The 111475-nt window shown below is 72.3% G+C and carries 109 protein-coding genes, 3 pseudogenes and 1 riboswitch (2 of these 113 running past the window's edge); of the genes and pseudogenes, 65 read left to right on the top strand and 47 right to left on the bottom strand.

The window, feature by feature from the left end:
• From AB0M76_RS02465 to AB0M76_RS02425, 9 genes are all read right to left on the bottom strand, one after another.
• Positions 1-21, bottom strand: partial view of a hypothetical protein gene (locus AB0M76_RS02465; RefSeq protein ID WP_365951127.1) — the 5' end (the start) only. The gene continues 1449 nt to the left of window position 1, outside the view; only the first 21 of its 1470 coding nucleotides appear in the window; its start codon is at positions 19-21; the stop codon falls past the left edge of the window.
• Positions 22-38: 17 nt separating this feature from the next.
• Positions 39-1958, bottom strand: a complete 1920-nt coding sequence (locus AB0M76_RS02460; RefSeq protein ID WP_365951126.1) for a TOMM precursor leader peptide-binding protein — start codon at positions 1956-1958, stop codon at positions 39-41.
• On the bottom strand, positions 1955-3697 hold the full coding sequence (locus tag AB0M76_RS02455; protein WP_365951125.1) for a hypothetical protein: 1743 nt from the start codon (positions 3695-3697) through the stop codon (positions 1955-1957). The genes AB0M76_RS02460 and AB0M76_RS02455 overlap by 4 nt, the downstream gene beginning before the upstream one ends.
• On the bottom strand, positions 3688-6321 hold the full coding sequence (locus tag AB0M76_RS02450; protein ID WP_365951124.1) for a hypothetical protein: 2634 nt from the start codon (positions 6319-6321) through the stop codon (positions 3688-3690). Before AB0M76_RS02450 ends, AB0M76_RS02455 begins: the two co-directional genes overlap by 10 nt.
• Positions 6318-7217: an ABC transporter permease gene (locus tag AB0M76_RS02445; RefSeq protein ID WP_365951123.1), complete on the bottom strand. Its 900-nt coding sequence runs from the start codon at positions 7215-7217 to the stop codon at positions 6318-6320. The genes AB0M76_RS02450 and AB0M76_RS02445 overlap by 4 nt, the downstream gene beginning before the upstream one ends.
• On the bottom strand, positions 7214-8143 hold the full coding sequence (locus AB0M76_RS02440; protein WP_365951122.1) for an ABC transporter ATP-binding protein: 930 nt from the start codon (positions 8141-8143) through the stop codon (positions 7214-7216). Before AB0M76_RS02440 ends, AB0M76_RS02445 begins: the two co-directional genes overlap by 4 nt.
• Positions 8140-9147: a hypothetical protein gene (locus AB0M76_RS02435; RefSeq protein ID WP_365951121.1), complete on the bottom strand. Its 1008-nt coding sequence runs from the start codon at positions 9145-9147 to the stop codon at positions 8140-8142. The genes AB0M76_RS02440 and AB0M76_RS02435 overlap by 4 nt, the downstream gene beginning before the upstream one ends.
• A gap of 147 nt (positions 9148-9294) precedes the next feature.
• Complete coding sequence (locus tag AB0M76_RS02430) at positions 9295-9453, bottom strand: thiazolylpeptide-type bacteriocin (RefSeq protein ID WP_365951120.1); 159 nt, start codon at positions 9451-9453, stop codon at positions 9295-9297.
• Between the two features lie 117 nt (positions 9454-9570).
• A complete protein-coding gene (locus AB0M76_RS02425; RefSeq protein WP_266575931.1) occupies positions 9571-9726 on the bottom strand; it encodes a thiazolylpeptide-type bacteriocin in 156 nt (51 codons plus the stop codon).
• Between the two features lie 424 nt (positions 9727-10150).
• On the opposite strand from AB0M76_RS02425, the gene AB0M76_RS02420 reads away from it, so the two are divergent.
• The 4 genes from AB0M76_RS02420 to AB0M76_RS02405 all read left to right on the top strand — a co-directional run bounded on the left by AB0M76_RS02420 (position 10151) and on the right by AB0M76_RS02405 (position 15198).
• The gene (locus AB0M76_RS02420) at positions 10151-11725 is read left to right on the top strand and encodes an AMP-binding protein (RefSeq protein ID WP_365951119.1); all 1575 of its coding nucleotides are present in this window, start codon (positions 10151-10153) and stop codon (positions 11723-11725) included.
• Positions 11726-11754: 29 nt separating this feature from the next.
• Positions 11755-12963: a 5-aminolevulinate synthase gene (gene hemA, locus AB0M76_RS02415; protein WP_365951381.1), complete on the top strand. Its 1209-nt coding sequence runs from the start codon at positions 11755-11757 to the stop codon at positions 12961-12963.
• The gene (locus AB0M76_RS02410) at positions 12960-14507 is read left to right on the top strand and encodes an AMP-binding protein (RefSeq protein WP_365951118.1); all 1548 of its coding nucleotides are present in this window, start codon (positions 12960-12962) and stop codon (positions 14505-14507) included. The genes hemA and AB0M76_RS02410 overlap by 4 nt, the downstream gene beginning before the upstream one ends.
• 88 nt (positions 14508-14595) lie before the next feature.
• Positions 14596-15198, top strand: a complete 603-nt coding sequence (locus tag AB0M76_RS02405) for a hypothetical protein (protein WP_365951117.1) — start codon at positions 14596-14598, stop codon at positions 15196-15198.
• A gap of 73 nt (positions 15199-15271) precedes the next feature.
• Here AB0M76_RS02405 and AB0M76_RS02400 read toward each other — a convergent pair whose 3' ends face one another.
• The 3 genes from AB0M76_RS02400 to AB0M76_RS02390 are packed head-to-tail and all read right to left on the bottom strand — an operon-like array spanning position 15272 to position 16424.
• Complete coding sequence (locus tag AB0M76_RS02400; protein ID WP_365951116.1) at positions 15272-15892, bottom strand: response regulator transcription factor; 621 nt, start codon at positions 15890-15892, stop codon at positions 15272-15274.
• A gap of 33 nt (positions 15893-15925) precedes the next feature.
• Positions 15926-16180, bottom strand: a complete 255-nt coding sequence (locus tag AB0M76_RS02395) for a hypothetical protein (RefSeq protein ID WP_365951115.1) — start codon at positions 16178-16180, stop codon at positions 15926-15928.
• 31 nt (positions 16181-16211) lie between these two features.
• Positions 16212-16424 carry a hypothetical protein gene (locus tag AB0M76_RS02390; protein WP_365951114.1) on the bottom strand — a complete coding sequence of 71 codons (213 nt, stop codon included), beginning with the start codon at positions 16422-16424 and terminating at the stop codon, positions 16212-16214.
• Between the two features lie 264 nt (positions 16425-16688).
• On the opposite strand from AB0M76_RS02390, the gene AB0M76_RS02385 reads away from it, so the two are divergent.
• The 5 genes from AB0M76_RS02385 (at position 16689) to AB0M76_RS02365 (ending at position 21396) form a co-directional block, all read left to right on the top strand.
• Entirely contained in the window at positions 16689-17669 is a 981-nt protein-coding gene (locus AB0M76_RS02385) for a LuxR C-terminal-related transcriptional regulator (protein WP_365951113.1), read from the top strand.
• A gap of 446 nt (positions 17670-18115) precedes the next feature.
• Complete coding sequence (locus AB0M76_RS02380; protein ID WP_365951112.1) at positions 18116-18493, top strand: DUF6247 family protein; 378 nt, start codon at positions 18116-18118, stop codon at positions 18491-18493.
• Positions 18490-18780 (top strand): hypothetical protein, encoded by a 291-nt coding sequence (locus tag AB0M76_RS02375; protein ID WP_243629031.1) that lies wholly within the window; start codon positions 18490-18492, stop codon positions 18778-18780. The genes AB0M76_RS02380 and AB0M76_RS02375 overlap by 4 nt, the downstream gene beginning before the upstream one ends.
• 355 nt (positions 18781-19135) lie before the next feature.
• Complete coding sequence (gene sigJ, locus AB0M76_RS02370) at positions 19136-20080, top strand: RNA polymerase sigma factor SigJ (protein WP_365951111.1); 945 nt, start codon at positions 19136-19138, stop codon at positions 20078-20080.
• A gap of 113 nt (positions 20081-20193) precedes the next feature.
• Complete coding sequence (locus tag AB0M76_RS02365; protein ID WP_365951110.1) at positions 20194-21396, top strand: FAD-dependent oxidoreductase; 1203 nt, start codon at positions 20194-20196, stop codon at positions 21394-21396.
• Between the two features lie 341 nt (positions 21397-21737).
• Here AB0M76_RS02365 and AB0M76_RS02360 read toward each other — a convergent pair whose 3' ends face one another.
• Positions 21738-21953 carry a DUF6243 family protein gene (locus AB0M76_RS02360; RefSeq protein WP_365951109.1) on the bottom strand — a complete coding sequence of 72 codons (216 nt, stop codon included), beginning with the start codon at positions 21951-21953 and terminating at the stop codon, positions 21738-21740.
• A gap of 788 nt (positions 21954-22741) precedes the next feature.
• Positions 22742-23377, bottom strand: a complete 636-nt coding sequence (locus AB0M76_RS02355; protein WP_365951108.1) for a TetR/AcrR family transcriptional regulator — start codon at positions 23375-23377, stop codon at positions 22742-22744.
• Between the two features lie 128 nt (positions 23378-23505).
• Here AB0M76_RS02355 and AB0M76_RS02350 point away from each other — a divergent pair, with 128 nt between their 5' ends.
• The 4 genes from AB0M76_RS02350 (at position 23506) to AB0M76_RS02335 (ending at position 26344) form a co-directional block, all read left to right on the top strand.
• Positions 23506-24444, top strand: a complete 939-nt coding sequence (locus tag AB0M76_RS02350; protein ID WP_365951107.1) for an alpha/beta hydrolase — start codon at positions 23506-23508, stop codon at positions 24442-24444.
• 85 nt (positions 24445-24529) lie between these two features.
• Complete coding sequence (locus AB0M76_RS02345) at positions 24530-24712, top strand: hypothetical protein (RefSeq protein WP_365951106.1); 183 nt, start codon at positions 24530-24532, stop codon at positions 24710-24712.
• Between the two features lie 9 nt (positions 24713-24721).
• On the top strand, positions 24722-25255 hold the full coding sequence (locus AB0M76_RS02340; protein WP_365951105.1) for a GNAT family N-acetyltransferase: 534 nt from the start codon (positions 24722-24724) through the stop codon (positions 25253-25255).
• A gap of 123 nt (positions 25256-25378) precedes the next feature.
• Complete coding sequence (locus AB0M76_RS02335; RefSeq protein WP_365951104.1) at positions 25379-26344, top strand: nitronate monooxygenase; 966 nt, start codon at positions 25379-25381, stop codon at positions 26342-26344.
• 13 nt (positions 26345-26357) lie between these two features.
• Here the strand turns inward: AB0M76_RS02335 and AB0M76_RS02330 are convergent, their stop codons facing one another.
• Positions 26358-26540, bottom strand: coding sequence for a hypothetical protein (locus AB0M76_RS02330; RefSeq protein ID WP_365951380.1), 183 nt, complete (start codon positions 26538-26540; stop codon positions 26358-26360).
• A gap of 52 nt (positions 26541-26592) precedes the next feature.
• Between AB0M76_RS02330 and AB0M76_RS02325 the strand changes: the two genes are divergently transcribed.
• From AB0M76_RS02325 to AB0M76_RS02295, 7 genes are all read left to right on the top strand, one after another.
• The gene (locus tag AB0M76_RS02325) at positions 26593-27048 is read left to right on the top strand and encodes a DUF5990 family protein (RefSeq protein ID WP_365951103.1); all 456 of its coding nucleotides are present in this window, start codon (positions 26593-26595) and stop codon (positions 27046-27048) included.
• Between the two features lie 52 nt (positions 27049-27100).
• Entirely contained in the window at positions 27101-27511 is a 411-nt protein-coding gene (locus AB0M76_RS02320) for a VOC family protein (protein ID WP_266627282.1), read from the top strand.
• Positions 27512-27690: 179 nt separating this feature from the next.
• Entirely contained in the window at positions 27691-28137 is a 447-nt protein-coding gene (locus tag AB0M76_RS02315; protein ID WP_266665581.1) for a helix-turn-helix transcriptional regulator, read from the top strand.
• Positions 28138-28142: 5 nt separating this feature from the next.
• On the top strand, positions 28143-28766 hold the full coding sequence (locus AB0M76_RS02310; RefSeq protein WP_365951102.1) for a glyoxalase: 624 nt from the start codon (positions 28143-28145) through the stop codon (positions 28764-28766).
• 85 nt (positions 28767-28851) lie between these two features.
• Positions 28852-29304, top strand: a complete 453-nt coding sequence (locus tag AB0M76_RS02305; RefSeq protein ID WP_365951101.1) for a pyridoxamine 5'-phosphate oxidase family protein — start codon at positions 28852-28854, stop codon at positions 29302-29304.
• Positions 29305-29391: 87 nt separating this feature from the next.
• Positions 29392-29868 carry a DUF1801 domain-containing protein gene (locus tag AB0M76_RS02300; RefSeq protein WP_365951100.1) on the top strand — a complete coding sequence of 159 codons (477 nt, stop codon included), beginning with the start codon at positions 29392-29394 and terminating at the stop codon, positions 29866-29868.
• 131 nt (positions 29869-29999) lie between these two features.
• The gene (locus tag AB0M76_RS02295) at positions 30000-31811 is read left to right on the top strand and encodes a DUF262 domain-containing protein (RefSeq protein ID WP_365951099.1); all 1812 of its coding nucleotides are present in this window, start codon (positions 30000-30002) and stop codon (positions 31809-31811) included.
• Between the two features lie 66 nt (positions 31812-31877).
• Here the strand turns inward: AB0M76_RS02295 and AB0M76_RS02290 are convergent, their stop codons facing one another.
• From AB0M76_RS02290 to AB0M76_RS02280, 3 genes are all read right to left on the bottom strand, one after another.
• A complete protein-coding gene (locus AB0M76_RS02290) occupies positions 31878-32834 on the bottom strand; it encodes a hypothetical protein (RefSeq protein ID WP_365951098.1) in 957 nt (318 codons plus the stop codon).
• A gap of 76 nt (positions 32835-32910) precedes the next feature.
• Positions 32911-34419 (bottom strand): APC family permease, encoded by a 1509-nt coding sequence (locus tag AB0M76_RS02285; RefSeq protein WP_365951097.1) that lies wholly within the window; start codon positions 34417-34419, stop codon positions 32911-32913.
• Between the two features lie 409 nt (positions 34420-34828).
• Complete coding sequence (locus tag AB0M76_RS02280) at positions 34829-35725, bottom strand: sigma-70 family RNA polymerase sigma factor (protein ID WP_365951096.1); 897 nt, start codon at positions 35723-35725, stop codon at positions 34829-34831.
• Between the two features lie 163 nt (positions 35726-35888).
• Here AB0M76_RS02280 and AB0M76_RS02275 point away from each other — a divergent pair, with 163 nt between their 5' ends.
• A complete protein-coding gene (locus AB0M76_RS02275) occupies positions 35889-39311 on the top strand; it encodes a BTAD domain-containing putative transcriptional regulator (protein WP_365951095.1) in 3423 nt (1140 codons plus the stop codon).
• Here the strand turns inward: AB0M76_RS02275 and AB0M76_RS02270 are convergent.
• Positions 39292-40098 (bottom strand): ABC transporter permease, encoded by an 807-nt coding sequence (locus AB0M76_RS02270; protein WP_365951094.1) that lies wholly within the window; start codon positions 40096-40098, stop codon positions 39292-39294. The genes AB0M76_RS02275 and AB0M76_RS02270 overlap by 20 nt on opposite strands.
• Positions 40095-41111: an ATP-binding cassette domain-containing protein gene (locus AB0M76_RS02265; protein WP_365951093.1), complete on the bottom strand. Its 1017-nt coding sequence runs from the start codon at positions 41109-41111 to the stop codon at positions 40095-40097. The genes AB0M76_RS02270 and AB0M76_RS02265 overlap by 4 nt, the downstream gene beginning before the upstream one ends.
• Before the next feature lie 201 nt (positions 41112-41312).
• Between AB0M76_RS02265 and AB0M76_RS02260 the strand changes: the two genes are divergently transcribed.
• Together AB0M76_RS02260 and pucL are read left to right on the top strand one after the other, a co-directional pair.
• Positions 41313-42665 (top strand): aspartate aminotransferase family protein, encoded by a 1353-nt coding sequence (locus AB0M76_RS02260; RefSeq protein WP_266995966.1) that lies wholly within the window; start codon positions 41313-41315, stop codon positions 42663-42665.
• 254 nt (positions 42666-42919) lie between these two features.
• Entirely contained in the window at positions 42920-43837 is a 918-nt protein-coding gene (pucL, locus tag AB0M76_RS02255; protein ID WP_365951092.1) for a factor-independent urate hydroxylase, read from the top strand.
• A gap of 96 nt (positions 43838-43933) precedes the next feature.
• Here the strand turns inward: pucL and AB0M76_RS02250 are convergent, their stop codons facing one another.
• Entirely contained in the window at positions 43934-44356 is a 423-nt protein-coding gene (locus tag AB0M76_RS02250) for a histidine phosphatase family protein (protein ID WP_365951091.1), read from the bottom strand.
• A 34-nt stretch (positions 44357-44390) separates the two neighbouring features.
• A riboswitch (cobalamin riboswitch) is annotated at positions 44391-44540 on the top strand.
• A gap of 36 nt (positions 44541-44576) precedes the next feature.
• Between AB0M76_RS02250 and AB0M76_RS02245 the strand changes: the two genes are divergently transcribed.
• The 7 genes from AB0M76_RS02245 (at position 44577) to AB0M76_RS02215 (ending at position 48134) form a co-directional block, all read left to right on the top strand.
• Complete coding sequence (locus tag AB0M76_RS02245; protein ID WP_365951090.1) at positions 44577-44789, top strand: CbtB-domain containing protein; 213 nt, start codon at positions 44577-44579, stop codon at positions 44787-44789.
• 30 nt (positions 44790-44819) lie between these two features.
• A complete protein-coding gene (locus tag AB0M76_RS02240) occupies positions 44820-45575 on the top strand; it encodes a CbtA family protein (RefSeq protein WP_365951089.1) in 756 nt (251 codons plus the stop codon).
• Between the two features lie 21 nt (positions 45576-45596).
• Positions 45597-45842 (top strand): hypothetical protein, encoded by a 246-nt coding sequence (locus AB0M76_RS02235; RefSeq protein ID WP_365951088.1) that lies wholly within the window; start codon positions 45597-45599, stop codon positions 45840-45842.
• Between the two features lie 48 nt (positions 45843-45890).
• Positions 45891-46535 carry a hypothetical protein gene (locus tag AB0M76_RS02230; RefSeq protein ID WP_365951087.1) on the top strand — a complete coding sequence of 215 codons (645 nt, stop codon included), beginning with the start codon at positions 45891-45893 and terminating at the stop codon, positions 46533-46535.
• 246 nt (positions 46536-46781) lie between these two features.
• On the top strand, positions 46782-47363 hold the full coding sequence (locus AB0M76_RS02225) for a class F sortase (RefSeq protein ID WP_365951086.1): 582 nt from the start codon (positions 46782-46784) through the stop codon (positions 47361-47363).
• A 155-nt stretch (positions 47364-47518) separates the two neighbouring features.
• Positions 47519-47893, top strand: a complete 375-nt coding sequence (locus tag AB0M76_RS02220; RefSeq protein ID WP_365951085.1) for a hypothetical protein — start codon at positions 47519-47521, stop codon at positions 47891-47893.
• 58 nt (positions 47894-47951) lie between these two features.
• Positions 47952-48134, top strand: coding sequence for a hypothetical protein (locus tag AB0M76_RS02215; protein ID WP_365951084.1), 183 nt, complete (start codon positions 47952-47954; stop codon positions 48132-48134).
• 63 nt (positions 48135-48197) lie between these two features.
• On the opposite strand, the gene AB0M76_RS02210 is transcribed toward AB0M76_RS02215, so the two are convergent.
• Positions 48198-48602, bottom strand: coding sequence for a hypothetical protein (locus tag AB0M76_RS02210; protein ID WP_365951083.1), 405 nt, complete (start codon positions 48600-48602; stop codon positions 48198-48200).
• 204 nt (positions 48603-48806) lie between these two features.
• Between AB0M76_RS02210 and AB0M76_RS02205 the strand changes: the two genes are divergently transcribed.
• From AB0M76_RS02205 to AB0M76_RS02190, 4 genes are all read left to right on the top strand, one after another.
• A complete protein-coding gene (locus AB0M76_RS02205; protein WP_365951082.1) occupies positions 48807-49634 on the top strand; it encodes a hypothetical protein in 828 nt (275 codons plus the stop codon).
• Between the two features lie 109 nt (positions 49635-49743).
• Positions 49744-51741 (top strand): FUSC family protein, encoded by a 1998-nt coding sequence (locus tag AB0M76_RS02200; protein WP_365951081.1) that lies wholly within the window; start codon positions 49744-49746, stop codon positions 51739-51741.
• A gap of 92 nt (positions 51742-51833) precedes the next feature.
• Positions 51834-52553, top strand: a complete 720-nt coding sequence (locus AB0M76_RS02195; protein WP_365951080.1) for a hypothetical protein — start codon at positions 51834-51836, stop codon at positions 52551-52553.
• Positions 52554-52568: 15 nt separating this feature from the next.
• Positions 52569-53852 carry a HAMP domain-containing sensor histidine kinase gene (locus AB0M76_RS02190; protein WP_365951079.1) on the top strand — a complete coding sequence of 428 codons (1284 nt, stop codon included), beginning with the start codon at positions 52569-52571 and terminating at the stop codon, positions 53850-53852.
• A 108-nt stretch (positions 53853-53960) separates the two neighbouring features.
• On the opposite strand, the gene AB0M76_RS02185 is transcribed toward AB0M76_RS02190, so the two are convergent.
• Positions 53961-56063, bottom strand: coding sequence for a PhoX family protein (locus AB0M76_RS02185; protein ID WP_365951078.1), 2103 nt, complete (start codon positions 56061-56063; stop codon positions 53961-53963).
• Between the two features lie 293 nt (positions 56064-56356).
• Here AB0M76_RS02185 and AB0M76_RS02180 point away from each other — a divergent pair, with 293 nt between their 5' ends.
• Positions 56357-57964: a VWA domain-containing protein gene (locus AB0M76_RS02180; RefSeq protein WP_365951077.1), complete on the top strand. Its 1608-nt coding sequence runs from the start codon at positions 56357-56359 to the stop codon at positions 57962-57964.
• A 72-nt stretch (positions 57965-58036) separates the two neighbouring features.
• Here the strand turns inward: AB0M76_RS02180 and aspS are convergent, their stop codons facing one another.
• A complete protein-coding gene (gene aspS / locus AB0M76_RS02175; protein WP_365951076.1) occupies positions 58037-59854 on the bottom strand; it encodes an aspartate--tRNA ligase in 1818 nt (605 codons plus the stop codon).
• Between the two features lie 136 nt (positions 59855-59990).
• Here aspS and AB0M76_RS02170 point away from each other — a divergent pair.
• From AB0M76_RS02170 to AB0M76_RS02135, 8 genes and pseudogenes are all read left to right on the top strand, one after another.
• Positions 59991-60742, top strand: a pseudogene (locus AB0M76_RS02170) (hypothetical protein).
• A gap of 113 nt (positions 60743-60855) precedes the next feature.
• Entirely contained in the window at positions 60856-61926 is a 1071-nt protein-coding gene (locus tag AB0M76_RS02165; RefSeq protein WP_365951379.1) for an AI-2E family transporter, read from the top strand.
• 310 nt (positions 61927-62236) lie between these two features.
• Positions 62237-62542, top strand: coding sequence for a hypothetical protein (locus AB0M76_RS02160; RefSeq protein ID WP_365951075.1), 306 nt, complete (start codon positions 62237-62239; stop codon positions 62540-62542).
• Positions 62543-62645: 103 nt separating this feature from the next.
• Entirely contained in the window at positions 62646-63581 is a 936-nt protein-coding gene (locus AB0M76_RS02155) for a hypothetical protein (protein ID WP_365951074.1), read from the top strand.
• On the top strand, positions 63578-64126 hold the full coding sequence (locus AB0M76_RS02150; RefSeq protein WP_365951073.1) for a hypothetical protein: 549 nt from the start codon (positions 63578-63580) through the stop codon (positions 64124-64126). Before AB0M76_RS02155 ends, AB0M76_RS02150 begins: the two co-directional genes overlap by 4 nt.
• A 19-nt stretch (positions 64127-64145) precedes the next feature.
• Positions 64146-65666 carry a peptidoglycan-binding protein gene (locus AB0M76_RS02145; protein WP_365951072.1) on the top strand — a complete coding sequence of 507 codons (1521 nt, stop codon included), beginning with the start codon at positions 64146-64148 and terminating at the stop codon, positions 65664-65666.
• On the top strand, positions 65663-66430 hold the full coding sequence (locus AB0M76_RS02140; RefSeq protein ID WP_365951071.1) for an ABC transporter ATP-binding protein: 768 nt from the start codon (positions 65663-65665) through the stop codon (positions 66428-66430). Before AB0M76_RS02145 ends, AB0M76_RS02140 begins: the two co-directional genes overlap by 4 nt.
• 17 nt (positions 66431-66447) lie before the next feature.
• Positions 66448-67716, top strand: coding sequence for an ABC transporter permease (locus AB0M76_RS02135; protein ID WP_365951070.1), 1269 nt, complete (start codon positions 66448-66450; stop codon positions 67714-67716).
• Between the two features lie 48 nt (positions 67717-67764).
• Here the strand turns inward: AB0M76_RS02135 and AB0M76_RS02130 are convergent, their stop codons facing one another.
• The 4 genes from AB0M76_RS02130 to AB0M76_RS02115 all read right to left on the bottom strand — a co-directional run bounded on the left by AB0M76_RS02130 (position 67765) and on the right by AB0M76_RS02115 (position 69877).
• Positions 67765-68751: a pirin family protein gene (locus tag AB0M76_RS02130; RefSeq protein ID WP_365951069.1), complete on the bottom strand. Its 987-nt coding sequence runs from the start codon at positions 68749-68751 to the stop codon at positions 67765-67767.
• 121 nt (positions 68752-68872) lie between these two features.
• Complete coding sequence (locus AB0M76_RS02125) at positions 68873-69037, bottom strand: hypothetical protein (RefSeq protein ID WP_365951068.1); 165 nt, start codon at positions 69035-69037, stop codon at positions 68873-68875.
• A 152-nt stretch (positions 69038-69189) separates the two neighbouring features.
• The gene (locus AB0M76_RS02120; protein ID WP_365951067.1) at positions 69190-69558 is read right to left on the bottom strand and encodes a hypothetical protein; all 369 of its coding nucleotides are present in this window, start codon (positions 69556-69558) and stop codon (positions 69190-69192) included.
• 82 nt (positions 69559-69640) lie between these two features.
• Positions 69641-69877, bottom strand: coding sequence for a hypothetical protein (locus tag AB0M76_RS02115; RefSeq protein ID WP_365951066.1), 237 nt, complete (start codon positions 69875-69877; stop codon positions 69641-69643).
• Between the two features lie 458 nt (positions 69878-70335).
• Here AB0M76_RS02115 and AB0M76_RS02110 point away from each other — a divergent pair, with 458 nt between their 5' ends.
• Entirely contained in the window at positions 70336-71964 is a 1629-nt protein-coding gene (locus AB0M76_RS02110; RefSeq protein WP_365951378.1) for a helix-turn-helix domain-containing protein, read from the top strand.
• A 36-nt stretch (positions 71965-72000) separates the two neighbouring features.
• On the opposite strand, the gene AB0M76_RS02105 is transcribed toward AB0M76_RS02110, so the two are convergent.
• The 3 genes from AB0M76_RS02105 to AB0M76_RS02095 all read right to left on the bottom strand — a co-directional run bounded on the left by AB0M76_RS02105 (position 72001) and on the right by AB0M76_RS02095 (position 73600).
• The gene (locus AB0M76_RS02105) at positions 72001-72465 is read right to left on the bottom strand and encodes an SseB family protein (protein WP_266665613.1); all 465 of its coding nucleotides are present in this window, start codon (positions 72463-72465) and stop codon (positions 72001-72003) included.
• An 81-nt stretch (positions 72466-72546) separates the two neighbouring features.
• Positions 72547-72762, bottom strand: coding sequence for a DUF397 domain-containing protein (locus AB0M76_RS02100; RefSeq protein WP_365951065.1), 216 nt, complete (start codon positions 72760-72762; stop codon positions 72547-72549).
• A complete protein-coding gene (locus AB0M76_RS02095) occupies positions 72743-73600 on the bottom strand; it encodes a helix-turn-helix transcriptional regulator (RefSeq protein ID WP_365951064.1) in 858 nt (285 codons plus the stop codon). The genes AB0M76_RS02100 and AB0M76_RS02095 overlap by 20 nt, the downstream gene beginning before the upstream one ends.
• A 113-nt stretch (positions 73601-73713) precedes the next feature.
• On the opposite strand from AB0M76_RS02095, the gene AB0M76_RS02090 reads away from it, so the two are divergent.
• From AB0M76_RS02090 to AB0M76_RS02065, 6 genes and pseudogenes are all read left to right on the top strand, one after another.
• Complete coding sequence (locus AB0M76_RS02090) at positions 73714-73920, top strand: hypothetical protein (protein ID WP_365951063.1); 207 nt, start codon at positions 73714-73716, stop codon at positions 73918-73920.
• Positions 73917-74282, top strand: a complete 366-nt coding sequence (locus AB0M76_RS02085) for an ATP-binding protein (protein WP_365951062.1) — start codon at positions 73917-73919, stop codon at positions 74280-74282. The genes AB0M76_RS02090 and AB0M76_RS02085 overlap by 4 nt, the downstream gene beginning before the upstream one ends.
• A 116-nt stretch (positions 74283-74398) precedes the next feature.
• Positions 74399-76225 (top strand): acyl-CoA dehydrogenase, encoded by a 1827-nt coding sequence (locus AB0M76_RS02080; protein ID WP_266665614.1) that lies wholly within the window; start codon positions 74399-74401, stop codon positions 76223-76225.
• 164 nt (positions 76226-76389) lie between these two features.
• Complete coding sequence (locus AB0M76_RS02075; protein WP_266995937.1) at positions 76390-77139, top strand: hypothetical protein; 750 nt, start codon at positions 76390-76392, stop codon at positions 77137-77139.
• Between the two features lie 101 nt (positions 77140-77240).
• Positions 77241-78533, top strand: a complete 1293-nt coding sequence (locus AB0M76_RS02070; protein ID WP_365951061.1) for a M18 family aminopeptidase — start codon at positions 77241-77243, stop codon at positions 78531-78533.
• 134 nt (positions 78534-78667) lie between these two features.
• A pseudogene (locus tag AB0M76_RS02065) lies at positions 78668-78982 on the top strand (hypothetical protein); the annotation flags it as partial.
• A 44-nt stretch (positions 78983-79026) separates the two neighbouring features.
• Here the strand turns inward: AB0M76_RS02065 and AB0M76_RS02060 are convergent.
• Complete coding sequence (locus AB0M76_RS02060) at positions 79027-80865, bottom strand: NHL domain-containing thioredoxin family protein (RefSeq protein ID WP_365951060.1); 1839 nt, start codon at positions 80863-80865, stop codon at positions 79027-79029.
• 151 nt (positions 80866-81016) lie between these two features.
• Between AB0M76_RS02060 and AB0M76_RS02055 the strand changes: the two genes are divergently transcribed.
• Positions 81017-81571 carry a Uma2 family endonuclease gene (locus tag AB0M76_RS02055; protein WP_365951059.1) on the top strand — a complete coding sequence of 185 codons (555 nt, stop codon included), beginning with the start codon at positions 81017-81019 and terminating at the stop codon, positions 81569-81571.
• On the opposite strand, the gene AB0M76_RS02050 is transcribed toward AB0M76_RS02055, so the two are convergent.
• Both AB0M76_RS02050 and AB0M76_RS02045 read right to left on the bottom strand, forming a co-directional pair.
• The gene (locus AB0M76_RS02050; RefSeq protein ID WP_365951058.1) at positions 81568-82089 is read right to left on the bottom strand and encodes a DUF4240 domain-containing protein; all 522 of its coding nucleotides are present in this window, start codon (positions 82087-82089) and stop codon (positions 81568-81570) included. The genes AB0M76_RS02055 and AB0M76_RS02050 overlap by 4 nt on opposite strands.
• A 28-nt stretch (positions 82090-82117) precedes the next feature.
• Positions 82118-82921 (bottom strand): hypothetical protein, encoded by an 804-nt coding sequence (locus AB0M76_RS02045; RefSeq protein ID WP_365951057.1) that lies wholly within the window; start codon positions 82919-82921, stop codon positions 82118-82120.
• 69 nt (positions 82922-82990) lie between these two features.
• Between AB0M76_RS02045 and AB0M76_RS02040 the strand changes: the two genes are divergently transcribed.
• Positions 82991-83494: a hypothetical protein gene (locus AB0M76_RS02040; protein WP_365951056.1), complete on the top strand. Its 504-nt coding sequence runs from the start codon at positions 82991-82993 to the stop codon at positions 83492-83494.
• Between the two features lie 50 nt (positions 83495-83544).
• Here the strand turns inward: AB0M76_RS02040 and AB0M76_RS02035 are convergent, their stop codons facing one another.
• The gene (locus AB0M76_RS02035) at positions 83545-84324 is read right to left on the bottom strand and encodes a carbon-nitrogen family hydrolase (RefSeq protein WP_365951055.1); all 780 of its coding nucleotides are present in this window, start codon (positions 84322-84324) and stop codon (positions 83545-83547) included.
• Positions 84325-84473: 149 nt separating this feature from the next.
• On the opposite strand from AB0M76_RS02035, the gene AB0M76_RS02030 reads away from it, so the two are divergent.
• From AB0M76_RS02030 to AB0M76_RS02020, 3 genes and pseudogenes are all read left to right on the top strand, one after another.
• The gene (locus AB0M76_RS02030) at positions 84474-85304 is read left to right on the top strand and encodes a maleylpyruvate isomerase family mycothiol-dependent enzyme (protein ID WP_365951054.1); all 831 of its coding nucleotides are present in this window, start codon (positions 84474-84476) and stop codon (positions 85302-85304) included.
• A 131-nt stretch (positions 85305-85435) separates the two neighbouring features.
• Positions 85436-85849, top strand: a pseudogene (locus AB0M76_RS02025) (hypothetical protein); the annotation flags it as partial.
• Entirely contained in the window at positions 85768-86115 is a 348-nt protein-coding gene (locus AB0M76_RS02020; protein WP_365951377.1) for a helix-turn-helix domain-containing protein, read from the top strand. The pseudogene AB0M76_RS02025 and the gene AB0M76_RS02020, both read left to right, overlap by 82 nt.
• 155 nt (positions 86116-86270) lie before the next feature.
• On the opposite strand, the gene AB0M76_RS02015 is transcribed toward AB0M76_RS02020, so the two are convergent.
• Both AB0M76_RS02015 and AB0M76_RS02010 read right to left on the bottom strand, forming a co-directional pair.
• Positions 86271-87569 (bottom strand): MFS transporter, encoded by a 1299-nt coding sequence (locus AB0M76_RS02015; RefSeq protein ID WP_365951053.1) that lies wholly within the window; start codon positions 87567-87569, stop codon positions 86271-86273.
• Positions 87566-88231 (bottom strand): GntR family transcriptional regulator, encoded by a 666-nt coding sequence (locus AB0M76_RS02010; protein WP_365951051.1) that lies wholly within the window; start codon positions 88229-88231, stop codon positions 87566-87568. Before AB0M76_RS02010 ends, AB0M76_RS02015 begins: the two co-directional genes overlap by 4 nt.
• A gap of 145 nt (positions 88232-88376) precedes the next feature.
• Here AB0M76_RS02010 and AB0M76_RS02005 point away from each other — a divergent pair, with 145 nt between their 5' ends.
• Positions 88377-89564 carry a DUF418 domain-containing protein gene (locus tag AB0M76_RS02005; RefSeq protein WP_365951050.1) on the top strand — a complete coding sequence of 396 codons (1188 nt, stop codon included), beginning with the start codon at positions 88377-88379 and terminating at the stop codon, positions 89562-89564.
• Here AB0M76_RS02005 and AB0M76_RS02000 read toward each other — a convergent pair.
• The 6 genes from AB0M76_RS02000 to AB0M76_RS01975 form a co-directional block, all read right to left on the bottom strand.
• Positions 89539-89871 (bottom strand): protease inhibitor I42 family protein, encoded by a 333-nt coding sequence (locus AB0M76_RS02000; protein WP_365951049.1) that lies wholly within the window; start codon positions 89869-89871, stop codon positions 89539-89541. The two genes, AB0M76_RS02005 and AB0M76_RS02000, sit on opposite strands and share 26 nt — an antisense overlap.
• Positions 89872-89889: 18 nt before the next feature.
• The gene (locus tag AB0M76_RS01995) at positions 89890-91758 is read right to left on the bottom strand and encodes a C1 family peptidase (RefSeq protein ID WP_365951048.1); all 1869 of its coding nucleotides are present in this window, start codon (positions 91756-91758) and stop codon (positions 89890-89892) included.
• 220 nt (positions 91759-91978) lie between these two features.
• Positions 91979-92917 carry a hypothetical protein gene (locus tag AB0M76_RS01990; RefSeq protein WP_365951047.1) on the bottom strand — a complete coding sequence of 313 codons (939 nt, stop codon included), beginning with the start codon at positions 92915-92917 and terminating at the stop codon, positions 91979-91981.
• A gap of 276 nt (positions 92918-93193) precedes the next feature.
• A complete protein-coding gene (locus AB0M76_RS01985; protein WP_365951046.1) occupies positions 93194-94744 on the bottom strand; it encodes an MFS transporter in 1551 nt (516 codons plus the stop codon).
• A 102-nt stretch (positions 94745-94846) separates the two neighbouring features.
• Positions 94847-95830 (bottom strand): NADPH:quinone reductase, encoded by a 984-nt coding sequence (locus tag AB0M76_RS01980; RefSeq protein WP_365951045.1) that lies wholly within the window; start codon positions 95828-95830, stop codon positions 94847-94849.
• Between the two features lie 256 nt (positions 95831-96086).
• On the bottom strand, positions 96087-96665 hold the full coding sequence (locus AB0M76_RS01975; RefSeq protein WP_266665632.1) for an NADPH-dependent FMN reductase: 579 nt from the start codon (positions 96663-96665) through the stop codon (positions 96087-96089).
• Between the two features lie 250 nt (positions 96666-96915).
• Between AB0M76_RS01975 and AB0M76_RS01970 the strand changes: the two genes are divergently transcribed.
• Positions 96916-97821: a pirin family protein gene (locus tag AB0M76_RS01970; protein WP_365951044.1), complete on the top strand. Its 906-nt coding sequence runs from the start codon at positions 96916-96918 to the stop codon at positions 97819-97821.
• 173 nt (positions 97822-97994) lie between these two features.
• Here AB0M76_RS01970 and AB0M76_RS01965 read toward each other — a convergent pair whose 3' ends face one another.
• The 4 genes from AB0M76_RS01965 to AB0M76_RS01950 form a co-directional block, all read right to left on the bottom strand.
• Positions 97995-98540 carry a YcxB family protein gene (locus AB0M76_RS01965; protein ID WP_365951043.1) on the bottom strand — a complete coding sequence of 182 codons (546 nt, stop codon included), beginning with the start codon at positions 98538-98540 and terminating at the stop codon, positions 97995-97997.
• A 112-nt stretch (positions 98541-98652) separates the two neighbouring features.
• Complete coding sequence (locus AB0M76_RS01960) at positions 98653-99009, bottom strand: hypothetical protein (RefSeq protein WP_365951041.1); 357 nt, start codon at positions 99007-99009, stop codon at positions 98653-98655.
• Entirely contained in the window at positions 99006-99560 is a 555-nt protein-coding gene (locus AB0M76_RS01955) for a DUF6232 family protein (protein WP_365951040.1), read from the bottom strand. The genes AB0M76_RS01960 and AB0M76_RS01955 overlap by 4 nt, the downstream gene beginning before the upstream one ends.
• Positions 99561-99893: 333 nt before the next feature.
• Positions 99894-100553: a TetR/AcrR family transcriptional regulator gene (locus tag AB0M76_RS01950; protein WP_365951039.1), complete on the bottom strand. Its 660-nt coding sequence runs from the start codon at positions 100551-100553 to the stop codon at positions 99894-99896.
• Between the two features lie 182 nt (positions 100554-100735).
• Between AB0M76_RS01950 and AB0M76_RS01945 the strand changes: the two genes are divergently transcribed.
• From AB0M76_RS01945 to AB0M76_RS01910, 8 genes are all read left to right on the top strand, one after another.
• Complete coding sequence (locus AB0M76_RS01945) at positions 100736-101287, top strand: SRPBCC family protein (protein ID WP_365951038.1); 552 nt, start codon at positions 100736-100738, stop codon at positions 101285-101287.
• 71 nt (positions 101288-101358) lie between these two features.
• Positions 101359-102990 carry an AMP-binding protein gene (locus tag AB0M76_RS01940; protein WP_365951037.1) on the top strand — a complete coding sequence of 544 codons (1632 nt, stop codon included), beginning with the start codon at positions 101359-101361 and terminating at the stop codon, positions 102988-102990.
• A complete protein-coding gene (locus AB0M76_RS01935) occupies positions 102990-104195 on the top strand; it encodes an FAD-dependent oxidoreductase (RefSeq protein ID WP_365951036.1) in 1206 nt (401 codons plus the stop codon). Before AB0M76_RS01940 ends, AB0M76_RS01935 begins: the two co-directional genes overlap by 1 nt.
• A complete protein-coding gene (locus tag AB0M76_RS01930; protein WP_365951035.1) occupies positions 104192-106189 on the top strand; it encodes an FAD/NAD(P)-binding protein in 1998 nt (665 codons plus the stop codon). Before AB0M76_RS01935 ends, AB0M76_RS01930 begins: the two co-directional genes overlap by 4 nt.
• A complete protein-coding gene (gene pcaB, locus AB0M76_RS01925) occupies positions 106186-107622 on the top strand; it encodes a 3-carboxy-cis,cis-muconate cycloisomerase (protein WP_365951034.1) in 1437 nt (478 codons plus the stop codon). Before AB0M76_RS01930 ends, pcaB begins: the two co-directional genes overlap by 4 nt.
• Before the next feature lie 90 nt (positions 107623-107712).
• Entirely contained in the window at positions 107713-109104 is a 1392-nt protein-coding gene (locus AB0M76_RS01920) for a nitrate/nitrite transporter (protein WP_365951033.1), read from the top strand.
• On the top strand, positions 109097-111226 hold the full coding sequence (locus AB0M76_RS01915; RefSeq protein ID WP_365951032.1) for a molybdopterin oxidoreductase family protein: 2130 nt from the start codon (positions 109097-109099) through the stop codon (positions 111224-111226). The genes AB0M76_RS01920 and AB0M76_RS01915 overlap by 8 nt, the downstream gene beginning before the upstream one ends.
• Positions 111223-111475, top strand: the start of a protein-coding gene (locus AB0M76_RS01910) for an FAD-dependent oxidoreductase (protein WP_365951031.1). It continues 1139 nt past the right edge of the window; only the first 253 of its 1392 coding nucleotides appear in the window; the start codon lies at positions 111223-111225; its stop codon lies off the right edge, out of view. Before AB0M76_RS01915 ends, AB0M76_RS01910 begins: the two co-directional genes overlap by 4 nt.

Here is a 111475-nt window from a genome sequence, read left to right as displayed (position 1 = left end):
GGACAGAGTGTCCGTCGTCATCGGGTGCGTGCCTCCTCTCATGGGAAGGGGTGGGGGTCGTAGGGCGCCTGCCGGTGCTCCTGCGCGGTGCCGCGCAGCGCGGCGGTGAGCCGGGGCAGGCCGGCGAGGCGCTGCTGGCTGTGGCCGAAGCACATCGGGAGGATCCCGGGCACGACCGCCTTGGCCACGGCCACGCCCAGGTCGGTGTGGTCGCGGGTGGACTGGTCGACGAGGACGATCCGGTCCAGGCCCGCGTCGGCGAACCGCGCCCGTACGAAGTCCAGGGCGCCCCGTACGGTGCCGCCGGCGGCCCGCACCAGGCGGTCCGGCCAGTCCGGGAAGGCCTCGTGCAGGGCGACCCGGGGGCCGCCGAGTACGGCCGTGACCCGGGGCAGGGTCTCGGGCCGGTTGTACAGGTCGACGTGGTCCTCCAGCAGGTCGACCTGCCAAGGGTCGGCGACCATCGGCGCGCCCACCTCGGGGTTGCCGGGGGGCCGGGTGACCATCTGGGTGAGCTCCCACAGCGCGGCGCGCACGGCGGACTCCGGGTCGGCGCCCGAGCCGGCGGCGGACCAGCTGGCGGGGTGGCCGCCGGTCCGGTTGACGGCCAGTGCCCACACCAGGGGGATGTCGATGTCCTGGGTGGCCACCAGCAGGTGGGCGTCGTAGCCGTGGATGTCGATGGTGTCGAGCAGCCGGCGCGAGATCGGGTCGCGCAGGCTCGCCGGGTCGATGGCCGGCAGCGGCTCGGCCCGGTGCCAGGACAGCAGGAACGCGTCCCGCTCGGCCAGTTCGAGGAGGGAGTGCAGGGCCGCCTCGGTGAGCCCGGAGCCAAGGGCGCAGCCGCTGGAGGAGTCCGGGAAGTGGCTGCGGCGGCGCTCGGCGCTGTGGTCGCGGCGGGCGCCGTGGCGGTCGTGGCGGTGCAGGTACTCGTACCGGTAGAAGCCCACTTCGGCGGGGACGAGGACCGGTTCGCCCGTGTCGAGGTCGTGGCCCCACACCCAGTCCATGGGGGTGTCGGCCGTGCTCGGGATGACCCGCGACAGGGGGTGGGCGAGCTGCTCATCCGTGTAGGTGCCCAGGGAGGCAGGGTCGAGGGCGTGGTCGGCGATGTCCCGGTAGGCGAGGCTGGTGAGGACCTGCCGGTGGTGCGGGAAGCTGCCCATGCGCTCGTACGCCTCCAGGACCGCGACCGACTCGGCGCGGCCGAAGGTCAGGGCCCGGCCGTAGCCGTGCGCGGGCGATTCGGGCAGCACCGCGTTGCTCATCGCGTACGGGGCGTCGATGTCGCGCATGATCTGGAGGACCGGCCCGTAGCGCGGGTCGACCAGGCGCCGGCGCAGCGCGCCCGGGGCGAGCAGCTCGTCGCCGCCGGTGCCGCGCACCGGGTCGTCGGGCGAGGCGGCGGGGTCGTCGAGGCGCAACCGGGGCGGCCGGGCGGCCGGGTCGGGAGCGGCGGCGGGTTCCGCGCAGACGGGGCAGTTGAAGGTGCGCGGGACCCGGTGGCGGGAGACGCCGCCGGCGCTCACCGCGAGGAGCTCGCCGGGGGCGAGCGGGTTCGCGGTGAGGGAGCCCAGCGCGGCGTCGACGGCTTCGGCGAGGAAGGGCAACGGCGGGCGCGCCGCGCGGCAGGGCTCGTCGAGGCGGTCGGTCAGGGGGTGGTCGACGGCGATGCGGGCCCGGGTCTCGGCGCATCCGGGGCAGCCGGAGTCGGTGCCGGGCATCCAGAGGGGGCCGACGTAGGCCTCATTGCCGGCGAGCCGGACGGACAGGTACGGCTCCTGCGCGTCGCGGGCCCACTCGTGGGTGGCGCGTTCGCGGCCGAGGTCCCATTGGGGGTGGACGGCGACGGAGCCGGCGGGCAGGCCGACGGCCCGTGCGCACCGGTCCAGGAGGCCGGGGCGGTCCGGCAGCCCGAGGAGGTCCGGGACGTGCGGGACGTCCAGGGCTGTGGTCATGCCACGGCCTCCTTCAGAAGAGCGTCGGTGTCGGTGTCGGTGTCGGCGGGGGCGGGGGCGTCGACGGCCGGAAGGCCCTTCACCGCGCCGTACCACAGCGGGGTTTCGCCCACGACCGGGTCGGCCGCGCGCTCGCCGTGCGGGACGAGCCGCAGCCGGGTCTGCGCGGCCAGCTCGGCCAGCTCGGCGTCGGTGGCGTGCAGCAGCGCGGTCGTGTCGGGTCCGGCGGCGACGAGCTCGCGCCCGCGCACCCTGCGCGTCTGGACGCGGGCCAGCGCGGTGCTGAGGGCGGCGACGGCCGCGCGGGCGGGGCCGGGACCCCAGGCGGAGGCGACGTCCTGGCCGGTGACGCGGTCGCGGACCAGGACCAGCGGCCAGTCCACGCCCGGCACCCGGAACAGGCGCAGCTCGACGTTGAGGAACTCGTGGTCCTCCAGGGTGCGCCAGAGCACCTGCGCGGCCTTGTCCAGCTCCTCGAAGGCGGGGGCGTCCGCGGCCGGTTCGGCCCGCTCGGCGAGCAGCCGCAGCGTGCCGTCGAGCAGCCACCGCTCCTCGGTGGTGCCGGCAGCGGCGACGTGGCCGTCGGCGGTGGCCGCCTGGGCGCGCAGCGCGGCGAGGGCGACGGACACCGAGGAGGAGCGCTGGTTGCCGCCCCAGGCCGCGACGGAGCCTCGGCGGCCGTCCCGGTGCTCCGCCTCGGCGATGCCCAGGGGCAGCTGCGGCAGGTTCTCGGGGGTGACCAGCTCGAAGGGGCCGGTCCACTTCGCGGCGACGGCCCGGACGTGGGCCACGGCCTCGTCGAGGTCGGCGGCGGGGGCGGCCGGGCGGGCGGGCGTCAGGTCGACGCGGGTGGCGTTCAGTTCGGCGCCGTGGACCACGTACGCCGTCTCGCCGGGGGCTCCGGCGGTGCCGGTCAGCACCCGGTATGCCAGCTGTCCGGCGAGCGCGCCGGCCAGCGCGCCGGCCGCCGCTCCCAGGGGCGCGGAGGGGGTCTTCACCCAGCCGGCGACCCGGGCGGCCACCGCCTCCAGGCGCCCGGCGGCGCCGGTGGTCCGGGGGCCGACCAGGTGGAAGCGCCCGTCCTCCCGTACGGGGACGATCGCGCAGTCCGGCGGCAGCAGCGCGGCCTGCCGGGCCACCACCCCGTCGAGCAGCTCGCCCGGGGCGAAGACGATCGCGGCATCGGCCGCCACCTCGACGCCCTCGGCCGTGAGCGGCAGGCGCCGGGCGCCCAGCCGGTCGGCGGTGGCGGCGACGGCGTCCGCGTCCCCATCGGGTACGGCGAGCACGAGCCGGCTGACTCCGGTCCGCGCGAGCCCGCGGGCGGCGGGCAGGACGGACGCGGCGGGACCGGAGACGAGCACGGTGGCCGCGCGCAGCCGCTCGAACGCCGCGTACGGGTCCTCGTGCAGCATCTCCAGGTCGGCGAGCACGTCGCGGTGGCGCTCGCGGGTGTCCGCGTCCGGTTCGGGGACGCTGAGGGCGTCCAGGTCGAGGAGCAGGCCGTTGCGCCGCCAGGTCTCCAGCAGCTTGGCCACGACGGGCCGGGCGGCCTCGCTGCCGAGCGCCGCGACGAGGGAGTCCTCGCTCGCGCCGTCCTCCAGCAGCGGGACGCACACGTCGGTCACCTTGAACAGTGCCGCCGGCCCTCGCACCACGAACGACGTCCCCTCGGCTCCGAAGTAGACGCCGTCCCGCACCGGTGCGTAGTGCAGGGCGGGGCGCAGCTTCATCCGCATTGTTGCTCTCCCTGGTCCTTGAAGTGCCGGTGCCGTTCGGGTTCCCGGTCGTCGGTGGACCCGTCGCCGGGCTGTGTGTAGGTGAACCGTCCACCGGACGGTCTGCTGATCTCGACCGCCCACTCGTAGGCGTGCGGTGACGCGCCCGCGGCGGGCAGTGCCTCTTCCACGAAGCCGCTGCCGTCGCGGTCGAGGAAGCGCGGCAGAGCCCTGGTGAGCAGCGCACTGGTGAGGTCGACGTACTGCGGTTTGCGCTGCTTGGCGGTGGACCGGCCGGAACCCTGCTCCGCGCCGCCGCCGAGGAAGGGGGCGGGCTTGAGGACGACCTCGGCCGGCACCCCGTGCCGGGCGCGCCAGCGGGTCAGCGCCAGCATCCGGTCGGCCTCGCCGGGCCCCTGCCGGACGGCCTGCTCGAACTCCTCGCCCGGGTACCAGCGGCGGCGCTGGAGGACGACGGAGCCGGCGCACAGCCGGGGCGTGCCCGGCGCGGTGGGCACCCCGCCGGGGCCGGGGCCGCCCAGGCCGCCGGGCATGCCCAGGTCGGGCAGCAGCCGGCCGCCCATGACCAGCCAGTTGGCCAGGCGCAGCGGGGGCGGCAGCAGCTCGGGGTGGCCGGTGCCGAGGGTGAGGACGTGCAGCCGGCGGCCGTCGGCGTCGGCCACGTACAGCTGGTCGAGGTCCGGGTCGTGGACGAGCCGCAGCCCGTACCAGTCGTCGGCGCGCAGCCGCCGGTCGAGGACGGGCGCGTGGGCGTTGACGCTGACCCCGTGCAGGCCGCGGTCTTCGGCGAGGACGGTGCCGTGGGCTCCGTGCCGTTCCTGGAGGCGGCGGCGCAGCCGGGGCAGGGCCTGTCCGCCGAGTTCGGCGTCGTGGCCGAGGAAGCGGCCGTAGAGCATGCCGTGGCCGGGGTAGGAGTCGTTGAACACCAGCCGCTCGCCGGCCGGCTGGACCAGGACGCTGTAGGCGATGGCGTCCTGCCGGAACCGGTCGGGCAGCGGCGCGGCCAGCTCCGCCAGCCACTCGGCGGGCCACACCACTTCGGTGTCGTCCCGGCGGCCGGCGAGGTCGGCGCGGAGTTCGCCGAGCAGACGGGTGCGCAGCAGGCGCAGCGGGGTGAGGCTGTCGCTGCCCGACACCACCCGCTCGTTGACCGTGCGCACCAGGTGGCGCGCGTGGTCGGTGAGGCGTACGGAGGCACCGCGGCCGTAGCGCTCCACGAACACGTCGGTGAGCACGGCGCGGATGTCGTGGAGCCGGTCGAAGGCGGACAGGAACTCCATGGCGTGCGCGAGGTCGCGCAGCTGCCGGTCGAGGCCGCTGGTGTCGACCTCGGCCGGGGCCAGGAGGTAGTTCTCCGAGACGGTGAACACGGCCGGGCGGCGGGCCTCCTCGGTCAGCGCCGCGGTGAGGGCGCCGATGCCGCGCAGGGCGTCGGTGCGCTCGGCGTGCCCGGCGTCGGCGAGGCCGGCCACGGCGGCCCGCAGAGCGGCGTGGGGAGCGGCGGCCAGCGGGTCGTCCGCGCAGTCCTCCGGTCCGTCCGTCGTGCACAGGAGCCCGGCGTTCAGGGAGCCCAGTACGACGCCGGTGGCCTGCTCGGGGGTGGTGCCGAGGGCGCGGGCGACATCGCCGGCGATCGCGCCGACGGTTCGGGCGCCCATGTCCGTGGCGTTGAGGAGCCGGCGCAGGGGTTCGGTGAGGGAGGTCGACAGCAGCCGGCTGCTGTCGTCGCCGAGCTTCACGAAGGAGATCCTGTCCGGGCCGGGGCCCGGGGAGAGGCTGGGCGACTGCCGGACCCAGGTGTCGGGGCCCGGCGGGGTCCCCTGGTCGGCGGTGCGGGCGACGTAGCCGAGCATCGCCTGGTCGAGGTGCGGGAAGGACCGGGCTCCGGTGAAGGCGACCTCGTCGGGGCGGGCGCCGTCGGGTGAGGGGACGGCCAGCCCGACCGCCGTGAAGCGGGCGAGCGGGCTGGTGCGCATCATGGCCCGGGTCACGTACTGGAGCAGCCCGCGCTCGGACTTGGCGGCCCGGGACAGGGTGCCCTCGCGGTAGCGGACGGCCGCCCGGTGGACCTCGGGGGCCAGCAGCGCCAGCGAGCGCAGCAGGTCCTCGTCCCCGAGGAGGCCGGAGAGGGTGCCGCGCTCGCGGGCCAGCGCCCGGGGGTGTTCCTCGGCCGCCTCGGCGAGGAGGCCGTCGCGCAGGACGCGCAGCTCCAGCCAGGCGGGGAACTCGGCCGGGGCCGGGTCCGGCAGCGTGGCCGGGACCCGGTCGTTGTGCACGGCCCTGCGTACGGCGACCAGTGCGGCCCGCTCGTCGGCGGGGGCCGCACCGATCCACTCGTACAGGGCGTCGGTGCAGGCGGTGGCCCGTACGGCCAGTTCGGCCTCCACCCGGGCCAGTTCGTCGAGGACGCCGGAGAGGGCCGGGTCGGCGAGCCGGGTGCGCCGCAGGGGGTTGACGCGCAGCATCCAGACGGGCTCGGTCCGCTCCGCCGGGTGGCGCCCCGGGGTGTTCGCGGAGACCGTGGCCGTGGCCGTGCCCGTGGCCGTGTCCGTGGCCGTGCCCGTTTTCGTGTCGGCGGCAGTGTCCGGCAGGGCGATCGCCGGGCGTTCTTCTGTGACGGTCACCGGAAGTCCTTCCGGATCCGGTGCGTGCGCGCGGCGACGCACAGCAGCAGTCCGCCGACGATCCAGGCGCCCAGCACCAGGGCGACCCGGCCGAGTTCCCAGCTGTGCACGGGCTCCAGCGCGGCCATGTCGTCGGGCAGCAGCGCCGCCCGCATGCCCTGGGCCATCCACTTCAGCGGGAAGAGGGCGCCGATCCGCTGCACCGTGTCGGGCAGGCCGGAGAAGGAGTAGTAGACGCCGGAGACGAACTGGAGCAGCACGAACGGGAACTGGACGGCCGCCGTGATCGTCCGCCGGTCGGTGATCAGGGAGCCCACGGCGATGCCCAGGAGGGCGGTGGCCGCGGTGCCGAGGAGGAACACCCAAGCCAGGGTGGCCCAGCGGCCGGCTGTGGTGGGCAGCGGGAAGTCGAACACGGCCACGGCCAGGGCCAGGACGGCGGCCGACTGCAGCAGCGCCAGCACGAGGACCAGTACGGTCTTGGCCAGGAAGTAGCCGCCCGTCGCGAACGGGGTGCCCCGCAGCCGCTTCAGCGAGCCGTCGCCGCTTTCGAGGGCGATGCCGGTGGCGAGGACGCCGAACGCGGCGGACATGATGCCCGACGCGAGGACGCCGGCCACGACCACGTCGTGCATGGGGACGGTGTGGTCGCCCGCCTTCATCGTGAAGATCGAGCCGAAGAGCAGCATCAGGACCACGGGCAGGGCCATGTTCATGGCCACCGCGGTGCGGTTGCGGAAGAAGACCCGCAGCTCGGCGCGGGCGCGCAGGACGCCGGTGCGGAAGACGCCCGGCAGCGGGCCGCGGGCGGGCGGGGCGCCGATCGGCGCCGGGGCCTGGGCCTGGGCCTGGCGCGGTGCGGTGGCCGCGTCCTGGAGAGTGATGGCGGTCGTCATCGGATCCTGCTCCTTTCGGACGTGTCGTCGGTCTTGGCGTCCTCGATCAGCCGCAGGTAGCGGCTCTCCAGGGAGGGGCGGCGGATCTCCAGTCCGGGCACGTCCGTGCCCAGCCGGGCGCGCAGTTCCTCCAGGACCGGTCCGACCTCGGCGGTGGTGACGGTGCGGGTGCGGCCGTCCTCGCGCCAGGAAACCTCGGTCCCGGCGTCACCGCCGCCCAGTTCGGAGGGCGGTGCGACCTCGCGTACGCGGCCGCCCACGAGGACCGCCACGCGGTCCGCGAGCCGTTCGGCCTCGTCGAGGTAGTGGGTGGTGAGCAGGACGGTGGTGCCCTCGTCGCGGAGCCGCTCGATCATGGCCCAGCAGTCGCGCCGGGCCTGCGGGTCCAGGCCGGTGGTCGGCTCGTCGAGGAACAGCAGCTCGGGCCGGCCCACGACCGCGAGGGCCAGGTCCAGGCGCCGGCGCTGTCCGCCGGAGAGGGAGCCCAGGATGGCCTGGGGGCGGTCGGCGAGGTCCACCAGCTCCAGCACGTCCCTGACGGGAAGCGGGTCGGAGTAGCACAGGCCGATCTGCTCGACGAGTTCGCCGACCCGCCAGCCCTCGTGGTCGGTGCCGCTCTGCTGGACGATGCCGATGCGGTTGCGCCACGCGCGCCCGGCCTGGCCGGGGTCCTCGCCGAGGACGGTGACGGAGCCGCCGGAGCGGTGCCGGAAGCCCTCCAGGATCTCGATGGTGGTCGTCTTGCCGGCGCCGTTGGGGCCGAGCACGCCGAACACCTCGCCGCGGCGCACCTCCAGGTCCACGGACTCGACGGCGACATGGGCGCCGTACGCCTTGTGCAGGCCGGTGGTCCGGATGGCGAGGCCGTCCGCGTCGCCCGCGGCCTTCGTCGCCGTGTCGGATGCGGGCCGGCTGAGCGGGCTCACGCCGCCTTCCTCTCCGCTGCGCGCCGCAGCCGCTCGCGCCAGCTCTCCCCGTACACCTCGTCGACGGTCTCGGCGATGGCGAAGCACAGGTAGTAGCGCTGGATGGGTGTCACGCCGAGCAGGGGGAGCCGGCTGTAGAACAGGTTGATCAGGGTCCGGTACGAGGCGAACCAGGACGGGGTCCGGTCCGCGACCCGGCTCTCGGCGACGGTCGCGTGGAACTCGCTGCGGCCCTCGCCGACGGGTCCGCGGTGTCCGGGCGGGGCCGTGGCCTCGCGGTCCATGGCGGGCGCCAGCCCGTCGAGCAGGTCGGCACTGAGGTCGCCGCGGGCCGCCGCGGTGTCGAAGACCCCCATGCCGTAGGCGAACGCCGCCCGGAATTCGGCGGCTTCGGCGCTCTCCGCGCCGTCCCGGGCCCGCTCGACGACCGCGCGCAGCGCGGGCGCGTCGGCCTCCAGCCTGCGGGCGAAGGAGGGGCGCGGGTCCTTGACGGAGCTCGCCCAGTGCAGGAAGGCCTCGGCGTGCGAGCGCAGCGAGAACACCCCGTAGGAGGGGCCGCCGGGGTGGGCCGTGCACAGGGCGGTGAAGGCCTCGGCGAGGGCCGTCACGGGAACGCCTGCGTCCCGGCCGGCTGCGAGGTCCAGCAGCCGTGCCAGGGGGGTGAACATTCGGGTCAGGGCCAGGTCGCGGGGGGCTTCCAGGGCGGCGGGCCAGGTCATGCCGGGGTGCCGGTCGAAGAACTCGACGGTGCCGCGCGGGTGGAGCGGGAGATAGGGGGGCTCCACGCGCTCCAGCCGGCCCAGTTCACGGGCCTGGGCGAGGTACTGTTCGCCGGTCATGAGCTCGGGGAGTTCGTCCAGCCGCCAGTCGATGGAGCCGGCTATTTCCTGCCACGGAATTCCGTCCGGGCCGTGGGCGATGAGTTCGACGTGGGGGCCGTGCTTCCAGCCGCGGGCCAGATAGGCCACGGCGGCGTTGTGCTCGACGCGCAGGGATCGCACCACGGGTACCATCACCTGCGAAAGCCATGCGGGTTCGATCGGTGATTGCGCATGAAAGCGCATGCCGATCGTGCGCTCGTCCGGGGCGCCTTCCATGTGTGTCACCTCTCGTTCGCGGAGCGCCCTGCTCGGGTGCTCCTGAGTCCGCCGTCAGCAGCAGGACGAGCCGGACGACGACGACGAGCAGCACAGCCAGCCACCCAAATTGGAGGCACCCATCTCGGGGAGGGCTACACCGTCGACGATGTCGAGGACCTCAAGGTCCTCCAGCTCGAAGGAAGCGAAGTCCTCGGCGCTCAGCTTGTCCATCCGAATTCCCTTTCACTGCGTTCACGGATAATGCGGGGCAGGCGCCCGCCCGCCGTCTTTCGACGGAGGGCGGAGCGCCTTGCTCAGATGCGCCTGAGGCGTACTGCCGTCGTCAGCTCAGCAGCAGGACGAGGAGGACGACGAGGAGCAGCACAGCCAGTCACCGCTGGAGGCACCGACCTCGGGGAGGGCGACACCGTCGGCGACGTCCAGGACCTCGATCTCCTCCAGCTCGAAGGAAGCGAAGTCCTCGGTGCCCAGGTTCTTGTCCATGTGAATTCCCTTTCAGGTTTTCCTGTTTGCCGACCGGTCGGCCGGACAAGAAGAACCATGGCCGGTTCGAATCGGCTTCCGGAAGGGCTTGAGAGCTTCCCCTGACACAGGTAACGGGGCTCCGTGACATTCGTCATGAGACCCCTGTACGTGTACGCACGCGCGAAGAGAGTGTGATTCCCGGGGCCCTTCCCAGGCCTGTCCCGGGCCTATGTGCAGCGCGGCTCGGCGATGGTTTCCCGGGGCGGTTCCCCGGGGCGGTTCCCCGGAAGGCCGGGCCCCGGCCGGCCCGGAAAGGCTGCCGGAATGACACATGTCACGACCTCGCGTGATCCGTGTCAGCGCCTCTCCGGAAAACCTTGTCCGGGCCCCCGCCCCCGACCGAGCATGCGAGGGACCCGTCTTCACAGGGAACGAGAATGGCGTGACCGGACGATCCACTACGCAGGGGCACTACGTCACCCGGATGTTCGACGTGCTCGCCCGGGCTCCACGGCAGGCCCGCATCCAGGGCCGGGCCGGGGCCCTCGACGGAGCCGCGCTCGTCCGCTCCGTGCACCGGGCCCACGACGCGCTCCGCGCGGCGGGCGCCGGGCCGGGCGCCATGGTCGGGATCCTCACCGGGCCCAACCACCCGCTGACCTTCACCGCACGCCACGCGGCCCATCTCCTGGGCGCCGGCGTGATGTACGTACGGTCGGTGAACCCCGGCTCGGACCTGCCGCTGCCGCCCGCCGAACAGGCCGCGCTGCTCGCGGAATGCGACGTCACCGTCCTCGTGGTGGATCCGGCCCACGCCGAGCGCGGCGCCGAACTCGCCCGCCTGCTGCCGCAGTCGCCGGCCGTCACGGTGCTCGACATCGACATCGAGACCGAGGCCGGCTCTGACACCCCGGCCGCGCTGACGCCCCAGGCCCCCGACTGCGCGTTGGTCACGTACACGAGTGGGAGCAGCGGCCGCCCCAAGGGCGTGCGCCAGTCCTTCACCGCCTGGAACCGGCTCGTGCTCCTCGACGCCGCCTCGCTCGCGGGGCGGCCCCCGGAGCGGATGCTGATCGTCACCCCGACCAGCCACACCGTCGCCGTCATGGCCGACGTGGTCCTCGCCTCCGGCGGCTCCCTCGTCGTCCACGAGCGCTTCGACGCCGCCGAGGTGCTCGCCGCCCTCGCCGCCGAGCGGATCACCCGCGTCTACCTGACCGTGCCGCAGCTGTACCGGCTGCTGGACCACCCGGACGCGGCCGGCACCGACCTGTCCGGGCTGCGCCAGCTCATCTACAGCGGCTGCGTGGCCTCACCTGCCCGACTGGCCTCCGCCGTAAGGGTCTTCGGCCCCCGCCTCGTGCAGTGCTACGGCTCCACCGAGGCGGGCCGGATCACCCTGCTGGACCAGCTCGACCACTTCGAGGAGGAGCTGCTGCCCAGCGTGGGCCGGCCCTTCCCCGGGGTCGAGGTCCGCGTCTGCGACCCCGACACCGGCCGCGAGGTCCCGTCGGGCGCCACCGGCGAGGTCCAGGTGCGCTCCCCGTACGCGATGAGCGGCTACCAGGGCCTTCCCGCCGAGAGCGCCGCCGCTCTGCTGCCGGACGGCTGGCTGCGGACCGGCGACCTCGGGCACTGGGACGCGTACGGCTACCTGCACCTCGTCGACCGCATCGGGCGGGTCGTCAAGGCGGCCGGGGTCAAGGTCCGTCCCGCCGAGGTGGAACGCGCCCTGCTCACCCACCCCGCCGTGGCCGACTGCGCCGTCTTCGGGATGCCGGACCCCGACACCGGCGAGGCCGTGCACGCCGCCGTGGTGCTCCGCGTCCCCTGTGAGCCGGACGCCCTGCGCCGGCACGTCACCGAAGCCCTCTCCGCCGCCCACGCACCCACCCGGATCGTGCGGTGGCCCGAACTCCCCCTGACCGAATCCGGAAAACCCGACCTCAGACGCCTGCGCGGCGCGGCGGTCGCCGGCGCGGCCTCGACCCTCGAAGAAAGCGAGCTGTCATCGTGACGACTTCCCTCACGTCCCCCCAGGCCCACCTGGCGTTCTTCACGGACCGCGCCGCCGCCGCGATCGCGGACGGCAAGCGGGAGTTCCTGGAGCTGGGCCGCCGGGCCGGCCGCTTCCCCAGCGCCTCCACCTCCGCCGACCCGGCGGACGCCGCGGCCGAGATCAGTGTCTGGTGCAGCAACGACTACCTCGGCATGGGCCAGCAGCCGCAGGTCATGGCAGCGATGCGGGAGGCCGTGGCGCGCTTCGGCGCCGGCTCCGGCGGCTCCCGCAACATCGGCGGCACCAACCACGTCCACGTCGAGCTGGAGGCGGAGCTCGCCGCCCTGCACGGCAAGGAGGCGGCGCTGCTGTTCACCTCGGGCTACACCGCGAACGACGGCGCCCTGACGGTGCTGGCCGGGGCGGTCCCGGACTGCGTGGTCTTCTCGGACGAGCTGAACCACGCCTCGATCATCGACGGCCTGCGGCACAGCCGCGCCGCGAAGCGCATCTTCCGCCACAACGACGCCGCCCACCTTGAGGAGCTGATCGCGGCCGAGGCGCCGGAGCGGCCCAAGCTGATCGTGCTGGAGTCGGTGTACTCGATGTCCGGTGACGTGGCGCCGATCCGCGAGGTCACCGAGATCGCCCGGAAGTACGGGGCGACGATCTTCCTCGACGAGGTCCACGCGGTGGGCATGTACGGGCCGCACGGCGCCGGCATAGCCGCCCGGGAGGGGCTGGCCGACGAGATCGACGTGGTCATGGGCACCCTGGGCAAGGGCTTCGGCACCGCCGGCGGCTACATCGCGGGACCGGCCGCGCTCATCGACGCCGTACGGACCCTGTCGCGGCCGTTCGTGTTCACGACCTCGCTGCCGCCTGCGGTCGCGGCGGGCGCGCTGGCCGCCGTACGCCACCTCGTCGGCTCGGACGTCGAGCGGACCGCGCTGCACCGCAACGCGCGGCTGCTGCACGGGCTGCTGAAGGAGCGGCGGATCCCGTTCCTGTCGGACGAGTCGCACATCGTGTCAGCACTCATCGGCGAGGACGCGGCCTGCAAGAAGGCCTCGGCGCTGCTGCTGGAGCGGTACGGGATCTACGTGCAGGCCATCAACGCGCCGAGCGTGCGGACCGGTGAGGAGATCCTGCGCATCGCGGCGGGGGCGGTGCACGAGCCGGCGGAGGTCGAGAAGTTCGTCGAGGCGCTCGACACGATCTGGCTCGAACTCGGCCTGTCGCGGACCGGCGAATGAACCCCTCGTCCTCGTCGGTGGCGTCCGTCCTGGCCGAGTCGGCGGCCCGGCGGCCCGCGCATCCCGCGCTGGTCTTCGGGGACCGCTCGTACTCCTACGGGGAGCTCTGGGACGGCGCCCTGCGGTACGCGGCCGCGCTGCGCGCCCGGGGTCTGGGTCCCGGTGACAAGGTTGCGCTGCTGCTGCCCAACACCCCGGCCTTCCCCATGGCCTACTACGGGACCCTCGCCCTGGGCTGCACCGCCGTACCGGTCCACGAGCACTCCCGGGCTCCCGAAATCGGCCACGTACTGCGGGACTCGGGCGCCAGGGCGCTGATCTGCGCGGGGTCCCTGCTGCCCGAGGCGGCCGCCGGCGCCCGGTCGGCGGGGGCCCTGCTGCTCGGCGTACGCGACGAGGGCGACAGCGCGGAGGAACTCCCCTGGCTCGACCGGGAGGCCGAGCAAGTACCGCCCCTCGCCGGGCTCGTCCCGCGCGCCCCCGAGGACATCGCGGTGGTCCTCTACACCTCCGGTACGACCGGCGCGCCCAAGGGCGTCATGCTCACGCACCACAGCGTGCTCATGAACATCACGACCACCGCGCGCACCCCCTTCGCCTTCGACGAGGAGGACGTGCTCCTCGGCACGCTGCCGCTGTCCCACACCTTCGGCCAGATCTGCGGGATGGGCGTGTGCTTCCACGCCGGCGCCACCCTGGTGCTGATGTCCCGCTTCTGCGGGACGCGCGCGCTGGACCTCATGGCCTCCCACGGGTGCACGGTCGTCATGGGCGTGCCCACGATGTACCTGGCCCTGCTGGACGCGGCCGGGCGCGATCCGCGCAGACCCCCGCTGAAGCGCGCCTACTCCGGCGGCTCCTCGCTGCCCCCGGCGGTGCTCCGGCGCGTCGAGGAGCTGCTGGGCGCCCCGGTCTACGAGGGGTACGGGCTCACGGAGACCTCCCCCAGCGTGAGCTACAACAAGCCGGGAACGGAACGCAGGCCCGGGACGGTCGGCCTGCCGATCCCCGGCGTCGAGGTCGGGATCGCTCCGGCGGACGCGGCGGAGCGGATCCGTCTGCTGCCGGCGGGCGAGCGCGGGGAGATCGTCGTCCGGGGGCACGGCCTGATGGCCGGCTACCTGAACCGCCCGGAGGCCACCGCCGAGGTGCTGGTCGACGGCTGGCTGCGCACCGGGGACATCGGGGTGCGGGACGAGGACGGCTACCTGCGCGTCCTGGACCGCAAGAAGGACGTGGTCATCCGCGGCGGCTACAACGTCTACCCGCGCGAGGTGGAGGAAGTCCTCCTCGGCCACCCGGCGGTGGCCCAGGCCGCGGTGGTCGGCGTCCCCCACGACCGGCTCGGCGAGGAAGTCTGCGCGGTGCTGCGGACCGTGCCGGGGGTGCGGCCGGACCCCCGGCTGGCCGAGGAGATCACCGCGTGGAGCGGGGAGCGGCTGGCGCGGTACAAGTGTCCGCGCAAAGTCGCCTTCACCGGAGCCTTTCCCGTGGGCCCCACGGGAAAGGTCCTCAAGGGCGAACTGGCCGGACTCTTCCGGTAGATCACCCGGCGGACCGTCCGGCCGTGGCAGGATCCCCGCGTCGGGTGCGAGAAGATGCATGGACCACGCACACCAGGAGGCAACACCCGTGGAAAAGACCGCCGCCCGTCCCGTCTTCACGACCCGACGGGACCAGCTCCGCAACGGTGGCCGGGGAGCACTGATCGGGACCGCCTTCGGCCTGATGTGGTTCGCCCTGGGACAGTCCGCCGTCCACGGGGCCGCCCGCCCGGCCGTGCTCGCCGCCAGCCTGCTCCTGTTCGCCGCGAGCGCGGCAGCGGTGATCCGCCTCTTCCTCCTGGCTCGGCGCACTCCCGCCACCGAGAAGGGCGCGCCCCCGGCCCCGGGCGGCGGCGGCCCGAAGTTCCTCACCGTCGTACTGATCGAGGCCGCCGTGCTCGGGGCGGGCAACAACTACATACGCACCGGCCTGCACCGCCCGGAGCTGATGCTGACCTGGTCGGCTCTGGTGGTCGGCGCGCACTTCTTCCCGATGGCCAAGAGCCTGCGCGCCCCGATGCTGCGGTGGGTCGGCGCCGCGATGCTGGCCACCGTCGGCCTCGCGGCGCTGGCCACGCTCCTGCCGGGTGCGACCGAAAACGTCTGGCGGTCCGTGCCGGGCATCGGCTGCGCGGCCGTGCTGTGGGCGGGGGCGGCGTACACCGGCCTGCGGGCAGGCCGGAAGGCGTAGCGCCGCCGCGCGCGCGACAACGTACGCGAAGGAGCGCCCGGGGTCGGTCCCCGGGCGCTCCTTCGCGTACTGCTCAGATCCAGCCCTGCTCCACGGCGATGCGCGCCGCGTCGAAGCGGTTGCGGCCGCCGAGCTTCTTGATCGAGGCCGAGGTGACGTTGCGTACCGTGCCAGCGGCCAGGTAGAGCTCCGCCGCGATCTCCTTGACGGTGGCTCCGCCCGCCGTGAGCCGCAGCACCTGGGACTCCCGGGTGCTCAGCGGGGCGGAGGCCCCCATGGTGACGAGGCCCATGGCGCCGTTCGCCAGGGACGGGGCCATGGTCACGCAGCCCGCCGCCACGCCCTTGAGCGTCGCGATCAGCCGGGGCAGGCCCGTATCCATGGGAACGATGCCGTGCACGCCCGCCGCGACGGCCCGGCCGACCGCCGCCGGGCGTGAACCGGACATCATCAGCGCGATGCCGCATGCCGGCACCCGGGCCCGCACCGCTGATGCGAGACGCAGTACGTCATCACCCACCGGGGTGTCTTCCAGGAGAAGGACATCCGGCCAATGCCGGTGCACAAGTGATAGGACGTGCTGGTGATCGGTGTCCGCGGCGATGACGTCGATGCCGTCGACCGATCGGAGCGCCTCGACGAGCGCGTCGAGAAAGAGAACGCGGCTGCCGCCGACGATGACGCTGATAGCCATTGAATCCCCCTGCGCGGATCTGGGAGCCGTGTTCTACCGCCCGGTTTCCACGGTCCAGCCACTGAGCTGTTGGGTTATCTCAAGTGCCCTGCGGCAAATAGCGATTGCCGGGGCCGGAGGTTCCGTCACGTCGGGGACGGTCTGGAACAGTACGAGCTCGACCTGCTCGCCGGAAGGGCGGACCGCGACGTGCTCCAGACCGTCCGCGGGCGACGCCACGGCCCTCAGCAGCGAGGCGAGGAGGAGCGGATCCGGCTGGCCACCCGTCTGCACATGTGTCGAGCGCATGACAACTGTGGTCATATACATGCGAGTTGAGTCAGTCCCAGTTGAGGTTGTACAGCGTCACCTCGGCGCTGCCCAGCGACGCGTCGGCGTCGGGTGCGACCACGTCCCAGTTGAGGTTGGGAGCGATGGAGGCGGTGTCGCGGATTTCCCGGTCCTGCTCGATGTGGGAAGCGCCGAAGGCGATCAGCGCGGCGGCCAGACCGGCAAGGGAAGCGACACGGGAAAAGCGACGAAAGAACAGCATGAGAATCCCCCTGAAAAGCGTGCTTGGAGCGTGAATCACCCGGCCGTTCGGCCCGGGGCGCTCCTTCGTTCTGCATCCAGCTTGCTTTACGGAAGGAGGAATCCGGAAGCGGATCGGCTGGCAGGAAGATCCACGTGGCAGGTCGGTGCCAACCTCGCAACAGACTGGGCCCGAAGTAGCCATCCACCTGCGACGTCTCATATGTTGATCACATCGGCGCGGCTCAACGAAGAGTGAGCGGCGGGGGACCGAACGAGGACACCAATGCTGGAACTACTGGGACTGGACGCGCAAACGGCGGATGTGTACGAACTCATGCTGGCGAACCACGCCTGGGGTGTCGCCGAGATCGCGCGGCGGCTCAAAGTATCGACCGTCGACGTACGCGAGTCACTGGAGAAACTGACCGATCTGCGGCTTCTGCACCGCTCGGCCGCGGGCAACGAACTCCAGCCAAGCGACCCGGCGTTGGGCCTGCGGGAGCTGCTCAACCAGCGCAAGCGGGAACTGGAGAGCCGGCAGGAGGCCGTGGCGCGCTGCGAAGCCGACATGGCCGTGCTGGTCAACACCTACAGCGAGCTCTACACCGGCCAGACCCAACGCGTGGCCCAGCAGTTCGTGGGCGTGGAATCCGTACAGAACCGGATCAGGGAGCTGGCCTCCGAGGCCACCTCCGAGTGCCTGACCTTCAACCCGGGCGGCGCCCAGTCCCGGGCCAGCCTGGAGGCCAGCAAGCCCCTCGACCGCCAGACCCTCGACCGGGGGGTGCGGATGCGGACGGTGTACCTGGACAGCGTCCGCAACGACTCGGTCACCACCGAGTACGCGGAGTGGCTCACCAACCTGGGCGGCGAGGTGCGCAGCGCACCCTCGCTGCCCGTGCGCATGCTCATCTTCGACCGGAAGACCGTCATCGTGCCGGCCGACCCGGAGAACACCCGCAAGGGCGCGGTGCAGCTGACCGAGCCGGGCGTGGTCGTCGGCCTCTCCGCGCTCTTCGACCAGATCTGGGAGTCGGCCGCGCCCCTGGGTACCGGCCAGGACCGGGACGACCGCGGCCTGACCCGCCAGGAGAAGGAGCTGCTGCGCCTGCTGGGCAGCGGCCTCACCGACGAGGCCGCCGGCCGCCAGCTGGGCCTCTCGCTGCGTACGGTCCGCCGCATGATGGCCGAGCTGATGAAGCGCCTCGGCGCGGGCAGCCGCTTCGAGGCGGGCCTGCGCGCGGCGCAGCGGGAGTGGATCTGACGCTCCGCCGCGCGACACGACCAACTCGCTGTTTCCCACGCGCCTTTCGGCTCCGAGACTGGACACACCATCACCCCGGCTGACACCCGTCTCGCCGGCCTGGACGACCTCGCAGACCTCGCCGCATGCCTCGGCATCACCCCAACGGAGATCAACACGGCGAGTTGATGATCGGCAAGCCCTTGCGCGACCACCTTGCGTAAAGCCTCACGAGAGCGAGAGGCAAGGAGCAATTCCTTCAGGGGTGACAAGAGTGCTGGACCGGCCCCGCCCGCTGCGCCGCGCGGCGACACGATCCTCCTCTGCGGAACGGGGCCGTGGTGCCCGCCCAGGACGGTTCAAGCGGACGTTACTCTCTCACACGTCCTTGGCCCGCGCTTGAGTTTCCCCGCCGCATTCGGGACGCTGAAGAACAGAAGCGACTCCGACAAGACGAGGCAGGCCGCATGACAACCGCCTGGGACCCTCCATCCGGCGCCCCCCGCATGCCGCAGCCCGCGAGCACCCCCGAAGGTCTGCGCGCCGCCCTCGCGCTCCTCGCCCCCGAGACACTGTCGACATTCGACGCAGAGCGCGCCGTCGCCCTGCAGCAGGCCCGGGAGCAGGTAAGCGCTGCGCCTATGCGCCGCTTCGTCGGCCAATGGGCCGTGTACGTCGCCGTTCAACGCCATCCGGAGCGCGCCGCACGACTCCACCACCTCGAAGCACGCGCCACCCAGGCCGCCGACCTCTCCGAGGCCCGCGCCATCGCCGCCGAGATCGGCCGCATCATCGACACCGCATGCTCCGAAGCCGGCATCGAGTCCGGACAGGGCGCCACGTGAGCGACGAGGAACTGTGGCGCTGGGAGTACGACCCCGATGCCGAACACGTCATCTCCGGCCTACCCCAGCACGTCATCCACGAAGTCGAGCGGCTCTCCGGCGAACTGGTCGCCCTCGCCGAGGTCGGCGTCGACATCTCCGACATCGGCGCTGGACCCAGCCACGGTGGCCCTGGCGGTCTGCGCCGCATCCCACTGCTGACCGACGGCTGGTTCTACGCGCTCCCCGTACCCCGCATGAAACTCATCGCCATCATCCGGGTCATCCCGCCCTTCGCCGACCTGTGAGCTTGCGACCCGCAAACCACACCCCTCGCACTGCGCACATCCCGTGCCACTACGTGCCAGTCAGAGCGGTAAACAACGGTCAACAGGGGGCTGCCAGGAGCGCTCGCACTCAGGCGCGGAAGGCAGGTTTTTGCAGGTCAAGGGGCTATTGGGCCCCAAGTGCCGGGTGCTTCTCAAGCTTATGGCGCGGGTTCGATTCCCGTCATCCGCTCAGATGCGAAGGCCCAGGTCAGCGACCTGGGCCTTCTTCGTTGCGCGGACCTGTCCAGGCGTCTTCGTCGCGTACTCCTCGCTGCTCACCGGAGAGCGCTGTCTCCCTGCCGTTCCACCCCGGGGGGCGCCTAGGATCGCGAGCATGGCCCTGATCGCGAGTAATGTGGAGCGCTTCGAGACCGCCAGGCCCCGGCTGGAGGCCATGGCCTACCGGCTGCTCGGCTCGGCGAGTGAGGCGGAGGATGCCGTGCAGGAGACGTTCCTGCGCTGGCAGGCAGCCGACGTCGAGCGGATCGAGGTGCCTGAGGCCTGGCTGACGAAGGTCCTCACCAACTGGTGCCTCAATATGCTCACTTCGGCACGTGCCCGGCGCGAGACGTACGTGGGGAGGTGGCTCCCCGAGCCGCTGCTCGCCGGGGACCCGATGCTCGGCCCGGCCGACACGGCCGAGCAGCGCGAGTCGGTGTCGTACGCCGTCCTCGTCCTGTTGGAGCGCCTGTCGCCCAGCGAGCGGGCGGTGTACGTGCTGCGCGAGGCCTTCGACTACCCGCATCGGGAGATCGCCGAGATCCTGGAGATCACCGAGGCCTCCAGCCAGCAGATCTACCACCGGGCCAAGAAGCACATCGCGGACGGCAAGGCACGCACCCAGATCGACGAGGTAGCCGCCCGGAGGATCGTCGAGGAGTTCCTGGCCGCGGCGACCAGCGGCCGTACCGAACCCCTCGTACTCCTGCTCACCCAGGACGCCGTCTCGGTCGGCGACGGTGGCGGGAAGGTCCCGGCCCGCGCGAAGGCGTTCGAGGGTGCGCTCGCGGTCGCCACGTTCCTGCGCGGCCTGTTCAAGCCCAGCGCGGCCAAGCGGGCCCATGTCGGCGGCGCGCCCGAGATCTACGCCACGACCGCAAACGGCGGGCCCGCCATCGTGGCGGTCGTGGACGGCCGGGTCGTCGCGATCACCTGCCTGGAGGTCACCGCGGAGGGCATCGCCGCGGTCCGCAACCAGGTCAACCCCGACAAGCTCGTCCGCGCGACCGAGCAGTGGGCCGCCGCGGACCACGGGGAGGCCCCGCTCCACACCCTCTGAGGGGGTGTGATCCAGGTCATGTTCAGATCCTGTCAGGGAACGGGGGGCTGTCCGGTTCAAGGGGCGAAACCACGCCGGACAACGGCGGCCCCCGCCCAGACAGGAGCACGGACATGCAGCACCGAATCGTCGTCCTCGGAGCCGGCTACACCGGTGCGGTCGCCGCCGGCCGCCTCGCCAAGCGGCTGCACCGCGAGGACGTCACCATCACCCTCGTCAACCCCGAGCCCGACTTCGTCGAGCGCGTCCGGCTGCACCAGCTCGCGGCCGGCCAGGACCTCAGGCCCCGGCCGTTCGGCGAGATGTTCGCGGGGACGGGCGTGGAACTGAAGCTCGGAGCGGTCACCGCCGTGGACGTGGACCGCAAGACGGTGACGGTCACCGCCGCGAACGGCCCCGAGCGGGAGGAACTGGCGTACGACACGCTGGTCTACGCCCTCGGCAGCGGCTGGAACGACGGCGGCGTCCCCGGCGCCGCCGCGCACGCCCACGAGATCTCCAGCCGCCCCGGTGCCCTCCGCCTTCGCGACCGCCTGGCCGCCCTGGACGCCGGCCGACCCGTGGTCGTGGTCGGCGCCGGCCTGACCGGCCTGGAGGCCGCGACCGAGATCGCCGAGGCCCGCCCGGACCTCGACGTCGCCCTGGCCGCCCGCGGCGCCCTCGGCGACTGGCTCTCGGAGAAGGGCCGCACCCACCTGCGGAAGGTGGTGGACGAGCTCGGCATCACGGTCCACGAACACACCGCGGTCACCGCCGTGGAGGCGGACGGCGTGACGACGGCCGACGGCCGGACCATCCCCGCCGAGATCACGGTCTGGACCACCGGCTTCGCCGTCCACCCGATCGCCCAGGCCACCGCCCTGGAGCTCACCGACCGCGGCCGGATCGTGGTCGACACCACGATGCGCTCGGTCTCCCACCCGGACGTGTACGCCGTGGGCGACGCGGCGATGGCGATGGGCCCGGGCGACAGGCCCCTCCGTATGTCCTGCGCCTCGGGCGTCCCCATGGCCTGGCAGGCCGCCGACGCCATCGCCGCCCGGCTCGCCGGCACCAAGGTGCCCCGGGTCTCCATCGGCTACTCCCAGCAGTGCATCTCCCTCGGCCGCAAGGAGGGCCTGATCCAGTTCGTCACCGCCGACGACCGCGCGGTCGACAGGGCCCTGACGGGCCGCGTGGCCGCCTTCTACAAGGAACTGATCTGCAAGGGCGCGGCCTGGAGCGTCGCCAACCCGACCGTGGGCATGCCGTCTCGGCACCGGCGTGTCGTACGGCAGGAGACTCGGAGCCGCGCACGGGCGGAGGCGGCGGCCTGACCTCGCCAAGGCCGAACTGCGGCTGTCGGCAGACGTGGCGCGCTGCATGGCAGGTGATCTGGTCCCGTTTCCCGGAGCCAGCCGACGAAGTTCGCAGCCGCCTGGGCGGTGGAGTCGAGGACGGAGATGCCTTCCGGCTGCACCCGTGCGTACCCTTCCAGCTCTTCGCCTTCAAGGGTGATGCCGGATGCCGTAGTGCATGGCCGAGCCTCGGATCCCCCGGCCTTCCTGGATCCGGATGAACTCGTCCGGGGCGTCCGCAATGCCCACAGCAGGGCCCGGACCGCGCGTCGCGGTCCGGGCCCTGCCCCCGTGCACTGCCGCCCTGCGGCGGCGGTGCGTCAGCTCTGTGCGGTGTCGTCGCCCGTCTGCTCGGCGCCCTCAGCTGCGCCGGCCTTCTCGCGCATCTTGCGCACCAGCTCCGCCTTCTGGTCGGCGGCACCCTGTCGGTCGAGGTTGCGGTGCGGACCGTTGTTCTGCCGTTCGGCGCGGGACAGCCTCTTGCGCTGGCCGCCGCCCATGCCCACGGGGTTGTTGATGTTCTTGCTCACGGTCATGGGTTCTCCCGGTAATGATGTGAAGTGATCTACGGATTCATCGGTGGGGGACGGGCGCGGCGACGTCGAAGGACGTCAGCAGGGGCCCGTCACGCTCTCACTCGTAAATCGGCGTCTGGAAGAACATGACAAAGACGTTACCCGCTTCCGTCGGCCCCGCACACCAAGCTTTTCGCCGCCCCGGCGTCGGCCGGGCCTTCGACGAGCGCCCGCGGTCAGCCGTTTCTCTTCCGGGAATCACAGCACCGCCAGCACCTGCCGGTGGTCGCCGCCCGCCCGGGGCGGCGGGAGACGCCACCACTCCAGACACCTACGACCGGGCCTGCGCGGTGGATGATCTGGCCGGCGTGATCGCCATTGGAAACAACGGTGCGCAGGCACGTCGGAGAAGCTGAACCGTGCACCCTGATCGGACACTGCTCGCGCCCGCAACGCCTGCTCAAGCCTGCCCGCAGTCAGGCCCCGGAAAGACGCCTCCTGCCGCGTCGAGAAGACCTTGCCCGGAGCGTGATGCGCATGTGCCCCGGTCGTGCCCTTCAGAGCGGTAAACAGCGGTCGATCATGGCGCCCAGGCACCGCAGTCGTGCCCCGCGAAGGGGCTGATATCAACAGGTCAGAGGCCATTTACAGGGCATGAGGCACGCAGATTCCCGAGCTTATGGCGCGGGTTCGATTCCCGTCATCCGCTCAGATGCGAAGGCCCAGGTCACAGACCTGGGCCTCCGTCGTTATCCAGACCTCTCGGAGCCCGCGCGCCATTCGCGTGCCACAAGTACCTTGACAGCGCGTCAGATTGAGCCCGCCCCATTCGCCGGTGTCTCGGTGGTCGCGAAAATCCGGTCCAGGTGGTGACGGAGTACCGCGATGGCCGACTCCGGACTCCGCTGGCCCACGAGGATGCTGGTGCCCATGGTCGCCGTCATCGCGAGCAGGCTGATCGCTTCCGTGCGCGCGGCGACACCGGGATCGGCCAGGCCTGACGCCTGGGCCTGTTCGAGCAGGCCGGTCAGGGCGTTCTCCGCGGCGTCGGGATTGTCGATGAAGGGCTGGGCGGCCAGCGCCTCGTCGGTCACGGACAGGATCGAGTAGGAGCTGTAGAGGAGATGGAAGGTCCGGCTCTCCTCATCGGTCGGGAGTGAGGCCAGCAGCAGCGCCTCGATGGTCGCGCGCGGGCCCGGGTCCGCACCGGCAGCGCGCAGGCGCTCGCCCACCCGCGCGGTGAAGCGGTCGGTCAGGTGCTGGAGCCCGTAGAAGAGCAGCTTCTCCTTGGTCTCGAAGTAGTACTGCACGAGCCGGAGTGACACGCCGGCCTCGGCGGCCACGTCGCGCATGCCGACGGCGTGCAACCCTCGCCGCCCCGCGACCTGGATGAGCGCCTCGGCGATCTGGGCGCGCCGTTCCTCGTGGTCCACGCGCTTAGGCATCTGCCGCGTCTCCGCCCGTCAGTGGTGAATTCCCGGTCCGGCTCTTCCCGGACGCCCTTTATGGTACCGCCGTATCAACATCATGGTACGCTCGTATCACGAAGAACGGATCTTCCCGGAGGTGCCCCGTGCCCGAGAACACGACCCGTGTGCGCCGCGACGTCGGCCGCTACGTGAACGACGAGCTGCGCAACCGCTACTTCGCCGCCAGCGACGTGCTCTACGCGATGGGGGCACCCATCCGCTCCGAGACGGACGTCGAGACCAGCTTCGGCACCACGCACGTCTACCGGTACGGCCCCGTGGACCCCGCAGCCGAATCCCGTACGCCGATCGTCCTGATCCACGGCGCGGGCTACTGCTCCGCCATGTGGTACCCCAACACCCCCGGGCTCAGCCTCGACCGCCCCGTCTACGCGCTCGACACCCCCGGCGACGCCGGGCGCAGCATCCACCGCGAGCCCATGTGGCAGCCCGAGCGTGCCGCCCAGTGGATGGACGAGGCCCTCGACGCACTCGGGCTTGACCGGGTCCACCTCGTCGGCTCCTCCTACGGCGGCTGGCTGGTGCTCAACCAGGCGCACCGGCGGCCCGGAAGGCTCGCCTCGGTCACCGCCCTCGACCCGGGCGGCCTGGAGAAGGTCGGCCTGCGCTTCTTCGCCTGGGTCTTCGTGAGCCTCTTCGCCAGCTTCGCCCCCAAGGCGCTGCGCCCGCGCCTCGCCGCATGGCTGGAGCAGCCGGTCATCGCCGTTCCCGAGCTGCGGAAGTGGGTCCAGATCGGCGCCCGGGCCTTCCGGATCCGCCGCCCCGCTCCTCTGCCGCTGGCCGAGGATGCGCTGCGCTCCATCCGGACCCCGCTCTACCTCGTCATGGGCAAGCGCAGCCTGCTGGTACACCCGCAGCGGCAGTTGGAGCGAGTGCCGCGCCTGATCCCCGGGGCCCGCGCCGAGATCATCGCCGCGACCGGCCACGGACCGCAGATCGACCACCCCGACCTGGTCAACGCCCGGATGCTGAGCTTCATGGAGGACATCGACTCACTCGACCCGGCCGCGGTCGACGGGTAGAACCTACGACTGGGAACACCGGCGCCGACGTAGCGGGAAATGGCGCGAGGGAAGGCTCTTCGCACCGGGAGACACCATCCCGTACATGGCGGTCCACATCACCCGCGACCCGGACAGCCGGGAAGTACTCAGCGAGGACGAGCAGGAGCCGTACGGGACGAAGACCCGGTCGACGGTGCCGGGCCGCCGGGAAGCCGTACGCAACGCCGGCACCAGCGCTCATCGGCGGTCGGTTGTCCGGCCGGTGTCAGTGCGCTGGCGGCACTAGTGTTCGCGGATGACTCCGTCCGCTCATTGGCCGGTCGCAGATCGATTGACCACCCCGCGGCTTGCGCTCGAACCGCTGCGCACCGAGCACGCGCCGGAGGCCTTCCCGGTCTTCGACGACGCCCGGCTGCACACCTGGACCGGCGGGGAGCCGAGCTCGCTCGAAGAGCTCCGGGTCAGGTACACCCGCCAGGCCGCGGGCCGGTCGCCGGACGGGAGCCAGGGCTGGCTGAACTGGATGCTGCGCCGGTCGGAGGGCGGCCTGCTGGTGGGAACGGTTCAAGCGACCTTGTACCGAACCGAGGACGGCGGACTCGAAGCCTCGCTCGCCTGGGTGATCGGGGTCGAACACCAGGGCAAGGGCTACGCCCGCGAGGGGGCCGTGGCCGTGGCCGGGTGGCTGCGCGCCCGTGAGGTGTCGGCCCTGGCCGCCTACATCCACCCGGAACACGCCGCGTCCGCGGGCGTGGCCCGCGCCCTCGGACTGACCGCATCCGACGCGCTGGTCGACGGCGAGACCCGCTGGAGTACGTCCGGCCGCTGACGCGCGCCCGCCGGGATGCCCAGGGGGACACGTACGTTCGGTCGCGAGACGATGGACACAGGAGCATGCGACGCAACGACGCCGCTCAGCGCGGAGGCCGGGCGCAGCTGCTGGAGGTGCTGGATGCTGACCACCCCTGTATGCCGACTTCTCGGTATCGACGCCCCGGTCGTCTGCGCGGCCTTCGGCCCCTGGGAGGAAGTCGATCTCGCCGCGGCGGTGTGCCGGGCAGGCGGCCTGGGCAGCCTGGGCACCGCCGTCCGGCCCCTTCCGGACCTGAAAGAGCAGTGGGCCCGGATGCGGCAGCTGACCGATCGGCCGTTCGCGATCAACCACACGACCCGCCCCCTCAACGAGGAGGCGTTCCAGGCCACGATCGAGGAGCGGCCGGCCGCGATCTCCTTCCACCTGGCGGTGCCGCCCGACCTGATCGCCCGGGCCCACGATGCCGGCATCCTCTGGATCCAGCTGGTCACCGACCTCCGTCAGGCCGACGAGGCGCTGCGGGCCGGAGCGGATGTGCTGGTCGCGCAGGGTGGCGAGGCCGGCGGACACGGCGGGGACGTCGGCACGATGGTGATGGTCCCGGACGTCGTGGACCTGGCGGACGACGTACCCGTACTCGCGGCCGGCGGGATCGCCGACGGGCGTGGCCTGGCCGCGGCTCTGGCGCTCGGCGCGCAGGGTGTGCTGATGGGGACGCGCTTCCTCGCGTCGTCGGAGATGAACGTGTCGCAGGCGTGGAAGGACCGGATCGTCGCATCCGCTGCCAGGGACGCGGTGAAGGTCGTCAACAGCGAGCGGATCCTGCCGCCGTTCAACCGCCCCGGCAGTGCCGGGGTACCGCGCTGCCTGCGCACTCCGCTGCTGGACGCCCTGCGCGAGCACCCCGACCAGGTCGACCCCGAGGAGATCGTGCCCCGCGTGATGGCCGCGATCCGCGCCGGCGGCGGCGAGGAGTACCTCCCCTTCACCGGCCAGTCGGCCGCCCTCGTGCACGAGGTCCTGCCTGCCGGCGAGATCGTCCGCCGGACGGTACGGGAAGCCGAGGCGGCACTGGCGGCAGCGGCCCACGCCATCGGCCGGTGACCGTACCCGGCGATCAGCCGCCTGCGGTGGCGGGCCCGGGGGTTGGGCGCTGGGGGGTGAAGATGGTGCAGATGCCGTCCTCCGTGCAGGTTTCCGGGTCGGTCTCGGCGGCGCGGTGGGCGAGGTCGCGCAGTGCGGTCCGGGTCGTGCGGAGTTCGGCGATGCGCCGGTCGATCTCCTCGAGGTGCTGGTCGATGAGGTCGGCTACGCGGCCGCAGGGGGCTTCGCCACTGTCGCGGAGGGCGAGGATGGCCCCCGGGGCGGATGCGCTGGAGCCCGTCGCGGCCGCCGCCGGGCGGACGGTCGGGGACGTACTGGCGGAGCCGGACCGGGAGGACTTCCTGACCTTGGACGAGGACGGCCAGGTCCGGGCGGCGTACCCGTTCTGCGCGGTACCGACCCCGCACCGGGTACGGATCGACGGCGGGGCGCAGGTGTGGTCGATGTGTGCCGTCGAGCCCTACCTGACCTGGGGCAGCGTGGACGAAGCGGGGACCTTCGCCATGTTCCGCCGCGCCAAGCTGATGCTCGATGCCGTCGATCCGGACACCACCGCCGCCGCGCTGCGCTCCGGACGTCTGCTCGCGCGCCTGCGCCTCACCGATGCGTGCGGGCGGCCGCTGTGCGCCCAGGTGCGGCCACCGCTCGTCGAGTGGTCCGCCCCGGCCCAATGGCCGGACCCGGTGGCTCGACCCGTGTCCTGACAGGTCAGGAATCGAGAAGCCCGGCCACTGCTCCGCGGCTAGCGTGATGGTCATGGACATCACCATTCACACGACCGCCCTCCCGCACGACGACCCGGACGCCGCCGTCGCCTTCTACCGCGACGCCCTCGGCTTCGAGGTCCGCAGCGACGTCGGCCAGGGCAAGATGCGCTGGATCACGGTCGGCCCCGTCGGCCAGCCCGGCACGTCCATCCTCCTGGCGCCGCCGGCCGCCGACCCCGGGATCACCGAGGACGAGCGCCGCACCATCGTCGAGATGATGGCCAAGGGCACCTACGGCTGGATCCTGCTGGCCACCCGAGACCTCGACGGCACCTTCGAGAAGGTGCAGGCCACCGACGCCGAGGTCGTCCAGGAGCCGACCGAGCAGCCGTACGGCGTACGCGACTGCGCCTTCCGCGACCCCGCAGGCAACCTGGTCCGCATCCAGGAGCTGCGCTGACCCCGGCCGCCGACGGACCGCTCCCTCGGCCTCGCCGGCCGGCGTCGCACACGACGCCGGCCACCACCGCCCGCTCCCCCCTCACCGGCGAACACCCCGCCACCGCATGCCAGTTGCAGGCCGGCCCGGTGATCGCGAACATCGATGAACGGAGTTCCCTCATGTGCCATCCTGCGTGGATGAGCGCACTTACCGCCGCGCAGCGCCTGAGCGACCTCGCCCGGCTGCGCCGCGTTCGCGACCGGATCGACCGGGAGTACGAGCAGCCTCTGGACGTCGAGGCGCTCGCCCGCGGCGTGAACATGTCGGCCGGGCACCTCAGCCGCCAGTTCCGGCTGGCCTACGGCGAGTCGCCGTACTCGTACCTGATGACGCGGCGCATCGAGCGCGCGATGGCGCTGCTGCGTCGCGGCGACCTCAGCGTCACCGAGGTCTGTTTCGCGGTCGGCTGCTCGTCGCTGGGCACGTTCAGCACCCGCTTCGCCGAGCTGGTCGGCATGCCGCCCAGCGTCTACCGGCGCCGCGCGGCGGACGGGGCTGCGGGCATACCGTCGTGCGTGGCGAAGCAGGTCACCAGACCGGTCAGGAATCGAGAAGCACCGGCGACCGAGCCGGAACTAGCGTGATCGGCATGAACTCCCTCGCATCCGTCACCCTCGAGGTGGCCGACCACACGGCCGCCGACCGCTTCTACACCGCCTTCGGCCTGGGCGCCCAGGTGCGCCTGCAGGCCTCGGAGGAACCGACATCCGGCTTCCGCGGGTTCGCCCTGGCGCTCACGGTGTCCCAGCCCGCCACCGTCAACGCATTCATCGGCGCTGCCCTCGACGCCGGCGCCACGACGGTGAAGCCCGCCTCGAAGTCCTTCTGGGGCTACGGCGGCGTCGTACGGGCCCCCGACGGGACGATCTGGAAGATCGCCACGTCGGCGAGGAAGGACACCGGCCCGGACACCCGGCAGATCGACGAGATCGTGCTCCTGCTGGGATCGGCGGACGTGTCCGCGAGCAAGCGGTTCTACGTCGGCCACGGCCTCGCCGTCGCGAAGAGCTTCGGCAGCAAGTACGTCCAGTTCGACGCCCCTTCGGGCGGCGTCAAGCTGGCACTGTACGGGCGCCGCGCCCTCGCCAAGGAGCTCGGCGTCCCCGCCGACGGCGCCGGATCCCACCGGCTCGTACTGGGCAGCGGTGCGGGCGCCTTCACCGACCCGGACGGGTTCGCCTGGGAAGCCGCATCGATGGCGCCCACGCCCTGATCCGGCACGGCAGATCCGGCATCGCAGATCCGGCACTGCAGAAACGTCACGGCCGACCGATGAGCACCGTACGACTGGAGGAAGCATGACAAGCGCGCCGCCGCGTGGGCTCGAGGAGAGGCTGCGGGACACCCGCGCGCGACTGGAGACCGACGTCGATCTCTGGGTCGCGACGCCCGGCTCCCCAGGCGTCCACCTGATCCCCCTCTCGTACCTCTGGGACGGGACCGCGTTCCTGATCTCGACGCCGCGTTCCTCGGTCACCGGCCGCAACCTGCTGGCGGACTGCCGGGTGCGGCTCGGCCTCGGGCCGACCCGCGACGTCGTCCTCGTCGACGGCACCGCCGAGCCGGTGGACCTCGCCGGCCTCGCCCCGAAGACGGGCGACGCGTTCGCGGCCAAGACCGGCTTCGACCCGCGCGAACTCGACGAGCCCTACCAGTACTTCCTGATCCGGCCGCAGCGCATCCAGGCCTGGCGCGAGGCCGACGAGCTGCAGGGACGCACCCTCATGCGCGACGGCCGCTGGCTCGGCTGACCGCCGCGCCGCCCACCCGCTGCACCCGCTGCACCCGCCCGGACCGCAACCGATCAGCTTCCAAGAACCCGCGAGAGGAAACCTGCAATGAAGGACACGCAGACGTCCACCCAGAGCACCGGCGCGGCCGACGAGAAGTACGCCGGATTCACGGACGAGGAACGCGACGCGATGAAGGAGCGCGCCCAGGAGCTGAAGACGACCGCGCGCCGCGGTTCGCGCGCGGCCAAGTCGGACGCGGAGGCCGACGTCCTCGCGAAGATCGCCGAGATGCCGGACGCGGACCGCGTCCTCGCCGAGCGGCTCCACGCCATCGTCAAGGCCGGCGCGCCCGGCCTCTCGCCGAAGCTCTGGTACGGGATGCCCGCGTACGCCAGGGACGGCAAGGTCGTCTGCTTCTTCCAGAGCGCGCAGAAGTTCAAGTCGAGGTACGCGACGCTCGGCTTCAGCGACCAGGCGGGTCTCGACGACGGCACCATGTGGCCCACCAGCTACGCCCTGACGGAGCTCACCCCCGCCGACGAGGCACGAATCGGCGCACTGATCGAGAAGGCGGCCGGCTGAAGCGGGTCCAGCCAGGCCGGGAGCCTGCCGGGCGGGCAGCTGCGACGATGCCCGCCCCGCGCCGGCACGCTCCCAGTACTGTCGGGCGCGTCATGCCGTGAGACGCGAGAGCCGTGCCCGAAGGAGCCGATGTGGCCGAGGAAGCATTCAGCATCGACAAGCGACCGCTGCGCGACCTGTTGCAGCAGGTCGAGGACGGCCGGGCACAGCTGCCCGAGTTCCAGCGCGGCTGGGTCTGGCCGTACCCGAACATCGCGAGTCTGCTGGCTTCGATATCCCTCGGCTACCCCCTCGGCACCCTCATGACGCTCCGCGCCGGAGGCGACGTCCGCTTCAAGTACCGCCCGATCGAAGGCGCCGCGCTCCCGGGGCCCCGGGAGCCGGAGTCGCTGGTCCTGGACGGTCAACAGCGGCTGACCTCCCTCTTCCAGTCGCTCAAGCTCGACCGGCCCGTCGCCACACAGGACGTCCGCAAGCAGGCCGTGTCCGGCTGGTTCTATGTCGACATGCGCAAGGTCCTGGACGGTTTCACCGACCGCGAGGACGCCATCCGCTTCCTGCCCGCATCCCGCAAGGTGGTCAACTTCCGCAGTGAGGTGCAGATCGACCTCTCCACTCGGGAGAAGGAGTACGCGGCCCTCTTTTTCCCCCTCAACTCCGTGCTGAACTCCGACGACTGGGAGGAGGGCTTCGAGGAGTACTGGGATGACGACAGGGCCATGCGCCGGCTCTGGAAGGACTTCGACAAGGCCTTCATCAAGCCTTTCATCCTCTACCACGTCCCCGTCATCGAGCTCGGCAAGGCGACCGAACGCCAGGCCGTCTGCCAGGTCTTCGAGAAGGTCAACACCGGTGGTGTCACGCTGACCGTCTTCGAGCTGCTGACCGCCACCTACGCGGCGGACGAGTTCGATCTCCGCGACCACTGGGAGCGCGTGTGCCGCGCCGCATGGCAGGCACCGGAGTACCGCATCCTGCGCGAGGTCTCCAACACCGACTTCCTCCAGGCCGTCACCCTGATGGCCACCTACCGGCGGCGCGTGGCGGAAGCCGCGCACGTCACCGAGGAGGACCGCCTTCCCCGGGTCGGCTGCAAGCGCAAGGACATGCTCGCGCTCTCGCTGAAGGACTACGAGGAGCATGCGCCGGCCGTCGTCGAGGGCTTCAAGAAGGCCGCGAAGTTCCTGCACCAGCAGCACTTCTTCGACACGAAGTTCCTGCCGTACGGCACCCAGCTCATCCCCCTCGCCGCCGTCCTGGCCGCCGCCGGGAACGCGGCTGAGCCGGCCGGCGCCCAGCGCAAGCTCGCCCGCTGGTACTGGTGCGGAGTGTTCGGGGAGCTGTACGGAGGCTCGACCGAGACCCGGTTCAGCCAGGACCTGCCGGACGTCGTGGAGTGGATCCGCGGCAGCGACCAGGAGCCGCGCACGGTCACGGCCGCGCAGTTCGCACCGGGCCGGCTGCTGACCCTGCGCACCCGCCAGAGTGCCGCGTACAAGGGCATCTACGCGCTACTGCTCAAGGCCGGGGCGGCCGACTGGCGGACGGGCGAGCCGGTGAAGGTCACCGACTACTTCGACGAGGCCGTCGACATCCACCACATCTTCCCGAAGGCGTGGTGTGAACAGAACGGGTTCAAGTCGGAGATCTACAACTCCATCGTCAACAAGACCCCCCTGACCGCGCGAACGAACCGGATCATCGGCAGCCAGGCCCCCTCCGCCTACCTTGCTCAGCTGGCGAAGACCGCCGAGATCGGCCCGGAGGACCTGGACGCGCACGTCCGCACCCACGTCGCCGGCCCCGCCCTCATGCGGGCCGACGACTTCGACGGCTTCTTCGCCGCCCGCAAGGCGGCCCTGCTCGCCGCGATCTCGGGCGAGATGGGCAAGGCGATCCTGACGGACGCCGAGTCCGACACCGACGCCGCCTGGGAGTCCTGAGTCCGCAGCCGGCCCACCGGTTGAGGTCGAGGAGGAGCGGGGCGTCTTCCTCCCGCTGCCGCCCGGTCAGCGGGTGGCGGCGCGGGCGCGGGTTCGCCAGCGGACGTACTGCTGCTCCGGGTCGCCGGTGTACGCCCACGGGATGCGGGTGGCCCGGCCGTCCAGGAGGTCGAAGACCGTGGCCGCGTCCGCGAGCATGTCGGCGTGGACCAGGCCGTGGGCCAGGTGGTTGAGGTCGGCCACGTCCTGGGCCTGCGGGGCCGTACGGGACCAGATCCAGCGCTCCATCGTCGTCCGCAGGTCCCAGCGTCCCGCGTCGCCGCTCCAGTGGTGCAGCAGGTCCAGGCTGTTTCGGCCCTCGCTCTCCGCCCGGTGGCGGTACTGCTCCGCCCGGGCCACCTGCGGCAGGACCGCGAGGGGCGAGCCCAGCGGGGCGGCGGCCGCCCGGTCCCGCGCGAAGTTGTACGCCTGGCCGTGCGAGCCGTGCCAGCGGGCGGACATGTAGCGCAGCCCCTGGTGGTGGGCCTCCCGGTGGTACGGGTCGCGGGCGCAGAGCTCCTGCCACCACCGCCCCATGGAGGCGTGCCCGCCCTCGTACAGCCGGGCCAGGGTCACCAGCGAGACCCACGGATGGGGGTCCTCCGGGGCTGCCTCGGAGGCCTGCAGGCAGATCCGGGCGGTCCAGTCGAGGCGGTTCACGGCCGGCATGGTCCCGCGGCGGGCGACAGCGAACATCCGCATCACCTCGATGTCCGCACGGAGCACGACCGCGTCGGGGCTGTCCGGCTCGGAGGCCTGCCAGGCCTCCGCGACCCGCCGGTCCGCGGCGGCATCGGCCAGCAGCCGGATCCGGTGGCTGCGCCGGTCCCAGTCGCGGGGCGCACCGGCCGCGAGCAGGTCGCGCAGGCCCTGCCAGCGGCCGGCGGCGACGTCCTGGCAGGCCTCCGACAGGGCCTTGTCGCCGAATGCGGGATCATACTGCGGTGCCGCCGGGGAGCGGCGGCGTTTCCAGGCCATGGCCATGCGGACAGGACCCTCCTCGGATCGACGGACCAACCATCTGGGGACCTGCGGGACTGCGGACGTACGGGCCGACGGCTCAGAAGTCGGTGAGGAGTTCGTCGGGCCGGCCCGTGCCGGCCGGGGAGGAGGGGTCGAGGTCGGTGACTCCGTACGAGGCGTCCACCGCCCGGGCGCGTTCGGGGTCCAGCGGGACCGCCTCGTAGTACGAGCGGCCGTGCTGCCGGTACCTCAGCATCGGCACGACGCCCAGCACGAGCGTGCCGAGCCCGATGCCGAGGGCGAGGGCGTTCAGCTCGGTCAGCGACCGGACGAAGATCCACACCATGAACAGCCCGCCGCCCAGCGGCCACAGGCCGATGAGGAGCAGGTTCCCCACGGACGCGAACAGCTGCTTGCGGTGGACCACGACGGCGGAGAAGGCGGCGAGGCCGTAGTAGAAGCAGATCAGCAGGCCCACGCCGCTGACCGCGTCGGCGAGCAGCCGCGCTCCGGAGCCTGAGCCCGGGCCGGAGCCCAGGTTGGCCGCGACGGTGAAGGCGAGCGCGACGCCCGCGACGACCGCGGTGGCGGTCCACGGCGTCTGCCGACGGGAGTGGATGCGGCCGAACGCCGGGGGCAGGGTGCGGTCGCGGCCCATGGCGAAGAGGGTGCGGGTGGCCTGGATGAGCGAGGTCTCCAGCGTGGCGACGGTGGAGAGCAGCACCGCGAGGACGAGCAGCCGGCCGCCCCAGCCGGGCCAGACCGCGTCCCCGAGGACGGTCAGGAAGGACTCGGGGTTCTGCCGTACGACGTCGGCGCCGACGAGGATGTTGACGGAGATCGTGAAGACGACGAACAGCGCGAAGCACGTCACGACGCCGATCACCCCGCCGAACCCCGAGCTGCGGCGGCCGCCGCGAGTCTCCTCGCCGAGGTTGCTGGTCACGTCCCAGCCCCAGTAGGCGAAGACGGCGATCAACGCACCGGTCACGAAGTGGTGTTGGCCGTCGAAGTGGCCGAATCCGAACCAGGAGAGGGAGAAGTCCGCCACGTTGCCGTCCGTGGACAGGGCGGCGACGGCGAAGGCCAGGAGCAGTACGAGCTGCGTCCCGGTGACGGCGGTCTGGGCGTGGGCGCTGATCCGGGCGCCGTACATCACGACGCCGGCCACGAGCAGGAACCAGCCGGCTCCGACGGCCGTGGCCAGGACGGTGTGGCCGGCCGCCGGGACTCCGAAGAGGGACAGCGTCGCGGCGCCGGCCGGCAGGGCGGTGGAGGCCATGAACACGGTGGCGGAGACGACGAGCGCCCAGCCGCTGAGGAAGCCGAGGAAGGGATGCAGCGACCGGCCCGTCCAGGCGTACGAGGCCCCGGCGTTCGGGTCGAGGCGGCCCAGGTGGCGGAAGGCGAGGGCGATGCCGAGGACGGGGAGGGCGCAGTACAGGAGGACGGCCGGGCCGGCGACGCCGACGGCGGCTATCAGTGCGGGGAAGGTGCCCGCGATGGTGTAGGCCGGACCGCAGCCCGCCACGGCCATCACGACGGAGTCGAACGTGCCCAGCGCGTCGGCCCGCAGACTCCCTCCGGCACCAGAGTGCTTGCTCACGATCACGTCTTTCCTGGAGGCGTACCAAGGGAAAGGGAAAGGGGGAGGGAAAGAGGAAAGAGAGGGGGAGGGAAAGGGGAGGCGGGAGAGGGGGCGGGAAAAGGGGGGCGGGAAACGGGGCCGGGGCAAATTCGTGGGGATGCCCGGCGCGTCGGAAATTCGGGCGGCTTCGCGGTGGCGTTCCCGGCCCTTGCCGAGCCGACCCGGTTGCGGATCACACGACCGGGCGGCTGAACAGGAACCAGATCCTGCCCAAACCGCCCAGGAAACGCAAGGGTTCGAGCGAAGATACCGACGATCGACCCGGTTATTGATATTCGAATCAATGCAAGCTTTCCCGGTCCACCGAGGATTCGCTGGTGATCCTCGACAAGAGCGGAACCGGGCCGGGCGGTTCGGCGGGTGCGGGTCAGTCGCCCAGGACGGACCCCAGATCGATCCGGGCGAGGCGCTCCGGGTCCGTGAGGATGTCGAGCGCGACGATCTTTCCGTCCTTGACGGTGAACGCCATGAGCGACAGCGGCTCGCCTTCCGCCATGGCGAGCACCCCGGGAAAGCCGTTGACGAGGACCGGGTGGGCGGCCGCTGCGAACCGGGCGAACATGACGGCGTTCGAGGCAACGTCGGTCGCACCGCGCCGGACCGCGCTGGGGCGCAGCGTGCCGCCGTCGGAGCGGGCCACGACATCGGGGTCGAGGAGGTCGACGAGCGCGTCGAGGTTCCCGCCGCGCGAGGCGGTGAGGAAGGCCTCCACGACCTCCCGGGTGCGCACCAGGTCGGTGTCGGGGGCGGGCGCGGCCCCCTGGACCCGGCGGCGGGCGCGGCTGGCGAGCTGCCGGGTGGAGGCGGCGGTACGGCCGAGGACCGGGGCGATCTCGTCGAAGGGGACCGCGAACAGGTCGTGCAGGACGAAGGCGAGCCGCTCGGCGGGAGCCAGGGTCTCCAGGACCACCAGAAGCGCGATGCCCACGGAATCGGCGACGAGGACCTCCTGCTCCGGATCGGTGGCTGCGAGCCCCGTGACGACCGGGTCGGGCAGCCGGACGTACCCGTCCTGGTCCTGCAGCGGATCCTCGCGCCGTGTGGTGCGCGAGCGCAGCATGTCCAGGCACACGCGGCCGACGACGGTGGTCAGCCAGCCGCCCAGGTTCTCCACGGCGGTGACGTCCGAACGGCTCAGCTTCAGCCAGGCCTCCTGCACGGCGTCCTCGGACTCGCTGATCGAGCCCAGCATCCGGTAGGCCACGGCCCGCAGATGGGGGCGGTACTCCTCGAAGCGTCGGGCCAGGGCGTCCTGCTCGCTCACCTGTCACGTCCTCGCGTCGTTGATCGTCGGTGCACGCATGGACGGTAACCGGACGGTGCGTCATGTGCGCGTGGATTCCGGCCGGATACTCTCCCGGCGCCCATTGCGGTGACTGTCGCAGAGGGCTCGAGGTGAGCCGCGTACGGGCCGCACAATGGCGATCATGCGGATCGCGATATTGGGGCCCCTGGAGGTTCGGACCGGGGACGGGAACAGAGGCGGGCACAGGGACGGGTCCGGGGACGAATCCAGGGACGGGTCCGGGTCCGGGTCCGGGTCCGGGGACGTCGTCGGTGTCGGCGGGGCGCGGCTGCGTACGCTGCTCGTGCTGCTCGCGCTCGAACCGGGGCGGGTGGTCTCCTCCGAGCTGCTGATCGACGGGATCTGGGACCGGGACCCGCCGATGGGCGCGCCGAACGCGCTCCAGGCGTTGGTGTCGCGGCTGCGCCGGGCGCTGCCGGGGGTGAAGATCGGGTCGCATCCGGCCGGGTACCGGCTCCTCGTCGAGCCCGAGGCCGTCGACGCGGTCCGCTTCGAGCGGCTCGCCGCGGCCGGGCGGGCGGCGCTGGCGCGCGAGCCCGCCACCGCCGCCCGGACCCTGCGCGAGGCGCTGGAGCTGTGGCGCGGACCGGCCCTGCTCGATGTGGCGGGCTCCGACTTCTTCCGGGCGCCGGTGACCCGGCTGACGGAGCTGCGGGCGGCCGTGCTCGAGGACCGCATCGAGGCGGACCTGCGGCTGGGGCTCGGCCGGGAGCTGACCGGGGAGCTGGCCTCCCTGGTCGCCGAACACCCGCTGCGGGAACGGCTGGTGGGGGCGCTGATGCGGGCCCTCGTCGCCGCCGGACGGCCCGCCGAGGCGCTCGCCGCGTACGTTCGGGCCCGCGAGGCCCTCGCCGAAGAACTCGGCGCCGACCCGTCGCCGGAGCTGGCCGCGCTGCACACCGCGGTGCTGCGGGGCGAGGTGGGAGCCGAGCCCTTACAGCCCGTACAGCCCGTACAGCCCGTAGGTGCGGTGGCACCCGTGCAGAATCAGGCCGAACCGCAGCCCGCGTCGGCGGCGGCCGCCCCCGCCGATGCCCCGCCCGCGACCAACCTCCGTGCCCCGCTGGCCAGTTTCGTCGGCCGCGACGCCGACCTCGCCCGGGTCGCCGCGCTGATCGGGGAGCACCGGCTCACCACCCTCACCGGACCCGGCGGCGCCGGCAAGACCCGGCTGTCGGTCGAGGCGGCCCGTCCGCTGCTCGGCCGGTTCCCCGACGGCGTCTGGCAGGTGGAGCTCGCACCGCTGGGCGCGGAGGCCGACGTACCGCAGGCCGTACTGTCCGCACTCGGCCTCCGCGAGCAGGCTTCGGCGCCGGGCGAGCCCCTGGACCGGCTCGTCGCGGCGCTGCGCACCCGGACCGCCCTGCTGGTGCTCGACAACTGCGAGCACCTGATCGAGGCGGCCGCGACCCTGGCCGACCGGCTGCTCGGCGCTTGCCCCGGGGTGCGGATCCTCGCGACGAGCCGGGAGCCGCTCGGCCTCACCGGCGAGGCGCTGTGGCCGGTCGAGCCGCTGGCCCTCCCGCCGCAGGACGCGGGAGCCGCCGAGGCCCTGTCGTACGCGGCGGTGCGGCTGCTGGGCGACCGGGCGGCAGCGGCCCGGTCGGGCTTCACCGTCGGTGACGACACGGCAGCCGCGGTGACCCGGATCGTCCGCGCCCTGGACGGGATGCCCCTGGCCATCGAACTGGCCGCGGCGCGGCTGCGCACGATGAGCGCCGAGCAGCTGGCGGTGGGGCTCGACGACCGGTTCCGGCTGCTGACCGGCGGCGCCCGGACGGCCCCGCGCCAGCACCGGACGCTGCGGGCCGTCGTGGACTGGAGCTGGGAACTGCTGACCGGGCCGGAACAGGCCCTGCTGCGCCGGCTGGCCGCGTTCCCGGGCGGCGTGACGCTGGAGGCGGCGGAGCGCGTGTGCGCGGACACCCCGACGGGCGGGGCCGCCGGCGTCGAAGCGGCCGTCGGCGTACGGAACCTGGCCGAGGCGGTCGACGTGGTCGACGTGGTCGACGTACGGGACGTACTCGATCTCATGACCTCGCTGACCGAGAAATCGCTGCTGGTGACCGCCGGCGACGGCCGCTACCGGATGCTCCAGACCATCAGGGCGTACGGCCTGGAGCGGCTGGCCGAGGCCGGCGAGCAGGAGCCGGTCCGCCGGGCCCAGAGCGCGTACTTCACCGGGCTGGCCCGGACCGCGGATCCGCATCTGCGCCGGGCCGGCCAGCTGGAGTGGCTCGCGCGGCTGGCCGTCGAGCACGACAACCTCAAGGCGGCGCTGCGCGGCACGATCGCGGCGGGCGACGCACGGGCCGCCGTGGGCCTGGTCTCGACGGCCGGCTGGTACTGGTGGCTCAGCGGCCACAAGGCGGAGGGCGCCGAACTGGTGGCGGCCGCCCTGGCGCTGCCGGGCCCGGCAGCGGAGGAAGAGGACCTGGTCGTCGCGTACGCGCTCTCCGTCCTGTTCGCGACGGCCGGGGTCGGCGACGAGAGGAAGCTGGCGGCGCTGCTGGGCGAGGCGCTGCGGCTCGCGGAGCGGACGGACAGCCGGCATCCGGTGGTCCGGTTCCTCGGGCCGGTCGACCGGATGCTGCGCAGTGCCGCTGCGGGCAGGCCGGCGCCGGCGGACACGTGGGACGAGCTGCTGGCCGACGCGGACCCGTGGGTACGGGCGCAGGGCCGGCTGGAGGGCGCCCGGACCCTGCTCGGCGCCGGCGGCTCGCCCGCGCTGGCCGAGCAGGCCATCGAGGAGGCGCTGGCCGGGTTCCGGGCGCTCGGGGAGCGGTGGGGCGCCTCCTTCGCGCTGACCGTGCTGGCGGACCTGGTGGCCCGGCGCGGTGACTTCGCGGCGGCGCTCGGCCACTACGACCAGGCCGTCCGGGTGGTCGGCGAGATCGGGGTGCTGGAGGACCGGCTGCACGCCCTGATCCGGCAGGCGCAGCTGTCCTGGCTGGCCGGCGACCCGGCGGGCAGCGCCGCCGCCCTGGCGCGGGCGGAGCAGGACGCCGCCGCGGCGGGCTGGCCGGAGTCGATCGCCGTACTGGCGCACGGCAAGGCCGAACTGGCGTGCTGGACCGGGAAGTTCCCGGAGGCGCGGGCCGAACTGGCGCGGGCCGAGGCGGCGATCGCCGGGATCTCCGTCCATCCGGTGTTCCGCGCGATGGCCCTCGACACGCGAGGCCACCTGGACGCGGCGGAGGGCGAGCTGGACGAGGCCCGGGCGTGGCGCGCGCAGGCCCTGGACCTGGCGCTGGGCTCCGGGCACGCGCCGACGGTCGCCCAGGTGCTGGTCGGCGTCGCGGACCAGGCCGTACGCGAGGACCGGCCGGAGCAGGCGGCCCGGCTGCTGGCGGCGGCGCTGGCGGTACGGGGCGGGCCGGACCACGGGCGTCCGGACGCGGCGCGGGTGGAGAACGCGGCGCGCGCCGCGCTCGGTGAGGGGTTCACCGAGGCGGCGCGATGCGGTGCGGAGTCGGGTGCGACGTCGAGCGTGGAGGCCGTACGGGAGCTGGCGGCGCCCACCCTCAGCCGGCCTGGCGGTTGAACACCTTGGTGGCCCAGAAGTACCCGGCCACCGTGAGACCGAGGCACCAGGCGACGGCGACGGTCCCGTTGTCGCCGATCGGGGTGCCCATCAGCAGGCCCCTGACGGTCTCGATGATCGGGGTGAACGGCTGGTGCTCGGCGAAGACGCGGACCACGGTGGGCATCGAGTCGGTGGGGACGAACGCGCTGCCGATGAAGGGCAGGAAGGCCAGCGGCAGGACCATGTTGCTGGCGCCTTCCGGGGTCTTGCTGACGGTGCCGAGGGCGACGGCCAGCCAGGTCACGGCGAAGGTGAGCAGGGTGATCAGGCCGAGGGCCGTGAGCCATTCCGTGAGCCCGGCGGAGGGCCGGAAGCCCATCAGCAGGGCGATGCCGATGACGAGTGCGACGCTGACCAGGGTCTGGAGCACGCTGCTGATCACGCGGCCGACGAGGATCGACGGGCGGGAGATGGCCATGGTGCGGAAGCGGGCCACGATCCCCTCGGTGAGGTCGGTGCAGACGGACACCGCCGTGGACGTGGAGGCGGCGGTCACGGTCATCAGGAGGATGCCGGGGACCAGGTAGTTGATGTAGGCGGTGCCGGTTCCGATGCCGGCGGCGAGCGGCCGGCCGAGGACGTAGACGAAGAGCAGCAGGAAGATGACGGGCACGGCCATGGTGCCGAGGGAGAGCCCGGGGTAGCGCAGCGCGTGCTTGAGGTTGCGGCGCAGCATCGTGGCCGCGTCGCGCAGCGGGGCGGGGGTGGCGGCGGGGGCAGGCGCGGGGCCGGTGAAGGTGCTCATCGTACGGACTCCTTGGCGGTCTGAACGGGGGTGGCGGGGGCGACGGGGGCGGCGGGGGCGACGGGCGTGACGGGCGTGACGGGCCGCCCGGTCAGGGCGAGGAAGACGTCGTCGAGGTCGGGGGTGTGCACGGTCAGGCCGCTGACCTCGATGGACTCGGCATCGAGCCGGTCGAGCAGCGCCCGCAGCGACCGCACGCCGCCGTCGCTCGGGACCTGGAGGGTGAGCGCGTCCGCGTCGCGGGACGCCTCGCCGAAGGTGCGGGCGGCGCGCTCGTAAGCGCCGGCCTCGGCGAACTGGAGGTTGATGTTCCCGCCGGGGACCAGCCGTTTGAGCTCGTGCGCGGTTCCCTCGGCGACCAGCTTCCCGTGGTCGAGGACGGCGATGCGGTCGGCGAGCTGGTCGGCCTCTTCCAGGTACTGGGTGGTGAGGAAGATGGTGACGCCGTCGGCGACGAGATCGCGGATGATCTGCCACATCGCGCGGCGGCTGCGGGGGTCGAGGCCGGTGGTCGGCTCGTCGAGGAAGATGATCTGCGGGCTGCCCATCAGGGTCATCGCCAGGTCGAGGCGCCGCAGCATGCCGCCGGAGAACGTGAGCGCCACTTCCCGGGCCACGTCGACGAGGTCGAAGGCCTCCAGCAGTTCGGCGGCCCGCCGGCGGCCCTCGGCCTTGCCGAGGTGGCGCAGGTCGGCCATCAGGAGCAGGTTCTCCTCGGCGGTGAGCAGCTTGTCCACCGCCGAGAACTGCCCGGTGACACCGATGGCCGCCCGTACGGCGTCGGGGTGCGTGGCCAGGTCGTACCCGGCGATCCGCACGTGCCCGGCGTCGGCACCGATCAGGGTGGACAGGATCTGCACGGTGGTGGTCTTGCCGGCCCCGTTCGGGCCGAGCAGCGAGAAGATCGTCCCCGCCGGGACGTTCAGGTCGATTCCGTCGAGGACGGTCTTGTCCCCGTACGCCTTGCGCAGCCCGGTGGCCGTGATGGCCGGCCGGCCAGAGTTTGAGGTCATGTCGCTCGCCCGTTCCGTGGTCGCGTCTTCCTGACGCCGTCACCATGAACGCCCCCGCTGACACCCTCTTGAGCAACCGCTGACAGGCCGCTGACAGGCCGGACCGGGGCGGTGTTTCACGTGAAACACCGCCCGCACCGGATGGCGCACGGGGTACCGACCCTCCCCGGGGTCCGCATCGTGGACAACTACGCTCGGGATATGAACGCAGAAGCCGCCGACGCGCTCGCCGCCGTGAAAGACGCCGACCGGAAGCATGTTTTCCATTCCTGGTCGGCGCAGGAGCTCATCGACCCGCTCGCCGTGGCCGGGGCCGAGGGCTCGTACTTCTGGGACTACCAGGGCAACCGCTACCTCGACTTCTCGAGCGCCCTCGTCTACACCAACATCGGCTACCAGCACCCCAAGGTGACGGCGGCCATCCAGGAGCAGGCGGCCAAGCTCTGCACCGTCGCGCCCGGCTTCGCCGTCGACGTCCGCTCGGAAGCGGCCCGGCTGATCGCCGAGCGCACCCCGGGCGACCTCGACAAGATCTTCTTCACCAACGCGGGCGCCGAGGCCGTCGAGAACGCCGTACGGATGGCCCGGCTGCACACCGGCCGGCCCAAGGTGCTGTCCGCGTACCGCTCGTACCACGGGGCCACGTCCACCGCGATCAACCTGACCGGTGACGCCCGCCGCTTCGGCAACGACAGCGCGACCGCCGGTGTCGTGCACTTCTGGGGGCCCTTCGCCTACCGCTCGCCCTTCTACGCGGCCACCGAGGCCGAGGAGTGCGAGCGCGCCCTGCGCCACCTCGAGGACACCATCGTCTTCGAAGGCCCGCAGTCCATCGCCGCGATCATCCTGGAGACCGTCGGCGGCGCCCCGGGCGTGCTCGTGCACCCGGACGGCTACCTGGCGGGCGTGCGTGAGCTCTGCGACCGCTTCGGCATCGTCTTCATCCTCGACGAGATCATGGTCGGCTTCGGCCGGACCGGGCGGTGGTTCGCCTCCGAGCACTGGGGCGTCACCCCCGACCTGATCTGCTTCGCCAAGGGCGTGACCAGCGGATACGTCCCACTCGGCGGGGTCGCCATCTCGGCCGCCATCGCCGAGACCTTCGCCCGCCGGCCCTACCCGGGCGGGCTGACGTACTCCGGGCACGTGCTGGCCTGCGGAGCCGCCGTGGCGACGATCAACGTCATGGAGGAGGAGGGCATCGTCGAGCAGTCCGCCCGCACCGGCGCGGAGCTGCTGGGGCCGGGCCTGCGCGCCCTCGCCGAGAAGCACCCGTCGGTCGGGGAGGTCCGCGGTCTGGGCACGTTCTGGGCCCTGGAGCTCGTACGGGACCGGCAGACGCGCGAGCCGCTCGTCCCGTACAACGCCTCCGGGGCGGACAACGCGCCGATGGCCGAGTTCGCCGCCGCCTGCAAGAAGGGCGGGCTGTGGCCGCTGACCGCCGGCAACCGCATCCACATCGCCCCGCCCTGCAACATCGGCCCGCAGGACGTGGCCAAGGGCCTCGCGATCCTCGACGAGGCGCTGTCGGTCGCGGATACGCACACCGTCTGACCTGCTGCGCTGTGCGGTCGCCCAAGCCGTGGGTGCCGGTGTTCGGACGATCTGTACGGGTAACAACGCCGTTCGCGCATGTTGCAATCCGAAGCAGCACCTACGGACCGGGATGCACGTCAGTCCCGGGGCGGCCCCTCGGGGCCGAACGGCGGGGAGCGGGACGTCCTGCGGTCGGGGGCGGCGCTGGACGCCGGGCGTACGGGATCCAGACCACCGGACTCCGTGTTCCCGAGGCACCGAAGGAAGACACCATGAGCAAGCACGTCCTGGCGCAGAACCAGTACGGCAAGGCCGAGAACCGCATCGTCAAGGTCACCCGCAAGGGCGGCGACGGGTCTTGGCACGAGATCCGCGACCTCAACGTCTCGGTCGCGCTCCGCGGCGAGTTCCGCGACGTCCACCTGACCGGCGACAACGCCAACTGCCTGCCCACGGACACCACCAAGAACACGGTGTACGCCTTCGGCAAGGAGCACGGGATCGCCTCCCCCGAGGCCTTCGGCATCCTGCTCGCGAAGCACTTCGTCTCCTCCCAGTCGCCGATCCGCGAGGCGCAGATCCGGATCGAGGAGTACGTCTGGGAGCGGATCCCGGTCCCGACGCGCAAGGAGCAGCACTCCTTCGTCCGCAAGGGCCAGGAGGTGCGCACCGCGCAGATCACGTACAGCGAGACGACCGGCCTGCAGGTCATCTCGGGTCTGAAGGACCTGACGGTGATGAACTCGACCAACTCCGAGTTCCACGGCTACATCAAGGACAAGTACACGACGCTCAAGGAGGCGTACGACCGCATCCTGGCGACCAAGGTCACCGCGCGCTGGGCGCACTCGGCGCTGGCCGCGGACGACTCCGCGTACGACTGGGACCAGTCGTACAAGAAGGTCCGCAAGAACATGCTGGAAGCGTTCGCCGAGACCTACTCGTACTCGCTGCAGCAGACCCTCAACCAGATGGCCGAGCGGGTGCTCGACCACTGCCCGCGGGTCAACGAGGTACGCCTGAACCTCCCCAACAAGCACCACTTCCTCGTCGACCTGGAGCCCTTCGGCCTCAAGAACGACAACGAGGTCTACTTCGCGGCGGACCGGATGTACGGCCTGATCGAGGGCACCGTGCACCGCGACGGCGTGCAGCCGGTGATCGCGACGAGCGACTGGATCGTCGCCTGAGTCGCGTAAGTCGCGTAACGGCTCCCGCATACGTTCGGCCCGGACCGCGTCGCGGGGTCCGGGCCGTTCTGCTGCCTGCGGCCCGTTCTGCTCCGGCTACTTCCCGACCGGCTGTCCGAGCTGAAGGTTCCACCGCCCCAGCCGCCCGGTGAGGCTGGTCACCGTGTCCGGCCGTACGTCGAGGCGCCAGAAAGCGGCGGCCGGCAGCTCCAGCGCGGACACGACGGCCGCCCGGACGACGGCCTGGTCGACCACGGCGCGATGCGTGCCGGTGGGCAGGGCGGCGAGGGCGGCGCCGACGCGGGCGATCAGCGCGGTGACGGACTCCCCGCCGGGCGGCGCGTAGTCGGGGTCCGCCAGCCAGCTCCGGACGGCGGCCGGATCCTCGGCGGCGACCTCGTCCAGGGTCCGCCCGGCCCACTCCCCCGTGTCCGGGCCCTGCAGGCCCGCGTACTGCGGGCAGGGGTCGCCGTGGCCGAAGCGCACCTGTCGTGAGGCGTCCTCGAATGGACGTCTCACGAACTGAACTCGTACTACGTCGCTCTTCATAAGGGGAGCGTAAACGCGGTACGGTCTCGGACGACAACCTAAAAAAGACGACGGTATGACGGAAGTACCGGTGAAAATCCGGCACGGTCGCGCCACTGTGAATCCTCCCGGAGGGGGAGGAGAAGTCAGACCCGCCATGTCGTCGCTAGCACCACTGACCGGGACGCGTGTTCCCTCTGGAGGTTCTGCCATGGCTCACTCCGCCGTGCCCACGACGGCCCCTGCCGTCACCCCGATCTCGCTCTCCGCGCTCGCCCCCTGGGCCCTGTTCGTCGGCGTCCTGATGCTGGTCCTGCTCTACCTCGTCGGTGCCGAGCAGGGCGCCACCGCGCTCTTCGAGGGCGACACCGTCCACGAGTGGATGCACGACGGTCGCCACCTCCTCGGCTTCCCCTGCCACTGATCTCCGCCTCGGCAAGGGAAGAACCGAACCATGAACTCCATCTCCCCCCGCGTCCTGCTGGTGCGGGGCATGCTGGCCGGACTGCTCGCCGGCGTGGCGGCGTTCCTCGTCGCGTACGTCCTCGGTGAGGCCAAGGTCGACGCGGCGATCGCCATCGAGGAGGCGGGCCACGCCGCCCACGAGCACGGCGAGGAGGCGGCCCCGGTCAGCCGGGCCCTCCAGGCCACGGCAGGCCTTGGCACCGGCACGCTCCTGTACGGGATCGCGCTCGGCGGGATCGCCGCGCTCGTGTTCTGCTACGCCCTGGGCCGGATCGGCCGCTTCGGCCCTCGGGCCACGGCCCTGCTGGTCTCGGGCGGCCTGTTCGTCGCCTTCAACCTGGTGCCGTTCCTCAAGTACCCGTCCAACCCGCCGGCCGTCGGGGACCCCGACACCGTCGTCCGGAGGACCACCCTCTACATCCTGATGATCGCGTTGAGCGCGCTGCTGTCGGCGGGCGCGCTCATCCTGGGCCGGCGCCTGGCGCCCAAGCTCGGGAACTGGAACGCCTCGATCGTCGCCTCGGTCGGCTTCGTCGCGGTGGTCGCCATCGCCTACGCGGCCCTGCCCGGCATCAACGAGGTCCCGGCGGACTTCCCGGCCGCCCTGATCTGGCAGTTCCGCCTCGCGACCGTGGCCATCCAGGTCGCGATGTGGACGACTTTCGGCCTGGCCTTCGGTTTTCTTGCCGAACGGGCCCTTGCCCCGGCCGCCGCACCCCAGGAGGCTGTACAGCCCGCGAGCTGACGATGAGGGGGCCGGTAGTACATGCAGACGGCGATCTGGGAATGGCGCGGCTGGACGGGCGCCGTCCCGTTCTGGCTCAACACCGTTCTGCTGCTCCTGGCCCCTTTCACCGCCGCCACGCTGCTGGCCCAGGTCGGCATCATCACGGCCCTGGCCGCCCTCGGCGGCCTGGCCCGCCACCTCTGGTTCGGCGACTACGGCCACCCGGCCATCCACCTCGCCGCCGCCCTCATGGGGGCGGCGGCGATCGTTTTCGTCCTCGTCTGACCCTCCCCGGCCCCGGGTGCGCCGCCCCGGACTCACAGGGTCGGGTCCATGAGCTTCAGCGTGTACGCCCGCCGGGTGCGGGACCACACGCTGCCGCACGCCCGCCGGCGGAGCGCATTGCGCAGCGCCGTCGTCCTGTTCAAGCCCTTCGGGTTCCAGGCGACCTGGTCCTACCTCGGCACCGTCGGGGACCTGGACCGGGACGGGGACGCGCTGCTGCGGGCGCTGAAGAAGCTCGAGTCGAGCCGGGACGCGGGGATTGCCGAGCGGGCCGCGTTCGCCGAGCGGCGGCGCGAGGAGAAGCGGATCCTGCACCGGCAGCGTCCCTCGGCCGCCGACACGGAGTTCTTTCGGGGGCCCCGCTGGCCCGGGCCCGACGGGCATCGGGCGGCGGTCCACGAGGTCGCCCGGCTCTGGCGCGCTCACGCCGGGCCGGTTCCCGAACTGCCGCCGGGGGCCACCGGGGCGGCCGGCCTCGACATCGTGGTGTGCGGGCACGTCCTCTTGTACCTGATGGCCGGCGGCCGTCTGGACCGGTACCGGCTGGATGCGGTCGAGGAGTGTCTGCCGGAATTGCGCCGCTGGGCCTCGCTGCCATCCCCGCACGACGCGGCATGCACGCACTTCCGGCGTCTGCTGAGGTTGGCCGAGCTGATCCTCAACGACCCCGACGGCGCTGCGCGGCCGCAGTAGCCGGTCTGCCGTCCACCCGTGCGCGGTGCGTGGTGCACTCGTTCGGCCGTATCCGGCGCAATCCTCGGGACAGGGGCGGTGCACCCGTCACCAGCTGGGAAGACGTCCGGGGCGGAGTGTCGACACGCCTGTGACGTCGCGTCAGTCTTCGGCGTTGTAACCGGTACTGACGGGCAGCGAGGGGTTCCACTGCTCTCAGGAGACCCGGCCGCCGGAGCCGGGGGGATCGGACCAGGAGGGAATTCCATGCCCCGCGCCAAGTGGGTGGTCGGCGTGCTGACAGTGGCTCTGCTGGGCACCGGCATAGGGATGTTGCGCAGCACCGAGGGCGCGCGGCCCACCGCCGCCACCGCCGCCGACGCGCTGCCCTCGCGGGCCCTGGGCCTGTCCGGTCACCGCCGACTCGTCGAGCAGCTGGAGCACTCCGGACAGCACGCCGCAGCCAAGGGGCCCCGACCCGCGCGGGCCGCCGGCATCACACCGCTGCGGGCCGCACGACCGCTGCGGCTGCACATCCCGAGTCTGGGGGTCGACCTGCCGCTGGGCGGGGACGGGGACGAGGCCTCCTGGGACCACGACACCCCGGCCCCGGGCTCGGTCGGCACCGCCGTGGTCACGGCCGCCGACCTGCACCTCGCCGAGCTGCGACGCGGGCTGACCGTCGAGATCGCGCGCGCGGACGGCCGTACCGCCGTCTTCACCGTCGACCGTGTCTCGCCCGGCGGTTTCAGCGGTCGCGGCCAGCGGCCCGGGCGGGCCCAACTGCGGCTGGTCAGCGGTGAGACCACGGTCCTGGCGCGGCTGACCGGCCGCCACCGCACCGGCTGACCCCGCCGGCACCGCCCCCGACCGCCCCCGACCGCCCCGCGCACCGGCAGCCGCCTCGGCTTCCTGTCATCCGAGGGGGGTGTCTTCGTCCCCCGGTCGGGGGCTTCTGCGGTCCGGTCGGGGAGTCACCCGGCGTATCGGGGCAGACCCCTCGCATGAGCGGGACACGGCATGCACGCACGGCACTGGCCAGGGCCCTTTCGGCGGCCTGTGTCGTGCTGCTGTGCCTGTTCGCGTCCGGTCCCCCCGTCACGACGGCCGCAGCGGCGGCCGCCGCCCTCGAGCGCACCGGGTCCGGCGCGCCGAGCGAGCCGGGCGCCCCCGTCGAGGGGGAGTCCGATCCGGCCACGGATCCCGAAGTGCGGCCCGCCGTACGCCTGGTCGTGCGCGGACTGCCGGGTGTACGGCAGCTGCCGCGGCCGGTGTTTCACGTGAAACAGACCGGTCAGGCGATGCGCGCCGACTCGTTCGGGACGGCCGGGCCAGTGCCGTCCGCGGGGACGGTGCGGGGTGTGGTCCTGCGCTGCTGAGCGGGCCGAGCAGCAGCGCGTACCCCCACACACCCCCTGAACACGGTGAGGTTCCGGCATGCCCATCGACCCGTACGCCGCCCTGAACGCCATGCTCCGCGCCGAGGTCACCCGCTACACCCCGCCGGCCGCGAAGCCGCCGAGCCGTGGGACCGATGGCGAGGACACCCCCGCCCCCGCCGCCTCCGTGGCCGCGGTGGCCACCTCCGCCACCGGCTCCGAGTCCTCGCCCGAGGACTGACCCCCGGAATACGGGCAGGCGCCGGTTCCCGTACGGGGACCGGCGCCTGCCTCTGCCTCCGGCTCAGGCCTCGCGTTCGTAGAAGCGGTAGAACGCCACCAGTCCGACACCGACGCCGGTGATCAGGCCGATCCAGCTCGAGCGGAGGACCGAGTGGTCGGTGAGGCTGTTCAGGTAGCCCACGGCGATGCCGGCGAAGACGCCGTACGCCGCGGCGTGCACCTCCCGCTTCAGCCGGGGGCCGACGCGGGCGAGGGTGAACATGATGGCGGCGAAGACGGCGCCGCACAGGATTCCGTAGAAGACGTTGCCCGCATCGACCGGTCCCGTCTGGCGCTGCATGAAGGCCGCCCAGACGCCGTAGACCAGTCCGAGGAGCAGCGCCCGCGTCAGCTGGCCCTTGCTCGCTTCGTCCATGCCGGTCGCCTGCAAGTGCCGCCTCGGGGCGGTGGGTGCCGCATGTGCCATGACAGGGCTCCTCTCTCCCATCATCCAGGGCACACCCGCCGCCCCCGACCGGCAAGTGGATCAGCGGATCGGTGGATCAGCGGCCGTGTACCGCCACGGCGTGCCACGCGCCGCGGCGGCACCACCGGCCCCCGTCCGAACGCCCGCCACCCGCCCGCAGCAGCACCGCTCGCGCCCCGCACCGTCCCGGCTTTCCCTGGTGACGTGCGCACCTTCCTCTCGGCGGTACTCATCGTCCTCGTGACCGTCCTCGTGCCCGCCGGCGCCGTCGCGTACTGGGCCGACCGCGAGCTGGGCAACGCCGACCGGTACACCGCCGCCATGTCCCCGCTGGCCGAGAACGCGGCCGTCCAGGGCGTCGTCGTCACCCAGGCGAGCCGCGCCCTCGCCGGGCAGATCGACGCCGGCCCCTTCCAGGGCGGGGTCGACGCACTGCTCGGCGAGGCCCTGCGCTCCTTCGCCGGCACCCCCGCCTACCGCACCGCCTGGGACGCGGCCAACCGCGCCGCGCACGCCGCCTTCCTCCAGGCCCTCACCACCGGCGACGGCGACGCCGTCACCATCGACCTCGCGCCCGTTATCGAGCAGATCAAAGGGGAACTCGTCGCCGACGGGGTGCCGTTCGCCGACCGCATCCCCGTGACCCACGTCTCGGTGAAAGTCATGGAGTACGACAATCTCGGCGCGCTCAGGAAGGGCTTCCGCATGCTGCAGATCGCCGGCATCTGGCTTCCCGTGCTGACCGTGGTGCTGGCCGCGGCGGCGATCGGCGTCGCCGTCCACCGGCGCCGCGCCGTGATCGCCACCAGTCTGGGAGTCGCCGTCGGCGCCGTCCTGCTGTGGATCGCGGTGGCCGTCTGCCGCCGGCTCACACTGGACGACCTGCCGGCCGACATCGACCGGGCGGCCGCTGCGGCGGTGTACGACGCGCTCACCGCGTTCCTGCGCACCACCGCCTGGGTGATTCTGGCGATCGGGCTCGCCGGCGCTCTTGCCGCCTGGTTGACGGGCCGGCTGCGTCGCACCCCATAAGCTCGGAAGGTACCAACGCACTCAGACCGCCCCAGAAGAACGCAAGAAGAACGCAAGACCACGGAACAGCGCAGAAGAACCGATTCACGAGCGGCCGCACGGAAGCTGAATGAGCACCGAACGCACCGAACAGATACCTTCCGGGCGATCCCGGCACCGTCCGCTGGCTCCGCCCGCCTGGCTGCTCAAGGGACTGCGGCCGAGCACCGCCCCGATCCCCTGGGCCGCGGCCGCGCGAGCCGGCGTCGCGATGGCCGCCCCGCTCGCCGTCGGCTTCGCCCTGAACGAGCCCGAGTACGGGGCCCTCGTCTCGATGGGCGCCCTGTCCGGGGTCATCGGCGACACCGCCGACGCCTACCGGATGCGGATCCTGAACATCGCCGTGCCGCAGCTCTTCGGCGCGATCGGAGTCGCCCTGGGCACCCTGGTCTTCGGCCACGGCTGGCTCGCCGTCGGCGCCCTCACCCTGATCGCCCTCGTCTCCGGGATGATCTCCTCGATCGGCACGGTCGCCTCCGTCTCCGGACTGCTGCTGCTCCTCGACGCCGTGGTCGGCGCAGGCCTGCCGCTCCCCCGGCCCTGGTGGACCGCGCCTCTGCTGCTCGCCGCGGGCGGGCTGTTCGTCCTCCTGCTGACCCTGCTGGGCTGGCCGCTGCGCGGGCGGCAACCGGAGCGCGCCGCCGTGGCGGCCACCTACCGGGCCCTCGCCGACGCCCTGGAAGCCGCGGGCGGACCGGACTACGACGAGCGCCGCCGGCAGGTCACGCACGCCCTGAACCAGGCCTACGACCTGGTCCTGGGCCGCCGCGCCCGGGTGCACGGCCGCAGCCCCTCCCTCGTACGGATGCTGGCCCAGCTGAACGTGGTGATCCCGCTGGTCGAGGCCGCACCCGCCATGCACCTGCGCGGCAGAGCCCTGCCGCCCGAGATCCCGGCGGCCGTACGGGACCTGGCACAGGCCGTGGAACAAGGCCGCACCGGGAAACCCGTACTGGAGCTGCCCGCGCCGCACACGCCCGCCGAACGGGCCCTCGACGCGGCCCTGCGGCATGCGGCGGCCATCGTGCACCTGCCCGACCCGGACCTGCACAACGTCGACGACCGGCTCGGCCGGCCCGCCGCGCTGACGGTCCGGGCCCGGCGGGCCGTGCGCGACATGATGCTGTCCGGAGCCTCCTGGCGGTACGGGCTGCGCCTCGCGCTGTGCATCGGGCTGGCCCAGTCACTGGTCTCCCTGGTGCCGGTGGAGCGGTCCTACTGGGTCGCGCTGACCGTCACCTTCGTCCTCAAGCCCGACTTCGGCTCGGTGTTCTCCCGGGCCCTGCTGCGCGCCCTGGGGACGGCGGCCGGGCTGGTCGTGGCCGCCGCCGTGCTCGCGGAGGTGCCGCGCGGCTGGTGGGACGTGCCGGTGATGGTGGTGCTCGCCGCACTGATCCCCGTGTTCTCCGTCAAGGGGTACGCCTTCCAGACCGCCGCGATCACCCCGGTGATCCTGCTGCTCTCGGACCTCCTCAACCACCAGGGCTTCGACCTGATCCGGCCCCGGCTGCTGGACAGCCTGATCGGCTGCGGCATCGCCCTCGTCTTCGGCTATCTGCTGTGGCCCGAGAGCTGGCACACCCGGATCGGCGACCGGCTCGCCGACACCGTGGACGATGCGGCCCGGTACGTGGAGCGGGCCTTCGGGGGCCATCCGGAGACGGAGGCCGGGCGCCAGGCCGCCCGGACGGCCCGGCTCCAGGCCCGGCGGCGGATCTACCGGGACATGTCCGGCGTACGGAACGAGTTCCAGCGGGCTCTGACGGAGCCGCCGCCGACGGGGGCACGGGCCGCCGCCTGGTGGCCGCTGGTCGTCGCCGTCGAGCGGATCGTGGACGCGACCACCGCCGCCCGGGTCCGGGTCAACCACGGCGCCCAAGCCCCACGCGACGAGGAGGTGGCGAGCGTCATCACCGACCTGCACGCCCTCGCCGAGGGGGTGCGCAGCGCCCGGACCCCGGCCCAGCTGCGGCCCGCGGCCCCGCGGCCCGGGGACGAGACCTCCGTCCTGGCCCCGGTGCGCCAGGAGGTCGCGGCGGCCCGCGCGATCGCTTCCACGGACCACTGACGCCGGACCGTCCACCGGGCACCGGACCGCAGCTGTCGCCCGAATGGCCCCGGGGCCGGGCCCGTACGGCCGGGACGGGAGAGCATCGGTGCATGAGGCGCCTCTCCCCGCGCGTCCGCGCCGCGGCCCCGGTCCTCGCCGCCGTCCTCGCGGCGACGGCCGGGTGCGCCGACGTGGACGGGCTGCACAACGACGGCGACCTGGGCACGGTGCACGCCCCGGAGACCCTGTGGGAGAACATCCACCCGGACCCGCCCGGCCCCGGCCAGGAGCCCGGCAAGGCCGCCGTGGTCCCCGGCCTGCCCAAGGTCGCGAACCTCAGCATGCAGGGCGTGAACGCGGTGGACGTCGTACGGGCCGACATCACCGCCGCCGCCGCCGAGGACGGCGGGACCGGGCGCCTCGTCGACCCCCGGGCGGTGCAGCGGATCGCGCTGTGTACACAGGCTGTGGACGGAGGTCCGTACTGCCCGGTGCGGCCCGCGGTCCTGCGCGACGTGACGGGCAACGGCCGGGAGGAGCTGATCACCGCCCTGGACGTCGACGGCCGGGTCAGCGAACTGCGCGTCTACACCGTCCGCGACGACGGGTCGATCGCCCGGATCCTGTCCCGGCGCGGGGTGCTGGAGGGCGTGGAGGTGGCCGCCGAGCACCTGGCGGTCCGCGAGCCGACTTCGAACCCGGACAAGGTCTCCGTCTCCGACTACGTATGGGACCCGAAGGCCGGGATCATGAACCTCTCCCAGCTCACCCTCGACGAATGCGCCGGCACGAAGGACAGCGCCATCCCGTGCTCGACGAGCAGGGTCTGAGGGGGCCGGGCCGCGATGCGGGTCATGAGCAGCCTGCGTTGGAAGATCGCCCTGACCATCGCGGCGGTGTGCTGCGCGGTCGCGGCGGCGCTCGGGATCCTCGTGCACAACGTGGTCGCCCGGCAGATCGTCGGCGAGGTGCGCAAGGACGCGGACCGGGAGCTGGAGCACGCCCTCGCCCACTACCAGTACGGCACCGCACACGGTGACGTGAACCTCGCCCTCGACCCGCCCGGGCTGCCGGGGCCGCTGCGGAAACTGGTCGCCCGCGGCCTGACCGGCAGCATGGTCGGCGAACACGACGACGTACCCGTCATGTGGGCCGCCGCACCCGCCGACGGCAAGGCCCTCACCGTCTGGATCCCGTACGAGAGCACCCGCCACCGGCTGCGGGACATCGACACCGCGATCCTCGCCTCCTCGGCGCTCGCGGCCGGAGTGGTCGCGCTGGCCGGCGTGTTCCTCGCCCACCGGATCAGCCGGCGGCTGACGACCACTGCCGCCGTCGCCCGCCGGATCAGCGCCGGAGACCTGGACGCGCGTGTCGGGTTCCCCGCCGAGGAGGACGGCACGCGCGGCGCGTACGAGGGCAGCGGCCGGCGTCTGCCACGCCACCGCGACGAGGTGGGGGACGTGGCGCAGGCGCTCGACTCGATGGCCGCGTCCCTCCAGAAGCGGATCGAGGCGGAGAAGCGCTTCACCGCGGACGTCGCGCACGAGCTGCGCACCCCGCTCACCGGCTCGCTGGCCGCGGCCGCCCTGCTGCCGGAGGGCCGCCCCAAGGAGATGATCAACGACCGGCTCAAGGCCCTGCACCTGCTCACCGAGGACCTGCTGGAGATCTCCCGGCTGGAGTCGGGCGTCGAGCAGGCGGATGTGGCCCGGGTGGAACTCGGCCAGGCGGTGCAGCGGGCCGTCACGGCGACCCGCGTGGAGGCCTCGGTACGGGTGATCCGGGACGCCGTGGTGCTCACCGACCGGCGGCGGCTGGACCGGATCCTGGCCAATCTGCTGGTCAACGCCGACAAGCACGGGGAACCACCGGTCGAGGTGACCGTCGAGGGCCCGGTGGTGGTGGTGCGCGACCACGGACCCGGCTACCCGCCCGAGCTGATCGAGGAGGGCCCGCAGCGGTTCCGCACCGGGGACCCGGGCCGCGGCCGGGGGCACGGGCTGGGCCTGACGATCGCGGCCGGCCAGGCGGCGGTCCTGGAGATCGCCCTGAGCTTCGGCAACGCACCCGACGGCGGGGCGGTGACCACGCTCAGGCTCCCCGTCGGACGTCTGACGGACGCCTGACAGGCGAACATTAGGGTGAAATGCCCCTGGGTGGGCCGTGTTTCACGTGAAACACGGCCCACCCAGGGGTGGATTCAACCGGGCAACCGACCGCGCCTGCCGGCCCGATCAGACGCCGATGTTCTTGCCGTCCTTGCGCCAGACGGACACGACCGCCGGACGGACGATCTTGCCGGGGCCGTCGGGCCACACCGACTGCGGCTTCTCGACGGACGCGCCGTCGATCTCGCCCGGGTGCTGGACGGCCACCAGGACGCGCTTGTCCTGGACCAGCGGGCCACAGGTCTCGGCGCCGCGGGGGACGGTCAGGAACTGCTTCAGCTCACCGCGGCGGTCACCGGCGGTGGCGACACCGAACAGGCCGTCGTGGGAGCCGAGCTGGTTGCCGTCCGTGGAGATCCACAGGTTGCCGTGCAGGTCGAAGGTCACGTTGTCCGGGCAGGAGATCGGGCTGACCTTGTCCTTCGGGAAGCCCGCGAAGAAGGTGGACGGGTCCTTCGGGTCACCGGCGACCAGGAACAGACGCCAGGCGAAGCCGTCACCGGCCGGGTCGTCGAAGTTCTCGGCGAGCTCCAGGATCTGGCCGTGCTTGTTCAGGTTGCGCGGGTTGGCCTCGTCCGCACCGGCCTTGCCGGCCTTGCCGCGGTCGCTGTTGTTGGTGAGGACCACGTACACGCGGCCGGTGCGCGGCGAGGGCTCGATGTCCTCGGGGCGGTCCATCTTGGTCGCGCCCACCTTGTCGCCGGCCTCGCGCGTGAAGACGGCCACCTCTTCGGCGGTCATGCCCTCGACGTGCGAGACGTTGCCGGAGGGGGAGGAGGTGAGCAGCTTGATCCACACGCCGGAGCCGTCGAACTGGCCGTCGGAGGGGAGCTTGCCGGAGCCGTCGATCTCCGCGGCCGGGGAGTCACCGGTCAGCTTGGCGACGTACAGGGTGCCCTCGTCGAGCAGCGTGAGGTTGTGCTCCTTCGCCGCGCGCGAGTTGCCCTTCTTCATCTGCTTCGAGGAGACGAACTTGTAGAAGTAGTCGAACTTCTCGTCGTCGCCCATGTAGACGACCGGACGGCCGTCCTCGGTCAGGCGGGGCTGGGCGCCCTCGTGCTTGAAGCGGCCCAGCGCGGTGCGCTTGCGCGGGGTGGAGTTCGGGTCGTACGGGTCGAGCTCGACGACCCAGCCGAAGCGGTGCGGCTCATTGGGCTCCTGGAGCACGTCGAAGCGCTTGTCGAAGCGCTCCCACTTGCGCTCGGTGGCGCCGGTGGTGACGCCGTAGCGCTTCAGGCGGGCGGCCTGGGCGGGGTCGGTGACCTGGCCGGCGTTGGCGAAGTACTGGTTGAAGTTCTCCTCGCCGTGCAGCGTGGTGCCCCACGGGGTGGTGCCGCCGGAACAGTTGTTGAGCGTGCCGAGGACCTTGGTGCCGGTCGCGTCGATGGAGGTCTTCACCAGGGCGCTGCCCGCGGCCGGGCCGGTGAGCTTGAACTCGCTGGTCGCGGTGAGGCGGCGGTTGAGCTGGTGGCGGTTGACCGCGGTCAGCTTGCCGCTGCGGTGGTCCTCCTGGACGACGACGACGCCGAGACCGTGCGCGGCCCAGGCGATCTCGACCTGCTCGCGGGTCGGGTTCGCCGGGTCGTAGCCCTTGAACATGAGGATCTCGTCGGTGTACTCGTGGTTGGCCACGAGGAGCTGCTGGCGCTCGTAGTCGCTGCCGAGCGGGAGCAGCGAGAGGAAGTCGTTGTTGTAGCCGAACTGGCCGGCCTGGGCGGCGGCGGTCTGCTTGTCGGCGTTGAACCCCGGAGCGCCCTTGACGATCGGCTCGCCCCAGCGGATGACCACGTTCTGCTCGTAGCCCTCGGGGACGGTGACCCGGTCGTCGGTGTTCGGCGCGACGGCCTTGAAGCGCAGACCGCGGGCGCCCGCGGCGTCGGCGGCGTCCGCGGCGGCGCCCTGGGCGTCGGCGGCGGGGGCGGCGGTGGCCGAGGAGCCGTTGCCGCTGAGGGTGATGGCGGTACTGGCAGCGGTGGCGACCGTGACGACGGCGGCGGAGCGCAGCATCGAGCGGCGGGAGTAGGCGCGGGCGATGACGTCGCCGACGTACTCGTTGTCGCTCTTGTTCGGCACCTCGTGGAAGCAGGCGTCACCACAGCGGTAGCGACAGGTGAGGGCGGAACGGCCGCCCCCATGCGGGTTGCCTATGAGCGGCAGAAGCTTGCGCACGAATGTCCTCCGTAGATGCACGGGCGCCGACATCGTGTCGGTCGAATCCAGCCGTGACGGTAGGCGCGAGTTGCGCCGATGCGGCGGCGGCGGGATGAACGCCCGGTGAACCGGGCACGTCGGTGCGGGAGTTCGGCAAGATGGGGTGTGTGCTGGGCGGGCCGGGCGCCACGAAGGGCGCCCCTGCCGAAGTTCCAGCCAAGCGGCCGATAACCTTACGTGTCCACTCTGGGCAGGGATCAACCGCGCAGCACGGACAAATGACGCACGCACTCATGCGAAAGGCCTGGCCCATGGGTATTCGGAGCTTGTTGCGCAAGGTGTTCGGACGGTCTGCCGAGCCGGTTCCGGAGACGACGGACGGCACTTCGGCAGCCGTCCCGAACCAGGCGGAACGCACCCCCCTGGACGTGGCGGCCGAACTGGTCGCGGCGTCCTTCGACAATCCGACGGTTCCCCCGCAGTCCGCTCCGCGGGACCGTGAACCGGGGACCCTTCTCACCGCCCCGGCGCCGGACCCCACGGTCCCGGAGGCCCGCCGCCCCATGCCGGGGTCGGTTCAGCAGGAACCTGCGGCTGCGGCGAAGCCGGTTGCCGAACCGGCAGCCGAGCCCGTCGCGGCCGAGGCCGAGACCACCACGGCGGAGCCGGTGGCCGAGGCCGAGCCGGAGGAAGTCACCGCCGAGCCGGTGGCCGAGGTCACCGCCGAGCCGGTGGCCGAGGTACAGCCCGAGGCCGAGGCCCCCACGGCCGAGCCCGAGGTCAAGGCCGAGGTCAAGGCCGAGGTCATCGCAGCCGAGGCCGAGGCCCCCGTGGCCGAAGTCGTCGCAGCCGAGGCCGAGAGCCCCGTGGCGGAGCCGGTGGTCGAGGCCGAGCCCGAGGAAGTCGTCATCGAAGCGGCTGCGGCCGAGGCGCCTGCGCCGGAGGCGGCCGAAGAGGCCGTGGCCGAGGCGGTGGCCGAGGTACAGCCCGAGGCCGAGGCCCCCGAGGCCGAGCCCGAGGAGGTCGTCATCGAAGCGGCTGCGGCCGAGGCGCCTGCGCCGGAGGCGGCCGAAGAGGCCGCCGCCGAGCCGGTGGCCGAGGTACAGCCCGAGGCCGAGGCCCCCGCGGCCGAGGTCGAAGCCGAGCCCGAGGTCGAGGTCATCGCAGCCGAGGCCGAGGCCCCGGGTGCGGAGCCGGTGGCCGAGGTCGAGGTCGAGGTCGAGGTCGAGGACATCGTGGCGGAGCCGGTCGGCGAAGAGGGGCCGGCTCATGCGCTGGCTGCCGTGAAGCGGCAGGCGCCCGGGGTGGCCGGGGCCTACAAGGCCGCCGGGCAGGTGCTCCGGGGCAAGGGCAAGGCCGGTGCGCGGGCCAAGGTGTACCTGGTCCTGGACCGGTCCGGGTCGATGCGCCCGTTCTACAAGGACGGCAGCGCCCAGCACCTCGCGGACCACGCCCTCGCCCTCGCCGCCCACCTCGACGACGAGGCGACCGTGCACACCGTGTTCTTCTCCACGGACGTGGACGGCACCGCCGACCTGACCCTCGACGCCCACGACGGCGCCTGGGTCGAGGCCCGCCACGCCGAACTCGGCCACATGGGCCGCACCAGCTACCACCGCGCCGTGGAGCAGGTCGTCGAGCGCTACCAGAAGGACGGGGGCGACCACCCCGCCCTCGTGGTGTTCCAGACCGACGGTGCCCCCGACAGCGTCCGGCCCGCGAAGCAGGCCCTCGCCGACGCCGCCGCCTCCGCACCCGGCGTCCACTGGCAGTTCGTCGCCTTCGGCGACCACGACGCCAAGGCCTTCGACTTCCTGCGCAAGCTGGACGCCGAGAACGCCGGCTTCTTCCACGCCGGCCCCGCCCCCGCCGAGCTGACGTCCGGCGCACTGGTCAAGGGGCTGCTCCAGAGCTTCTGAGCCCCGCCCGTACGTACGACGAAGGGCCCGGGATCCATCGGATCCCGGGCCCTTCGTCTCACCTGCGAACGATTACCGCGCGGCGTCCGGGTGGACGGCCTCGGCGACCGGCTTGGCCTCCGCCGGCTTCGTCTCCACCGGCTTGCGCAGCGCGATGTTCAGCTCGCGCAGGCGGGACTCCTCGAGGACCGTGGGCGCGCCCATCATCAGGTCCTGCGCGTTGCCGTTCAGCGGGAAGGCGATGGTCTCGCGGATGTTCGGCTCGTCGGCGAGCAGCATCACGATGCGGTCCACGCCCGGGGCGATGCCACCGTGCGGCGGGGCGCCGAGGCGGAAGGCACGCAGCATGCCGGCGAACTCGCGCTCGACGGTCTCGGCCTCGTAACCGGCGATCGCGAAGGCCTTCAGCATGACTTCGGGCTCGTGGTTGCGGATGGCGCCGGAGGACAGCTCGATGCCGTTGCAGACGATGTCGTACTGCCAGGCCAGGATGTCGAGCGGGTCCTTCTCCTCGAGGTCCTTCATGCCGCCCTGCGGCATGGAGAAGGGGTTGTGCGAGAAGTCGATCCGGCCGGTCTCCTCGTCCTTCTCGTACATCGGGAAGTCGACGATCCAGCAGAACCGGAAGACGTTCTCCTCGAACTGGCCGGCGCGCTTGGCCGCCTCGACACGGACGCCCGACATGATCTTGGAGACCTCGTCGAACTCACCCGCGCCGAAGAACACGGCGTGGCCGGGGACCAGGCCCAGGCGCTCGGTGAGGACCTTGACGTTCTCCTCGGTGAGGAACTTGGCGATCGGGCCGGTCAGCGCACCGTCCTCGCCCACGCGGACCCACGCCAGGCCCTTGGCCCCCAGCGAGATCGCATACTCGCCGAGGCCGTCGAAGAACTTGCGCGGCTGCGCGGCGGTGTCCGGGACGGCCAGCGCACGCACGTGCTTGCCGGCGAACGCCTTGAACTCCGAGCCCTCGAAGACGTCGGTGATATCGACGAGCTCCAGCTTGGCGCGCAGGTCGGGCTTGTCGTTGCCGTACTTCAGCATCGACTCGCGGAACGGGATCCGCGGGAACGGCGAGGTGACCTCGCGGCCGTTGCCGAACTCGGTGAAGAGCTCGGTCATCAGGCGCTCGATCGGCTGGAAGACGTCCTCCTGCTCGACGAAGGACATCTCGACGTCGAGCTGGTAGAACTCGCCCGGCGAGCGGTCGGCGCGGGCGTCCTCGTCGCGGAAGCACGGCGCGATCTGGAAGTACCGGTCGAAGCCCGAGATCATCAGCAGCTGCTTGAACTGCTGCGGGGCCTGCGGCAGGGCGTAGAACTTGCCCGGGTTCAGGCGGGACGGGACGACGAAGTCACGCGCGCCCTCGGGCGAGGTCGCGGTGAGGATCGGGGTCGCCATCTCGTTGAAGCCGAGGGCCACCATCTTGGAGCGGATCGACGCGATGACGGCCGAGCGCAGCATGATGTTGCGGTGCATGCGCTCGCGGCGCAGGTCGAGGAAGCGGTACTCCAGGCGCCGCTCCTCGTTCACACCGTCGTCGGTGTTGATGGTGAAGGGCAGCGGGGCCGCCGCGCCGAGCACCTCGACCTCGACGGCCTCGATCTCGATCTCGCCGGTGGGCAGGTCGGCGTTGACGTTGTCGGCGCCACGCGAGACGACCTTGCCGTCGACGCGGACGACGGTCTCCTTGGAGAGCTTGTCCAGGACGGCGGCCGCGGCGGTGCCGGGGCGGGCGACGAGCTGCGTGATGCCGTAGTGGTCGCGCAGATCGATGAAGAGGATGCCGCCCAGGTCTCGACGGTTGTGCAGCCAGCCGCTCAGCCGGACGTCTGCGTTGACGTCAGAGGCGCGGAGCTCGCCGCAGGTGTGGGACCTGTACCGATGCATCAGTCATCCAGTTCTTCGCGATACCAGGGTGGATTTAACCCTCACAAGGTTACCGTCCGGGCCGGGGACCGTGCGGGAGTGCCCGGCAGCCCCCGCGAACAGGCACGCCGGGGGGATGACCTGTAAAGATGACCGGGTGCGCACCGAGGACGTCCTGGCCGCCATCGCGACCGGCCTGTGGCGATGGGACAACGCCTCCGGGACGGTCACTCTGGACAGCGAGGCAGCCCGGCTCCTCGGGCTGCCTGCGGAGCCCGTCGACCTGCCTGAGGTCGCCGTACGGTCGCGGTTTCACCCGGTGGACTGGAACGAGATCAACGGGATCGTCAATCTCGCGGTGGCCGAGGGCACCCTCGCGGAGGCCCGGCTGCGGATCATGGACGAGGACGGGCGGGTGCTGCGCACCGTACGCAGCCGCTCCAAACCCCTCGAGAACCGCTCGGTCGACGGCCGCGTCGACTACGAGCTGATCGGCACCGACGGGCTCATCGAAACCGGCGGGCACGACCTGGACACGGGTTGGGCGCGGCTGCGGGCGATCCTCGAATCCGAGACGCACGATCCCGGGACCCATGAATCGACGGCCTGGAGAAACTCCCCGACCTGCTGGTCCAGGCCGTGCACGGGCCCTCGAACGTCCTCATGCACACGGACGGCGACGCGCTGCTGGTCGCGGAGGCGGTGGGCGAGCTGGGGACGCGGCGGCTGCGCATCGAGGTGGCGGACGCCAGCGATGAGCTGCCGCACAAGCGGCATCCGGGCGAGATGGCGTCGAGCGGACGGGGCGTCCTGCTGATGGAGATGCTGGCGGACACCTGGGGCGTGGACCCGCGCGGCGAGGGCAAGTCGATCTGGTTCGAGATGCACGAACAGGCGAACGACGACTGAAGGACGACCGCCCGTCCCAGCCGGCAAGGAAAGATCACCCGTCCCAGCCGGGGCCGTCGGTGCGAGCGCCGTGCCCGATCCGCACCGGAATGCCATGGTTGGATGCACCCGTGCTGACTCTGCTCCCCCCGCCGGTCAGGCGACTGGCCGCGTGGTGCGCGGCCGTCCTGCTCGTCACCGGCGTGGTCGCCGTCGGCGTGTGGCTGTGCATCACCTTCAAGCCGGTCGTCACGCCCGTGCTGCTCGCGCTGCTCGGAGCGGCCCTGCTCGGGCCGATGTACCGGCGGCTCGTGAGGACGGGGGTGCAGCGCTCCCTCGCCGCCGCGCTCACCTGCCTCACCGTGCTCGTGGTGTTCGGAGGCGCCACGTACGTCGTCGTCCACGCCCTGATCAGCACCGGCGATCAGATCGTCGGCTCCCTCAAGCAGGCCGGGCAGCTCCTCGCCAAGCACTTCGGGGCCGCCGGGACCTCCCTCGAGGACCTGGCCTCCAACGCCAAGGAGCTGCTCGCCAAGTACGGCGGTACGGCCGCCTCCGGCGTCATCGCCGGCATCAGCGTCGTCGGCGAGATGCTCGCCACGGCCGTCCTCGCCCTGCTGCTGATGTTCTTCTTCCTGCGCGACTCCCACCGCGCCTCCGCAGCCCTGCGCTCGCTCGCGCCGCGCGCCACCGGCGACACCGCCGACACCGCCGAGGCCATGGCCCGCCGCGCCTTCGCCGCCGTCGAGGGCTTCATGCGCGGAACCACGTTCATCGCCCTGATCGACGCCTTCTTCATCACCGTCGGCCTGCTCGTGCTCCGTGTCCCCGGGGCCGTCGGCCTCGGCGCCCTGGTGTTCGTCGGCGCGTACATCCCGTACCTCGGCGCCTTCATCTCCGGCGCGGTGGCCGTCCTCGTCGCGTTCGCCGAGCGGGGCTGGGCCATCGGCCTGTGGGCCTTGGGCGTGGTGCTCGCCGTGCAGGTGCTGGAGGGGCACGTCCTGCAGCCGGTGATCCAGAGCCGCACCGTGCAGATGCACCCGGCCGTGGTCCTGCTCGCCATCACCGCCGGCGCCAGCGTCGCCGGGATCCTGGGCATGCTGCTGGCCGTGCCGATGACGGCGGCCGCGTTCGGCGTGGTGTCGGAGCTTCGGGGGCGCTACGCGGGAGCCGAGCGCCCTGAGGAACACGAGAAGCCGGAGTAGCGAGGGTTTCAGGACAACCGCGAAGCGGTCCTCGATCATCCGTTCGCGGAGAACCCAAGGGGTCCGTTTTCCGGCCACCGCCTCCTCCTGCGGAGATGCCCAAAAGGATCTGAAGAGTCCGTGTAACCGGCCACGCGCCCCGAAACGCAGCATTCAAGCCGGTCTCCGCCTCACGCCCGCATCCCCCTGGTACGGCATTCGTCTTCGTGCCATCGTCTTTCACCGGACCGGGGGGCCGCTGCAGCACTTGTGCCGCGGAGCATTCCTCTCGGCTGCACCACGACGTGTCCGATATCCAAGAGGAGACAGCGTGCGCAAGGCAGCAAGGTTCACCGCAGTGGCACTCTCCGCCGCGACGATCGTCATGGGCTCCGTGACCGTGGCCCACGCCGGCGACTACACCGAGGACGGGGTCCGGATCCGTTCCAACTCCAGCACCTCGGCCTCCGTCAACGGCCTCGGCTACCGGAGCCACACCATCACGCCCATCTGCTACAAGTCGGGCACCGTGATCAACGGCAACAAGTGGTGGGACAGGCACAAGAACAACAACACCGGCGTCACCGGGTACAGCTCGATGACCCTGATCACCAAGTGGGCGGCCAATCCCTGCTGATCGGGCGCTCGGAGCCGCCGGGGGCCGGGACCGCTGGAATCGGTCCCGGCCCCGGGCGTGCCGGGCAGTGTACGACCACCAGACCACCACGGAAAGGCTGATCGTGCTCCACGCACGCCAACGGCTGCCCCTGCTGCTGGCCGGTGTCGTCGCGGTCGCAGCGCTCGGCGCCTGCACCGCCGAACCGTCGGCGAAACAGGGGGGACCGGACGGTCCCACGGCCGAACCTCAGGTGAGCGTCACGCCGCAGGAGGACCCGGCGAACGCCGTACTCCCGCTCGACGCCTACGCCTTCGACCAGAACCAGGCGAAGGTGCTCCGGCAGGCACAGGACCTGCTCACCGAGTCCTGTATGCACCGCATCGGATTCGCCTCCTTCAAGAACGCGAGCACCTACGTCACCAACGCCGGTGCGCACCGGGCCACCACCGGAATCGGCCTGGTCGACGCCGAATCCGCGAAGAAGTACGGGTACCGGTCCGGCGCATTACCGGACCGCGACGCGGCCGGCGAGAAGAAGCGCGACCCGAACGAGACGGCCGCCCTGTTCGGCCCGCAGGACGGCGGACCGGCCCATCCGGGCGCCCCGGAGGGCGGCTGCTCGGGCGAGGCCGACCGCAAGCTGTACCCGAGGAGCACCACCGGCCCGTCCGCGGCCCCGGCCGGCAACAGCCTGGTCGACCAACTCACGCAGCAGGCCGGCGACCGGGCGCGCGGCGACAGCCGGATCGTCGCGGGCATCACGCAGTGGAGCACCTGTATGCGCGATGCGGGGTTCCAGGTGAAGACGCCCTGGGAACTCCAGCAGATGGAGGGCACCCGGTGGACCGGGCCCGTCACCTCCGAGGAGATCACCGCCGCGACCACGGACGTGTCCTGCAAGCAGAAGACGAAGCTCACCGACACCTGGAGCGCAGTCCTGACGGCCTACCAGAAAGGCCTGATCGAACGGCGCAAGCAGGATCTGGACCAGGAGAAGAAGCGCCTGGACGAGCAGGTCACATATGCGGAGAAGGTGCTGAAGGACGGCTCGGCGTGAGGGCCCCGGCCGGCCCGTGGGCCACGCTTTCCGGCCTGCTGCCGGCCCTGGCGGCGGCTCTGGCGCTCCTCCTGGCGACCGGGTGCACCGCGGATTCCGCCGCCTCCCCGGCAGGTGCGAGCACCCGGTCGGTGCTGGAGCCGCCGAGCCCGGACGTGCAGCAGGCGTACGACGCGTACTGGGCCACGTGGCTCGCGGCGAACCGGGCGCCCGATCCCCAGGATCCGGCCGTCGAACGGGTCGCCACCGGGCAGCAGTTGCAGGAGCTCCGCGACAACCTCGCCCACTCGAAGACCGGCGGCCAGGTGCTGCTCGGCGAGGTGGGCCACCGGATCGACGGCGTGGAGACCCCCGGTGCACAGACCCGGATCCTGCACGACTGCGTCGATCTGGACCGCTGGCTCATCCATGACGCCAAGACCGGTCAGCCCGTCGACCAACTCCAGGACAAGCCGACCCAGATGGGCGCCTTCACGCTGACCCGCGAGAAGGAGGGCGCCCCGTGGAAGGTGAGTTCCCTCGAGGTGCTCGGCGAGAACTGCTGAACGAAGAAGTGGGTTTCACGTGAAACATCAAGAGGCCGCTGCCCCCGAGGAGCCGGACGCCGCCGAGAAGGACGCCGCCGAGAAGCCGGACGCCGCAGGCGGGCCCGATGACGTACGGGCCTCGCTCGGCCGGCGGCGCCGGATCCTGATCTGGGTCGTCGCGGGCGCCGTCGCCCTCACCGGGGCCGGGGTGGTCCTCGCCGGCGCCATCCGCTCCCCCGCCCAGGTCGCGGCCGATGCTGCGGCGCCGCCCGCGTCCGTCCTCGCCGACCGGGTCGAACGGCGGGTGCTCACCTCCTCCGTGGTCGTACGGGGCACGGTCACCGCCGAGCAGTCGCTGGCGGTGTCCCCGGGGGCCGGGGCCACCGCTGCCGCCGGGACGGGCGGGAAGCCCGTGGTCACGCGGGTCAACAAACAGCCCGGGGCCGCCGTACAGGCCGGCGAGGTACTGGTCGAGGTGTCGGGGCGGCCGGTGTTCGCGCTGGCCGGGGCCCTGCCCGGGTACCGGGACCTGAAGCCCGGGGCCACCGGCAAGGACGTCGGGCAGCTCCAGGAGGGGCTCAAGGCGCTCGGCCACGCCACCGGCAAGGATCCGGCGGGCACGTACGGCGCCGGTACGAAGGCCGCCGTCACCGCGCTCTACGCCGCGCTCGGCTACACACCGCGGCCGGCCGACCCCGCCGACGCCGAGAAGCTCCAGGCGGCGGAGGACGCCGCCGACACCGCCCAGCGAGGGGTCACCACCGCCAAGAGCGCCCTCGCCAAGGCCAAGGCGGGCGGTGGCACCGACACCGCCGAGGCGCAGCAGCAGCTCACCTTCGCCCAGCAGGACCTGGCCAAGGCCACCAGCCGCCTGGAGGCGGCCCGCGCGGCGGCCGGCCCCATGGTCCCGGCGGACGAGCTCGTCTTCGTCAAGGGTTTCCCGGCCCGCGTGGACGTGGTCAAGGCCGCGGTAGGCGAACCCGTCCCGGACGGGCTGCTGACCCTCTCGGCGGGCGCCCCGGTGATCCGGGCCTCGCTCCCGGCGCACCAGAAGGACCTGGTCAAGGCCGGGATGAAGGTCGAGGTGCTGTCCGAGGCCACCGGGCTCACCGCCACCGGGACCGTCGGCTCGGTCGCCACCGACCCGACCCCGGCCGCGGCCGGCTCCCCGACGGGCGGCGGAGGCGGAGCCGGGTCCGGCACGGGCTCCGGGGACAACCCGCCGGCCACCGCACAGGACGCGGGCGGGTACGCACTGACCGTCAAGCCCGACCAGACCCTCGACCCCCGGCTCTCCGGCCAGGGCGTACGGCTCACCGTGACCGCCGCCTCGTCCGGGGAGCCGGTGCTCGTCGTACCGCTCTCCGCCGTCTCGGCGGGCGCCGACGGCCGGACCACCGTCACGGTGCTGGGCAAGGACCCCGCCGCCGCGGACGCCCGGCGCCGGGTCGAGGTCAGGGCCGGGATGTCCGCCGACGGAATGGTCCAGGTCGAGCCGGTCGGCGGTGGCGCGCTCGCCGACGGCGACCGGGTGCTGGTCGCGCAGGCGAAGCCATGACCGCCGCCCACCCGGCCGCGGACCCGGCCGCCCACCCGGCCTCGGAAGCCGCCTCGGACGCCGCTCCGGGCGCCGCGCCCGACCCCGCCCCGGTCGTCCGCTTCGAGGGCGTCGGCCTCACCTACCCCGGACCGCCGCCCGTCCAGGCGCTGCGGCCCTGCGAACTGACCGTGGAGCGCGGCGAGTACGTCACCGTGGTCGGCCCCTCCGGCTCCGGGAAGTCCACCTTCCTGAACGTCGCGGGGCTCATCGACGCCCCGACCACGGGGCGGTACCTGCTCGACGGCATCGACACCGGCGCCCTGCGCGACCGCGACCGGACCGCCCTGCGCGGGCAGCGCATCGGCTTCGTCTTCCAGTCCTTCCATCTCCTGCCGCACCGCAGCGCCCTGGAGAACGTCCGCCTCGCCATGGTCTACAACGGCATCCCGCGCGCGGAGCGCGCCGACCGGGCCCGTACGGCGCTGGAGCGGGTCGGCCTCGGCCACCGCACCGGCCATCTCCCGACCCGGATGTCGGGCGGCGAGCGCCAGCGCGTGGCGATCGCCCGCGCCCTGGTCGCCGAACCCTCGCTGCTGCTGTGCGACGAGCCCACCGGGAACCTGGACACCGCCACGGCGGGCGCCGTACTGGCCCTGCTGGACGCGCTGCACGCCGACGGGCTGACCCTGCTGGTCATCACGCACGACCCCCACGTGGCCGCCCGCGGCCGGCGGACGGTGTCCATCCGCGACGGGGTCCTGAGCGAGGTCGTCCCCGCATGAGGAGCATCAGTGCCCGCATGAGGAGCATCGGGAGCATCAAGCGAAGGCGGCGGGCCGACACCGGGATCACGCCCTCCCGGCTGTCCCTGCGCGACCTGCTCTCCGAGGCCCTGGCCGGGATGCTCCAGCGGCCCGCCCGCTCCGCGCTGACCGGCCTCGGCACCGTCCTGGGCGTGGGCACCTTCGTGGCGATCCTCGGCCTCACGGCCACCGCCTCCTCGCAGATCGACAGCCGCTTCAACGCGCTGACGGCCACCGAGGTCGGCGTCCAGGACACCGCCGGCGGCGGCGATCCCCAGCTCGCCCGGCAGGTGCCCCTCGCCTTCCCCCGCGACGCGGACGCCCGGGCGGGCACGCTCAACGGGGTACGCGCCGCAGGGGTGTTCTGGCCGGTGCCGCTGGGCGAGACCACGGTTCGGTCCGCCCCGGTCGCGGGGGCGACGGGCGAGCGGATCCCGGTGGTCGCGGCCTCCCCGGGGATGCTGCGCGCGGCCGAGCTCACGCTGGGCTCGGGCCGGGCGTACGACGCCTTCCACGACGGGCGCACCGAACAGGTCGCGGTGGTGGGCTCGGCGATGGCGGCCCGCCTCGGCATCACCACGCTGGAGAGCCGCCCGGCGGTGTTCATCGGCGAGCACCCGTTCACCGTGGTCGGCATCGCGAGCGGGGCGGACCGCAAGCCGGACCTGCTGCTGTCGGTGATCGTGCCACGGAGCACCGCCGAGAAGCTGTGGGGGCCGCCGGACAACGCCCAGCGGGCCCGGATGCTGGTGGTGACCGAGCTCGGCGCGGCCCGGCAGGTGGCCGCGGAACTCCCGCTCGCACTGCGCCCGGACCATCCCGACTGGCTGACGCCCGCGCCGCCGCCGGACCCGAAGACCCTGCGGGCGGGGGTGACTTCCGATCTGGACCAGCTGTTCCTGCTGCTCGCGGCGATCTGCCTGGTCATCGGGGCGGTCGGGATCGCCAACACCACGCTCGTCGCGGTGCTGGAGCGGACCGGGGAGATCGGGCTGCGCCGGGCCCTGGGGGCGCGCGGGCGGCACATCACCGCCCAGTTCCTGGCCGAGTCCGCAGCGCAGGGTGCGGTGGGCGGTCTGGTCGGCACCACGCTCGGCACCCTGACCGTGGTCGGGGTGTCGGCGCTGCGCGACTGGACCCCGGTGATGTCGCCGGTCACCGTCGCCGTGGCGCCGCTGATCGGACTGGTCACCGGGGTGCTGGCCGGCCTGTACCCGGCCTGGCGGGCCTCCCGTACGCAGCCGGCGGAGGCCCTGCGCCGCTAAGCGGCCTCGGGGAGGCCGCTTAGGGGGTGTCCGCCGGTGCCGCCGCGGTCAGGAGTGCTGCTCCGCCGACTTCGTGCGCTCCCGGGCGGTGGTGGGGATGGTCCCCAGCCGGCCCGCCTGGAAGTCGTCGAAGGCCTGCTGGAGCTCCTGCCGGCTGTTCATGACGAACGGCCCGTAGTGCGCCATCGGCTCCCGGATCGGGCGCCCGCCGAGGAGGATGACCTCCAGGTCCGGGGTGTTCGAGTCCTGGGCCTCGTCCGCCCGCACCGTGATCGAGCCGCCGTCGCCGAAGACCGCCGTCTGCCCGGTGTGGACGGGCCGCCGGTCGGTGCCGACGCTGCCGCGCCCGGCCATGACGTACGCGAGGGCGTTGAAGTCCTCGCGCCACGGGAGGGTGACCTGCGCGCCCGGGGTGACGGTCGCGTGGATCATCGTGATCGGGGTGTGGGTGATGCCGGGGCCGGCGTGGCCGGCCAGGTCACCGGCGATCACGCGGAGCAGGGCGCCGCCGTCGGGGGTGGACAGCAGCTGGACCTGGCCGCCGCCGATGTCCTGGTAGCGCGGGGGCATCATCTTGTCGGAGGCGGGGAGGTTCACCCACAGCTGGAGGCCGTGGAAGAGGCCGCCGGACACGACGAGGGACTCCGGCGGGGCCTCGATGTGCAGGAGGCCGGAGCCGGCGGTCATCCACTGGGTGTCACCGCCGTTGATCACTCCGCCGCCGCCGTTGCTGTCCTGGTGGACGAAGGTTCCGTCGATCAGGTACGTGACGGTCTCGAAGCCGCGGTGCGGATGCCAGGGGGTGCCCTTGGGCTCGCCCGGGGCGTACTCCACCTCGCCCATCTGGTCCATCATGATGAACGGGTCCAGGTACTGGTAGTTGATCCCCGCGAACGCGCGGCGCACCGGGAACCCCTCGCCCTCGAACCCACCGGGAGCGGTCGTGACGGCCAGCACCTTGCGGGCGGCGGTCTCCGGGGCGGGCTCGGCGACGCGGGGGAGCGTCAACGGGTTCTCCACAGTCACTGCAGGCATGGTCGGAACCTCCTTCTGCGTCGAGTTTAGTTGAAACTCGAACTTTCTGCCACACGGGACAGAACAGAAGGAGCCCCGGGAGAATTCCCCCGGGGCCCATGGCTCATCGTGCGCCCGCGACTCAGCCGGTGCAGGCCGGGTCCGCGTAGCGGCACACGTGCGCCGTAGCGGCCTCGGCCGGGGCCGCCGCGAGGGCGCCCACGCCCACCGCCAGAGCCACCGCGGTCAGCACGGCGGCCGCCCTTGCGCGAAGCCGCGTACGCGTCGTGGAAGTCGTACGAGTCATTGCTGCCTCCTCGTGTCGGAAATGCGTTGCGGGGGACCCCTCGTCCATCCCCCGCAGTACCGATGTTCGGGAGTCGCGGCCGCCGCCGCGATCCTTTCGGACAGGCCCGAAACCTCGGCTCAGACTCCGCCCCACCCCCTCCCGCTGCTACGTCACGGCGTGATCTTGACCGAGTTGATCGGGGTCAGGTCCTTCACCATGTACGCGCCGGCCGGCAGGTAGCCGCTCGAGCAGCCCGTGCCGTTGTAGCCGGTACACGTCCAGAACTTCCAGCCGCCGGTCTGGTTGTTGTAGATGACGTGGTTCCCGTTCATGTTGTCCAGGTTGTAGGTGCCGGCCCGGTCCTTCGCCCAGATGATGTTGTTCCAGCCCGAGTCCTGCCCGTAGATGCACACGTAGCCCACCGTGCAGTCCGAGGGCGCCGCCTGCGCGGATCCTGCCCCCAGGATCCCCGTGCCCAGCGTCATGACCCCGGTGGCCGCGACGGCGGCGAGCTTCGTGCGGATCGACATACGCTTCATTGCCTTGTCTCCCTTGTCGTGGAACGCGCGTCGTGGAACGCGCCATGGTGTGGTTGGCGGCCGGAAGGCCCGGTGCCGCCGGCTAGCAGGAGATGCCCTTGATGACCGCGTTCGTGGGGTCCGAGATCTTGTGCCAGCCGCTGCCCCACACGAAGGGGTACGCGGTGGGGCCGCTCAAGAGGACGCCGATCGCCGTGCAGCCGCCGGGGATGTAGACGCCGTCGACGTCGACCCCGCTGAAGTCGCCGCCCATGGACGAGTGGGGGAACACCCACCGCTCCCACTTCCAGGCGTCCGCCTCGGAATTCCCCCATTCCAAGGTGACGGAAACTCCATGATCGGTGGAATTCGTCACCTTCCCGCAAATCCAGTTGCACTCCATTCCCGTGGTTCCCTCCGTGGCCGCCGCAGCGGGCTGGGCAGCCACAAGGGAAAGGCCCGTGAAAGCGACCGTGGCGACCAGTGCGGATTTCGCAGCGCGGCGCAGATTACGCACAGACATGTCTCGCATTCCTCCGATGTGGCCGTTTGTCCGCGGCGGCTTCCGGCCCCCGCTGCGACAAAGACTGCGAAAGGGACGGGCTACGCCGCAAGGGTGTGGACTAAGCTGGGACGCTGGGATGGTTAACCCATCCTGACCTGCAGAAATGCCGACTCCTGGGACGGATGTCCGGCACCGAGGGGGGATCGTTCGTGAGCGAGTCCAGCGCACGACACACGGAAGGCAAACATCCGGGGTCGGCCGGATCGGCCAAGGCCCGGCAGCAATTTGCAGATCTGCTCACCGAGCTGAAAGACCGGCGCGGCTACAGCTACGAAACACTGGCCCGTAAAGCACATATGAGCCGCTCCTCGGTACACCGCTATTGCCGGGGAATCGTGATTCCCATCGAGTTCGGCACGGCGGAGAGAATCGCCCGATTATGCGGTGCGCATACCCGCGAGCTGTCCGACCTGTATCGCCTTTGGGTGGCGGCCTCCGTCCCGGATCCGGAGGCCGCCACCGGCGAGGAGGAGAAGGAAGGGGAGAAGAAGGAAGCGGCCCCCGCCCTCACCCTCACTCCTGCCCCCGGTCCCACCCCCGCCCTCGACCCCGCGCCACCCCGCCCGGCGGCCCGGCCCGCGCGCGTCGCCGTCGCCTCGATCGCCTTCATCCTGCTGTGCGTCGTCTCGCTGAGCGGCTCCACGCACTCCACCGGCCAGAGCCCGGCCGCGGCACCCGCCGCGACCGCCACGGCCCCGCCTTGGACCCAGGCCCCGACCCCCGTGCCGAACGGCATCTTCGGCATGACGCTCAATTCCTCGACCGGGGCCATGCCCACCTTCCAGATCGACACGGTCCGCCTCTGGGACAGCCGCACCCGGTGGTCGAACATCCAGCCCCGGCGCGGCGTGTACGACTGGTCGATCCTCGACCGGCTGGTCACCGCCGCGAACCAGGCCGGCCTGCCCGTGGTCTTCACCATGGGCGGCACCCCCGACTGGGCGAGCCCGAACGGCCCGCACACGGCGTACGACGACGGCTCGCGCACCAGCCCGCCCGACGACCTCGCCGACTGGACGGCTTTCGTCTCGGCGGTGGCGGGCCGCTACCGGGGCCGCATCGACGCCTATGAGCTCTGGGTCATGGGCAACGACGCCCGCTACTTCAGCGGGAGCCTGGAGACCCTGGTCGAGATGACCCGCGGCGCCAAGGCCGTGCTCGACGCCGTCGATCCGGAGGCGACCGTCGTCTGCCCCTCCATGGGCCGACTCTGGGAGGCCGAGGGCATGCGCGCGCTGGAGCGCTTCTCCGAGCTGCGCGGGTACGACTCCTGCGACGTCGCAGGGGTCAAGCTGTACCAGCGCACCGCCTCGGACCCGCCCGAGCAGATGCTCGGCCTGGTCGGCGAGATCGACCGCGCGTTCCACCGGGGCGGCTCGCACCCCAAGCTGTGGAGCACGGGCACCACGTACGACATCCCGCTCCAGAGGCCCCTGGAGGAGCCGGCGGCCTCCGCGAACGCCGTCCGCTTCTTCCTCGTCGGCCTGTACGCGCGCTACCAGCGCATGTACTTCTACAACTGGGGCGGCAGCAAGATCCCGATCGTGATGCAGCCCGACGGGCAGCATCCGACCCGCGCCGCCCTGTACGTGGAGGAACTGCGCCGCTGGGTGCACGGCACCCGGATCCACTCCTGCGGCAACGGTGTCGCCGCCGGGCTGCCGGACGGGGTCTGGCAGTGCCGGTTCGACCGCGACGGCGTCGAGCTGGCGATCGTCTGGAACCCCACCGGCACGTCCCGCCTGAAGGCACCCTGGGGCGTGACCGCGGTACGCCACCTCGACGACACGACCTCACCCGTCGGCACCGACGGGACGGTCGAGGTCACGGCCCTGCCGGTGCTGCTCGGGCCGGCGCCGTGACGGTCGGGGGATCCGCCAGTCCCCCGACAACGGCGTCTAGCCGTACATACGGCGCATCGCGAAGTCGACCATCTGCTCGACCGCCTTCGCGTCGAAGACCATCCGGTGGTCGCCCTCCATGTCGAGGACGAAGCCATAGCCGGTCGGCAGCAGGTCGATCACCTCGGCACCGGTGATCACGAAGTACTTGGACTCCTTGCCGGCGTACCGGCGGAGCTCCTTGAGCGTGGTGAACATGGGGATCACCGGCTGCTGCGTGTTGTGCAGCGCCAGGAAGCCCGGAGTCTCGCCGCGCGGGCAGTAGACCTTCGACGTGGCGAAGATCTGCTGGAAGTCCTCGGCGGACAGCGACCCGGTCGTGAAGGCCCGCACCGCGTCGGCGAGCGACGGCGGCGAGGGCTCGGGGTACAGCGGCGCCTGCTGCGCGTAGCCCTGTTGCGGCGGGGGCTGCGGCGGCGCGTACTGCTGCTGGGCACCCGGAGTCTGGTCGTAGCCGTACATGCGGCACAGACTACCGAGCGGCTGCCCCCATACCGGCCGGTACCGGCCAGTCCCCTCCAGGGGTGGGCGGAAGGGCCGACGTCAGGCGGGAAGCTCCCCGGCCTTCAGCGCCCGCACGAACGGCACCCACGCACCGGCCGTGACGATCACTGCGGGGCCGTGCGGCCTCTTGGAGTCCCGGACGGGTACGAGTCCGACCAGGCCGTCGGCGACCTCGACGCAGGTACCTCCGTCGCTGTTGGTATAGCTGCTAGTACGCCAGCGCACGGCGTTCAAGTCAATGTGGCTGCTTGCCATTTCGATAGTCCTCTGCGGCCGCCTCGATCATGGCAAGGGACGCCTCTGGCGGTAGCGCGGCGGCCCTGAGCAGATCGTACGACCTTCGATACCGCTTCACGAGGGCCGGATCGTCGATGGTGACACCGCTGTGTAGGGACTCCGTGTAGACCAGCGGCGGTGCGTCGCCGAAGGTCAGGATGAGGACGGTTCCGGCCGCCATGAATGGATGCGCTCCGGCGTTCCACGGAACGATCTGTGGAACGATCCGCTGTCGCCGCACCAGGGCCGCGACATGGTCGAGCTGTTCCGCCATCCGCTGCGGCAGAAGGATCGGCAGCCGCAGCAGCGACTCGTGCAGGATCACCCAGTACTCGGGCGCCCCGTGGGCGCCTTCGAAGAGCTCTGCCCGCGCGAGTCGGGCATTGACCTTGATGTCGGTCTCCTCCCGGGGCTCCAGGGGACGTTCCGCCCGGGCGAGGGCTCGCGCGTACGCTTCCGTCTGCAACAGGCCCGGGAACGCGGTCGGGCTCCATTCCTCGATGGTTTCCGCGAGCTTCTCAGCATCCAGAACCCTCTCGGCGTACTTGGCATGGCCGACGCTCCGGGCCTTACGGACGTCCTCGCAGCGCCGCTCGAAGAACCCATCGGCATGCAGCACCCGGTCGACATGACAGGCCAGGTCCATCGGCATGCGCCTTTGGCCGCGCTCGATCTCGCTCAGATACGTAGCCCCATAGAAGCTGCCTTCCACCGCCTGCTGAAGCGTGAGGCCAGCCTCCTCCCGCCTCCAGCGCAGTTCCGTGCCGTAGAAGGCCGGAACACTCTCGGAGCCATCAATGTCCTTACGCGCGGCCACAATCGCCCGCCTTCCACACTTCGCGCCGTGGATCCGAAACCCTTCCCACGCTACGCCGACCCGCGCCAGTCTGTGAGCAGTCCGTCACAGTCAGTCCGCACAGGAAGGCCCCCATGAGCGACCACACCGCCGACCGCGAGGCGATCGAGGCCCTGACGGAGCTCCGCGCCGCCCTCGCCGCGCACGGGATCACACTCCCCTCCCTCGACCTCCACCTCTTCTCCTACGCGGGCAGCTACCGCACCCCGCCCCTGATCGCCCTCGGCAACTGCAACCCGGCCACCGCCCGGCTCCTGGCCGACGTCCTGGCCGGCCGGTGAACGCCCTCACCATCCGACTGCTCGCCGTCCCCAAGGCCGCCGCCCTGCTTCGACACGCCGTGCGCGAGCACCTCGGCGACGAGGCCTGCCCCGAGGCGGAGCTCTGCGTCAGCGAGCTGCTGGCCAACGTGATCACCCACCTCGGCGAGGGCACCCCCATCACCCTGCGCGTCAGCGGAAGCGGAAGGGCAGCCCGTACGCGGGTCGAGCTCACCGACCCCGATCCGCAGATGTGGCCCGTACAGCGCCTGGCGACCGGTACGGACGAGTCGGGGCGCGGGCTGGCCCTGCTCGACGCCGTGACCTTGAGCTGGGGCGTCACCCGGGGCCCGGATACCAAGACGGTCTGGTGCGAGCTTTGACCCTGGTCACAGTCGGCTCGGAAGGGTTGCCGTTATTACCCGCGGGTAGCATCATGTTGTTACCGATTGGTATGTACGAGGAACCTGTCTTCCCGAGCCTTAACGGAGCCGTCGCCATGGGGCACTACAAGTCGAATCTCCGCGACATCGAGTTCAACCTCTTCGAGGTGCTCGGCCGCGACAAGCTGTACGGCACCGGCCCGTTCGGTGAGATGGACACCGACACCGCCAAGAGCGTCCTGTCCGAGATCGCCCGCCTCGCCGAGAACGAGCTGGCCGAATCCTTCGCGGACGCCGACCGCAACCCGCCGGTCTTCGACCCGGCCACCAACACCGCGCCCGTCCCGGCGTCCTTCAAGAAGAGCTACGAAGCCTTCATGGACTCCGAGTACTGGCGTCTCGGCCTGCCCGAGGAGATCGGCGGCACCACCTCGCCCCGCTCCCTGATCTGGGCCTACGCGGAGCTGCTGCTCGGCTCGAACCCGGCCATCTGGATGTACTCCTCCGGCCCGGCGTTCGCCGGCATCCTCTTCGAAGAGGGCAACGAGGCGCAGAAGAAGGTCGCGCAGATAGCGGTCGAGAAGCGCTGGGGCTCCACCATGGTCCTCACCGAGCCGGACGCCGGTTCGGACGTCGGCGCCGGCCGCACCAAGGCCGTCCAGCAGGCGGACGGCTCCTGGCACATCGAGGGCGTCAAGCGCTTCATCACGTCCGGTGAGCACGACATGGAGGAGAACATCCTCCACTACGTCCTCGCCCGCCCCGAGGGCCACGGCCCCGGCACCAAGGGCCTGTCCCTCTTCCTCGTCCCGAAGTTCCACTTCGACTGGGAGACCGGCGAGCTGGGCGAGCGCAACGGCGTCTACGCGACGAACGTCGAGCACAAGATGGGCCTCAAGGCCTCCAACACGTGCGAGATGACCTTCGGCGACCAGCACCCCGCCAAGGGCTGGCTGATCGGCGACAAGCACGACGGCATCCGCCAGATGTTCATGATCATCGAGTTTGCCCGCATGATGGTCGGCACGAAGGCCATCGCGACGCTCTCCACCGGCTACCTGAACGCCCTGGAGTACGCCAAGGAGCGCGTGCAGGGTCCGGACCTGGCGAACTTCATGGACAAAACCGCGCCCAAGGTCAGCATCACGCACCACCCCGACGTGCGCCGCTCGCTCATGACGCAGAAGGCGTACGCCGAGGGCATGCGCGCCCTGGTCCTGTACACCGCCTCCGTCCAGGACGCGATCCAGCTCAAGCAGGCCGCGGGCGAGGACGCCTCCGCCGAGATCGGCCTGAACGACCTGCTCCTGCCGATCGTGAAGGGCTACGGCTCGGAGCGCTCGTACGAGCAGCTCGCGCAGTCCCTGCAGACCTTCGGCGGTTCCGGTTACCTCCAGGAATACCCGATCGAGCAGTACATCCGCGACGCCAAGATCGACACCCTCTACGAGGGCACCACCGCGATCCAGGGCCAAGACTTCTTCTTCCGGAAGATCGTCCGCGACCAGGGTGCCTCGCTGAACGTCCTCTCCGAGACGATCAAGAAGTTCCTGGCCGAGGCCGTCGGCGGCGAGGAGCTGGCCGGCGCCCGCGACGCGCTCGCCAAGGCCGCAGTCGACCTGGAGGCCATCGTCGGCCAGATGATCGTCGACCTCACCGCCACCGGCGAGGACGTCAAGAACATCTACAAGGTCGGCCAGAACACCACCCGCCTGCTGATGGCGTCCGGTGACGTGGTCGTCGGATACCTGCTGCTCAAGGGCGCGGCCGTGGCCGCCGAGAAGCTGGCCACCGCCTCCGCGAAGGACGTCCCGTTCTACACCGGCAAGATCGCCGCCGCGAAGTTCTTCGCCTCGCAGGTCCTGCCGAACGTCTCGGTCGCCCGCGCGCTGGCCGAGGCCGTCGACAACACCCTGATGGAGCTCGACGAGGCTGCGTTCTAACCACCCGGCTGCGCCGCATCGGCAGTCGCACACCGGTGGCCGGACCCTCTGCGGGGGTCCGGCCACCGGCGTACCGGCGGCGTGAGGACGGCGTACCCGCGGCCTGCCGGCGGTCCACCGGCGGCATTCACAGGTTGTCGGTGGTTCATGGGACGCTCGTAGGTATGAGCCCAGCAGAGCAGCACGGCAACAGCAGGGGGTACTCCGTCCCGACCGGGCGGCCGTACGCCCTCAAGGAGCTGCAGGCTGCCCTGGGCAGCCTCGGCGACCATCTGCGGGAGCTGTACGACGGCGCCCACCCCGCGGAGTACGAGGCCGTCGCCGACGCCCTCTACACCGCCTTCCAGACCGCCGCCGGGCTCGCCCCCGCCAAGAGCTACACCGGCTGCTCCGAGCACCCCAACGGGGCCCTCGACCCCGAGGCGCCCGACGGCTGGGGCCGCTGCCTGATCTGCAACGACCGGCGCCGCCTCGGGCTGCGCGCCCAGGGCGCCCGCGGCGCCCGCGCGGCCGCCGCCGCCCCGCCCGCCGGGGAACAGCGCCGGCTGGGCTATCCCGTGCCCGACCCCCCGTACACCCTGCAGGCCCTGCGCGACCACCTCCGCACCGTCGAGGACCGCCGCTTCCACCTGGGCTTCTCCTCCCCCGCCGAGGAGTTCGTACGGATCGCGGACGATCTCCACCGGGCGTTCATCGTGGCTCGCGAACTGTCCCGGCCACGCAACGCCTCCGGCTGCTCCGAGCACCCCGGCGCACCCATCGATCCGGACGCGCCGCCCGGTGAGGCCTGTATCTTCTGCGCCGGACGCAAGAGACGCGCGCAGCGCTCCGCGACGGCCCCGGAGATGCTCCCGCGCATCCGCCGGGGCGAGCGCAGGCAGCTGCAGCGCCGATTCGAGCGCCCGCCGGGCTGAAAAGCCGCCGGGAAGTGGACCACACAGCCCGCGGCCCCGGCGTTTCGGCCATCCGCCGCAGTCCGACCATGGCGAACACGACCGTCGTTAAGGTGAACCACATGAGCTCTCCCGCCCGCTTCGACCGCGGACACACCGACGATCTGATGACCTTTCTGACGGCCAGTCCGTCGCCGTACCACGCCGTGGCCAACGCGGCCGAGCGGCTGGAAAAGGCAGGCTTCAGGCAGTTGTCGGAAACGGACGCCTGGGACTCGGGCAGCGGGGGCCGGTTCGTCCTCCGCGGCGGAGCGCTCATCGCCTGGTTCGTCCCGGAGGGCGCGACCGCGCACACCCCGTTCCGGATCGTCGGCGCACACACCGACTCCCCCAACCTCCGCGTCAAGCCGCTGCCTGACACGGGCTCACAGGGCTGGCGGCAGATCGCCGTCGAGATCTACGGCGGCCCCCTGCTCAACACGTGGCTGGACCGGGACCTGGGCCTGGCGGGCCGGCTGAGCCTGCGCGACGGCAGCGAGCGGCTCGTGAACGTGGACCGCGCGCTGCTGCGCGTGCCCCAACTCGCCGTGCACCTGGACCGGTCGGTCAACACCGACGGGCTCAAGCTCGACAAGCAGCGCCACATGCAGCCGATCTGGGGCCTGGGCGAGGTCCGGGAGGGCGACCTCATCGCCTTCCTGGAGGAGGAAGAGGGCCTGCCGCGGGGCTCGGTGGCCGGCTGGGACCTGATGGTCCACTCGATCGAGCCGCCGTCGTACCTGGGGCGCGACCGCGAGCTCGTGGCCGGCCCGCGGATGGACAACCTGCTCTCGGTGCACGCGGGCGTCGCGGCGCTGGCCGCCGTCACGACCGCCGGCAAACTGGACCACATCCCGGTGCTGGCCGCGTTCGACCACGAGGAGAGCGGCTCGCAGTCGGACACGGGCGCGGACGGACCGCTGCTGGGGAACGTGCTGGAACGTTCCGTCTTCTCGCGCGGGGGCACGTACGAGGACCGCGCGCGGGCCTTCGCGGGCACCATCTGCCTGTCCGCGGACACGGGCCACGCCGTGCACCCCAACTACGCGGAGCGGCACGACCCCTCGCACCACCCGCGCGCCAACGGCGGCCCGATCCTGAAGGTCAACGTCAACCAGCGGTACGCGACGGACGGCAGCGGGCGCGCGGTGTTCGCGGCGGCGTGCGAGCGGGCCGGCGTGCCGTGGCAGACCTTCGTCTCGAACAACTCGATGCCCTGCGGCACGACGATCGGCCCGATCACGGCCGCCCGCCACGGGATCCAGACGGTGGACATCGGCGTCGCGATCCTCTCGATGCACAGCGCCCGCGAACTGTGCGGTGCGGACGACCCGTACCTGCTCGCGAACGCGCTGGTGGCCTTCCTGGAGGGCTGACGCCGTGCGGCCGCGCCGCCTCCCGGACCAGGGAGGCGGCGCGGGCTTCGGCCGGGCGGGTCGATCTGAGGCGCCGACGCGGTGCGATGAACCTATCGTGACACTCCGTCATGTTGTGCTGGGTTCCGCCCTTGGGGACGATCAGGACGCACGCCACCGGGCTGACGGGGATCGACGACTTCGCGTTCTCCGGGCACGGCAAGACGGTGCTCGCCGCACTGAACAACACCGACAGCGAGCTCGCCCTGGTCCGGCCGGACGGCACCCACACCGTCGTGCTGACCGGGAAGGACGGCCTGTCCGGCCCCACCTCGGTGGCGGTCCGCCACCACAGGGTCTACGTCCCCAGCGCCGCCTTCCTCACGGGCGTCGACCCGAACCTGCTGGTCGCCGACGTCGAGAAGAACGAGAAGCCGGAGCACGGGAAGCACGGGAAGCACGAGGACTGAGCCCGTCCGGCCGGGGCCCCGCTGCGGGGCCCGGCCGGCCATCGCTATGCGTCCATGCCGGCAAGGACGAGCGGCAGGCGGTTCGCGCCCTCCGCCGTGACGGTCACCGGCACGCCCCAGTCCTGCTGGTGCACGTGGCAGGCCGGGTACTCGTTGGCCGGGTCGTCGTCGCACGAGGCCGCCATGGCGGAGACGTGCAGGACCCCCTCGGTGACGTCCGGGTTCAGGGCCAGCTCCCGGAACAGGTCCGTCCCGGCCCCCTCGCCCTCCACCAGGAGTTCCGGCGGGGTCGAGGAAACCAGCAGCCGCGTCGAAGGCCCGTAGCGGGTGTCGAGCTTCTGCCCGGTCGGCGCCTGGAACACCACGTCGAGCCGGAGCGTGCCCGGGGCGACCTCGGTCGCGGCCCGCTGGGTGCGGTGGGCGACGGCATCGACCCGTACCGCCTCCTCCGGCAGCCGCAGCCGGGTCAGCCGGTGCCGGGCGGACTCGACGACCACGATGTCCTCGCCGACCAGCACGGCGTCGCTGGGCTCCCGCAGATCGGTGGCCAGCGTGGAGACCTGGCCGGTCGCCGGGTCGAAGCGGCGCAGGGCGTGGTTGTACGTGTCGCACACCGCGACCGAGCCGTCGGGCAGGGCGGTCACCCCGAGCGGGTGCTGGAGCAGGGCCTGGCCGGCGTCACCGTCCCGGTGCCCGAAGTCGAACAGGCCGGTTCCGACGGCGGTCCGTACCGCGTACCCGTCGGCCCCCTCGCCCCCGGGTTCCACGTACCGCAGGGCGCTGTTCTCGGAGTCGGCGATCCACAGCCGGTCCCCGGCAGCCGCGAGCCCGGAGGGCTGCGCGAGCCAGGCCTCGAGCGCGGGGCCGTCGTGCAGGCCCTCGCTGGTCGTGCCCGCGGCGACGGCCACGGTCCCGGTCTCCGGATCCCAGGTCCACAGCTGGTGGACGCCCGCCATGGCGATCCACACCCTGCCCTGCCACCAGGCCACGTCCCACGGCGAGGACAGGTCCACGTCCAGGGCCGGCCCGGAGGCCGGCGACCCCTGCCACCACTGCCGCCCGGTCCCGGCGACGGTCTCGACGGCGCCCGTCGCGGGATCGAAGCGGCGCAGCGCGTGGTTCACGGTGTCGGCGACGACGACGGACCCGTCGGGCAGCAGCGCCAGCCCCTGGGGCTCGCTGAAGGCGTCCGGTCCGAACCCGCGCTCCCCGCTGCCGATGCGCCGTACGACGCTCTCGCCGTCGGCGGCGAGCTCCACGAGCTGATGCCGCGTCGAGTCCGACACGAGCAGGTTCCCGGACGGCAGCGCGAGCGCCTTCCCGGGGAACCGCAGGTCGGTCGCCACCGGCTCGGGCGCCACGTACGGCCCGTCGCCGCGCCGCAGCGTCCCCTTGGCCTCGTGCTCGGCCTCGAGCTCCTCCACGAGCCGCGCGATGGCATGCGCATGCCCTTCACCGGCGTGCTGCGCGACGATGTACCCCTCGGGGTCGATCACGACGAGCGTCGGCCAGGCCCGCACGGCGTACTGCTTCCAGGTGGCCAGCTCGGGATCGTCCAGCACGGGGTGGTGCACCTCGTACCGCTCGACGGCGTCGACGACGGCCGCGTGCTCGGCCTCGTGCACGAACTTCGGCGAGTGCACCCCGATGATCACGACGGTGTCGCGGTGCTTCTCCTCCAGCTCCCGCAGCTCGTCGAGGACGTGCAGGCAGTTGATGCAGCAGAAGGTCCAAAAATCGATGATCGCAATCCGTCCCCGCAGGTCGGCGAGGGTGAGCTCTTTGCCACCTGTATTCAGCCAGCCCCCCTTGCCGATCAGCTCAGGGGCACGGACACGGGCACGGCGGGGCGCGGGGGTGTGCGCCGGGGCGGCATCGTTCATGCTTCAAGCTTGCCATCCGCCCGTGAACTCCCGGTCACACCCGTGCGAAGCGCCCTCAGCCGCCCGCCCGGCATATGCCACCCGTGGGGGTGACGACGGCCGGGCGGGCACCGTGGGACGCTGGCTGCAGGCAACGGAGGAGGCGTCCGGCATGACCACCGCGCACGACTACAGCGAGGGGATCGATCCCGAGCACGCCCTCAAGTACGCCATCCAGCACTGGGTCGGGGACCGCACGGAGATCATCGAGGGGGTCGTGGACAACGTGACGCCGAGTTGGGACCACGAGCGGGCTGCGAAGCTCGTACGGCGGCAGATCGAGGCACGGGTGGACGAACTCGGCTGCGTCGAGGGCTCGGGAAACCTCGATCTGCCCGGGTCGCCGAACTGGTACGTGCCCGATATCGCGGTGGTCCCGGATGAGCTGGCGGACGGTGGCTCCTCCCTGCTTCCCGACCAGACGCTCCTGATCGTCGAGATCACCTCGGAGTCGAACGCCGAGACCGACCGGGTCGTCAAGCGCAAGCGGTACGCCGAGTACGGTGCGCCGCTGTACCTGCTGGTCGACCGGCTCGACAAGACCGTCACCCTGTTCGCCGGGCCGGGGCGGCTCGGCTACACGGAGGTCGACGGGCCGCACCCGTTCGGAGAGACGGTCCACCTGCCGGCGCCCTTCGGCCTCGACCTCGACACCAGCGGGCTCTAGTCGAAGAGGGCGCTCAGGCGGGGGAGGCGGGGGGCGGTTTGCGTCGTGTCGTCGAAGTCGAAGTCCCAGGACGGGTCCAGCGGCGGGTAGCTGATCGTGAAGGAGTCCGACGGGAGTTCGCGGCCCGTGGCCGATTCGTACGCCGTCCAGGCGATCGAAAGGGCCTCCTCGTCCCACAGCTCCAGGCCCTCCGCCGCCGCCTCGCGGACCGCGGGGTGCTCCGCGAGGGAGTCGGGGTCGGCCAGGGCGCGGGCGAAGGCCTCTTCGCCCTGGGTCAGGAGCCAGCCGCGGAAGTAGTCGAAGCCGTCGTCCGAGCAGCCGCCGTTGATCATGTAGGCCGCGACCCAGAGGGGGCTGCGGTACGACTCCGCCAGCAGGTCCCACAGGACCTGCTGGGCGGCGGCTATCTCGGCCTCGGGGCAGCGCGCCAGCAACTCCGAGGCGCGGGCCGCCACCTGGTCCGGCTCGGCCTCGGACCGGGCCGTCTCGATCAGCTTCCAGAACGTCTGCTTGTCCATGGGGGAAGCGTGGCATCTGCCTCTGACATCAGACGGTGAGGAAGGAGTGAAGGGATTCTGTGAGAGCGGTGACGAAGGCCTCCTGGGCCGGCGGCGGCACGAGGTCCAGGGAGAGGTACGGGTTCAGGTCCTCGAGCTCGACCAGGAGGAGCTCGCCGGAGGGGGCGCGGCAGGCGTCCACCCGCTGGATGCCGTGCGAGAGGGTGTTCCACTCGATGAAGCTGCGGGCGAAGTCGAGGTCCGCCGGCGTGGCCTCGTACGGCTTCAGCTCCCAGCGGCGGGCCGGGTCCGGGGCGTAGAGGGCGTACTGGAAGGCGTCGTCGACGAAGTAGAAGGAGACCTCGTAAGCGAAGTCGATGCGCGGCTGGATGAGGTTCTCGCCCGCCGGGCCGGCCGGGTGCGGGGTGAAGGTCAGGCCTATGGAGTCCGCGCCCTGCTTCGGCTTCACCGCGTACGAGGGGACCGAGGGGAGCAGCGCGAGGTCCGCGGGGTCGTCGATCGTGGGGATCACCGGGTAGCCGGCGGCGGTGAGGTCGAGGAGGTACTGCTTGCCCGCCATGTCGCCGCGGCCCGTGAGCGGGTTGTAGACGCGGGTGCCGGCGGCGCGGGCGGCCGCGCGGAAGGAGTCGTACGCCTCCTGGTAGTGCAGGACCGGGCCGCTGTTGCGGACGATCACCGCGTCGAAGCCCGTCATCATGCCCGCTGCGTCCAGCGGATGACACAGGGCCAGCGGGAAGTGCTCGCGCAGGCGGGAGGTGAGGAGGATGTCCTCGTCGCAGTACCGGCGGCCGCGCGCCGGGTACGCCAGGTCGGTCACGTAGAGGAGAGGCATGGCGGCAACCTATCGCGGGCATCGATGCGGGCATGAAATACCTGGTTCGGGACAAAATACCGACCCTTGGTGACGGCTGCTGGAGGGAGAGCGCCGCTTCGCGGTGATCCGCCGCAAGCGGCTCTCCCTACTGCGCTACCACTACCTCGTGCCCTGGTCGAGGGCACGGAACCGGACGTCAGCGGCCTGCCCGTCGAGACCGCGACCTGGGGCCAGGCCGCGGGCGCGATCGCCGCCGCCCTCCTCGTCCAGGTCCTCTTCATCTCCCTGGCCGCCCTCGCGGCGGCCCTGCTCCGCAGCGTCATCGGGACCCTCGCGCTCGGCATCGGCCCCCTGCTGGTGACCGCGCCACTCATGCTGCTTCCGGCGGCGCCCTTCCTGCCGCACCGCTGGATCGCCGATCTGCTGGGCCTGCCCGCAAAGGCCCAGTACCAGCTGTACCTCTGGAATCAGGCCCCGCCCGACCCGTCGCCCCTGACCGGGGGCCTCGCCCTCGGCGGCGTCGCGGCCGTGGCCGCCGTGGCCGCCTGGGCGGCGCTGCGCTCCGAGCGGGCACTCCGGCCCGTCGACTGACGACACGGCCGGACCGGGCAGGACTTCGGCGTCGGGGTCGGGGTCGAGGTCTACCGGCCCAGGCGGCGGTCCTTCAGGGCCGGGAACTGGTCGCGGGTCTCGGCGACCTTTGCCGGGTCCAGGTCGACCGTGAGGACGTCCTCGGCGGGGCCCGCCTCGGCCAGGACCTCGCCCCAGGGGTCGACCACCAGGCTGTGCCCGGCCTGCTCGACGCCCGCGTGCGTACCGGCCAGCCCGCAGGCCACGACGTACGACTGGTCCTCGACGGCCCGTGCCCGGTTCAGCAGGGTCCAGTGGGCGCGGCGGCGGGCCGGCCAGCCCGCGGCCACGACCATCGTCGTGGCCCCGGCGTCGACCAGGCCGCGGAACAGCTCGGGAAAGCGCAGGTCGTAGCAGGTGGCGATGCCGAGGACCTGCTCCGGCAGGGTCACGGTGGTCAGGGAGTCGCCGGCCGTCATCAGCACGGCCTCGCCCTGGTCGAAGCCGAAGCGGTGGATCTTGCGGTACGTGGCGGCCAGCTCGCCGGACGGGGAGAGGACGAGGGCGGTGTTGTAGAGCGAGCCGTCGCCCGCGCGCTCCACGACCGAACCGGCGTGCAGCCAGACCCCGGCGTCGCGCGCCGCCTTGGACATCGCCTCGTACGTCGGGCCGTCCAGCGGCTCGGCCTCGGTCTCGAACTGCTCGTAGGCGAAGGCACCCACCGTCCACAGTTCGGGCAGGACGACCAGATCCGAGCCGGCCTGATCCCGTACGAGATCGGCCACCCGGGCACGTCGGGAAGCGACCGACTCCCCGTCGGTCACCGCGATTTGGATCAGCGAGGCGCGCACAGTACCACCGTCCTGGCATTCAAGCCGTCAACTCGGGCCTACGATCGTCACACGAAAGCACTGCCGGGGTGCTCACCGGCAGCGTAGTTTTGGAAGCAGTCCACACGCTTCCAGAAAACGCGCCACTGAACAGCACGCGAGGGGTCCCGTTGACCGTCCAGCCGCATCCCAGCCTCCAGCCCTATGCCGACGCGTGGACGCACTCCATCGAGGCGATATCCGAGCTGGTCCTCCCCCTGACGGAAGGCGAGTGGAACCGGGCGACGCCGTGCCCCGGCTGGTCCGTCCGTGATGTGGTGTCACACATCATCGGCATCGAATGCGAGCAGCTGGGGGATCCGCGGCCGATCCACACCGTCGCGAGGGACCTGCGGCACGTGGTCGACGAGTTCAGCCGGTACATGGAGGTGCAGGTTGACGTCCGGCGCCACCACACCGCGCCGGAGATGACCTCGGAGCTCGAGTACACGATCATCCGGCGGTCGCGTCAGCTGCGCAACGAGAAGCGGGATCCGGACACCATGGTGCGGGGGCCGCTGGGCGACCAGGTGACGCTGGAGCTCGCGCTGCGGCTGCGGGCGTTCGACGTGTGGATCCACGAGCAGGATCTGCGGGCGACGCTGGGCGTGCCGGGGAACTGGGACTCGCCGGGGGCGTACGTGGCGCGGGACATCCTGCTGGCCGGGCTGCCGAAGGTGGTCGCGAAGCTGGCGGGGGCGCTGGCGAACTCGGCGGTGGTGATCGACGTGCACGGTCCGGTGGAGTTCATGCGGACGGTACGGGTGGACGCGGAGGGGCGCGGGACGGTGGACGGGACGCCGTCGCTGGGGCCGGCGGTGACACTGACCATGGACTGGGAGACGTACGTCCGCCTCGCGGCGGGGCGGGTCCGGCCCCACACCGTGGCCGACCGGGTGAAGACGGAAGGTGACCCGGAGCTGGCCGCGGCCATCCTGGCGAACTTCGCCGTCACCCCGTAGCCGCCGGGCGGCCCGGCTGCGCACGGCGCCCACCGCCCACCGCCCGCCCCCGCTCGCCCGTCCCTCACGACGGCCCCCTCTCGCCTCTCACCGCGGCCGAGAACCGCTCCTGTCAATGTCACGTCCATGTCATGGGCGGGACAACGCACAGCAGGAGAAGGAGGTTTCCGGGGGTGTGGTCAAGGATGTCGGCTGCCGCGGTACCGGCGCCGGAGCGGCTCGACTGGTTCACCGATGTGATCGCGCAGGAGCTCGTGCCCACGGCGATCCGCAGTGAACGCGTACGGGACTTCTGGGCCGAGGCGTCCGTCCTGGACCTCGGCGGCGTGCAGGTGTCGTCGTTCGAGTTCAGCTCGCTGCGCTCGCAGCGCACCGCCGCCCACGTGCGGCGCAGCGATCCCGAGCAGTACCAGCTGGGGCTCGTGACCACCGGGGCCATGTCGCTCGCCCAGAACCGGGGCGAATCGGGTCTGTTCACCAGGGACATGGTGCTCTGGGACACCTCGATGCCGATGGAGTCGGACGCCGTCCCGGATGTGGAGGGGGGCCGGATCCGGGCGATCGTCCTGTCCTTCCCGCGCGATGCGCTGCCGCTGCGCGGCGCCACGGGCTGCTCACCAGCCCCGTCCACACCGTGGCGCGGCGGTGGGGGTTCACCAACGCCTCCGTGTTCAGCAGGGTGTTCCGGGAGGCGTACGGGACGAGCCCCACCGAGTTCCGGCACTGGGCGGTTCGGGAAGCCCTTTCGCTTGCGCGCAACATCAACGGGCCGTGCGCAGCAGGCACATCCGGGGGCATTGCACGGCCGTAGGGTCGGCATGGCCCGGGCCGGGCGGGACTGGACGGGGGTCTGTCCCGCCAGGCCCCGCCGGGGGCCGGACCGGCTTCGGGTGCCGCGCCGCCGCGCAAGCGGACCCCGGGCTGCACCCGGGCTTTCGGGGCTCCGCCCCGGACCCTCCCCCGGCCTCAAACGCCGGCGGGGCTGGATGTGCGGGTCGGCGTAGCCGGTTGGCGGGTGCGCTCCGCGGTCAGGGCTTGGGGGCGGAGGCGGAGGATCTGGGTCAGGCCCAGGAGCTGGACCGCGAAGACCGACGAGAAGGCGATCCGGTAGTCGTCGCCGGTGGCGTCCAGCAGGAGGCCGACCGCCAGCAGGGTCGTCATCGAGGCCAGGAAGCCGCCCATGTTGGTGATGCCCGACGCGGTGCCCTGGCGTTCCGCCGGGTTCGCCGGGCGGGCGAAGTCGAAGCCGATCATCGACGCCGGACCGCAGGTACCGAGCACCGCGCACAGCGTGGCCAGGAGCCACATCGGGGCGTGGGGGGCGGGGTAGGCCAGGACCGAGGCCCACAGCACCGCCGTGAGGGCGACCGTGCCGAGCGCCAGGGGGATCCTGGCCGACTGGCGGCGGCCGATCAGCTGGCCGTAGAGGAGGCCGAAGCACATGTTCGAGGCCACCACCAGCGTCAGCAGCCCCGCCGCGGTGGTCCGCGCCAACCCCTGGTCCTCGACCAGGAACGGCATCCCCCACAGCAGCAGGAACACCATCGCCGGGAACTGGGTCGTGAAGTGCACCCACAGACCCAGCCGGGTCCCGGGTTCCTTCCACGAGTCCCGGATCTGGCGCCGTACGAAGCCCCCGCCGCCGCCCGGGGACGCCGGCGGTTCGTGGCCCTCCGGGTGGTCCTTCAGGAACAGGACCAGGGGGATCAGTACGACGACACCCGCCACCGCGCTGCCCGCGAACGCCGGGACCCAGCCGACCCCGTGCAGGACGGGGGCCAGCACCAGCGTGGAGACCAGGTTGCCGGCCATGCCGACCAGGCCCGCCAGCTGCGCCATCAGCGGGCCGCGCCGGGCCGGGAACCACCGGGTGCCCAGCCGCAGCACGGAGATGAAGGTCATCGCGTCGCCGCAGCCCAGCAGGGCGCGCGCCGCGAGGGCCATCCCGTACGAGGGCGAGAGCGCGAAGCCGATCTGGCCGGCCGTGAACAGGACCGCGCCCAGCGTCAGCACCTTCTTGGTGCCGAGCCGGTCCACCAGCAGGCCGACGGGGATCTGCATGCCCGCGTAGACCAGGAGTTGGAGGAGGGAGAAGGTCGAGAGGGCGGAGGCGTTGACGTGGAAGCGGTCCGCCGCCTCCAGTCCGGCCACGCCCAGGCTGGTACGGAAGATCACCGCGACGAAGTAGACCGCGACGCCGATGGACCAGACCGTCACCGCCTTCCGGCCCCCCGGAGGATCCTTGAACACCACGGGCCCGGTCACCGGCCCGGCCCCCGCACCAGGGCCTCGACCCGGCCCACGTGGCCCCGTACGGCGGCGGCCGCGGTCTCCGCGTCCCCGGCCCGCAGCGCTTCCAGGATCTCCGCGTGCTCGGCCAGCGTCCGCTCCACGCGCTCGGGGTGCGCGTGCAGCAAGGCCACGCCCATCCGCAGCTGCCGGTCGCGGAGCTGGTCGTAGAGGCGGGAGAGGATCGCGTTCCCGGCGCTCTGCACGATCTCCGCGTGGAAGCCCCGGTCGGCGGCCATCATCGCCGCGAGGTCGCCCTCGGCGGCGTGCCGGCGCTGCTCCTCCAGCAGTCCGGCGAGCCGCTCCAGCAGGCCGGGCGGTGCCGGCACGGCCCTGCGTACGGTGAACTCCTCGACCAGCAGCCGGGTTTCGATGACGTCGGTGATCTCCTGCGCGGAGACCGGCAGCACCAGCGCGCCCTTCTTCGGGTACAGCTTCAGCAGTCCCTCGGTCTCCAGCCGCAGCAGCGCCTCGCGGACCGGCGTGCGGGACACCCCGACGGCGTCGGCGAGTTCGCCCTCGGTGAGGAGGGTGCCGCCCTCGTAGCGGCGGTCCATCAGCACGGCCTGCTTGACGTGTCGGTAGACGCGTTCGGCAGCGGTGGTGGCGGTCGGGGCGGGGGGTGCGGCTGGCGGCATGCGCACAGGATAGATACATGAGGGATGCACCGGTCGTCCCGTCCGGGATGTGGACCGCCGCCCCGCGCCACTGCATCGAAGGATGTACCTGGGCTTCGTCCACCCGCAGGACGTACGGGGCCCCGCGCGCCGGGACGCTGAAGTCATGGCTCACACGACCCTCGTCGCCCCCGCGGTGACCTCGACCCGGCTCCCGCTCCTCGACGTCCTGCGCGGCGCCGCCATCCTCGGCACGCTCATGACCAACGTCTGGATCTTCGCCTCCCCCGGCTCCGAGTGGGGCGTGCTCCAGGGCGGCCTGGACCTGCCCGACCCGGTCGCCGACCCGTCCGCCGCCAACATCGCCGAGACCGTGTTCCGGTTCCTCGCCGACGGGAAGTTCCTGTCCCTGCTGACGATCCTGTTCGGGGTGGGCCTGGCCATCCAGTACGACTCCGCCGCACGGCGCGGCGAGCCGTGGCCCGGGCGCTACCCGCGGCGGGCCGCGTTCCTGTTCCTGGAGGGGACCGTCCACTTCGTCCTGATCTTCGCCTGGGACGTACTGATGGGGTACGCCGTCACCGCCCTGCTGGTGGCCTGGCTGCTGGCCCGCTCCGAGAGGGTGCGGCGGGTGGCGATGTGGACCGCGGGCGGGCTGCACCTGGCGCTGGCCGGCCTCGTGACGCTCGGGAACCTGGCGAAGCCGGAATCCGGGCCGCCGCAGTCCCCGGATCCGGCCGCGGTCCGGCTGTACGCCCACGGCGGCTACCTCGAGCAGATCGCGTTCCGGCTCGACCACGCCCTCGCGCTGCGCATCGAGCCCGTCTTCTCCTTCGGACTCCTGGTCTTCCTCTTCCTCCTCGGAGTCCGGCTGCACCGTGCGGGCGCCTTCGCAGCGAGCGCCGACGGGCGCCGGATCCGGGTCCGGATGGCCGCCTGGGGCCTCGGCCTCGGGCTGCCGCTGGGCACCGCCGCCGCGCTCGGGGGCCACGACTTCTTCGCCCTGGGCCGGTACGGCATCGCCCCGCTGATCGCCGTCGGGTACATCGGCCTGATCGGCTGCGCCCTCGACCGGTTCCGGGTGCCCGGGGCCGGCGCCCTCGGCTCCGTCGGGCGGACCGCCCTGTCGTGCTACGTCGGCCAGAACCTGCTGTGCATGCTGCTCTGCTACGGCATCGGGCTGGGCCTCGCCGACCGGCTGGGCGGGAGCGGGCCCTGGTGGGTGATGGGCCTGTGGGCGGCGGTGAGCCTCGTCCTGATCGCCGGCTCCCGGCTCTGGCTGCGCCGCTTCGACCGGGGCCCGCTGGAGGCCGTACAGCACTGGGCGCTCAGCGTCGGTGGCCCCCGCCGGTGACCTCCACCTCCAGGACGAACTCGTCGTAAGGGGCCTCCTGCGGGTAGGGCGGGCGGATCTGCGCGAAGCGGATCCGGGCCCGCCCGCCCGGGCAGCGGCCCTGGACGACGTACGTACGCTCCAGCGGGGCGCCGGGGAGGACGTCCGCGGGCGGCGGGGCCTCGCCCACGTCGCTCACATCGCTCACCGAGACGGCGTCCGCATCCCCCGTGACCTGCCAGGTCCACACGTACCCGCGCGCCCCGCGCCCGGTGAGCCGCAGCTCGTACGACTCACCGGCGCCGAAAGCGACCTTGCGTACTTCCACCCGCGACGACCTCCCGGCTCAGGCGGGGCCGATCACCGGCCCCTCGTGCCAGCCTGCCTTGTCCCGCCAGTAGTGCTGCAGCTGCCGGTCCGTGCGCAGGACGATGACCTCCAGGTTGAACCCGAAGCTGCCCTGGAGCATCCCGGTGACGGCGAGCGCGTCGTGGCCGAAGGCGGCGCTGCGGCTCCAGGCGGAGCCGGAGGCGTTGCCCCGCCACCAGTGCTCGATGCGGCCGCCCGCCACGACCGCGCACAGCTCGTAGTTCCCGGCGGTGTCCTCGTCGGCAGCCCCGTACTGCGCCTCGATCAGGCAGGGCGCGGAGGTGATCCCGCTGCCGAAGACCTCCCCGGGGCGCCAGGCGAACCCGTTCGGGTCGTCGCGCCACCACAGCTGCATGCGGCCGTCCGTACGGGTGGCGACGAGGTCGAGGTGGCGGCTGCGGGTCTGGACGAGGGCGGGCCCGAAATGGGCGATGCCGGAGGCGAAGCGGCCGCCGTCGTTCCAGGTCCAGGGGGCGCCGTTGATCCGCCACCAGTGGTTGAGGCGGCCGTCGGCGGTACGGACGACCACCTCGAAGTTGCCCGGCTTGCCGTAGTCGCTCTGGATGAACGCCGGGGTCGAGCCGATCGCGGCGTCGCCCGGCCCGAAGGCGCCGCCGTCGCGCCAGACGCCGGCGGACTGCTCGTAGTACCAGTGGCGCAGCCGGCCACCGGTGGTCACGTGCAGGGACTCCATGTTCCGGTTGTACGTGGTGCCGGTGAAGGCGGGCTGGCCGGAGGCGTCGTTCGCATAGCTCCGGGCGCGGGCCCACGGGAAGGGGGCGTCGCCCTCGCGCCACCAGTGCTGGAGGCGGCCGCCGCCGGCGGTGGCGAGCATCTCGAAGTTGCGGTGGGCGCGGCCGTTGCCGCTCTCGTAGACGTTGCCGGTGTGCAGGCGGCGCTTGCTCCACGGGTCGATGTTGGTACCGCGCAGACCGCACTTGGCCCAGTAGTCGATCTTGACCTCGCCGTAGGCGATCCGCCCGTACCCGCCGACGTGGTAGCCCGTCCCCCAGGAGTTCTTGAACAGCCAGCAGCCGGCGGCGTCGTCGTAGCCGACGATCAGCACGCAGTGGCCGCCCGCGAGGCGGTCGCTGGTGCGGTGGTAGACGCCGGAGCCGAGGCCGAAGAAGTCGTCGTACACGTCGAAGCAGGCGGTCAGCGGGCCGACGGTGTCGAGCCAGACCTTCTGCTGCTCGACGTCGCCGAGGCGGACGTAGTCGGTGATCCGGACGGTGCGGCCGGACCGGTCCCAGCTGGGCGTGTACTCGGCGCGCCAGGCGTCGCGGCGGTCGGCGGGGACGGTGGAGGGGGGCGGGGAGTAGGGCCAGCAGTCCGGATCGGCGAGGCCGCCGTTGGTCTTGACCCAGTCGAGGGCGGTCTCGGGGTTGGAGCCCTGGCCGCAGGTGAACTTCAGACCGTCGTGGACGTCCCCCTCGGACCGCTCCGCCCAGACGTTGTGCTCGATGCGGGCCATGGACTCGACGAGGCCCGCGGCCCCGAAGGCCCAGCAGGAGCCGCACGGGTTCTGGTCCTTGACCTTGGTGATCCAGGGCCAGCCCCAGCGGGCCCGCCAGTCGACGGCGGCGGGGCGGGCTCCGACGACCGGCCCGCCTTGCGTTTCGGGCAGCAGCCCGTGGGCGGCGCGGCGCCGGGTGAGGTGCGGATTGCCGCTCTCGTGCCCGATGAGCCCCCGCAGATCGACGGCGCCCACCTCCTCGGCGGGCGTGAGGTTCGCCCCGGCTTCCAGGCCCAGGGAGGGCCGGGGCACGGTCTCCCCGTCGGCGAGGTGCTCGATGACGGACCAGCGCGCTCCGTGCTCCACGAGCTGCGCGCGCAGCTCCCCCACCGTCTGGACAGAATCGGACTCAGGCTCGACAGACTGCTCCGGCATACCGGCCCCCCAGCTGCAACCGTTCGGATGCGAGATCCGGGAGCGTCCATCCGGGGGCGGGGCGCGTCAAGGGTGTCCGCGAGGTCGCGCAGTCGCACAGGGGGTCGTACGGGGTACGCGCGTCCGCCCCCGGTGTCGGAGGGACACCGGGGGCGGACGGGGGCTCGGCGCGGAGCTACTCGGCCGGGTCCGGGGCCGGGGCCGGGGCCGCCGCCGGCATGCCGGGCAGGCCGAGACCGGTGAACAGGGCGACCACGGTGGTGCCGAGGTCGTTCACGACGTCCGTGGCCTTGTCCTTGGCGTCGGTCGTGCAGCCGCAGGGGCCGGCCGCCTTGGCGACTTCGTCGACGGAGGCCTTGAGGTGGTCGACCGCGGCGGCGACGAGGTCGAGGGGGGCACCGGCCCTGGCAGCCCGCGCGGAGACGGGGGCGACGGCGGGCAGGGGCGCCGGGGCCGCGGCCGGGAGGGTGACGGGCTTGGCGACCTCGGCGGGGGGCTTGGCCATGTCGAGCGGGGGCTTGGCCACTACGGCGGGGGGCTTGGCCACCTCCACCGGCTTCGCTGCGTCGGCCGGGGGCTTGGCGGCCTCCGCCGGCGGCTTCGCTGCGTCAGCCGGGGGCTTCGCCACCGCGGCCGGGGGCTTCGCCGCCTCCGCCGGGGGCTTCGCCGCCTCGACCGGGGGCTTCGCCACCTCCGCGGGCGGCTTCGGCAGGACCACCGGAGCCGCCGGGGCGACGGCCGGGGGCTTGGCCGGGGCCTGGGGTGCGGTGGGCGCGGCCGGGGCGGCCGGGGCAACCGCCGCGAACGTCTGCTTCAGGCCCGCGAGCGCTGCGTCGATCTTCTGCTTGTGCGCGGCCAGGTCCGCCTCCGGGAGCTTCCCGTCCGGCGACTTGAGGACCTCCCCGAGGAAGTTGGTGACGGGCGTGATCAGCACGCCTGCCGAGCCCAGGGCCTGCACCTGCGCGGTCAGCGCCTCGGTACCCGGGATGGACTTCTTCGCCACGGGCGCCGACGGCCTGGCGGGGGCGTTGGCCGCACCCGCCAGACCGGGGGACGCGGACAGCAGCGTCACGCAGAGGGCAGCGGGGAGGGTGTAGCGGGTGATGCGGTGCAAGATCTCTCTCCTGTTCAGAGGCAGAGCGGTGACATGGGACGTGGGGACACGGGACATGTCGGGGGCACGGGACTTGCCCCTGTCCACTCACGGCCACTGCGTCACATCCGGCAACCGGAGGCCGGCGCACACACCCCGGCGAAACGCCCTGAATTCGACGTACCCACACCTGTGACCTGCACAGATCGCTTCACTCTTCAGGTGTGCTGCACCCTCGTGACACCCTCACCCTGAGTGATCGCGGCGGCTGTGGGGCCCCCGGCCTGCCCCCCTTGGTCAGGCCGGAGTGGAGGAGCGCTCTGCCTGCCGGTCGGCGGCCCTCGGGCCGGGGTGACCGAGCTGGTCGATCCCGTCGCCGCGCCGGGCCTGGCGGGCGGGCGCGAGCCCGTACAGCGCCAGGCCGATGGCCAGCAGGAACACCGCGCAAGCAGCCTCGAAGGCGAACGCGTACCCGCCCGTCGCGGCCGCCGGGTCCCCGGCGGCCAGCAGGGAGGCCGTCCGGGCGTCGGCGGCCGAGGTGATCAGGGCCAGGCTGATGGTCGGCCCGGCCAGGATGGCCGTGTTGACCACCGCCCCGGCGAGTGCGGACTGCTCCTCCGGGACACCGCTGACGGCCCCCGGCACCGCGGCGGACATCAGCGTGCCGATGCCGGCCGACAGGATGACCAGGCCCGCGAGGACGTACGGCGTCGAGCCCGTACGCAGCCCCACGCCGCCGATCAGGAAGAGGCCGGCGGCGATGACCGCCAGTCCCCCCACCGCCACCGCGCGGATGCCGAGGCGGGCGACGATCCGGCCCGCGACGAAGCCGACACCGATCAGCATCGCGCTGTACGGGATGAAGGCCAGCGCGTTCTGCAGCGCCGAATAGCCGCGTACCTGCTGGAAGTAGAGGGCCAGCAGGAAGGCGGTGCTCGCGCCGATCGCCGGGCCGAGCAGCGCGCAGACCAGCGCGGTCGCGCGGTAGCGCGAGGCGAGGAAGCCGGGCGGCAGCAGGGGGGCGCGGACGCGCTGCTGGGCGGCGACGAACACCGCGAGCAGGACCGCGCCGAGCGCGAGCGGGGCGAGGACCTGCGGCGCGGCCCAGCCGTGCGGGCCGACCATCACGAAGCCGTAGCCGAGGGTGGAGAGCGCGAGGGTGCCGAGCACCGCGCCGAGGAGGTCCACGGGGACCCGTACGGGCGCGGGACCGGCCGGCAGCGACCGGGGGGTGAGGGCCAGTACGGCCACGGCCGCGGCGGCGAGCAGTCCGAAGCTCCACCGCCAGTTCAGCCAGGCGACGAGCGCCCCGCTGAGCACGATGCCGACGGCGGCGCCGAGGCTGGCCAGCAGACCCCAGCGGGCCAGCGCGGTGGCCCTGGCCCTGCCCTCGGGGAAGACGATCCGCAGCAGGGCCATGGCCGCGGGGGCTGCGAGTGCGGCCCCGCAGCCCTGGAGGAAGCGGGCGGCGAGGACGGTGTGCGAGCTGGGGGCCAGCGCCGCGGCGAGGGAGGCGACGGCGAACAGGGCCGTGCCCCGGGTGAACAGCCGGCGCTGCCCGATCCGGTCGGTGAGCCGCCCGCCGAGCAGCAGCAGCCCGCTGAAGGCCAGGCCGTACGCGGCGCTGTCGATGATGAGGTCGATCCGGCTCAGGCCGAGTTCCCGCTGCATGGCCGGACCGGCGGCGAACGTCACCGACACGGAGGCGTTGAGCATGAGCTGCAGGGCGCCGAGGATCGCGAACCGCGCCCAGGTGTTCCGCGGAGGCGGGGCGGCCAGGGGCTCGGCGTGGGCAGGGGCATGGGCCTTCACCTGGGCCTGGGCCGGGGCCTCTGGGGAGTCGTCCATGCCGCGAGTCTGGCAGCCGCCGTCAGCGGCGGGAGGCGCCGCGAGGCCAGTCCGTCAGGTCTGCCGACGGGTCTGCCGTCAGGTCTGCCGGCTCCTCAGCCGTCAGGACTCCTTCGGCAGCAACACCACGCGGCTGCCGTGGAGTTCGCCGTCCTCGATACGCCGGTGCGTACGGGCGGCCTCCGACAGGGGGACCCGCTCGACGGAGCGGGCGCGCAGCTTGCCGTTCGCCAGCAGGCGGTTGATCGACCCGGCGGCCTCGGCGAGTTCGGCCGAAGTGGCGTGCGAGATCACGAAGCCGACGACGGAGCCGTCCTTCATGTAGAGCGGCCCGGCGGGCAGGACGGGCTGGGAGCGGGCGCCGGCGAGGAGCACGATCCGCCCGCGGGGGGCGAGGAGTTCGACGGCGGCGGCCAGGTCGTTCGTACCCGAGGTGTCGATGTGGACGTCGATGCCCTGCGGGCTGAACTCGCGGATGCGGGCGATCAGTTCAGGGTCCTTGTAGTCGAGGACGGTCTCGGCGCCCAGCGCCCGGCAGTGCTCGGCGTCTCGCGCAGCGGCGGTGGCGACGACCCGGGCGCCGGCTTCGACGGCCATGACGATCAGGGCGCTCCCCACGTTCCCGGCGGCGCCGGCGACGAGCACGGTCTCGCCGGGGCGGACCCGGCCGTGGGTGAACAGGGCGAGGTACGCGGTGCCCGCGGGGTGCACGACCGCGACGGCCTCGGCGGCGTCCGTGGCGGCGGGCAGCCGGTAGAGACGGTCGGCCGGGACCACGGCCTGTTCGGCGGCGGCGCCCTGGCGGCCGCCGTGGCCGAGGCTGTTGCACCAGACGCGGTCGCCGGGGGCGAAACCCGCCGCTCCGGGACCGGCCGACACGACCGTACCGACCAGGTCGCGGCCGATCACGAAGGGGAACTCGACGGGGGTGCGGAACAGCCCGGACCGCACGAAGGTGTCCACCGGGTTGACGGACACCGCCTCGACCTCGACCAGGACATCCGTCGGGCCGGGGGCCGGTGGGGCCATCTCGCCGTAGCGGATGTTCTCGGCGGGGCCCAGTTCTTCGATGAAAGCTGCACGCATGAGGCGATCCTCGCAAGGCTGGCCGGGGTTCGCGCACAGCACCGCGAAGGCTTCGTCAACTCCCGGGGGCGGGATGCGGGGACGGGGTCCGTACGGTGTCCCGCACGGGGTCCCGTACCGGATCCGGGAAAGGCCGAAGGGCCGCTACGGGGGTGTGAGCGGCCCTTCGGAGAGGGGGGAACGTGCAGGAGCTGGCGACTCCGGCCGGTGGGGCGGATCAGCCGACGGATCGGCGGGACGGATCGGCGGGGACCGATCAGAGGTTGGCGGCGGCGTTGGCGCGGGTCTCGCGGATCTTCGTACCGAGCGCGGAGAGCAGCCCCTGCAGGATCTCGACGGTGGTCTCGTCGGTCAGGTTGCCGGCGTCGTCGAAGCGCTCCTGGGCGCGGAAGATCATGAGCTCGGGCTTGCCGACGACCTTGGAGTCCGTCCACAGGAACATCTGGCGCAGCGCGAGCTGGGCGCGCACGGTGCCGAAGTTGGTCTGCGCGGCGCCGGCGATCGCGATCGGCTTGCCGGTCAGCGAGGAGTTGAGGGCCGGGCGGCTCGCCCAGTCCAGGGCGTTCTTCAGGACACCGGGGATCCCGTAGTTGTACTCGGGGGTGGCAATGAAGATGCCGTCCGCCTCGGCGATGCGGCGCCGCAGGTCGGCCACGGCGACCGGGGCGGGCTCGACGTCGTGGTCGGTGTCGTAGGGCGGGATGTCGCGCAGGCCCTCGTAGATCTCGATGGCCAGGTCACCGGGGGCGAACTTCTGGGCGGCGCGCACGAGGGCGCTGTTGTAGGAGGCGCCCCGCAGGCTGCCGGAGATGGCCAGGATCTTGAGCTCGGGCATGAACTGTCCTTCCGCAAAGGTGACATGCGCAGCGAATGCCGAATCCGGCATGCCCCTGCGAGGTGAACGTCGGTGAATGAGCAGGAGTCTGGCCGCGCACGGGATGCACCGACAACGGCGGTGAGCGGTATCTGTCAGTTATCCGCGGGCGGGTCGGTCCGCAGGACTTGATCGAGGACGGGCCCTCCCGTATAACTGACATCGAACTGAACTGAACTGTACGGTTCATTCACGAGGGAGAGAAGGCATCATGACCACGCACGTTTCCGCTGTCGGGACCACCACCGCGACCACGCCTGCGACCCGCTCGGTGATCGACGTACTGCAGCCGGTCCACACCCTGGAAGGCGAGGGCTTCCCGGTCCGCCGACCCTTCCCCACGCCCCAGATCCCGCAGCTGGACCCCTTCCTGATGGTCGACCAGGTCGGCCCGGTGGACCTCGGCCCGGACGAGCCCAAGGGCGCCCCCGACCACCCGCACCGCGGCTTCGAGACCATCGCGTACGTGATGGAGGGCGACATCGAGTACGCGGACTCCACCGGCAACCGCGGGGTCGTCCCGCCCGGCGCCGTGCAGTGGCTGACGGCGGGCGCGGGCGTGGTGCACTCGGCCCAGCCGACCGACGCCTTCCGCGCGGCCGGGGGCCTCCAGCACAACCTGCAGATCTGGGTGAACCTGCCCGCCGCCCGCAAGGGGCTGCGGCCGCGCACCCAGAACCACGGCGCTGCGGAGATCCCGGTGGTCCGGAACCTGGACGGCTCCTGGTTCAAGGTCATCGCGGGCTCGGTGCTCGGCGTGACCGGCCCCTTCGACACCCAGGTCCCGGTGACGGTCGTGCACGCGTCGATCGCCCCGGGTGCGAGCGCGGAACTCCCGGCGCCGGCAGGCCGCAACGCGGCGGTGTACGTCCTGTCCGGCAGCGGCAGGGTCGCCTCGAGCGAGCTGGCCGACGGCGAACTGGCGGTCCTGGGGGACGACGGCGACACGGTGCGCGTCGAGGGCGGCCCGGTCGGCGCCGACCTGCTCTTCCTGACGGGCGAGCCGATCGGCGAACCGGTCTTCCGCAGCGGCCCGTTCGTGATGAACACCCCCGAGGAGATCGACCAGGCCTTCGACGACTACGCGGCGGACCGCCTGGGCCGCTACGAGGACTGACCACAACGGGGGGGCGCCGCCGAACCCGGGCGCCCCCGGTCGCCGATCTGCCGGGATGCCTTCCCCACACCCTCCGCCGCTGGAAGCCGGCCGCACTGGCCGCAGCCGCCGCGACCGCCACCGCCGGCATCACCTGGCTGTCCCTGCACCGACCGGCGCCGACCGGCACTTGCTCAGATGCGCCGAAGGTGCCGTGCGAACAAGGCACGGGCCCGCACGAGGTCTTCGGGGTCGGCCGCACCGCGCTTGGGCAGCACGAAGAAGTGCTCCAGACTTCCGGTGAGGACGAACAGCTCGGGCGTCTCGAACCACCACGGGTAGGCGCTCCAGTCCGCACCGTCCCCCTCCCCGTCCGGGCCGGTGGTGGTCAGCCCCTCCTCGGTGAGCGTGGTGCGGCAGGTTCCGCGGGCCGCGTGGGCCGCGTACTGACCCCGAACCCGGGACCTGCGCATCCACTGGCGCACGGCGAACAGGGCGATGACGCAGCACACGCCCGCGATGATGATCTGACCCTCGTCGAAGTGCCACGCCACCACCCGTACGAGGAACGCAGCGGCCGCGAACACTGCGGGCAGCAGCAGCGAACCGGTGAGTCCCGGCCGCGTCCGGAGGCTGAACCGCCACATGGCCTTGTCGTAGTCCGCGGCGGCCGGGGCGTAGTCGAACCGCGCGGCGCCCAGGGCGACGGCTTCGGTACACCCCGCTTGATCCATGTCCATGACAGCGGAGAGTACGACACCCCACGCGACCGAGCTCATCGGCGTCCGGCCCGGTCTCGGGGTGGCGCTCGTGCCGGGGCTGGGCGGGGCCGGCCCCGGCACGACGCTGGGGTCAGGCGGCCAGCAGGTCGAGGATCCTGGTCACGGCTTCGACGATCGGCCGGCCCAGCGGGCCGACCACGGCGGCGATGCCGGCGATCGACATCAGCGCGCTCTGCCGCGACTCCGCGGGGACCGGCGCCTCGCCGGTGGCGGCGGGCAGCGCGGCGTCCAGCACCTGGGCGCTCGCCGGCGGGAGCTGCGCGCGCAGCTCACCGATCAGACGGCGGAGCTCATCGACGGCCGCCGGCAGCTCCGGATGCGGTCCGGCCGCGGCGGCCGGGGCGCCCACGTTCTTCACCATGCCGGTGTTGCCGGTGCCGCCGGTCATGTTGACGTTGTCGCCGAAGTAGTAGTTGTCGCCGCTCACCGTGTCCCCATCCCCACGTTGTTGGAACCGCCGTACATGTTGACGTTGTCGCCGAAGTGGTAGTTCCTCGGGTTGATCACGATGGTGTCCACCCGCACCCCGTAGAGCTCGGTGTCCGGGTTGTCGATGGCGTGGGTGATCTGGCCGACGAGCTGGTGCAGTGTGCCGGGGTCCTTGCTGGTGACCACCGCTATCGACGGGCCCGAGGTCTCGACCGCCAGCACGTAGTGCGACGAAGCCGTCAGGACCGCCCCCCACTCCACGAGGGACCAGACCAAGGCAGCTGCCGCACCGAGCCAGACGAAGCTGAGGATGGTCTCCGCCGCGTCGCGGTCCGCGAGCGATGTCAGACCGGCCAGGATGGTCAGGGCGAAGGCACTGGCCAGGACGACGGCGAGGTTCCTCAGGAAGCGGATCGTGGCGTCCTTGCGCCTGGGGTGCAGGGTGAAGGTGTACACCCGGGCGATGTTCTCCAGCGGGTAGGCGGCGCCGCCCACCCACAGGATCCTTCTGCTGATGCGGAGTTCGATGCCGTGGCCCTGCGGCGGCATCGAAGGCGGCGACGCGGGCGCCGACGCAGGCGGCGCCGAGGGCGGCGGAGGCGGGGCGCTCGGCCCCGCGGGTAAGGAACCGTTCGCCTGCCCGGACTGCGGCGCGTTCCGGGACCCGGCGGGCTGCGGCGCCTGCGGCGCTCCGCCCGTCGGCTGCGAGTTCTCCATGTGTTGTGTCCCCCTGGTCTGCAAGGTGGTGCCGTGTCATCGACCGGCGACCATCCATTAACCCTGGCGGCAGGGGGCCGGGGCAAGATCTCGGCGCGCCAAGTGGGCTGACGGGGGCGCCGGCTGGCGTCTCGCCGAGGTCCGCGCGCAAGGCCCCCGGCCGGGCTACGGGTTCACGCCGTAGTGGTGGAGGAACATGTCCACTCCGCCCTGGATGAGGCGTTCCGCCAGGTCCTCGTCCAGGGCCGTGCCGTAGGCGCCGTAGACCAGGTGGGGGGAGAGGACCAGGCCGGAGAGCTGGAGGACGGCCAGTTCCATGTCCGGGATGCGCAGCAGGCCGCGGTCGTCGAGGCGGCCCAGGGCCGTGGCCAGGGCGGCGTGCTGGCGGCCCGGGCCCTCCTCCTGCCAGGTGGCGCCGAGCTCCGGGAAGCGGTGGCGTTCGCCCGCGATCACGTTGCGCAGCGCCAGCACCTCCGGGGTGGTGAGGCCGGCGACCCAGGTGCGGCAGGCCTCCAGCAGGTCGGTGCGGACGTCGTCCGACTCGGCGAGCCGGGCCTGGATCACCGACTGGGCCACCTCCAGCGCCTCGTCGAGCGTCTGCCCGATCACGGCGTTGAACAGGTTCTCCTTGCTGCCGAAGTGGTTGTAGATGGTGACCTTCGAGACGCCGGCCTCTGCGGCGAGCTGGTCCACTCCGGCTCCGAAGCCCTCCCGCAGGAACACCGTGCGGGCCGCCTCCAGGATGGCCTCGCGCTTGCGCGCTGCGCGCGCGCCGGTGGGAACGGGCTGCTGCTGGGCTTCGGTGGCGCTGATCCTTGCGGTCATGTCGATCCCTACTCCTCGAAGGTGCGGGCCCAGTCTAGGACCCAACTGAACTGTACCGTTGCGTTCAGTTGAACTGAACTGTATGGTTCATCTAGCTGAGGGCGCCAAACAAGGCGCCGAGCGCCGCAGTTGAAGTCGGCAAGCAAGCACTCGAGACAGTTCAGCAACAGGAGGTCACCCCCATGAGCGACGCCCAGACTCCCCTCTTCCGGTCCCGGGCCCAGATCCACGTCTCCGCCGCGCCGGCCGAGGTGTACGCCGTCGTCAGCGACCTGGCCCGGAGCGGCGAGTGGAGCCCCGAGTGCCTCGGCGGGGAGTGGACCACCGGCGCCCCCGGCGCGGTCGGCTCGGTGTTCCGCGGCGAGAACGAGCGGAGCGAGGACGTCGTCTCCTGGGCGCCGGTGGTGCGCGGCAAGTGGACGACGCACGCCGAGGTCGTCGCCGCCGAGCCCGGCCGGACCTTCCAGTGGGCCATGCACAACAGCTCCGGCGAGAAGCAGGACAGCGTCTGGGGCTTCTCCATCGAGCCGGACGGCAAGGAGAGCCTCCTGGTCCACCACTTCCGGATGGGCTCCGCCACCGAGGGGATCCGCGGCATCACCGCCGAGATGGACGAGGAGCAGAAGCAGCAGTTCTTCGCCGAGTGGGGCGAGAAGGTGGCCGGCGACCTCGCCGCGACCCTCGAGCGCATCAAGGTCGTCATCGAGACGGAACTGCGCGCGACCGGCTCCTGAGCTTCCTCTTCCTCCCCTCTCCTCTTCCGTAACTGATCGTCATTGCAACTTACTTGGGAAAGGTCAAGGCGATGATTCTGCAGCGCATCGGGAACAAGGGAATCCGGCTCGGAACGCTCTTCGAGCGGGCCGCGAGAAAGCACCCGTCGAACGTCGTGATCCTCGATCACGACCTGGACATAGCCCCGGGCCTGGGGCGCCGGGCGACCGTGGCCGAGGTAGCCGACCTGATCGACGACATGGCCTCGAGGCTCTGGGCCGCCGACGTACGGCCCGGCCGCCGGGTCGTCGTCTACAAGTCCGACGGCTTCGACATCACCCTGCTGGCCTGCGCCGTGGCCCGCATCGGCGCCGTCCCGGTGCTGCTGTCGCCGAAGCTCGACGGCGAGACCGTCGCCGAACTCGTACGCCGTACCGACCAGCCCTACCTGCTCACCGACCAGAACAAGCTGGAGACCGAACTGCCGGCCTCGGTCTTCCAGGAGGCCGGGCAGGTCCTGCTCACCTCCGGCAGCTACCAGGACGCCACCGAGCTCGCCTCGCTCGCCGGGGTCCCCCGGGTCCCCGCCGTGACGATGCCGCCCGAGCACCCCACCCTGATCACGCACACCTCCGGCACCACCGGCACCCCCAAGCTCGCCGTCCACACCGGCGCCACCCTCGAGGCGCGCTACCGCCCGCAGGCCGCGATCACCAAGCCGCTCATACCGGGCCGCGAGACCATCGCCATGCACGTCTCCTTCGTCCACTCGCGGCTCATCACCGCCCTCGCCATCTCCCTCTTCCGCGGCTTCCCGATCGTCGTCCTCGCCGACTCCGACCCCAAGCAGGCCGCCGACCTCTTCGCCCAGCTGCGCCCCGGCATCCTGGAGGCCCACCCCAACTCCTTCATGGAGTGGGAGGAGCTGGCCGACGACCCCCGCCGGCCGCTGGCCAACGTGAAGCTCTTCAGCAGCACCTTCGACGCCATCCACCCGCGGACCGTGCAGCGGCTGCTCAGGGCGACGACGCGCAAGGCCCCGGTCTTCGGCCAGCTGTACGGGCAGAGCGAGATCGGCCCGGCCGTCGCCCGCTCCTTCTCCAAGCGCCGCGGGCTCGACGCCGACGGCCGCTGCGTGGGCATGCCCTTCCCCGGCATGACCGACGTCCGCGTCGTCAGCCGCAACGGACTGCCGCCCTCCGAGACCAACCCGGGCTTCATCGAGGTCAAGAGCGACGGCCGGATCGTCACCTACCTCGGCGAGCAGGAACGTTACGACAAGCAGGTCAACGACGGCTGGTGGCGGATGGGCGACGTCGGCTACCGCACCAAGTGGGGCTGCGTGCACCTGCTCGACCGCGAGGTCGACCTGATCGAGGGCTTCGGCTCCACCCTCGCCGCCGAGGACACCCTCTTCACCCGGCTGGACGAGCTCGCCGAGGTCATCATCATCCCCGACGAGAGCGGCCGCGCCGTCCCCGTCGTCTGCACCAAGGACGACAAGCCCCTCGACCCCGTGGCCTGGAAGGCCGCCGTCGCCGGACTGCCGGCGATGGCCGAGCCCGTCCAGTGGCGCCAGTCCGAACTGCCGCAGACCGCCACCACCAAGATCAAGCGGCTGGAACTCGCCCGGCTGCTCACCGCCGGAGCCACGGCCACCACCGCCGTTACCGCAGGAGCCACCGCCGGCGTCACCGCCGACCGCACCGAGGAGAACGTCTGATGTCGAAGCTGATCATCGTCGGCGGCGGGATCGGCGGGCTGGCCACCGCCCTCGCCACCGCCCGCCAGGGACACCGCGTCCTCGTCCTGGAACGCGCCCCCGAGTTCGCCGAGATCGGCGCCGGCATCCAGCTCGCGCCCAACGGCCTGCACGCCCTCGACCGCCTCGGCCTCGGCGACGCCGTCCGCGCCACCGCCGTCCAGATGGACGAGCTCCGGTTCATGGACGGGGTCACCGGCCGGCACGTGGTCAGCATGGACCTGACCGAGCGCTACCGCGCACGGTTCGGCAACCCGTACGCCGTCGTCCACCGCGCCGAACTGCACACCAAGCTGCTCGAGGCCTGCCAGGCGGACGACTCCATCGAACTGCGCAGCGCTGCCACCGCCATCGGGTACGAGCAGGACGAGACCGGCGCCTCGGTCCTCCTGGAGGACGGCGAGCGGATCACCGGCGACGCCCTGATCGGCGCCGACGGCATCCACTCCGCGATCCGCGCCCAGCTCGTCGGCGACGGGGCGCCCCGCAACTCCGGGATCACCGTCTACCGCGCCATCATCCCGATGGAGCAGGTCCCCGAGGAGCTGCGCCACCTCACCTCGGTGACCTGGTGGACCGGGCCCCACTGCCACTTCGTCCACTACCCGATCGCCGGCGGCAAGTACCTCAACCTCGCGGCCAGCAGCGACAACAACGCGACCGAGACGCTCGCCGGGGTCCCCGCCTCCCCGGGCGACATCCGCCGCGAGTTCGCCGCCCTCGGCGAGGACGCACAGCGCCTGCTCGCCCTCGGGGAGGGCTGGAAGTCCTGGGTGCTGGTCGACCGGGACCCGGTCGACACCTGGACCGACGGCCGGGTCGCCCTGCTCGGCGACGCCGCCCACCCGATGCTCCACTACGTGGCGCAGGGCGCCTGCCAGGGCCTCGAGGACGCCGTGATCCTGGGCGACCTGCTCGACTGCGGGGCCGACGAACTCCCCGAGCGCTTCCGGAAGTTCAACGCCGAACGGCGCGAGCGCACCGCCCGGATCCAGCTCCTCGCCCGGGAGAGCATCAAGCTCTGGCACACCTCCGGAGCCGCCGCCACGGCCCGCAACGACCAGCTGTCCTCGTACACCCCCGAGGAGCTCCACGACTACGTGGCCTGGATGCACGGCGCCCGCACCCTCGACGAGTACACCGCCCAGAACGGAGAGCAGCGATGAACCAGACCCAGGGACAGAAGCAGGGACAGCACCAGGTGGCCATCATCGGCGCCGGCCCGCGCGGCCTCTCCGTCCTGGAGCGCCTGTGCGCCAACGAGCGCAGGAACCCCAAGCACTCCGCGGTCACCGTCCACGTGGTCGACCCGTCGGCTCCGGGCGCAGGCCAGGTCTGGCGCTCGGACCAGTCCCAGCACCTGCTGATGAACACGGTCGCCTCCCAGATCACCATCTACACCGACGACAGCGTCCGCACCGAGGGACCCATCGAGCCCGGCCCGAGCCTGTACGAATGGGCCAAGGACATCGCCTGCGACTCCGCCGACGAGGCGACCCTCGCCGAGGCCCGCCGGCTGGGCCCGAACACCTACCCCACCCGCGCCTTCTACGGCAGCTACCTGCGCGCCACCTTCGAGCGCGTCGTGCAGAACGCCCCCGCCCACGTCACCATCGAGGTGCACCGCTCCCGGGCCGTGGCCATGGCCGACACGCACGGCAGCACCGGCGGGCAGCAGGGCGTCCGCCTCGAGAACGGCACCCGGCTCAACGACCTCGACGCGATCGTGATGGCGCAGGGCCACGTACCGGCCCGGCTGACGCCCCGCGAGGCGAAGACCGCGAGCCTCGCCCGGATCCACCACCTCACCTACGTCACGCCCGCCAACCCGGCGGACCTGAACCTGAACGTCGTGGGGCCCGGTGAGAACGTCCTGCTGCGCGGCCTCGGCCTGAACTTCTTCGACCACATGGCGCTCTTCACCGCCGGCCGCGGCGGCACCTTCGTCCGCGCCGAGGACGGCCGCCTGGCCTACCGGCCCTCCGGCAACGAGCCGGTGCTGTACGCCAGTTCGCGGCGCGGCATCCCGTACCACGCCCGCGGCGAGAACGAGAAGGGCGCGTACGGCCGCTACCTGCCTCGCCTGCTGACCCCGCAGAAGATCGCCGAGATGCGCCGCCGCTCCGAGGACGGCGAGGGCATCAGCTTCTCCGCCGACCTGTGGCCGCTCATCTCCCGCGAGACGGAGAGCGTGTACTACGGCACCCTCCTGGAGAGCCGCGGCCGCGGCGCCGAGCGCGAAGGCTTCACCAAGCGCTACCTGTCGCTGGAGTCGGCGGGGGACCGGGGCTCGCTGCTGGACGTCTACGGCATCGAGGACGAGCAGCGCTGGGACTGGGAGAAGCTCTCCCGCCCGTACGGCGACCGCGAGTTCACCAGCCGCGAGGAGTTCCGGGACTGGCTGGTGGCGTACCTGGCCAAGGACGTCGCGGAGGCCAGGGCCGGCAACCTCAGCGGCCCGCTCAAGGCGGCCCTGGACGTGATGCGCGACCTGCGCAACGAGATCCGCCTCGCCGTCGACCACGGCGGTCTGGACGGCGACTCGCACCGCGACGACCTCGAGGGCTGGTACACGCCGCTCAACGCCTTCCTCTCCATCGGCCCGCCGGCCTCCCGCATCGAGGAGATGATCGCCCTCATCGACGCCGGGGTGCTCGTCCTGACCGGTCCGGGGACCGAGATCCGCGTCGACACCGCCGCCGGCGCCGACGCGACCTTCATCGCGCAGTCCCGTACCGTGCCCGGCCCCGCGGTCCGCGCCACCGTCCTGATCGAGGCCCGGCTGCCCGAGCCCGACCTGCGGCGCACCGACGACCCGCTGCTGCGCCACCTGCTCGACACCGAGCAGTGCACGACGTACCGGATCGCCGGCGCCGACGGCAGCAGCTACGAGTCCGGCGGCCTCGCCGTCACCGAGCGCCCGTACCGGCTGCTCGACGCCCGCGGCCGGGCCCACCCGCGCCGGTTCGCGTACGGGGTGCCCACCGAGTCCGTGCACTGGGTCACCGCGGCCGGCATCCGCCCGGGCGTCGACTCGGTCACCCTCGGCGACTCCGACGCCATCGCCCGCTCCGTCCTCGCCCTCCCGGCGGCGAGCGTGGTCCCCAGCGGTGTCGCGCCGCTGGCGACCGAGACCGACCTGACCGGGGTCCTCGTATGAGCACGGCTGGTACGAACCGGGCGCCGCAGGACGCGCTCACCGACGCGGGGCTGCTGTCGCCGGTACGGGCCGGCACCCCCGCCGAGGAAGCCGTCTGCGACCTGGCCTGGCTCCAGGCCATGCTCGACGCCGAGGCCGCCCTGGCCCGGGCCCAGGCCGGACTCGGCACCCTCCCGGGGGCCGCCGCCGAGGCCATCACCGCGGCGGCCCGGGCCGAACACCTCGACCTGCGGGCGCTGGCCCTGGCCGCCCGGGAGACCGCCAACCCGGTGGTCGGGCTGGTGCAGGCGCTGACCCGGGTGGTCGCGGAGCGGGACACGCGGGGCACCGGAGCCGCCGAGTACGTACACCGCGGCTCCACCAGCCAGGACATCTTCGACACCGGCGCCATGCTGGTGGCCGCCCGCACCCTGAAGCTGATCCGGGCCGACCTGGCCCGCACCGCCGAGGCCCTGGCCCGGCTGGCCGGTGAGCACCGGGACACGGCGATGGCGGGCCGGACGCTGGCCCTGCAGGCCGTACCCACCACCTTCGGGCTGAAGGCGGCCGGCTGGCGGCAGCTGGTCCTGGACGCCGACCGGCGCCTGGCCCGGGTGCAGGACGGCGGGCTGCCGGTGTCGCTCGGCGGCGCGGCGGGCACGCTGGCCGGCTACCTCGAATACGCCCGGATCGACGGCGCGGGGCGCCCGCTCGAGCCCGGCGCGTACCTGGACGACCTGGTCGGAGCCTTCGCCGCCGAGACCGGACTCGCCCGCCCCGCCCTGCCCTGGCACGTACTGCGCACCCCGATCGCCGATCTCGCCGCCGCGCTGGCCTTCACCGCCGGCGCCCTCGGGAAGATCGCGATCGACGTGCAGAACCTGGCCCGGACCGAGGTCGCCGAGGTCGCCGAGCCCGCCGTGGCCGGCCGCGGCAGCTCCTCGGCCATGCCCCACAAGCGCAACCCGGTTCTGAGCACCCTGCTGCGCAGCGCCGCCCTCCAGGTCCCGGTCCTGGCCACCGGGCTCGTGCAGTGCCTGGTCTCGGAGGACGAGCGGTCGGCCGGGGCCTGGCACGCCGAATGGCAGCTGCTGCGCGAATCCCTGCGGCTGGTCGGCGGCGCCGCCCACACCGCGGTGGAGCTCACCGAGGGGCTGACCGCCCGGCCGGAGCGGATGCGGGCCAATCTGCTGCTGACCGGCAGTCAGGTGGTCTCCGAGCGGATCGCGGCCGTGCTCGCACCGGAGTTGGGCAAGGCCGCGGCGAAGCAGCTGCTGTCGAGGGTCTCGGCCGCGGCCGAGGAGAGCGGCCGGCCTCTGTACGAACTGCTCGCCGAGGAGCCGGTGTTCAAGGGCAGCCGGAGCAGGGACGAGCTGGCGCGGCTGTGCGATCCCGGGACGTACACCGGGGGCGCGGGCCCGCTGGTGGACCGCGCGCTGACGCGGCCGAACTGAACTCCGGAATCCCCGGACCAGCCATGGAGATTAACTGAACTGAACTGTATAGTTCAGAGGGTCAGCCGCCGAACAGAAAGCCGAGAAGCCATGACGCCGCCCGCACGGCCCGCACGGCCGGCAACCCGACGCTGGATCGAGGACTGGGACCCCGAGAACGAGGAGTTCTGGCAGCGCTCCGGCAAGCAGACCGCCCGCCGCAACCTGATCCTCTCCGTCCTCTCCGAGCACATCGGTTTCTCGGTGTGGAGCATGTGGTCGGTCCTGGTGCTCTTCATGTCACCCGCGATCGGCCTGGGCTTCACCCCCGCCCAGAAGTTCCTGCTCGTCGTCGTCCCCACCCTCGTCGGCGCCGCCCTCCGGCTCCCCTACAGCTACGCCGTGACCCGCTTCGGCGGCCGCAACTGGACCGTGTTCGCCTCGGCCGTCCTGCTCGTCCCCACCCTCGCCGCCCTGTACTTCGTGCAGCGCCCCGGGACCCCGCTGTGGGTGTTCCTGATGATCGGCGCCGCCGGCGGAGTCGGCGGCGGGAACTTCGCCTCCTCGATGACCAACATCACCGCCCTCTTCCCGCAGCGCCTGCAGGGCTGGGCCCTCGGCGTCAACGCGGGCGGCGGGAACCTCGGGGTCGCCGCGATCCAGCTGATCGGCCTGCTCGTCATCGCCACCGCGGGCAGCACCCACCCCGCGTACGTCATCGCCGTCTACCTCCCCCTCATCGTGGCGGCCTCGCTGCTCGCCGCCCTGAAGATGGACAACTTCGCGGCCGTACGCAGCGCCCCCGGCGCCCAGCGCGAGGCCGCCCGCAACCCGCACACCTGGTGGATCTCGCTCCTCTACGTCGGCACCTTCGGCTCGTTCATCGGCTACGGCTTCGCCTTCGGGCTGGTCCTGCAGAGCCAGTTCGGCGCCACCCCGCTCGAGTCCGCCTCGTACACCTTCCTCGGGCCGCTGCTCGGCTCGCTGTTCCGGCCGGTGGGCGGGCTGCTGTCCGACCGGTGGGGCGGGGCCCGGGTCACGCTGCTGACGTTCTGCGCGATGGCGGCGGGCACCACGGTGCTGCTGCCGGCCTCGGCGCAGGGCTCGTACGGGCTCTTCGTCGCCGGCTTCACCGTCCTGTTCGTACTGACCGGCATAGGCAACGGCTCGACGTACAAGATGATCCCGGCCGTCTTCGCCCGGCAGGCGGAGGAGGAGGTCACCTCCGGCCACGACGCGACGGCCGCCTTCGCCCGGGCCCGCAGGCTGTCGGGGGCGGTCATCGGCATAGCAGGCGCGGTGGGCGCGCTCGGCGGGGTCGGGGTCAACCTGGTCTTCCGCAGCGCGTACAGCGGCCCCACCGGGTCCGGCGAGCCCGCCTTCGTCGCCTTCCTCGGCTTCTACCTGGTGTGCGTCCTGGTCACCTGGGCGGTCTACCTGCGCAGGCGCCCGGCCGGCCAGAGCGCGCCGGAGCGCGTGCGGACCGGGGCCTCCCGTGTCTGACACGACCCGATCCTCCGGGACCACCGCATCCTCCGAGGCCGTCACGCACTGCCCGTACTGCGCGCTGCAGTGCGGTACGCGGCTCAGGCACGCGGCAGGCCGTACGACCGTCGAGCCGACGCAGTTCCCGGTGAACCAGGGCGGGTTGTGCCAGAAGGGCTGGACGGCGCCCGCGCTGCTGGACACCCCGGGGCGGCTCACCCGGCCCCTGGTGCGCGGCGCGGACGGTGTCCTCGCCCCCGCCACCTGGGAGGCCGCGCTCGACACGATCGCCGCCCGGCTGCGGGAGATCCGCGCCGTACACGGCCCCGACGCGGTCGGCGTGTTCGGCGGGGGCGGGCTCACCAACGAAAAGGCCTACCAGCTGGGGAAGTTCGCCCGGGTCGCGCTGGGCACCAGCCAGATCGACTACAACGGCCGGTTCTGCATGTCCTCGGCGGCGGCCGCCGGCTCGGCGGCCTTCGGGCTCGACCGGGGCCTGCCGTTCCCCGTCACCGACCTCGGCGGTGCGGACGTGATCCTGCTCGCCGGGGCCAACCCGGCCGAGACCATGCCGCCGCTGATGCGCCACCTGAACCGGGCGGCCCTGATCGTCATCGACCCGCGCCGCACCCCCACCGCCGAGGGCGCCGCCCTGCACCTCCAGCCGACGCCCGGCACCGATCTCGCGCTCGCCCTCGGCCTGTTCCACCTCGCCGTCGTCGAGGGGCACGCCGACCAGGGCTACCTGAACAAGCGGACCACCGGCTTCGGCGCCGCCTGGGCGCGGGCCGCCGCCTGGTGGCCCGAGCGGGTGGAGCGGGTCACCGGGGTCCCGGTCGCCGACATGCGCGAGGCGGTCCGGCTGCTGGCCGCCACGGAGCGGGCGTACGTACTGACCGGGCGCGGCGCCGAGCAGCACAGCAAGGGCACCGACACGGTCGCCGCGTTCATCAACCTCGCCCTCACCCTCGGGCTGCCCGGCCGCGAGGGCAGCGGCTACGGCTGCCTGACCGGCCAGGGCAACGGCCAGGGCGGGCGCGAGCACGGCCAGAAGGCCGACCAGCTGCCCGGCTACCGCATGCTGACCGACCCCGCCGCGCGCGCCCACGTCGCCGCGGTGTGGGGGGTGGAGCCCGACGCGCTGCCGGGCCCCGGGCGCAGTGCGTACGAACTCCTCGACGCGCTCGGCACGGACGGCGGGCCGCGCGCGCTGCTCGTCTTCGGATCGAACCCGGTGGTCTCGGCGCCGCACGCGGCCCGGATCGGGGAGCGGCTGAAGTCCCTGGACCTGCTGGTGGTGGCCGACTTCGTGCCCTCCGAGACCGCGCAGCTGGCGGACGTCGTCCTTCCCGTGACCCAGTGGGCCGAGGAGGAGGGCACGATGACCAACCTCGAGGGCCGGGTGCTGCGCAGGCGGCGGCTGCTGTCCCCGCCCGGCGAGGCACGCAGCGACCTGGACGTCCTGCACGGCCTCGCGGTCCGGCTCGGCCAGCCCGCAGGCCGCTTCGCGACCGCGCCGCGCGAGGTGTTCGAGGAGCTGCGGCGGGCCTCGCAGGGCGGGCCCGCCGACTACTCGGGCATCAGCTACGAGCGGCTCGACGCGGGTGAGGCGCTGCACTGGCCCTGCCCCCAGCCCCTCGGAAACCGGACCGCCGGGGGCGCGGCGGCGCACCCCGGCACCCCGCGCCTGTTCCTCGACGCCTTCGCCCACCCGGACGGGCTGGCCCGGTTCGCCGAGGTCGAGCACCGCGACGGCGCCGAGACGCCCGACGCCGCGTTCCCGCTGTACGCCACGACCGGGCGGGTGCTCGCCCAGTACCAGTCGGGTGCGCAGACCCGCCGGGTCCCGGAGCTGGCCGCGGCCGCGCCGGAAGCGTTCGTGGAGGTGCACCCCGACACGGCCGGGCGCTGCGGGCTGACCGACGGCGGGTGGGCCCGGGTGAGTTCGGCGCGCGGCAGCACGCTGGCCCGGACCCGGCTGGTCCCCTCACTGCGAACGGACACGGTGTTCCTGCCGTTCCACTTCGCCGGGGCGGGCCGGGCCAACCTGATCACCAGTGCGGCGCTCGACCCGCGCAGCAAGATGCCCGAGTTCAAGGTGTGCGCGGTACGGATCGAGCCGGCCGAGGCGGGGCCGTGAGCGCGGCCGAGGTGCTGGTGGTCGGCGGCGGCCCGGCCGCGCACCGGTTCGCGGAGCGGCTGCACCACCACGGGCACCGGGGCGGCATCACCGTGCTCGGCGCCGAGCCGCAGGCCCCGTACCACCGGGCGCTGCTGGGCTCCGTCCTGGACGGGACGCTGCCGGCCCCCGCCCTCGCCCTGCCCGCGTTGCCCGCGGGCATCCGCCTGCACACCGGGGTCACCGTGACCCGGATCGACCGCGCGCGCC

The sequence above is a fragment of the Streptomyces sp. NPDC051364 genome (assembly GCF_040682115.1).
Lineage (GTDB): Bacteria > Actinomycetota > Actinomycetes > Streptomycetales > Streptomycetaceae > Streptomyces.
This window is presented reverse-complemented; position numbering and strand designations above follow the sequence as displayed.

Coding starts and splice junctions, on each gene's coding strand:
- AB0M76_RS02460 (WP_365951126.1), bottom strand. CDS start 1,958: ATGACCACAGCCCTGGACGTCCCGCACGTCCCGGACCTCCTCGGGCTG.
- AB0M76_RS02455 (WP_365951125.1), bottom strand. CDS start 3,697: ATGCGGATGAAGCTGCGCCCCGCCCTGCACTACGCACCGGTGCGGGAC.
- AB0M76_RS02445 (WP_365951123.1), bottom strand. CDS start 7,217: ATGACGACCGCCATCACTCTCCAGGACGCGGCCACCGCACCGCGCCAG.
- AB0M76_RS02430 (WP_365951120.1), bottom strand. CDS start 9,453: ATGGACAAGCTGAGCGCCGAGGACTTCGCTTCCTTCGAGCTGGAGGAC.
- AB0M76_RS02425 (WP_266575931.1), bottom strand. CDS start 9,726: ATGGACAAGAACCTGGGCACCGAGGACTTCGCTTCCTTCGAGCTGGAG.
- AB0M76_RS02410 (WP_365951118.1), top strand. CDS start 12,960: ATGAACCCCTCGTCCTCGTCGGTGGCGTCCGTCCTGGCCGAGTCGGCG.
- AB0M76_RS02400 (WP_365951116.1), bottom strand. CDS start 15,892: ATGGCTATCAGCGTCATCGTCGGCGGCAGCCGCGTTCTCTTTCTCGAC.
- AB0M76_RS02395 (WP_365951115.1), bottom strand. CDS start 16,180: ATGCGCTCGACACATGTGCAGACGGGTGGCCAGCCGGATCCGCTCCTC.
- AB0M76_RS02390 (WP_365951114.1), bottom strand. CDS start 16,424: ATGCTGTTCTTTCGTCGCTTTTCCCGTGTCGCTTCCCTTGCCGGTCTG.
- AB0M76_RS02385 (WP_365951113.1), top strand. CDS start 16,689: ATGCTGGAACTACTGGGACTGGACGCGCAAACGGCGGATGTGTACGAA.
- AB0M76_RS02380 (WP_365951112.1), top strand. CDS start 18,116: ATGACAACCGCCTGGGACCCTCCATCCGGCGCCCCCCGCATGCCGCAG.
- sigJ (WP_365951111.1), top strand. CDS start 19,136: ATGGCCCTGATCGCGAGTAATGTGGAGCGCTTCGAGACCGCCAGGCCC.
- AB0M76_RS02365 (WP_365951110.1), top strand. CDS start 20,194: ATGCAGCACCGAATCGTCGTCCTCGGAGCCGGCTACACCGGTGCGGTC.
- AB0M76_RS02360 (WP_365951109.1), bottom strand. CDS start 21,953: ATGACCGTGAGCAAGAACATCAACAACCCCGTGGGCATGGGCGGCGGC.
- AB0M76_RS02355 (WP_365951108.1), bottom strand. CDS start 23,377: ATGCCTAAGCGCGTGGACCACGAGGAACGGCGCGCCCAGATCGCCGAG.
- AB0M76_RS02345 (WP_365951106.1), top strand. CDS start 24,530: ATGGCGGTCCACATCACCCGCGACCCGGACAGCCGGGAAGTACTCAGC.
- AB0M76_RS02340 (WP_365951105.1), top strand. CDS start 24,722: ATGACTCCGTCCGCTCATTGGCCGGTCGCAGATCGATTGACCACCCCG.
- AB0M76_RS02335 (WP_365951104.1), top strand. CDS start 25,379: ATGCTGACCACCCCTGTATGCCGACTTCTCGGTATCGACGCCCCGGTC.
- AB0M76_RS02325 (WP_365951103.1), top strand. CDS start 26,593: ATGGCCCCCGGGGCGGATGCGCTGGAGCCCGTCGCGGCCGCCGCCGGG.
- AB0M76_RS02320 (WP_266627282.1), top strand. CDS start 27,101: ATGGACATCACCATTCACACGACCGCCCTCCCGCACGACGACCCGGAC.
- AB0M76_RS02315 (WP_266665581.1), top strand. CDS start 27,691: ATGAGCGCACTTACCGCCGCGCAGCGCCTGAGCGACCTCGCCCGGCTG.
- AB0M76_RS02310 (WP_365951102.1), top strand. CDS start 28,143: ATGAACTCCCTCGCATCCGTCACCCTCGAGGTGGCCGACCACACGGCC.
- AB0M76_RS02305 (WP_365951101.1), top strand. CDS start 28,852: ATGACAAGCGCGCCGCCGCGTGGGCTCGAGGAGAGGCTGCGGGACACC.
- AB0M76_RS02300 (WP_365951100.1), top strand. CDS start 29,392: ATGAAGGACACGCAGACGTCCACCCAGAGCACCGGCGCGGCCGACGAG.
- AB0M76_RS02290 (WP_365951098.1), bottom strand. CDS start 32,834: ATGGCCATGGCCTGGAAACGCCGCCGCTCCCCGGCGGCACCGCAGTAT.
- AB0M76_RS02275 (WP_365951095.1), top strand. CDS start 35,889: ATGCGGATCGCGATATTGGGGCCCCTGGAGGTTCGGACCGGGGACGGG.
- AB0M76_RS02270 (WP_365951094.1), bottom strand. CDS start 40,098: ATGAGCACCTTCACCGGCCCCGCGCCTGCCCCCGCCGCCACCCCCGCC.
- AB0M76_RS02265 (WP_365951093.1), bottom strand. CDS start 41,111: ATGACCTCAAACTCTGGCCGGCCGGCCATCACGGCCACCGGGCTGCGC.
- AB0M76_RS02260 (WP_266995966.1), top strand. CDS start 41,313: ATGAACGCAGAAGCCGCCGACGCGCTCGCCGCCGTGAAAGACGCCGAC.
- pucL (WP_365951092.1), top strand. CDS start 42,920: ATGAGCAAGCACGTCCTGGCGCAGAACCAGTACGGCAAGGCCGAGAAC.
- AB0M76_RS02245 (WP_365951090.1), top strand. CDS start 44,577: ATGGCTCACTCCGCCGTGCCCACGACGGCCCCTGCCGTCACCCCGATC.
- AB0M76_RS02240 (WP_365951089.1), top strand. CDS start 44,820: ATGAACTCCATCTCCCCCCGCGTCCTGCTGGTGCGGGGCATGCTGGCC.
- AB0M76_RS02235 (WP_365951088.1), top strand. CDS start 45,597: ATGCAGACGGCGATCTGGGAATGGCGCGGCTGGACGGGCGCCGTCCCG.
- AB0M76_RS02230 (WP_365951087.1), top strand. CDS start 45,891: ATGAGCTTCAGCGTGTACGCCCGCCGGGTGCGGGACCACACGCTGCCG.
- AB0M76_RS02225 (WP_365951086.1), top strand. CDS start 46,782: ATGCCCCGCGCCAAGTGGGTGGTCGGCGTGCTGACAGTGGCTCTGCTG.
- AB0M76_RS02220 (WP_365951085.1), top strand. CDS start 47,519: ATGAGCGGGACACGGCATGCACGCACGGCACTGGCCAGGGCCCTTTCG.
- AB0M76_RS02215 (WP_365951084.1), top strand. CDS start 47,952: ATGCCCATCGACCCGTACGCCGCCCTGAACGCCATGCTCCGCGCCGAG.
- AB0M76_RS02210 (WP_365951083.1), bottom strand. CDS start 48,602: ATGGCACATGCGGCACCCACCGCCCCGAGGCGGCACTTGCAGGCGACC.
- AB0M76_RS02200 (WP_365951081.1), top strand. CDS start 49,744: ATGAGCACCGAACGCACCGAACAGATACCTTCCGGGCGATCCCGGCAC.
- AB0M76_RS02195 (WP_365951080.1), top strand. CDS start 51,834: ATGAGGCGCCTCTCCCCGCGCGTCCGCGCCGCGGCCCCGGTCCTCGCC.
- AB0M76_RS02190 (WP_365951079.1), top strand. CDS start 52,569: ATGCGGGTCATGAGCAGCCTGCGTTGGAAGATCGCCCTGACCATCGCG.
- AB0M76_RS02180 (WP_365951077.1), top strand. CDS start 56,357: ATGGGTATTCGGAGCTTGTTGCGCAAGGTGTTCGGACGGTCTGCCGAG.
- aspS (WP_365951076.1), bottom strand. CDS start 59,854: ATGCATCGGTACAGGTCCCACACCTGCGGCGAGCTCCGCGCCTCTGAC.
- AB0M76_RS02140 (WP_365951071.1), top strand. CDS start 65,663: ATGACCGCCGCCCACCCGGCCGCGGACCCGGCCGCCCACCCGGCCTCG.
- AB0M76_RS02135 (WP_365951070.1), top strand. CDS start 66,448: ATGAGGAGCATCGGGAGCATCAAGCGAAGGCGGCGGGCCGACACCGGG.
- AB0M76_RS02130 (WP_365951069.1), bottom strand. CDS start 68,751: ATGCCTGCAGTGACTGTGGAGAACCCGTTGACGCTCCCCCGCGTCGCC.
- AB0M76_RS02125 (WP_365951068.1), bottom strand. CDS start 69,037: ATGACTCGTACGACTTCCACGACGCGTACGCGGCTTCGCGCAAGGGCG.
- AB0M76_RS02120 (WP_365951067.1), bottom strand. CDS start 69,558: ATGAAGCGTATGTCGATCCGCACGAAGCTCGCCGCCGTCGCGGCCACC.
- AB0M76_RS02105 (WP_266665613.1), bottom strand. CDS start 72,465: ATGTACGGCTACGACCAGACTCCGGGTGCCCAGCAGCAGTACGCGCCG.
- AB0M76_RS02100 (WP_365951065.1), bottom strand. CDS start 72,762: ATGGCAAGCAGCCACATTGACTTGAACGCCGTGCGCTGGCGTACTAGC.
- AB0M76_RS02090 (WP_365951063.1), top strand. CDS start 73,714: ATGAGCGACCACACCGCCGACCGCGAGGCGATCGAGGCCCTGACGGAG.
- AB0M76_RS02080 (WP_266665614.1), top strand. CDS start 74,399: ATGGGGCACTACAAGTCGAATCTCCGCGACATCGAGTTCAACCTCTTC.
- AB0M76_RS02075 (WP_266995937.1), top strand. CDS start 76,390: ATGAGCCCAGCAGAGCAGCACGGCAACAGCAGGGGGTACTCCGTCCCG.
- AB0M76_RS02070 (WP_365951061.1), top strand. CDS start 77,241: ATGAGCTCTCCCGCCCGCTTCGACCGCGGACACACCGACGATCTGATG.
- AB0M76_RS02060 (WP_365951060.1), bottom strand. CDS start 80,865: ATGAACGATGCCGCCCCGGCGCACACCCCCGCGCCCCGCCGTGCCCGT.
- AB0M76_RS02055 (WP_365951059.1), top strand. CDS start 81,017: ATGACCACCGCGCACGACTACAGCGAGGGGATCGATCCCGAGCACGCC.
- AB0M76_RS02050 (WP_365951058.1), bottom strand. CDS start 82,089: ATGGACAAGCAGACGTTCTGGAAGCTGATCGAGACGGCCCGGTCCGAG.
- AB0M76_RS02045 (WP_365951057.1), bottom strand. CDS start 82,921: ATGCCTCTCCTCTACGTGACCGACCTGGCGTACCCGGCGCGCGGCCGC.
- AB0M76_RS02010 (WP_365951051.1), bottom strand. CDS start 88,231: ATGCCGCCAGCCGCACCCCCCGCCCCGACCGCCACCACCGCTGCCGAA.
- AB0M76_RS02005 (WP_365951050.1), top strand. CDS start 88,377: ATGGCTCACACGACCCTCGTCGCCCCCGCGGTGACCTCGACCCGGCTC.
- AB0M76_RS01985 (WP_365951046.1), bottom strand. CDS start 94,744: ATGGACGACTCCCCAGAGGCCCCGGCCCAGGCCCAGGTGAAGGCCCAT.
- AB0M76_RS01980 (WP_365951045.1), bottom strand. CDS start 95,830: ATGCGTGCAGCTTTCATCGAAGAACTGGGCCCCGCCGAGAACATCCGC.
- AB0M76_RS01975 (WP_266665632.1), bottom strand. CDS start 96,665: ATGCCCGAGCTCAAGATCCTGGCCATCTCCGGCAGCCTGCGGGGCGCC.
- AB0M76_RS01970 (WP_365951044.1), top strand. CDS start 96,916: ATGACCACGCACGTTTCCGCTGTCGGGACCACCACCGCGACCACGCCT.
- AB0M76_RS01965 (WP_365951043.1), bottom strand. CDS start 98,540: ATGGACATGGATCAAGCGGGGTGTACCGAAGCCGTCGCCCTGGGCGCC.
- AB0M76_RS01955 (WP_365951040.1), bottom strand. CDS start 99,560: ATGCCGCCGCAGGGCCACGGCATCGAACTCCGCATCAGCAGAAGGATC.
- AB0M76_RS01950 (WP_365951039.1), bottom strand. CDS start 100,553: ATGACCGCAAGGATCAGCGCCACCGAAGCCCAGCAGCAGCCCGTTCCC.
- AB0M76_RS01945 (WP_365951038.1), top strand. CDS start 100,736: ATGAGCGACGCCCAGACTCCCCTCTTCCGGTCCCGGGCCCAGATCCAC.
- AB0M76_RS01940 (WP_365951037.1), top strand. CDS start 101,359: ATGATTCTGCAGCGCATCGGGAACAAGGGAATCCGGCTCGGAACGCTC.
- AB0M76_RS01935 (WP_365951036.1), top strand. CDS start 102,990: ATGTCGAAGCTGATCATCGTCGGCGGCGGGATCGGCGGGCTGGCCACC.
- AB0M76_RS01930 (WP_365951035.1), top strand. CDS start 104,192: ATGAACCAGACCCAGGGACAGAAGCAGGGACAGCACCAGGTGGCCATC.
- pcaB (WP_365951034.1), top strand. CDS start 106,186: ATGAGCACGGCTGGTACGAACCGGGCGCCGCAGGACGCGCTCACCGAC.
- AB0M76_RS01920 (WP_365951033.1), top strand. CDS start 107,713: ATGACGCCGCCCGCACGGCCCGCACGGCCGGCAACCCGACGCTGGATC.